Source organism: Pseudonocardia sp. TMWB2A (genome assembly GCF_017312135.1).
The window spans coordinates 56,912-171,053 of sequence record NZ_QKQY01000004.1 but is presented as its reverse complement, the minus strand read 5'-3'; the positions used below and the strand labels follow the sequence as shown (position 1 = coordinate 171,053).

114 protein-coding genes and 5 pseudogenes (1 of these 119 only partly in view) are annotated in these 114,142 nt (G+C 69.3%); 45 read left to right on the top strand and 74 right to left on the bottom strand.

The window, feature by feature from the left end; all coding sequences use genetic code 11:
* The 4 genes from DMP17_RS45960 to DMP17_RS45945 form a co-directional block, all read left to right on the top strand.
* Window positions 1-787, top strand: the 3' portion of a protein-coding gene (locus DMP17_RS45960; protein WP_337832977.1) for an oligosaccharide flippase family protein. The gene continues 545 nt to the left of window position 1, outside the view; 787 of the gene's 1,332 nt are visible here — the last part of the coding sequence; the start codon falls outside the window, past its left edge; its stop codon occupies window positions 785-787.
* 6 nt (window positions 788-793) lie between these two features.
* Window positions 794-1,990: a glycosyltransferase gene (locus DMP17_RS45955; protein WP_337832976.1), complete on the top strand. Its 1,197-nt coding sequence runs from the start codon at window positions 794-796 to the stop codon at window positions 1,988-1,990.
* A complete protein-coding gene (locus tag DMP17_RS45950; protein WP_337832975.1) occupies window positions 1,987-3,438 on the top strand; it encodes a hypothetical protein in 1,452 nt (483 codons plus the stop codon). Before DMP17_RS45955 ends, DMP17_RS45950 begins: the two co-directional genes overlap by 4 nt.
* 584 nt (window positions 3,439-4,022) lie before the next feature.
* Complete coding sequence (locus DMP17_RS45945; protein WP_337832974.1) at window positions 4,023-4,853, top strand: site-specific integrase; 831 nt, start codon at window positions 4,023-4,025, stop codon at window positions 4,851-4,853.
* Window positions 4,854-5,167: 314 nt separating this feature from the next.
* Here DMP17_RS45945 and DMP17_RS45940 read toward each other — a convergent pair whose 3' ends face one another.
* The 18 genes from DMP17_RS45940 to DMP17_RS45855 form a co-directional block, all read right to left on the bottom strand.
* Window positions 5,168-5,407: a MerR family transcriptional regulator gene (locus tag DMP17_RS45940; protein ID WP_337833026.1), complete on the bottom strand. Its 240-nt coding sequence runs from the start codon at window positions 5,405-5,407 to the stop codon at window positions 5,168-5,170.
* Window positions 5,408-5,897: 490 nt separating this feature from the next.
* The gene (locus DMP17_RS45935) at window positions 5,898-7,265 is read right to left on the bottom strand and encodes an MFS transporter (protein ID WP_337832973.1); all 1,368 of its coding nucleotides are present in this window, start codon (window positions 7,263-7,265) and stop codon (window positions 5,898-5,900) included.
* Complete coding sequence (locus DMP17_RS45930; protein ID WP_337832972.1) at window positions 7,262-8,206, bottom strand: hypothetical protein; 945 nt, start codon at window positions 8,204-8,206, stop codon at window positions 7,262-7,264. Before DMP17_RS45930 ends, DMP17_RS45935 begins: the two co-directional genes overlap by 4 nt.
* 1 nt (window position 8,207) lies before the next feature.
* Window positions 8,208-9,377 carry a hypothetical protein gene (locus tag DMP17_RS45925; protein ID WP_337832971.1) on the bottom strand — a complete coding sequence of 390 codons (1,170 nt, stop codon included), beginning with the start codon at window positions 9,375-9,377 and terminating at the stop codon, window positions 8,208-8,210.
* Window positions 9,378-9,441: 64 nt separating this feature from the next.
* A complete protein-coding gene (locus tag DMP17_RS45920) occupies window positions 9,442-12,132 on the bottom strand; it encodes a MupA/Atu3671 family FMN-dependent luciferase-like monooxygenase (RefSeq protein WP_337832970.1) in 2,691 nt (896 codons plus the stop codon).
* Window positions 12,107-13,822 carry a fatty acyl-AMP ligase gene (locus DMP17_RS45915; RefSeq protein WP_337832969.1) on the bottom strand — a complete coding sequence of 572 codons (1,716 nt, stop codon included), beginning with the start codon at window positions 13,820-13,822 and terminating at the stop codon, window positions 12,107-12,109. The genes DMP17_RS45920 and DMP17_RS45915 overlap by 26 nt, the downstream gene beginning before the upstream one ends.
* Window positions 13,819-14,646 carry an inositol monophosphatase family protein gene (locus DMP17_RS45910; RefSeq protein ID WP_337832968.1) on the bottom strand — a complete coding sequence of 276 codons (828 nt, stop codon included), beginning with the start codon at window positions 14,644-14,646 and terminating at the stop codon, window positions 13,819-13,821. The genes DMP17_RS45915 and DMP17_RS45910 overlap by 4 nt, the downstream gene beginning before the upstream one ends.
* The gene (locus DMP17_RS45905) at window positions 14,639-15,397 is read right to left on the bottom strand and encodes an SDR family oxidoreductase (RefSeq protein WP_337832967.1); all 759 of its coding nucleotides are present in this window, start codon (window positions 15,395-15,397) and stop codon (window positions 14,639-14,641) included. Before DMP17_RS45905 ends, DMP17_RS45910 begins: the two co-directional genes overlap by 8 nt.
* Window positions 15,390-15,557, bottom strand: coding sequence for a hypothetical protein (locus DMP17_RS45900; protein WP_337832966.1), 168 nt, complete (start codon window positions 15,555-15,557; stop codon window positions 15,390-15,392). Before DMP17_RS45900 ends, DMP17_RS45905 begins: the two co-directional genes overlap by 8 nt.
* Window positions 15,557-16,660 (bottom strand): nucleotidyltransferase domain-containing protein, encoded by a 1,104-nt coding sequence (locus DMP17_RS45895; protein ID WP_337832965.1) that lies wholly within the window; start codon window positions 16,658-16,660, stop codon window positions 15,557-15,559. The genes DMP17_RS45900 and DMP17_RS45895 overlap by 1 nt, the downstream gene beginning before the upstream one ends.
* Window positions 16,661-16,674: 14 nt before the next feature.
* A complete protein-coding gene (locus tag DMP17_RS45890; protein WP_337832964.1) occupies window positions 16,675-17,352 on the bottom strand; it encodes a hypothetical protein in 678 nt (225 codons plus the stop codon).
* Window positions 17,349-17,987, bottom strand: a complete 639-nt coding sequence (locus DMP17_RS45885) for a hypothetical protein (RefSeq protein WP_337832963.1) — start codon at window positions 17,985-17,987, stop codon at window positions 17,349-17,351. The genes DMP17_RS45890 and DMP17_RS45885 overlap by 4 nt, the downstream gene beginning before the upstream one ends.
* A 23-nt stretch (window positions 17,988-18,010) precedes the next feature.
* Window positions 18,011-19,018, bottom strand: coding sequence for a nucleoside-diphosphate kinase (locus DMP17_RS45880; RefSeq protein WP_337832962.1), 1,008 nt, complete (start codon window positions 19,016-19,018; stop codon window positions 18,011-18,013).
* Complete coding sequence (locus DMP17_RS45875; protein ID WP_337832961.1) at window positions 19,011-20,678, bottom strand: carbamoyltransferase N-terminal domain-containing protein; 1,668 nt, start codon at window positions 20,676-20,678, stop codon at window positions 19,011-19,013. Before DMP17_RS45875 ends, DMP17_RS45880 begins: the two co-directional genes overlap by 8 nt.
* On the bottom strand, window positions 20,675-21,682 hold the full coding sequence (locus DMP17_RS45870) for a FomB family phosphonate monophosphate kinase (RefSeq protein ID WP_443218007.1): 1,008 nt from the start codon (window positions 21,680-21,682) through the stop codon (window positions 20,675-20,677). Before DMP17_RS45870 ends, DMP17_RS45875 begins: the two co-directional genes overlap by 4 nt.
* Window positions 21,683-21,822: 140 nt before the next feature.
* Window positions 21,823-22,308 (bottom strand): carbamoyltransferase C-terminal domain-containing protein, encoded by a 486-nt coding sequence (locus tag DMP17_RS45865; protein ID WP_337833025.1) that lies wholly within the window; start codon window positions 22,306-22,308, stop codon window positions 21,823-21,825.
* Window positions 22,292-23,485: a carbamoyltransferase N-terminal domain-containing protein gene (locus DMP17_RS45860; RefSeq protein ID WP_337832959.1), complete on the bottom strand. Its 1,194-nt coding sequence runs from the start codon at window positions 23,483-23,485 to the stop codon at window positions 22,292-22,294. The genes DMP17_RS45865 and DMP17_RS45860 overlap by 17 nt, the downstream gene beginning before the upstream one ends.
* A 26-nt stretch (window positions 23,486-23,511) precedes the next feature.
* The gene (locus DMP17_RS45855; RefSeq protein ID WP_337832958.1) at window positions 23,512-25,425 is read right to left on the bottom strand and encodes a B12-binding domain-containing radical SAM protein; all 1,914 of its coding nucleotides are present in this window, start codon (window positions 25,423-25,425) and stop codon (window positions 23,512-23,514) included.
* Window positions 25,426-25,959: 534 nt separating this feature from the next.
* Between DMP17_RS45855 and DMP17_RS45850 the strand changes: the two genes are divergently transcribed.
* The 5 genes from DMP17_RS45850 to DMP17_RS45830 all read left to right on the top strand — a co-directional run bounded on the left by DMP17_RS45850 (window position 25,960) and on the right by DMP17_RS45830 (window position 30,057).
* A complete protein-coding gene (locus DMP17_RS45850; RefSeq protein ID WP_337832957.1) occupies window positions 25,960-27,000 on the top strand; it encodes a Gfo/Idh/MocA family protein in 1,041 nt (346 codons plus the stop codon).
* Between the two features lie 76 nt (window positions 27,001-27,076).
* Complete coding sequence (locus tag DMP17_RS45845) at window positions 27,077-28,108, top strand: hypothetical protein (protein WP_337832956.1); 1,032 nt, start codon at window positions 27,077-27,079, stop codon at window positions 28,106-28,108.
* Window positions 28,105-28,704, top strand: coding sequence for a DJ-1/PfpI family protein (locus DMP17_RS45840; RefSeq protein ID WP_337832955.1), 600 nt, complete (start codon window positions 28,105-28,107; stop codon window positions 28,702-28,704). The genes DMP17_RS45845 and DMP17_RS45840 overlap by 4 nt, the downstream gene beginning before the upstream one ends.
* A gap of 34 nt (window positions 28,705-28,738) precedes the next feature.
* Window positions 28,739-29,140: a RidA family protein gene (locus tag DMP17_RS45835; protein WP_337832954.1), complete on the top strand. Its 402-nt coding sequence runs from the start codon at window positions 28,739-28,741 to the stop codon at window positions 29,138-29,140.
* 50 nt (window positions 29,141-29,190) lie between these two features.
* Window positions 29,191-30,057, top strand: coding sequence for a PfkB family carbohydrate kinase (locus tag DMP17_RS45830; RefSeq protein WP_337832953.1), 867 nt, complete (start codon window positions 29,191-29,193; stop codon window positions 30,055-30,057).
* A gap of 189 nt (window positions 30,058-30,246) precedes the next feature.
* On the opposite strand, the gene DMP17_RS45825 is transcribed toward DMP17_RS45830, so the two are convergent.
* The 3 genes from DMP17_RS45825 to DMP17_RS45815 all read right to left on the bottom strand — a co-directional run bounded on the left by DMP17_RS45825 (window position 30,247) and on the right by DMP17_RS45815 (window position 32,043).
* Window positions 30,247-30,675 (bottom strand): histone-like nucleoid-structuring protein Lsr2, encoded by a 429-nt coding sequence (locus tag DMP17_RS45825; RefSeq protein WP_337832952.1) that lies wholly within the window; start codon window positions 30,673-30,675, stop codon window positions 30,247-30,249.
* A 436-nt stretch (window positions 30,676-31,111) separates the two neighbouring features.
* Window positions 31,112-31,729, bottom strand: coding sequence for a Fic/DOC family protein (locus DMP17_RS45820; RefSeq protein WP_337832951.1), 618 nt, complete (start codon window positions 31,727-31,729; stop codon window positions 31,112-31,114).
* The gene (locus DMP17_RS45815) at window positions 31,726-32,043 is read right to left on the bottom strand and encodes an antitoxin VbhA family protein (protein ID WP_337832950.1); all 318 of its coding nucleotides are present in this window, start codon (window positions 32,041-32,043) and stop codon (window positions 31,726-31,728) included. The genes DMP17_RS45820 and DMP17_RS45815 overlap by 4 nt, the downstream gene beginning before the upstream one ends.
* A gap of 227 nt (window positions 32,044-32,270) precedes the next feature.
* Between DMP17_RS45815 and DMP17_RS45810 the strand changes: the two genes are divergently transcribed.
* The 4 genes from DMP17_RS45810 to DMP17_RS45795 all read left to right on the top strand — a co-directional run bounded on the left by DMP17_RS45810 (window position 32,271) and on the right by DMP17_RS45795 (window position 37,091).
* Window positions 32,271-34,256, top strand: coding sequence for a KAP family P-loop NTPase fold protein (locus tag DMP17_RS45810; RefSeq protein ID WP_337832949.1), 1,986 nt, complete (start codon window positions 32,271-32,273; stop codon window positions 34,254-34,256).
* A gap of 305 nt (window positions 34,257-34,561) precedes the next feature.
* Window positions 34,562-34,984, top strand: coding sequence for a hypothetical protein (locus DMP17_RS45805; RefSeq protein ID WP_337832948.1), 423 nt, complete (start codon window positions 34,562-34,564; stop codon window positions 34,982-34,984).
* Complete coding sequence (gene qatC / locus DMP17_RS45800) at window positions 34,981-36,351, top strand: Qat anti-phage system QueC-like protein QatC (RefSeq protein ID WP_337832947.1); 1,371 nt, start codon at window positions 34,981-34,983, stop codon at window positions 36,349-36,351. The genes DMP17_RS45805 and qatC overlap by 4 nt, the downstream gene beginning before the upstream one ends.
* The gene (locus tag DMP17_RS45795; RefSeq protein ID WP_337832946.1) at window positions 36,348-37,091 is read left to right on the top strand and encodes a TatD family hydrolase; all 744 of its coding nucleotides are present in this window, start codon (window positions 36,348-36,350) and stop codon (window positions 37,089-37,091) included. Before qatC ends, DMP17_RS45795 begins: the two co-directional genes overlap by 4 nt.
* Before the next feature lie 115 nt (window positions 37,092-37,206).
* On the opposite strand, the gene DMP17_RS45790 is transcribed toward DMP17_RS45795, so the two are convergent.
* On the bottom strand, window positions 37,207-37,704 hold the full coding sequence (locus tag DMP17_RS45790; protein ID WP_337832945.1) for a hypothetical protein: 498 nt from the start codon (window positions 37,702-37,704) through the stop codon (window positions 37,207-37,209).
* A gap of 643 nt (window positions 37,705-38,347) precedes the next feature.
* Here DMP17_RS45790 and DMP17_RS45785 point away from each other — a divergent pair.
* Window positions 38,348-38,980: an ATP-binding protein gene (locus DMP17_RS45785; protein WP_337832944.1), complete on the top strand. Its 633-nt coding sequence runs from the start codon at window positions 38,348-38,350 to the stop codon at window positions 38,978-38,980.
* 285 nt (window positions 38,981-39,265) lie between these two features.
* Here the strand turns inward: DMP17_RS45785 and DMP17_RS45780 are convergent, their stop codons facing one another.
* From DMP17_RS45780 to DMP17_RS45745, 8 genes and pseudogenes are all read right to left on the bottom strand, one after another.
* Window positions 39,266-39,634: a Fic family protein gene (locus tag DMP17_RS45780; RefSeq protein ID WP_337833024.1), complete on the bottom strand. Its 369-nt coding sequence runs from the start codon at window positions 39,632-39,634 to the stop codon at window positions 39,266-39,268.
* 139 nt (window positions 39,635-39,773) lie between these two features.
* Window positions 39,774-39,953, bottom strand: a complete 180-nt coding sequence (locus DMP17_RS45775) for a hypothetical protein (RefSeq protein ID WP_337832943.1) — start codon at window positions 39,951-39,953, stop codon at window positions 39,774-39,776.
* A 42-nt stretch (window positions 39,954-39,995) separates the two neighbouring features.
* The gene (locus DMP17_RS45770) at window positions 39,996-41,264 is read right to left on the bottom strand and encodes a DUF4259 domain-containing protein (protein ID WP_337832942.1); all 1,269 of its coding nucleotides are present in this window, start codon (window positions 41,262-41,264) and stop codon (window positions 39,996-39,998) included.
* A 107-nt stretch (window positions 41,265-41,371) separates the two neighbouring features.
* Window positions 41,372-41,641 (bottom strand): hypothetical protein, encoded by a 270-nt coding sequence (locus DMP17_RS45765; RefSeq protein WP_337832941.1) that lies wholly within the window; start codon window positions 41,639-41,641, stop codon window positions 41,372-41,374.
* An 80-nt stretch (window positions 41,642-41,721) separates the two neighbouring features.
* Entirely contained in the window at window positions 41,722-42,819 is a 1,098-nt protein-coding gene (locus DMP17_RS45760; protein WP_337832940.1) for a hypothetical protein, read from the bottom strand.
* Window positions 42,820-43,292: 473 nt separating this feature from the next.
* Window positions 43,293-43,442, bottom strand: coding sequence for a hypothetical protein (locus DMP17_RS45755; protein ID WP_337832939.1), 150 nt, complete (start codon window positions 43,440-43,442; stop codon window positions 43,293-43,295).
* Window positions 43,439-43,720, bottom strand: a pseudogene (locus tag DMP17_RS45750) (type II toxin-antitoxin system death-on-curing family toxin); the annotation flags it as partial. The gene DMP17_RS45755 and the pseudogene DMP17_RS45750, both read right to left, overlap by 4 nt.
* Window positions 43,721-43,793: 73 nt before the next feature.
* Entirely contained in the window at window positions 43,794-43,982 is a 189-nt protein-coding gene (locus DMP17_RS45745) for a hypothetical protein (protein ID WP_337832938.1), read from the bottom strand.
* Between the two features lie 722 nt (window positions 43,983-44,704).
* On the opposite strand from DMP17_RS45745, the gene DMP17_RS46640 reads away from it, so the two are divergent.
* Together DMP17_RS46640 and DMP17_RS45735 are read left to right on the top strand one after the other, a co-directional pair.
* Window positions 44,705-44,866, top strand: coding sequence for a hypothetical protein (locus DMP17_RS46640; RefSeq protein ID WP_443218005.1), 162 nt, complete (start codon window positions 44,705-44,707; stop codon window positions 44,864-44,866).
* 93 nt (window positions 44,867-44,959) lie between these two features.
* Entirely contained in the window at window positions 44,960-45,970 is a 1,011-nt protein-coding gene (locus DMP17_RS45735) for a carbon-nitrogen hydrolase family protein (protein ID WP_337832937.1), read from the top strand.
* Here the strand turns inward: DMP17_RS45735 and DMP17_RS46635 are convergent.
* From DMP17_RS46635 to DMP17_RS45725, 3 genes are all read right to left on the bottom strand, one after another.
* The gene (locus DMP17_RS46635; RefSeq protein ID WP_443218004.1) at window positions 45,883-46,419 is read right to left on the bottom strand and encodes a DEAD/DEAH box helicase; all 537 of its coding nucleotides are present in this window, start codon (window positions 46,417-46,419) and stop codon (window positions 45,883-45,885) included. The genes DMP17_RS45735 and DMP17_RS46635 overlap by 88 nt on opposite strands.
* The gene (locus DMP17_RS45730) at window positions 46,361-46,897 is read right to left on the bottom strand and encodes a hypothetical protein (protein ID WP_337832936.1); all 537 of its coding nucleotides are present in this window, start codon (window positions 46,895-46,897) and stop codon (window positions 46,361-46,363) included. The genes DMP17_RS46635 and DMP17_RS45730 overlap by 59 nt, the downstream gene beginning before the upstream one ends.
* A 185-nt stretch (window positions 46,898-47,082) precedes the next feature.
* A complete protein-coding gene (locus tag DMP17_RS45725; RefSeq protein WP_337832935.1) occupies window positions 47,083-48,264 on the bottom strand; it encodes a LuxR C-terminal-related transcriptional regulator in 1,182 nt (393 codons plus the stop codon).
* A gap of 477 nt (window positions 48,265-48,741) precedes the next feature.
* Between DMP17_RS45725 and DMP17_RS45720 the strand changes: the two genes are divergently transcribed.
* Window positions 48,742-49,029 (top strand): AbrB/MazE/SpoVT family DNA-binding domain-containing protein, encoded by a 288-nt coding sequence (locus DMP17_RS45720; protein WP_337832934.1) that lies wholly within the window; start codon window positions 48,742-48,744, stop codon window positions 49,027-49,029.
* Window positions 49,026-49,454 (top strand): type II toxin-antitoxin system VapC family toxin, encoded by a 429-nt coding sequence (locus DMP17_RS45715; RefSeq protein ID WP_337832933.1) that lies wholly within the window; start codon window positions 49,026-49,028, stop codon window positions 49,452-49,454. The genes DMP17_RS45720 and DMP17_RS45715 overlap by 4 nt, the downstream gene beginning before the upstream one ends.
* A gap of 1,400 nt (window positions 49,455-50,854) precedes the next feature.
* Here DMP17_RS45715 and DMP17_RS45710 read toward each other — a convergent pair.
* Window positions 50,855-51,709, bottom strand: a complete 855-nt coding sequence (locus DMP17_RS45710) for an alpha/beta fold hydrolase (RefSeq protein ID WP_337832932.1) — start codon at window positions 51,707-51,709, stop codon at window positions 50,855-50,857.
* Window positions 51,706-53,364 carry a PHA/PHB synthase family protein gene (locus DMP17_RS45705; protein WP_337832931.1) on the bottom strand — a complete coding sequence of 553 codons (1,659 nt, stop codon included), beginning with the start codon at window positions 53,362-53,364 and terminating at the stop codon, window positions 51,706-51,708. Before DMP17_RS45705 ends, DMP17_RS45710 begins: the two co-directional genes overlap by 4 nt.
* Before the next feature lie 722 nt (window positions 53,365-54,086).
* Between DMP17_RS45705 and DMP17_RS45700 the strand changes: the two genes are divergently transcribed.
* Window positions 54,087-55,316, top strand: coding sequence for an AMP-binding protein (locus DMP17_RS45700; RefSeq protein ID WP_337832930.1), 1,230 nt, complete (start codon window positions 54,087-54,089; stop codon window positions 55,314-55,316).
* A 676-nt stretch (window positions 55,317-55,992) separates the two neighbouring features.
* Here DMP17_RS45700 and DMP17_RS45695 read toward each other — a convergent pair.
* The 4 genes from DMP17_RS45695 to DMP17_RS45680 form a co-directional block, all read right to left on the bottom strand.
* Entirely contained in the window at window positions 55,993-56,385 is a 393-nt protein-coding gene (locus tag DMP17_RS45695; protein ID WP_337832929.1) for a helix-turn-helix domain-containing protein, read from the bottom strand.
* A 69-nt stretch (window positions 56,386-56,454) separates the two neighbouring features.
* Window positions 56,455-56,868 (bottom strand): histone-like nucleoid-structuring protein Lsr2, encoded by a 414-nt coding sequence (locus DMP17_RS45690; protein ID WP_337833022.1) that lies wholly within the window; start codon window positions 56,866-56,868, stop codon window positions 56,455-56,457.
* Window positions 56,869-57,330: 462 nt separating this feature from the next.
* Window positions 57,331-57,948 carry a Fic/DOC family protein gene (locus DMP17_RS45685; RefSeq protein ID WP_337832928.1) on the bottom strand — a complete coding sequence of 206 codons (618 nt, stop codon included), beginning with the start codon at window positions 57,946-57,948 and terminating at the stop codon, window positions 57,331-57,333.
* Window positions 57,945-58,262: a type II toxin-antitoxin system Phd/YefM family antitoxin gene (locus tag DMP17_RS45680; RefSeq protein ID WP_337832927.1), complete on the bottom strand. Its 318-nt coding sequence runs from the start codon at window positions 58,260-58,262 to the stop codon at window positions 57,945-57,947. Before DMP17_RS45680 ends, DMP17_RS45685 begins: the two co-directional genes overlap by 4 nt.
* A 239-nt stretch (window positions 58,263-58,501) precedes the next feature.
* Between DMP17_RS45680 and DMP17_RS45675 the strand changes: the two genes are divergently transcribed.
* Together DMP17_RS45675 and DMP17_RS45670 are read left to right on the top strand one after the other, a co-directional pair.
* The gene (locus tag DMP17_RS45675; protein ID WP_337832926.1) at window positions 58,502-59,188 is read left to right on the top strand and encodes a hypothetical protein; all 687 of its coding nucleotides are present in this window, start codon (window positions 58,502-58,504) and stop codon (window positions 59,186-59,188) included.
* Between the two features lie 242 nt (window positions 59,189-59,430).
* The gene (locus DMP17_RS45670; RefSeq protein ID WP_337832925.1) at window positions 59,431-60,825 is read left to right on the top strand and encodes an alpha/beta hydrolase-fold protein; all 1,395 of its coding nucleotides are present in this window, start codon (window positions 59,431-59,433) and stop codon (window positions 60,823-60,825) included.
* A gap of 324 nt (window positions 60,826-61,149) precedes the next feature.
* Here DMP17_RS45670 and DMP17_RS45665 read toward each other — a convergent pair whose 3' ends face one another.
* Window positions 61,150-61,551 (bottom strand): helix-turn-helix domain-containing protein, encoded by a 402-nt coding sequence (locus DMP17_RS45665; protein ID WP_337833021.1) that lies wholly within the window; start codon window positions 61,549-61,551, stop codon window positions 61,150-61,152.
* A 165-nt stretch (window positions 61,552-61,716) separates the two neighbouring features.
* On the opposite strand from DMP17_RS45665, the gene DMP17_RS45660 reads away from it, so the two are divergent.
* Window positions 61,717-62,238: an ArsR/SmtB family transcription factor gene (locus tag DMP17_RS45660; protein WP_337832924.1), complete on the top strand. Its 522-nt coding sequence runs from the start codon at window positions 61,717-61,719 to the stop codon at window positions 62,236-62,238.
* A 263-nt stretch (window positions 62,239-62,501) separates the two neighbouring features.
* On the opposite strand, the gene DMP17_RS45655 is transcribed toward DMP17_RS45660, so the two are convergent.
* Window positions 62,502-63,266 carry a DeoR/GlpR family DNA-binding transcription regulator gene (locus tag DMP17_RS45655; RefSeq protein WP_337832923.1) on the bottom strand — a complete coding sequence of 255 codons (765 nt, stop codon included), beginning with the start codon at window positions 63,264-63,266 and terminating at the stop codon, window positions 62,502-62,504.
* Window positions 63,267-63,488: 222 nt separating this feature from the next.
* Between DMP17_RS45655 and DMP17_RS45650 the strand changes: the two genes are divergently transcribed.
* Window positions 63,489-64,709 (top strand): AfsR/SARP family transcriptional regulator, encoded by a 1,221-nt coding sequence (locus DMP17_RS45650; RefSeq protein ID WP_337832922.1) that lies wholly within the window; start codon window positions 63,489-63,491, stop codon window positions 64,707-64,709.
* Window positions 64,710-64,724: 15 nt separating this feature from the next.
* On the opposite strand, the gene DMP17_RS45645 is transcribed toward DMP17_RS45650, so the two are convergent.
* Complete coding sequence (locus DMP17_RS45645; protein WP_337832921.1) at window positions 64,725-65,543, bottom strand: AfsR/SARP family transcriptional regulator; 819 nt, start codon at window positions 65,541-65,543, stop codon at window positions 64,725-64,727.
* 281 nt (window positions 65,544-65,824) lie between these two features.
* On the opposite strand from DMP17_RS45645, the gene DMP17_RS45640 reads away from it, so the two are divergent.
* Window positions 65,825-67,648, top strand: a complete 1,824-nt coding sequence (locus DMP17_RS45640; protein WP_337832920.1) for an alpha/beta fold hydrolase — start codon at window positions 65,825-65,827, stop codon at window positions 67,646-67,648.
* On the top strand, window positions 67,645-68,265 hold the full coding sequence (locus DMP17_RS45635; protein ID WP_337832919.1) for a hypothetical protein: 621 nt from the start codon (window positions 67,645-67,647) through the stop codon (window positions 68,263-68,265). The genes DMP17_RS45640 and DMP17_RS45635 overlap by 4 nt, the downstream gene beginning before the upstream one ends.
* Here DMP17_RS45635 and DMP17_RS45630 read toward each other — a convergent pair.
* The 8 genes from DMP17_RS45630 to DMP17_RS45595 all read right to left on the bottom strand — a co-directional run bounded on the left by DMP17_RS45630 (window position 68,175) and on the right by DMP17_RS45595 (window position 75,335).
* Complete coding sequence (locus tag DMP17_RS45630; protein WP_337832918.1) at window positions 68,175-69,104, bottom strand: TauD/TfdA dioxygenase family protein; 930 nt, start codon at window positions 69,102-69,104, stop codon at window positions 68,175-68,177. The two genes, DMP17_RS45635 and DMP17_RS45630, sit on opposite strands and share 91 nt — an antisense overlap.
* The gene (locus DMP17_RS45625; RefSeq protein ID WP_337832917.1) at window positions 69,101-69,658 is read right to left on the bottom strand and encodes a hypothetical protein; all 558 of its coding nucleotides are present in this window, start codon (window positions 69,656-69,658) and stop codon (window positions 69,101-69,103) included. Before DMP17_RS45625 ends, DMP17_RS45630 begins: the two co-directional genes overlap by 4 nt.
* Window positions 69,659-69,690: 32 nt before the next feature.
* Complete coding sequence (locus tag DMP17_RS45620; protein WP_337832916.1) at window positions 69,691-71,583, bottom strand: alpha/beta fold hydrolase; 1,893 nt, start codon at window positions 71,581-71,583, stop codon at window positions 69,691-69,693.
* Window positions 71,580-72,362 (bottom strand): cupin-like domain-containing protein, encoded by a 783-nt coding sequence (locus DMP17_RS45615; RefSeq protein ID WP_337832915.1) that lies wholly within the window; start codon window positions 72,360-72,362, stop codon window positions 71,580-71,582. Before DMP17_RS45615 ends, DMP17_RS45620 begins: the two co-directional genes overlap by 4 nt.
* Window positions 72,363-72,446: 84 nt before the next feature.
* Window positions 72,447-72,665, bottom strand: coding sequence for a hypothetical protein (locus DMP17_RS45610; RefSeq protein ID WP_337832914.1), 219 nt, complete (start codon window positions 72,663-72,665; stop codon window positions 72,447-72,449).
* Window positions 72,646-73,776, bottom strand: coding sequence for an MsnO8 family LLM class oxidoreductase (locus tag DMP17_RS45605; protein WP_337832913.1), 1,131 nt, complete (start codon window positions 73,774-73,776; stop codon window positions 72,646-72,648). Before DMP17_RS45605 ends, DMP17_RS45610 begins: the two co-directional genes overlap by 20 nt.
* Window positions 73,773-74,300: a DUF5819 family protein gene (locus DMP17_RS45600; protein ID WP_337832912.1), complete on the bottom strand. Its 528-nt coding sequence runs from the start codon at window positions 74,298-74,300 to the stop codon at window positions 73,773-73,775. Before DMP17_RS45600 ends, DMP17_RS45605 begins: the two co-directional genes overlap by 4 nt.
* A gap of 18 nt (window positions 74,301-74,318) precedes the next feature.
* Complete coding sequence (locus DMP17_RS45595; protein WP_337832911.1) at window positions 74,319-75,335, bottom strand: hypothetical protein; 1,017 nt, start codon at window positions 75,333-75,335, stop codon at window positions 74,319-74,321.
* A gap of 124 nt (window positions 75,336-75,459) precedes the next feature.
* On the opposite strand from DMP17_RS45595, the gene DMP17_RS45590 reads away from it, so the two are divergent.
* From DMP17_RS45590 to DMP17_RS45580, 3 genes are read left to right on the top strand one after another with little or no spacing between them, the layout of a single operon-like run.
* Window positions 75,460-76,215 carry a cupin-like domain-containing protein gene (locus tag DMP17_RS45590; protein ID WP_337832910.1) on the top strand — a complete coding sequence of 252 codons (756 nt, stop codon included), beginning with the start codon at window positions 75,460-75,462 and terminating at the stop codon, window positions 76,213-76,215.
* Window positions 76,216-76,238: 23 nt separating this feature from the next.
* Window positions 76,239-76,982 carry a TylF/MycF/NovP-related O-methyltransferase gene (locus DMP17_RS45585; protein WP_337832909.1) on the top strand — a complete coding sequence of 248 codons (744 nt, stop codon included), beginning with the start codon at window positions 76,239-76,241 and terminating at the stop codon, window positions 76,980-76,982.
* Window positions 76,979-77,716, top strand: coding sequence for a cupin-like domain-containing protein (locus tag DMP17_RS45580; RefSeq protein WP_337832908.1), 738 nt, complete (start codon window positions 76,979-76,981; stop codon window positions 77,714-77,716). Before DMP17_RS45585 ends, DMP17_RS45580 begins: the two co-directional genes overlap by 4 nt.
* A gap of 72 nt (window positions 77,717-77,788) precedes the next feature.
* Here DMP17_RS45580 and DMP17_RS45575 read toward each other — a convergent pair whose 3' ends face one another.
* Window positions 77,789-79,993: a peptidase domain-containing ABC transporter gene (locus DMP17_RS45575; protein ID WP_337832907.1), complete on the bottom strand. Its 2,205-nt coding sequence runs from the start codon at window positions 79,991-79,993 to the stop codon at window positions 77,789-77,791.
* A complete protein-coding gene (locus DMP17_RS45570) occupies window positions 79,990-80,427 on the bottom strand; it encodes a hypothetical protein (RefSeq protein ID WP_337832906.1) in 438 nt (145 codons plus the stop codon). The genes DMP17_RS45575 and DMP17_RS45570 overlap by 4 nt, the downstream gene beginning before the upstream one ends.
* 428 nt (window positions 80,428-80,855) lie before the next feature.
* Between DMP17_RS45570 and DMP17_RS45565 the strand changes: the two are divergent.
* Window positions 80,856-81,753: pseudogene (locus DMP17_RS45565) on the top strand (IS5 family transposase).
* Between the two features lie 161 nt (window positions 81,754-81,914).
* Window positions 81,915-82,193, top strand: a complete 279-nt coding sequence (locus DMP17_RS45560; protein ID WP_337832905.1) for a hypothetical protein — start codon at window positions 81,915-81,917, stop codon at window positions 82,191-82,193.
* A 25-nt stretch (window positions 82,194-82,218) separates the two neighbouring features.
* Here DMP17_RS45560 and DMP17_RS45555 read toward each other — a convergent pair whose 3' ends face one another.
* A complete protein-coding gene (locus DMP17_RS45555; RefSeq protein WP_337832904.1) occupies window positions 82,219-83,679 on the bottom strand; it encodes an FAD-dependent monooxygenase in 1,461 nt (486 codons plus the stop codon).
* Between the two features lie 54 nt (window positions 83,680-83,733).
* Here DMP17_RS45555 and DMP17_RS45550 point away from each other — a divergent pair, with 54 nt between their 5' ends.
* Entirely contained in the window at window positions 83,734-84,387 is a 654-nt protein-coding gene (locus DMP17_RS45550) for a TetR/AcrR family transcriptional regulator (RefSeq protein ID WP_337832903.1), read from the top strand.
* On the opposite strand, the gene DMP17_RS45545 is transcribed toward DMP17_RS45550, so the two are convergent.
* The 3 genes from DMP17_RS45545 to DMP17_RS45535 form a co-directional block, all read right to left on the bottom strand.
* Complete coding sequence (locus DMP17_RS45545) at window positions 84,373-86,289, bottom strand: alpha/beta hydrolase (protein WP_337832902.1); 1,917 nt, start codon at window positions 86,287-86,289, stop codon at window positions 84,373-84,375. The genes DMP17_RS45550 and DMP17_RS45545 overlap by 15 nt on opposite strands.
* 192 nt (window positions 86,290-86,481) lie before the next feature.
* Window positions 86,482-86,934 (bottom strand): cyanase, encoded by a 453-nt coding sequence (gene cynS / locus DMP17_RS45540; RefSeq protein ID WP_337832901.1) that lies wholly within the window; start codon window positions 86,932-86,934, stop codon window positions 86,482-86,484.
* A gap of 57 nt (window positions 86,935-86,991) precedes the next feature.
* A complete protein-coding gene (locus DMP17_RS45535; RefSeq protein WP_337832900.1) occupies window positions 86,992-87,453 on the bottom strand; it encodes a nuclear transport factor 2 family protein in 462 nt (153 codons plus the stop codon).
* 92 nt (window positions 87,454-87,545) lie between these two features.
* Here DMP17_RS45535 and DMP17_RS45530 point away from each other — a divergent pair, with 92 nt between their 5' ends.
* Window positions 87,546-88,109 (top strand): TetR/AcrR family transcriptional regulator, encoded by a 564-nt coding sequence (locus tag DMP17_RS45530; RefSeq protein ID WP_337832899.1) that lies wholly within the window; start codon window positions 87,546-87,548, stop codon window positions 88,107-88,109.
* Between the two features lie 463 nt (window positions 88,110-88,572).
* On the opposite strand, the gene DMP17_RS45525 is transcribed toward DMP17_RS45530, so the two are convergent.
* Window positions 88,573-89,253: a TetR/AcrR family transcriptional regulator gene (locus DMP17_RS45525; protein WP_337832898.1), complete on the bottom strand. Its 681-nt coding sequence runs from the start codon at window positions 89,251-89,253 to the stop codon at window positions 88,573-88,575.
* Window positions 89,254-89,327: 74 nt separating this feature from the next.
* Between DMP17_RS45525 and DMP17_RS45520 the strand changes: the two genes are divergently transcribed.
* The gene (locus DMP17_RS45520; RefSeq protein WP_337832897.1) at window positions 89,328-90,467 is read left to right on the top strand and encodes an FAD-dependent oxidoreductase; all 1,140 of its coding nucleotides are present in this window, start codon (window positions 89,328-89,330) and stop codon (window positions 90,465-90,467) included.
* Window positions 90,468-90,503: 36 nt separating this feature from the next.
* Entirely contained in the window at window positions 90,504-91,019 is a 516-nt protein-coding gene (locus tag DMP17_RS45515) for a PPOX class F420-dependent oxidoreductase (RefSeq protein WP_337832896.1), read from the top strand.
* A gap of 866 nt (window positions 91,020-91,885) precedes the next feature.
* On the opposite strand, the gene DMP17_RS45510 is transcribed toward DMP17_RS45515, so the two are convergent.
* The 8 genes from DMP17_RS45510 to DMP17_RS45475 all read right to left on the bottom strand — a co-directional run bounded on the left by DMP17_RS45510 (window position 91,886) and on the right by DMP17_RS45475 (window position 97,930).
* Window positions 91,886-92,269, bottom strand: a complete 384-nt coding sequence (locus DMP17_RS45510; RefSeq protein ID WP_337832895.1) for a hypothetical protein — start codon at window positions 92,267-92,269, stop codon at window positions 91,886-91,888.
* An 18-nt stretch (window positions 92,270-92,287) separates the two neighbouring features.
* Window positions 92,288-92,488: a hypothetical protein gene (locus DMP17_RS45505; protein ID WP_337832894.1), complete on the bottom strand. Its 201-nt coding sequence runs from the start codon at window positions 92,486-92,488 to the stop codon at window positions 92,288-92,290.
* A gap of 135 nt (window positions 92,489-92,623) precedes the next feature.
* Window positions 92,624-92,968: a hypothetical protein gene (locus tag DMP17_RS45500; protein ID WP_337832893.1), complete on the bottom strand. Its 345-nt coding sequence runs from the start codon at window positions 92,966-92,968 to the stop codon at window positions 92,624-92,626.
* A complete protein-coding gene (locus DMP17_RS45495; RefSeq protein WP_337832892.1) occupies window positions 92,965-93,291 on the bottom strand; it encodes a hypothetical protein in 327 nt (108 codons plus the stop codon). Before DMP17_RS45495 ends, DMP17_RS45500 begins: the two co-directional genes overlap by 4 nt.
* Window positions 93,292-93,633: 342 nt before the next feature.
* The gene (locus tag DMP17_RS45490; protein ID WP_337832891.1) at window positions 93,634-94,107 is read right to left on the bottom strand and encodes a hypothetical protein; all 474 of its coding nucleotides are present in this window, start codon (window positions 94,105-94,107) and stop codon (window positions 93,634-93,636) included.
* A gap of 272 nt (window positions 94,108-94,379) precedes the next feature.
* Window positions 94,380-95,432, bottom strand: coding sequence for a hypothetical protein (locus tag DMP17_RS45485; RefSeq protein ID WP_337832890.1), 1,053 nt, complete (start codon window positions 95,430-95,432; stop codon window positions 94,380-94,382).
* Window positions 95,433-95,581: 149 nt separating this feature from the next.
* Window positions 95,582-96,565 (bottom strand): ArsR/SmtB family transcription factor, encoded by a 984-nt coding sequence (locus DMP17_RS45480; RefSeq protein ID WP_337832889.1) that lies wholly within the window; start codon window positions 96,563-96,565, stop codon window positions 95,582-95,584.
* A gap of 219 nt (window positions 96,566-96,784) precedes the next feature.
* Entirely contained in the window at window positions 96,785-97,930 is a 1,146-nt protein-coding gene (locus DMP17_RS45475) for a cytochrome P450 (protein ID WP_337832888.1), read from the bottom strand.
* A gap of 504 nt (window positions 97,931-98,434) precedes the next feature.
* On the opposite strand from DMP17_RS45475, the gene DMP17_RS45470 reads away from it, so the two are divergent.
* The 3 genes from DMP17_RS45470 to DMP17_RS45460 all read left to right on the top strand — a co-directional run bounded on the left by DMP17_RS45470 (window position 98,435) and on the right by DMP17_RS45460 (window position 101,554).
* On the top strand, window positions 98,435-99,700 hold the full coding sequence (locus DMP17_RS45470) for an MFS transporter (protein ID WP_337832887.1): 1,266 nt from the start codon (window positions 98,435-98,437) through the stop codon (window positions 99,698-99,700).
* 19 nt (window positions 99,701-99,719) lie between these two features.
* Window positions 99,720-100,742: an aspartyl/asparaginyl beta-hydroxylase domain-containing protein gene (locus DMP17_RS45465; RefSeq protein ID WP_337832886.1), complete on the top strand. Its 1,023-nt coding sequence runs from the start codon at window positions 99,720-99,722 to the stop codon at window positions 100,740-100,742.
* Window positions 100,743-100,858: 116 nt separating this feature from the next.
* Window positions 100,859-101,554: a class I SAM-dependent methyltransferase gene (locus tag DMP17_RS45460; protein ID WP_337832885.1), complete on the top strand. Its 696-nt coding sequence runs from the start codon at window positions 100,859-100,861 to the stop codon at window positions 101,552-101,554.
* Between the two features lie 244 nt (window positions 101,555-101,798).
* Here DMP17_RS45460 and DMP17_RS45455 read toward each other — a convergent pair whose 3' ends face one another.
* The 4 genes from DMP17_RS45455 to DMP17_RS45440 form a co-directional block, all read right to left on the bottom strand.
* A complete protein-coding gene (locus tag DMP17_RS45455) occupies window positions 101,799-102,152 on the bottom strand; it encodes a DUF4352 domain-containing protein (RefSeq protein WP_337832884.1) in 354 nt (117 codons plus the stop codon).
* Complete coding sequence (locus DMP17_RS45450; protein ID WP_337832883.1) at window positions 102,149-102,379, bottom strand: hypothetical protein; 231 nt, start codon at window positions 102,377-102,379, stop codon at window positions 102,149-102,151. Before DMP17_RS45450 ends, DMP17_RS45455 begins: the two co-directional genes overlap by 4 nt.
* Before the next feature lie 69 nt (window positions 102,380-102,448).
* Window positions 102,449-102,739: a nitrilase-related carbon-nitrogen hydrolase gene (locus tag DMP17_RS45445; RefSeq protein WP_337832882.1), complete on the bottom strand. Its 291-nt coding sequence runs from the start codon at window positions 102,737-102,739 to the stop codon at window positions 102,449-102,451.
* Window positions 102,740-102,832: 93 nt separating this feature from the next.
* Window positions 102,833-103,105, bottom strand: coding sequence for a hypothetical protein (locus tag DMP17_RS45440; protein ID WP_443218003.1), 273 nt, complete (start codon window positions 103,103-103,105; stop codon window positions 102,833-102,835).
* A 161-nt stretch (window positions 103,106-103,266) separates the two neighbouring features.
* Between DMP17_RS45440 and DMP17_RS45435 the strand changes: the two are divergent.
* A pseudogene (locus tag DMP17_RS45435) lies at window positions 103,267-103,821 on the top strand (DDE-type integrase/transposase/recombinase); the annotation flags it as partial.
* Between the two features lie 610 nt (window positions 103,822-104,431).
* On the opposite strand, the gene DMP17_RS45430 reads toward DMP17_RS45435, so the two are convergent.
* From DMP17_RS45430 to DMP17_RS45420, 3 genes are all read right to left on the bottom strand, one after another.
* A complete protein-coding gene (locus tag DMP17_RS45430; protein ID WP_337832881.1) occupies window positions 104,432-105,754 on the bottom strand; it encodes a hypothetical protein in 1,323 nt (440 codons plus the stop codon).
* 750 nt (window positions 105,755-106,504) lie between these two features.
* Window positions 106,505-106,918: a VOC family protein gene (locus tag DMP17_RS45425; RefSeq protein ID WP_337832880.1), complete on the bottom strand. Its 414-nt coding sequence runs from the start codon at window positions 106,916-106,918 to the stop codon at window positions 106,505-106,507.
* Window positions 106,919-107,089: 171 nt separating this feature from the next.
* The gene (locus DMP17_RS45420) at window positions 107,090-107,458 is read right to left on the bottom strand and encodes a VOC family protein (RefSeq protein ID WP_337832879.1); all 369 of its coding nucleotides are present in this window, start codon (window positions 107,456-107,458) and stop codon (window positions 107,090-107,092) included.
* A 41-nt stretch (window positions 107,459-107,499) separates the two neighbouring features.
* Here DMP17_RS45420 and DMP17_RS45415 point away from each other — a divergent pair.
* From DMP17_RS45415 to DMP17_RS45385, 7 genes and pseudogenes are all read left to right on the top strand, one after another.
* Window positions 107,500-108,150 (top strand): annotated as a pseudogene (locus tag DMP17_RS45415) (CoA transferase subunit A); the annotation flags it as partial.
* Window positions 108,147-108,795: pseudogene (locus DMP17_RS45410) on the top strand (3-oxoacid CoA-transferase subunit B). The pseudogenes DMP17_RS45415 and DMP17_RS45410, both read left to right, overlap by 4 nt.
* A gap of 85 nt (window positions 108,796-108,880) precedes the next feature.
* Window positions 108,881-110,203: a hypothetical protein gene (locus DMP17_RS45405; protein WP_337832878.1), complete on the top strand. Its 1,323-nt coding sequence runs from the start codon at window positions 108,881-108,883 to the stop codon at window positions 110,201-110,203.
* 69 nt (window positions 110,204-110,272) lie between these two features.
* Window positions 110,273-110,662 carry a hypothetical protein gene (locus DMP17_RS45400; protein ID WP_337832877.1) on the top strand — a complete coding sequence of 130 codons (390 nt, stop codon included), beginning with the start codon at window positions 110,273-110,275 and terminating at the stop codon, window positions 110,660-110,662.
* Window positions 110,663-111,019: 357 nt separating this feature from the next.
* The gene (locus DMP17_RS45395) at window positions 111,020-111,379 is read left to right on the top strand and encodes a hypothetical protein (protein WP_337832876.1); all 360 of its coding nucleotides are present in this window, start codon (window positions 111,020-111,022) and stop codon (window positions 111,377-111,379) included.
* A gap of 133 nt (window positions 111,380-111,512) precedes the next feature.
* Window positions 111,513-112,901: a hypothetical protein gene (locus DMP17_RS45390; protein WP_337832875.1), complete on the top strand. Its 1,389-nt coding sequence runs from the start codon at window positions 111,513-111,515 to the stop codon at window positions 112,899-112,901.
* Window positions 112,902-113,062: 161 nt separating this feature from the next.
* Window positions 113,063-113,335, top strand: a complete 273-nt coding sequence (locus tag DMP17_RS45385) for a hypothetical protein (protein WP_337832874.1) — start codon at window positions 113,063-113,065, stop codon at window positions 113,333-113,335.
* Between the two features lie 99 nt (window positions 113,336-113,434).
* Here DMP17_RS45385 and DMP17_RS45380 read toward each other — a convergent pair whose 3' ends face one another.
* The gene (locus tag DMP17_RS45380; RefSeq protein ID WP_337832873.1) at window positions 113,435-113,668 is read right to left on the bottom strand and encodes a Clp protease N-terminal domain-containing protein; all 234 of its coding nucleotides are present in this window, start codon (window positions 113,666-113,668) and stop codon (window positions 113,435-113,437) included.
* Window positions 113,665-113,937, bottom strand: coding sequence for a hypothetical protein (locus DMP17_RS45375; protein WP_337832872.1), 273 nt, complete (start codon window positions 113,935-113,937; stop codon window positions 113,665-113,667). Before DMP17_RS45375 ends, DMP17_RS45380 begins: the two co-directional genes overlap by 4 nt.
* Window positions 113,938-114,142: the final 205 nt, after the last annotated feature.

The window sequence follows — 114,142 nt, the reverse complement described above, 5'->3', positions numbered from 1 at the left end:
GTTCGCGATCCGCACGATTCGCACCCCCGCACCTGCACCTGCACCTGCCTCTGTAGCTGTCGGTGCTGATGTCTCTGCCGGTGCTGATCGGGACGAGGCGCAGGTCGGGCCGATGCTGCGCTTCGCCATGCTGTCGTGGGGCGGCAGCGTCGCGGGCGTCCTGGTGCTGAAGCTGGACCAGCTCATGCTGGTGTTCCTGACCTCGGCCGCCGAGATCGGCTACTACATCGTCGCGGTCTCGGTGTCGGAGATCGTCGTGGTCGCCGTCGTCGCCCTCCGGGAGATCCTGACCGCCCAGAGCGCGTCAGTCACCGGCCCGAGCCTGGTGATGCGCACCGCTCGGCTGGTGCTCTACGGGGGCCTGCTCGTCGCCGCGGCGGGCTCGGTGGCGTGCCCGGTCCTGCTGCCGCTGTTGTTCGGCGCTGACTTCGCACACGCCGTGCTTCCCACCCAGATCCTGTTGATCGGTGCGGTGTTCTCCGGTGTGTCGATCGTGCTGGGCGCCGGGCTCGCCGGCGCAGGCCGGCCGGGGCTGTTCTCCGCGGCGCAGGCCTTCGGGGTCGTGGTCACGGTCGTGGCGATGCTGCTGCTCGCCCCCCGCTACGGCGGCATCGGCGCCGCGGCCGCCAGTTCGATCACCTACGCCGCGACCGCGCTGGTCACGATCCTGATTTACACCCGGGTGGCGTCGGTGGCCTGCAGTGACATCCTTCGCCCCGCCCGCGGCGACCTCGCCCCCTTCCTGCGCCTGGCCCGGCGTCTTCGCGCCGGCCGAAAGGAGCCGTGAGTCCCTGTGCTCGAGCCCACGACCATGCCGACATCCGGGCAGACGTCCGGGGCGACGTCTGTGCTGTTCGTCGACCACACCGCGGTGCTGTCCGGCGCCGAGATCAAACTCCGGCGCTACTGCAACCACCTGGTGGGTCGACCGGAGTTCGACGTCCGGGTGCTGCTGGGCGCCCACGGCCCTTTAGAGACCGCCTTGCGAGGTGACGGGGTCACCGTCGAGGTGGTCCCGCTCCCGAAGCAGGTCGCGACGCTGCGGCGCGCTCAGCTGCGGGACCTACGCAACGTCCTGCGAGCCTGCTGGCTCATCGCCTCCTACGTGCTGCGCCTACGCAGGGTGCTGCGCCGCTCCGGCGCGGACTTCTACCACTCGTTCTCGCTGAAATCGAACATCTACGTCGGCGTCGCCGCCCTCGGGCTTCCTGGCTGCCACATCTGGCAGGCCAACGACCACGTCTCCACGGGCTACCTGGGATCCGGCGTTGTCGCGCGGGTCGTGCGCACGCTGCCCCGGGTCCTGCGCTCCCACGTGTCTGCCAACTCCGTCTCCACCGCGCAGACCTACCCCGCAGCGACACCGCACAGTGTCGTGTATCCGCCGCTGCCCACGGGATGGCCGGACGCACTGGAGCAGTGGACGCCTACCCCTGGGCCTGCCCGGATCGGGATGGTCGGGCGCATCTCCCCGTGGAAGGGCCAGGACGTGTTCCTGCGTGCGTTCGCGGCCGAGTTCCGCGGCAGCAGCGTCGAAGCGGTGATCGTCGGCGCGGCCTTATTCGGCGAGTCCGACTACGCCGCCGAGCTGGTGGCCTTGTGCAAGTCTCTCGACATCAGCGACCAGGTCACGTTCGCGGGCAACAGCTCGGATGTGCCGGGGGAGCTATCACAGATGTCCTGTCTGGTGCACTGCTCGGTGTTGCCGGAGCCGTTCGGTCAGGTTGTCTCCGAGGCGATGGCCGTCGGGGTGCCGGTGATCGCGGCCCGAGCGGGCGGGCCCCTGGAGATCATCGATGACCGGCACACCGGGCTGCTGGTCGCCCCGGGCGACGTGGACGGGCTCCGCGTCGCGATGAGGCGGCTACTCGACGACACCGCGTTCGCGGTCGGGCTTGGCCAGGCCGGGCGGGAGGCCAGCCGACGGTTCGGTGACGACGAGTTCGTGGCGGCACTGCAGGCGATGTTCGACCACGCACGAGCACGATGAGCGACCTGACGACCAAAGAGCGGCGGCCCACGAGATGGGTCGCCGGTGCCGTGGGGCTGACGTCGCTGGTCGCCGCCGTCCTGCTCACGCTGGCCTACCGGCAGGAGTTCTCCCCGCAGATCCTGCTCGCTTGCGCCATCACACTGATCTGCTGGGGCGGCTTATGCCGCGCGATCGTGGGCGGCGCCCGCATCGTGCAGATTCTGTTCTGGGCGTTCATCGGCTGCTGGCTGGGTGTCGCCCCCATCTACCAGGTACGGACCGGGCAGCTGGCCTGGTACGACACGCTGTCGAACTACCAGACACGCAGCATCGTCTACGCACAGGTAGTGCTCGCACTGGCTCTGCTCGCCTACCTCGCAGGCTCCATACTCGCGGCGCACCGCCGGCGAGGTGAGGTCACCGGCCGACCGGTCGACATGGGCAGGCTCCACGGAGCAGCAGGGGCGGTTGTCCTGCTCGGCCTGCTGATATTGCCCGCCGCGGCCGCGGCCTCCGGCGGGTTCGCAGGACTGTTCGTGACGCGCTCGGACCGGGCGGAGGCGTTGAGTGCGCAGGGAGTCGACGTCGCTACCGGCGGCGGCCCGACCCTGGGCTTCGTCAGCCTGCTCCCGGCAGTCCTAGCAATCACCGGCGCCTACCTGGCCCTACGGAGCCTGGTCCACCTGCACGGACACCGACCGTTCCTACACTGGCCGATGTCGTCAGTGGTCCTGACACTGCTGGGTGTCGCCCTCCTGATGATCTATGTCAACCCGCTGGCGAACTCCCGCTTCACCAGCGTCGCGGCCCTGTGCTGCTGCATCATCGCCGTGTTCCGACCCAAGCGTCCCCTCGCCGGCACCATCGTGGCCGCCGTCGCCGTCGCGGGATTCCTGTTCGTGTACCCGCTGACCTACGCGTTGCGGAACTCAACGGCCGGGTCGGTCACCTTCGACATCTCGGACTGGGGCGGCCAGGACTTCGACGGCTTCCAACAGGTGATCAACACAGTCCTCTACGTCGAACAACAAGGACTCGAATACGGCTCCACCCTGCTCTCCGGCCTGCTGTTCGCCGTGCCGCGCTCCATCTGGGAGGGCAAGGAGACCCCGGCATCGATCACCATCGCCGAGTTCCGCGGCTACTACTTCACCAACCTCTCCCTGCCGTTCCCAGCCGAGCTCTACCTCAACTGCGGCCTCGCCCTCACAGTCGTGCTGATGGCAGGCCTGGGGTACGTCTCCGAGCGCATCGACCAGGGATGGCTGACCGGGAATGTCTCGGTTATGAGCGTGATCGCCCCGCTGGTAGCGACCCAGCAGCTCGGCCTGCTCCGTGGGCCGGTGGGATCGCTCGCCCCGGTGATCGGGAGCGTCGTCGTGGTCGTCCTCCTCGCGCTGTGGTGGGCACGCCGGACGCCCCACGTCCTCCTCGCCCCCGACGAGGCTGTCACCCCACGTCGATAGCCTGGGCGGACAGAGAGTCGTCGTCCCAGGTGCCGCGGTCGGCACCAGATTGGCGGAGTAAGCGGGCCGGCCGACGGGTGGGTGGCTAGGACCCGCTGTCAGGGGTCGTTGCCGACCAGCGAGCACAGAACCGCCCCTCGACCCGCTCCTCGGTCCGAGCACCCGGGTGAGCGCGTCCAGTCCCTCGAGAGGTCTCATCTCGCAGCTGGTGGCGGCCCCGCACGTGCTGAGACATCGACCGACAAGGCGAGTTCGGGTGAGACGGTCCCGACGCGTCCTCGACACCCCTGGTCTGCTTGCTGGGATAAAGCCGTAAATGCCGCCGAGCAGAGCTAGTCCCTAGGCGACAGAATCGATAAGATCCCGCCAAGCAGCGGATAGGCTCCGCCGGTGCCGCACGCCGAGCTCGACGCCGTCCCGGACACCTCGGCCGCGGTCGAGGCCCCGCTGTCGCCGGACGAGGCCGCCTACGTCGCCGCGGCCCGTTCGCACAACACCCGCCGCGGCTACGCTCGGTCTGGACAAGCTTCACCGCGTTCTGCGCCAGCCACGACCTGGCGCCGCTGCCCGCGGCGCCGGCGACGGTGTCGGCCTACCTGGTCGCGCTCGCCCAGGCCGGGGCGAAGGTCCGGACCATCGCCAAGCACCTGTCGGGGGTCCGTGCCGCGCACCGGGCAGCGGATCTGCCCGACCCTGCGGTCACGGCTCGGGTCACCGCGGTCTGGGAGGGCATCCGTCGCAGCCACGGTGCCCCGCCCGCCCAGGCCGCGCCGCTCATGCCGCCCCTGCTCGACCAGGCCGTGGCCGCCTGCCCGGTCACCCGCACCTGGAAGAACCGGCCCGATGAGCCGTCGCTGGCCGGTGCCCGCGACCGGGCCCTTCTGCTGGTCGGGTTCTGGGGCGCCCTGCGCCGCGCCGAGCTCGCCGCGCTCACCGTCGAGCAGCTCGGCTCCGAACGAACGCTGCGCAGCGGACGCCGCGGTCGCGTCCTGACCCTGCACCGCTCCAAGACGAACCAGACCGGTGACCAGGCCGAACTCATCGGCCTACCCCGAGCCGAGCACCCCGACCACTGTCCGCTCACCGCGCTGGAGACCTGGCTCGACTTGGCCGCCATCACCACCGGCCCGATCCTGCGCAAGGTCTCCACCGGCAACCGCGTCCTCGACCAACCCCTATACCCCGAGTCGATCAACAACCTCGTCCAGGCTGCCACCGCGCGCGCCGGGCTGCCCGGCGGCCCCTACAGCGCCCACAGCCTGCGCGCCGGGTTCGTCACCTACGCCCACCTCCGCGGGGCCACCGACCGCGCGATCGCTCACCAGACCCGACACCGCTCGATGGACACCATCACCACTTACATTCGCGTCGACGACGTATTCACCGACAACGCTGTTCTCCAGATCGGCAGATGACTATGGAGCACGTCGAGACCTAATCGAGGCGCTGGCGGGGAAGGGGGCAGGCATGATCCGCGTAGAAGGTGGTGGATTCAGCGCGGATGGTCGCGGCCCACGTCAAAGCCAGCGGGCTGCGCGAGGAAACTCTAAGAACAAGCTTGCGGCGTTCTCGCCTGCGGGCGCAGCGACACAATGAGTGCCCTCCGGGTCGGCCGCTGCCGGGCGCGCGGCCTACCGCAAGGGAGGAGTGTCTGGCGCCTCTCGCGCGATTTGGCTGAGCCACTTCTGGTCGATAGTCGGCCATGTGCACTCTTGCGCGCCAGGTCAGGTCAGCGCTCGCTTTGCTCCGTAGCTTCATTTAGCTCGTTTTCAAGCGTAATTATTCGAGTTATCGACGTTAGGTTGTGGCCGTCTGCAAGTAGATGTTTCGCGCGTATCGCGGTCCGCAGCTCGTCGCGGCTGTATCGGCGATGGCCACCTGAAGTTCTAAGGGGCACTATAAGTTGTTCCATTTCGAGGCTGCGGAGGAACTTTTGAGAGACTCCGATTATTTCTGCGGCCTGGCCGATTTACATCGGCGGGCACTGGCCATTGGAGATGCCTTCGAACTCGTTGAGTGACAATGACGATCACCTGCTTGTATGCGCTGCAGCCTGAGGTCCGCGTGCGCGGCTTGCCGCGGGCTGGACCAACAAGCTTCTCGTCTGGAGTAGACGAATCTACCCGTCGCTGGGTTCAGTGTCTACTGATATAGAAGCTTGACCTGGAGGTCAACACTGTTGGCGGCGGTGCGCGGCCGCCTCAGGGGTGATCATCGGTTGCCTCGTGGGACGAGAAGCTCTGGACCGTCGACCCCCGACCCGAGGTGGGGGTCGGGCCGGTCAACGGCGGTACAGAGCCGGGAGGCGCTCACGAGCCTCGCCCGTACTCAACGGGCCCGCGGCGGCATCGTCGAGTGGCGAGTGCCGGGTCCAGGCGCCCGGCGCGCACCGACGCGAGCGGCCCCTCGACCGTCCTGCCCTCTGCATGACGTACCGGGTGGAGTCGTGGTGAGGGTGATCATCGGATGTGTCCGTGGCTAGCCGTTGTAGGGCGGAGGCGACCAACGGTCGCTAGTAAGAGAAGCAGCCCAAGGGCGCTCACTCCCATCGTGATCTGCGCTGGAATTACGACCGCGATCCCAGTGGAGGCGCCGGCGAGCGCTAGACCTGCCACTGCGGTCAAGATCGACACGGTTACTAGTTCAGCCATCGCCATCGCCGACGTTGAAGCACCCCGTTCTGATTCCTCCGATAAGCGCAGGACGACGACGTTGAGCGAATTAACGGCGAGGCAGGTGCCTAGCCCGGTGGTCGACCACCCGATGTAGACGAGCGCCACCGGCATCCGGGGGTCGACGCCTGTCGCAGTGACAGCTAGCCCGGCGCACTGCGCGAGAGTTCCAACTCGGATGAGGACCATGCGACTCGTTTCGGCAAGACGGGAACTACCGAATAGCAGCCCAGTGGCGGCGTATCCCAGGATGCCAGCCGAGAGCGCGAGCCCGGCCTCGGCTAGACGGAATCCCCGAGCTTCCACCAGTGCCAGAGGAAGGAGGAACGCCACTCCGTACCACGGTGCGCCGATCAGACCACGGAGCAGAACCGCCGCCGGAAGTCCCGGAGCGAGCCGCCACGACCCTCGCGGCAACAACCTGACGGCGCCGAGACCGACGGCAATGCCCGCCACGACGAGCAGTGGCCAGGAGGCCGATCTCGGCAGCTCGTCCAGAAGGAGTAGCCCGGCGACCCCCGCAGAAAGTAGAAACGCCGGGCCGAGCAGTGACATAAGCGAGGGCTTTGGTCGAGGCGAAGTACCGCTGGCGTTCTTGACCTCACGCATCACTGGCCAGATCACCGCGAGCAGTGCTAGATCGACCAAACCGACCGGCCACAGGACTACCCGCCACGAGACGAGCGAGGTTAGCGTTCCGGCGATCAGCGGACCGAGGAATCCGGGTGTGGCCCAGGACGCGACGATGAATCCGAGGACGCGCCCGCGTTGGGAGTCGGGATAGGACGTCGCGATGATCACGTACACGCTGACCACGACAATCCCGGTCCCGAGGCCCTGAGCTGCCCGGCCTGCGAGGAAGGAACCGAACGTCGGGGCCGTCCCACACACCAACAGACCGGTGGCATGAAGGAGCACACCGAGGACGAACGCTGGGACCACCCCTCGGCGCGTCTCCAGCCAACCCCCGAACACCAGCCCAACTAGTTCTGCGACGGTGAAGACACCGAACACCATCGCGTAGAGCGATCTGCCGCCGATCTCGTCGAGGATCTGCGGTGCGATCGTCTGGACGGCCGTTGTCTCGAAGGACGCGACGAACGAGCTGACGGTCAGCGCGCCGGCCAGCCACCGCTGTCGTCGGTCCAGTTTCATCCGCTAACGACGGCGTCGGTGTCGGCGTACGAGATCTGGGCGAAGACCTGGTCGATTACTCCGCTGGTGAGAGGGTCGGACCGCAAGACCTCTTCGGTGTGGGCGTAGTACCGCTCGCATTCGGCAATAGCGACGGACTTCTCCCCGGGCGTCAGCGGCCGCTGGTTCAGCAGACTGTCCCGCATGCGGCGCAGCATGACGTCGGCGTCATCGCTCCCGGTCACCGACGCCTCCAGCCAGCTCAACAAATGCCTTCGTGTCGGCGAGGTGAAGCCGCGAGCCGCGCCCAGCGCCAGCAGGCATGTCTCGACGATTAGCCGGCAGATGTACTCGACCAGGCCAGGGGTCGACCGGCTGGACTTGCGGGCGTCTTCCAGAGACTCACGCGCGTCGACCAGATAGTGGACCGACAGGTAGAGCGGTAGTGCGTCCACTCGGAAGTCAGTGCGGAACCTCGACACGACATCCTCGCCCTGCAGCACCATCCCGGTACGTAGTCGGTGAAGCAGCCGTAGAGCGTACTCATCGTAGAGTGCCACTCTGTCCAGCTGGCCCCCGTCCGAAAGACCGTCTACCAGCCTGCTGAAGCTGGCGGCGAGGGAGGCGTAGGCGTCGAATGCGATGACTTCCGTGTTGACCTCGATCCCGCCGCGGTAGATCAATGATTCCAGGGACGAACCGGCCTCTAGGAACAGCTCAGGACAGGGTGGTAGGTCCTGTCGGGGGGAGTAAGTCAGATAGAGGATGTCGACGTCGGACGCCTGGTTCTGGTAACCCTCGGCGACGGAACCGACGAGCAGCACCCCGGTCGTTTCTACCGGTCCCACCTGTGTACGAACCGAGTCATCGAGGTCGAACCCGGACTCGACGAGGAAGTCGAGTATCTCGGTCTTGTCCCGCAACGTCTCCAGGCGTTCGGACGGGCGCTTGGCTCCGATCACGTCAGGCCTCCAGATACTGTTGGCCGAACTCTCGTTCGGTTGCTTTCTCGGTCCCGGGGCCCAGTGCCCCGAACACGATCTCTCCGCCGATCCGTGAAACGGGGTGATCACTCATGAACGAGCGCGCCCCGAGGAGCTTGCGGCTGTTGATCGCGATCTGTTCGACATCCTTGGCGACGCTGTGCTTGATCGCGGTAACGTGACGGAGGCACGAGGCTGCCTGCTCCGTCGTCGGACCGGAACGGTCGAGCTCCTCCACCAGTCGGTCGGCGGACAGGAGCAGCCGCAGGGCGTTCATGTAAACCAACACCATCTCGCCGACGTCTGAGGAGAAGGCACCCGTACCGCTCAGCGGCTCGCCGGAGGGCAGGAAAATGCCCTGCCCGAACGACTTGGTCTCCTCAATCAGGCGGTGGGCGCCCCCGAGATAGAGAGCGGCGCTACACAGATTCTGGCAGACGAGCTGCACCAGATAGAACGTATCGAGTCGCGGATCCGACCGGATGACGTTGCGCTCGGGTAGGACGAGCCGCTCGAACCGGACGCTGCGGGTATCCGCGAGGACCAGATGGTCGCCGAACAACAACTCCTCCGAGATGTGAACGGCGTCGTTGCCGGTCAGATCCGTGATTACGCCGACAGGGGCGCCGTCGGCATCGTGGGTCACGAACGTCAGCTTGTCCGCCTCGGATGCCAGGGACATGTACGTCGACCATTCCTCGACCACGTATGAGTCGTTCAACCAGGAGATCGTTGACCCCGAGGCCCCCATCTTCCGGCCTCCGGCCTGGGACGTCGTATTGGCGATTAGCAGGCGGCCGGAGTAGACGGACTCGAGAAACTCGCCGACGATCTCCCCGAGCGCGTCCTGCTGCGACGTCATGGAGCGGGTGAGCTCGAACGCCCACATCGATGCCAGGTGCTGGGAGACGCCGAGCGCGAGTCCTGGCGAGCTTTCCCCGAGCACGTGCGCGACCGCGACCGTCGCCTTGAACAGACCAGCCGGGTCGTCGCGGTGGAGCCGCGGCAGGAACGGCACATCGCTGGCCCGTAGCGTCGCGAAGAACGCCGCCGGATCCCGCTGTGCTGCGGCCTTCTCAGCCGCATCGGAGACCTCGGGGAGCCGTTCGAGGCCGGTCCCGGCGGTGACCAGCCCGGTTCTCAGGATCATCGTGGTACATCCCCCTTGTGTCGATGTGGCTGCGACGCCTCGGTGGCCGGTTGATCCACGGCAGTCACCGCACGACACCGAGATCTCGTCCAACGCGGCCGAAGATGTCGAGCGCCTCGTCGAGGTGGTCCTTCTCATGGGTCGCCATCACGCTCGCACGCAGCAACGCCTTGTTCGCCGGGACCGCGGGTGCCAGGACGGTGTTCACGTTCAGCCCGGCAGCGAACAGCTCGACGCCGAACCTGAGGCACCGCAATTCGTCGCCGATGATCACCGGGACGATCGCGCTGGCCGAGCTGCCGACCTCGAAGCCCTGGCTCCGCAGGCCGGCGCGCAGGTAGTCCGCGTTCTCCCGGATCGCGACGATGCGCCACGGCTCGGCCTGGAGGATGTCCAGCGAGCAGTCCACCGCAGCGAGCGCGGGCGGTGGCATCGACGCGGAGAACATGGCAGACCGTCCGTGGAACCGGATCCAGTCCATGAGATCGTGGTCACCGGCGACCCATCCGCCGATCGATGCGAGGCTCTTCGAGAACGTGCCGGTCAGGACGTCACACGCACCGACGAGATCCAGCATCTCCTCCACGCCGCGGCCGGTCTCCCCGATCATCCCCAGCCCGTGCGCGTCGTCCATTGCCAGAGGCACCCCGAGCCGGTCGCACGTTGAGCGGATCTCGGGTAGTGCTGCCAGGTCGCCGGACATCGAGAAAACGCCATCGGTCATGACCATCGCCGGTTGGCCGTCGAGGCCGTCGCGCAGCTTTTGCTCCAGGTCAGCCACATCGTTGTGCCGGAAAGCGATCACCCGACACCCGCCGACGCCCGCCCCGTCGTAGATGGACGCGTGGCACTCGTCGTCGACGACCAGCGTGGTGCCCTTGCCCATCACCGCTGACAGGAGCCCGATGTTGGCCTGGTAGCCAGTGGTGAACAGGACCGCGTCTTCGCGTCCGACGAACGAGGCCATCCGTCGCTCGAGTTCGATGTGGCGCGGGGTCGTCCCGTTTTGCATTGCCGAGCCTGACAGACTCGATCCGTCGGCGAGCGCGGCGGCGGCCACAGCCTCGCGGACTCGCCGGTCCGCGGTGAGACCCAGATAGTCGTTCGACCCGAGCATGAGCAGCCTGCGCTCGCCTGCCCGGCACGTCGTACCGTCGTTCTGAACCGGCCGGTAGTACGGCATGAGGTCGGCCGACTGGAGTTCGGTGACCAGGCGGAAGGCGCGGGCCTTCGAGAAGACGTGGTCGGAGGCGCCGCGGGGATGCCGATGCCGCTCCTCGAGCAGCTTCGTCAGATTCGGGTCCGGCGGTTCGGTTTCCGCCGTCATCGTGTCCGTTCCGGCGGCGTGCTGAGCCAGGTCTGCCTGCGACGCCGTGGGTTCGGCGAAAGTCCGGCGGAGACGGTCGAGGTGGTCAAGGCCCCGCCGCACGTGGTGGTCCGGGACCCCGAAGTCGACCAAGGCAGCGATCTCGTCGATCCCTGCGTCGGCGACGCGCTCGACGAGCGGGCGGACGCCTTCGGGAGTCCCGACTAGCGCGCTCGTTCTCCGGTACCGCTCGAATGCGTGGTCGAGGACGCGGGCGCGTTGGGTCGGGTCGAGCGCTTCGAGGTCCTCCGAGCGGCGACGCCAGAGGTCGACTGAGTCCTCCAGATACCGTTTGAACGGCTCCTCGACGACGCGGCGCACCTGCTTCTCGTCGTCGCCCAGGAACGTGTGCAGCATGAGCGTGACCCGACCGGTCGTTGGGTCGTAGCCCGCGGCGGCGCGCGCTTTCCGGTACGCCGAGACCCGTTCCGCCAGCTCGCCGACGTCCTGGAACAGCAGGGCGGTCAGGACGTTCGCGCCGAGCTGCCCCGCCGTGACGAACCGTTCGACGCTGGATGTGCAGGTCAGCCACGTGGACAGGGAGGGCTGGACCGGACGCGGGAAGACGGTGATCGCGACGTCGTCACCGGTGCCGCCCTGGCGGGTGAGCTGTCCGCCGGACCACAGCCGCTGGACCTGGGCGACGCCGTCGAGCATGGCACGTTCGCGGTCCGCGTAGTGCTCGGGCGCCAGAACGAAGTCGTCCGGGCTCCAGCCCGTGGCGAACGCCAGGTCGACGCGGCCGTGGGACAGGTTGTCCACGACGGCCCATTCCTCGGCCACACGGAGCGGGTCGTGCAGTGGAAGGACGACGCTGCCGGCCCGCAGGCGGACGCGGCTCGTAGACACGGCAGCCGCAGACGCCAGTACAGACGGGTTGGGGAACAGCCCGCCGAAGGTGTGGAAGTGACGCTCCGGGATCCACACGGCCTCGAAACCGTGCTCGTCGGCGAAGCGCACGCTATCCATGAACAGCGAGTACCGGTCGGCCGAGTCTCGCTGGGCATCGCTGGCGAAGAACAGCAGGCTGACGTCAATCGTCCGACGGCCTGATCCGGTCGCCCCGGTGCTGGTTCGCGGGCCACCTCCAGGCCCGTTCGTGGTCGGCGGCTCGTTGTCGGCCGACCTGGAACGCTCGACTGAGATCGTCGTGGCGATGTCGTCGGCCAGCCGGCCCAGGGTCAGCCCGTCGAACATCTCCTCGGCGATGATCTCGTGCCCGAACGTCCGCTCGACGTGCTCCGCGAGCTCCGCGGACTTGAGTGAGTCCAGGCCCAGCGTCGTCACGGGGCGCGCCGGATCGACGGTCGTCACGTCGATGTCACACCGCTTGCTGACCCACGTGACGAGTCCGTGCAGGATCTCACTGGTCTGCGTAATCCCCGGCATGATCCGTCCCCCCTGTGAGAAATAGTTGACGAGCCCGGCCCCGCTGCTTCTTGCCACTCGTCGTCCGCGGTATCCGCCCCCTGCGTGTGAAGGCCACCCTCCAGACGGCCAGCCCGTGCGAACGGGCGACGATCTGCCGGATCTCGCTCTCGACACCGGACCTGTCCAGGCCACCAGTCGCGCGCAGGTCGATCTCCTGCAACACCACCAGCTGCTCGCCGTCCTCGGACCGGACGCCGAACGCGACGGTCCCCCCTGGCCTGAGGTACGGACGGCTCCCCTCGATCGACGTCTCGATGTCGTGCGGGAAGACGTTCCGTCCGTGCAGGATGACGAGCTCTTTGAGACGTCCGGTGACGTAGAGCTCACCGTCACAGACGAAGCCGAGATCTCCCGTTCGCAGGTAAGTCCCGGTCCGGCCTGCGCAGTCAGCGAGGGACGAGCCGAATGGGTCCTCGCCGATGCCGTCTGGGTTCCGCCAGTATCCGTCGGCCACGCTCGGGCCCTTCAGCCAGATCTCCCCGGCCCCGTCCGCTGCGACGACTCGGGCGGTCGCCGGGTCGACGATCTGCACGCTGCCAGTCTGGACCGGTCCGACCGACAGCAGGGTCCTCGTCGGGGAGTCAGGTCGAGTCGGGTCGACATCGGCGGCGGGATCGGAATGCAGGACGCGGGCGCCCCGGCCACGGGGCCCCCCGCTCACCATCAGGGTCGCCTCGGCGAGTCCGTAGCATGGAAAGATCGACGAAGCACGGAACCCATGCCGGGCAAACCTCTCGGCGAACCTCTCCAGAATCGCAGGGCTGATCGGCTCGGCCCCGACGAAGGCAGCGTCCCAGCTCGAGAGGTCGAACTTCTCGGACTCCTCCTCGGTGATCCGGCGGGTGCACTGGTCGAACGCCGAGGGCGGCCCGCCGCTCGTCGTCGCGCCGAAGTGCGAGATTGCCGCGAGCCATGACTGCGGCCGCCGCAGGAACGTGCGGGGCGAAAGCACGGCGGTGTGGAAGCCGACGAACAGCGACTGCAGTAGCCCGCCGATCAGCCCCATGTCGTGGAACGGCGGCAGCCAGGTGACGATCCCGCTGTCCGGCGTGTGCCCGAACGCGTTCCGGGTGATCGTGAGGTTGTCCACGAGGTTGTCGTGGCGGACCCGCACACCCCGCGGGGCCGTCGTTGAGCCGGACGTGTACTGCAGGAACGCGATCGCGTCCGGCGATGGCAACGCGCCTGTAAAGGGGGCGAGCGGTCCGTCGCACGGGATCACCCGCACCGCGGACAGTAGAGGGTTGACTCGGAACCGGTCGGTCAGTTCGCCGATCTGGTCGGCGGGGGCGATGGCGACGGTGGGGCGACAGTCCTCGGTGATGCTCGCCAGGCTCGCCAGCTGCCGGTCCGAGGGGGTCGCATCTACCGGTACCGCGATGCGACCAGCGAGCAGACAGCCGAGGAACCCGGTCACGAAGGTCCGCCCTGCCGGGCAGCACACGAGCACCCGGTCCCCCCTGACGGACACGGATTCGAGGGTGTGGGCCACGGCGGAGCATGCAAGATGGAGCTCCGCGAAGTCGACGTGCTCGGCGAGCTCGAAATCGTCGTCCGGCACGAACGAGTACGCCGCGGCGTTCGGCGTCCGCTCCGAGTGCCGGACCAGCGTCTCGACCAAAGTCGACGAGGCATGCCGATCGCTCACGACGTCCTCCGCGGGTGGTCCGGCTCCTCGGTCAGCAGGTGTCTGAGCAGGTCACTGATACCCGGCACCGCAAACAGCACCTCCACGCCGTCCAAGTCCGGCGGCAGCTTCCTGGCCGGTCCCGGCAGGAGTGTGCGCACTGCACCGGCCTCAGTCGCGATTAGGCCGCCGGCCGCGACGTCCCACGGGTGCAGGGTCTCCGTGTGCGCATCCAGCCGTCCAGCGGCTAGCCAGGCGAGATCCAGAGCAGGCGAGGACGCCCGGCGGATGTCTTGGCAGTGCGTGATCAGCCGGCGGATGCGTTCGACGAGCGCCTCGATGTCGGGGCGGACGTGCGGGAACCCGGTGCTGACGATCGCGTCGGCGAGCGAGCCCCGGTCGGTCACCCTGATCGGGGCTCCGTCCAGAGCGGCTCCCCGCCCGAGGATCGCGGTGAACGTCTCGTCCAGCAGGGGAGCGTGCACCACGCCGGCCTGGACAACGCCGTCGATGGCGAAGGCGATCGAGACAGCGACGTAGCGGTGCCCACGTGCGAAGTTCGCCGTCCCGTCGATCGGGTCGACGATCCACAACGGTCCCTCGCCGACGACGGGCACGTCATCGGACTCCTCGCTCAGCACCGGGACGCGCGGGAAGCAGCTGCCGAGCACGCCCCGGATGATCCGGTCCGAGCGCAGGTCGGAGTCCGTGACCGGCTCGACGCCGTCCTTCATCCGCAGCGCCGGCCCAACGTCCGCCCGCGCGGTGCGGGCGATCTCCCGCCCGGCGGTCTGCGAGGCTGTCACGGCGCATTCGAGCACCGCGTCCAGGTCATATTCACCCATGGTTGTCCAAAGTGGAGTACAGCTCGTCGTAGGGGCCGAACGTGGACGTCACCGACGCCAGCGTGATCTCTTGAACCTCGACCCGGGGCGGCACGGTTAAGAGCGACACGACGATCTCGCCCATCTCGTCGATCGACAGGGCCTCTGGGCGGGCCCCGGGTCGCTTGCCTCGGAAGTACGAGTCCACGCGGGAGGGGACGACGGCCGTCACACGGACGCCGTGCGGACGGACTTCCCGTCGCGTCGTGTTCAGCAGGGCAAGAAACCCCGCCTTGGACGCGCAATACGCCGACCGTGTGGGGTAGGCGTAGTACGACGAGTCGGACGCGATCCCGATGATCTGTGCGCCCAGAACCTCCCGCAGAACCGGCACGGTCAGCCGCAGTGTGTGGAACGCGCCGTCGAGGTTCGGCCCGACGACGCTTCGCCACTCCTCGTTCGAGATGCGGTCAACCGCGTTCCAGGTTCCGCCGCCCGCATTGACGATGACCGCCCGCAGGATCGGCACATCGGACAGGGAATCCGCGCCGGCGCGGTCGACGGCGGCGGGATCGGCGACGTCGACAAGCGCCGTGGTGACCCGGGCACCGAGCTCGGTGGCCTGCTCGGCGGCCGAAGCCAGATCGTGCTCGGTGCGTGCCCAGAGGATCAGGTCGAACCCGCTCTTGGCCAACGCGAACGCGATAGCCCGGCCGATGCCCCGGCTGGCGCCGGTGACGAGCACGGTGCCGCGCGTGGACGCTTCACTCATCGGACGCGTCCGCCCGATCCGCGTCGGCGCCGGGAGGTGCCGCGATGGCCGGGTCGCCCGCCCCCTCGGCTGGTATCGCCGCCTCCTCGGCGTCGACAGACAGGTGGGTGCGGGAGTCCTTGTTGTAGCAGGACGAGTCTTCTCGGAATGTGAAGTCCATCAGCGGCCGCCTTCGTCGGTGAGAACGTCGTGACCGACCGGGATGGCGGCCCCGGCGTCGACCATGGCGGTGAGGGCTCCGTCGGCCTGCTGCCGTTGCCCGGCGGTAAGCCCGAACGCTCCGGCGAACTCGTCGAGTGCCTGCTCTCTGGGCTGCCCGTCGAGCGAGAGCCACAGCCGTGCGGCGATCTCGGAGACGTCGAAGCCGGTGTTCGGGCCGGCGAGGGCTAAACCGTCCGCGAACCGGATCATGCTGTACGCCGGGCTGCGGCTGATTCCGTCGCTCGCGGGGCTGCGATGGACCAACACGCCGGGTGGCTCGTCCCAGCCGTCCAGCTGCGCGGCGGCGGCTAGCCGATTCGCGAGAAGTAACCGTCGGCTCACGACGGCGCGCACCTGCTGCGGCGCCCCATCGAGGGTGATCTCGTCGTGCAGCGATCGCCACACCGGTTCCCGAAACGCGGTGAACTCGGTGCACCGGGCCAACCGGCGGAACAGGAACTTGTCACTGATGTAGAAGTCCCGAGAGGCTGCGAGCAGGACGTCGCAGGCTTTGCGCAGGGCCAGCTCTGAGGCATCGAGCGCGGTGTACGTGTCGCCGGACAGTGCGCATCCGATCGCGTCCTCGGTGTAGGTGGCCGCCTCGATCGCCGCCCGGGTCATGAGCATGCGGGACAGCGCGGGCAGGCTGATCTCGGCCAGACGTCTGGCGACGTGGTCATCGGCGAATACGGGAGACGCGACTGCCAGCCGGACGGTCTTCATCGCTGTGACGTGATCGATCATCACCTGCCATCGATCCCGCTTCGTGGCTACGTACTCCGCCGCAAGCTCGACCCGCCGGTCGAACTCCTCGGTGCCCATCGGCAGCAGGTCGATTCGGCGCCCACCGCGGACGTAGTTGAGCTCGTGGATCTGCCCGGGCTCGTCGGTGACGACGATGACATCCACATCGGAGTGTCGGTGCCCTAGCCCGGCTGAGATGCTGCCGGAGAGCAGGGCGGCACGGACCGAGGCACGGTGTCGGGACGGAAGCTCGTCGACAAGTGCGGCTGCATGACCGCGCTGCTCCGACGTGAAGTAGCCGTCGTGCTCCAGCTGCACGGGGCTCGTGCCCCTCACGCGGGTCCCACCGAAGGCGCCGCGCTGAGGACCCCCCGGGCACGCAGGGATCGTTCGATCTCCCTCAGGTCGGCGTCGGTCATACGCGCCTCGCCGTCCTCCTGCGGGCCCTTGGCCGCCTCCGCGCCAGCCCGGGTCCGCGTGATGCCGCTCTTCATGTCCAGGATCTCGAACGTCGGCCGGACCCGGGGACCCTGGATGATCAGCGACACGGTCTGTGGCCGCGCGTACGTGGCGTGCACGAACGAGTGATGCAGTGTGTAGGTGTGCCCCGGAAGCTGGTCGTGGATGAGCCGTGGCGGCAATGAGTCCGGAACGCCGTCGCGCCACAGGTCATCGACCTGGCCGAACACGAAGTGGCGGTAGCTTCCGGCTAGAATCCGCGCGACGAAGCTCGCCCGGTGGTTGTGCGCCTCCTCGATCATCTGGTCGCCGAAGACATGCAGCCGCACCCGCACCCCCGACTCCGCGCCCTCGTACAACACGATCTTGCTGAACAAGTTGAACCGTTCGGCCCGGCCGCGGAGATGCCCGTCTGCGAGCATGCGGACGAACATCTCGGAGAGGACCGTTGGCTCCGCCAACGCCGCCAGCGCCTTGTCCCCGGCGTTGTGCGCATCCTCCAACGATTCCCAGTCCAGTCCTCTGAACACTGAATCAATGTCGTCAATCACGACGTTGCGCCCCCGAACGGTGTGGTGTGCCATACCGGGCGCGGCGCGCCCCCGGCCTTCTGTAATGCGTCGGTCAGTCGCTCCCGGAACGAGGACGGGTCCGCGGCGAAGAGCTCGCTCAGGTCTGAGACTGAGTCGTGAACCAGCCGATGCAGGGAGCCGGTGAATCCGACCGCACGTACGTGCTTCTCGAGCTCGCGTACATAGGTGGCCGTGCCGTCCGGGAACGTCACGTCGCTCTCCGTCTCCACCTGCACGTACAGGTCGTTTACGCCCTTGAGGTGCGCCGCCGTCACCGCTCCACGGTTGTCGTCGCCGGGGACGCCGACGGCAGGGAATCCGTGCGCCCACGCGACCCAGCAGTCCGACTCGCCCTCCACGAGGATCTGGTAGCGCAGCTCGGCCGCGGCCCGTAACGCTTCCGGATCGGAGTAGGCGGTGATGGCGCGACCGCCGTCGGGGTCCCACTGCGACCCCCCGGCTCCGCGGACACCCACACGGCGGCGCGAGCGCGCCGGCATCCCGTCCGGATGCTGGTACGGGAACAGCACACCCCACGGACGATCTTCGAGACCGAAGCCTCGTAGTGTCGCCTCCGGGAGCCCCTTGATCTCCGCGAGCATTCGCACCGTCACCGGTCGGCTCGGCTCCTGTCCAATCACGAACGAACCCCCCGATCCGCTTCGACGGGCTCCCCAGTCGGAAGCCACGCACCGTCGTCCAGGTCTTCCACCGCGGGTCGTGCGTCGAGATGCCGGTCACTGGCGTGGGCTGCGACGGCGACCCGATGCCAGCGGGGCCAGGGCACCCCCAGCCGGTCGACCAGCCCCAGCAGCGCGGGCCAGTCCCGGCTGCGGCCGGTGCGTACGGCCTGCGCAAGCGCTAACGTCTCGTCCCCGACGGCTGAACGTCCTCTGGCCTCGACGAGCCGGACCAGCTCGTCGAGCGCCTCGCTGACGTCGAACGTCGCGGACGTCGTGTCGTCCTCCAACTGCGCGAGCTGGGCAAACACGTCCGTGGGGTCGTTGGCCCCGGCGCGAGCCGCGGCCAGCAGTCGGAGCCGTTCTCTCCGGTCGAAGAAGACGCCCAGCTCACGCACTATGTCCGCCGGTTCATCGCTGACGTGGATGTAGGTGAGTACGGACTCCTGGCCGGGTCCAGCCAGCGCGCGAAGATGCTCCGGCCGACGGCGCTCGGGCGCGCTCGGTCCCTTAAGGCGGCTCACCATGACCGTCGCTGGTACGTCGGTGCCCGGCGGCCGACGGCGCAACAGGACGTACAACCCGATGGCGCCGAGCATCACCATGTCCATCACGTCGATCCGTTGCCGAGTTGCAATGTTGAGCTGATAGCGCCAGATCTCCCGAACGAGGTGCCGGGTGAACTCCAGCGGCCTTCCGGCGACCGGCACGTAGCCCATCTCGTCGAGCCGGGCGAGCAACCGCCCGCCCCCGCGGGTGGCGATGATGTCGGGCCGTAGCACCAGGGGTGAGAGCTCGTGGAGAACCGGAACGGCCGACTCGATGCTGCCGAACGCGTGGACGACGTCGTCGACCGCGTCTCGGTAGTACGGATCCAGCGAGAACGTCCGAATCTTGCTCGGCGATCGGGTCAGGCTCGCTGGTACCGGAGCTCGTCCTCCCGAGATGAGAGCGCTTTCATTCATGCACCCCTCCGACTTTTTCGTAGAGGGTGTTGTTGGTCCAGACTCGGGGTATTTGTCCCCATTCCATCGCGCTGTGGGCGTCGGGGAAGAATCCTCGGCCTTTGTGGTTGGCACTGGTATTGCAGAGTAATGGTATTCCGCTGATCTGGTAATAGGTGGTGAGAAGTTGATGGACGGTGGGCTCGTCAGTGTGGTGGATGGTCTGGAGTCGTGCGGTGTTGTCGACGTGGCAGATTGCTGGGATACGGTGGCGCCATTCCGGGCGGACGGTGTGGTCGAAGAGCATGTAGGGGTCGGGGGTGCCGGGGTCGAAGACGTCGGGGGCGTTTTCGTGGAGGCAGATGGGGGCGACAGGTCGGTAGGGCTCTCGTTCTTTGATGGTGTTGAGCGTGTCTTTCATGGTGGGGTCGGTGGCGGGGGCGAGGATGCTGCGGTGGCCGAGTGCGCGGGGGCCGAGTTCAGCGCTTCCGTGCAGGAAGACGACGGGTTGGCCGGTGTGGTGCAGGACGTGTGCGAGCTCGGTGATGGTGCAGGGACTTGCGGTCCAGCCGGGTGGGGTGGTTTCGGTGGTGGGGAGCGATGGTCCGGAGTAGACGCTCCAGTCGAGGTAGGGAGTGGTGGTGTGGGTGAGTAGCGCGCAGCAGGCGGCACCGATGGCGCTGCCTGCGTCGTTGGGAAAGGGGGGGACCCAGACGGTGTCGGCGATGCCGGAGTCGCGGATGGCGCGGTTCCATTTGATATTGAGTGCGCAGCCGCCGACGAGGCAGAGGTTCGGGGTTCGCCGGCCGTCCGCGTCGATCACCTTCACCAGCTGCTCAAGCAGCAGCTTTCCGACGTAGTACTGCACGGAGGCGACTACGTCGTCGGGGTTCGCCCCGTCAAAGGAGAGCGAGGACATCATCCGGTCGAGGATCGCGCGCCCGCGCCGCTCGTTGGCATCCATGTCGGCGACCGACCGTCGCCCGAAGACCTCGGCGGTGACCCGGTCGTAGGTGTCCTGCAACTTGGCCACCACGCTGTCGTCCACCGACCCGAGCCCTGCGTACGCCATGACCTTCCCGGGCACCGCCAATGCCTCCTGAGCCTCGACTGGCCCGTCGAACGGCGGATAGAAGGGAGGTACCAGCTGCGCGAGGCAGCGGTAGGCGTCGCCGAGGAGGTGGGCGATGGGACCGAGGCTGCGCGCCGACCCGTCGGGGGATACGTGGTACACGAACGGAAACATCCGCCCGTCCCAGCACAGGACATAGGCATCCTGCGCGAGTGCGGCGAACGGGCTGGTGCAGTACGCGCTTGCGACGTGCGTGGCGTAGTGGGCGTAGCTGGAGTATGGCCTGTCCAGCAGCCGAAACTCGTAGCGCTGAAACAGGTCGGAGCTGGTGATTCCCCGCCGGTACGGCGCGGACCCGACGAGGACTGCCTGTTCGTTCCAAAGCCGTCGCTTTGCGGTGTCGCGCCAGCCGTCGACCACCAGTTCGTCCACGGAGTCCAGGTCGTACCCGTACTCGGCGAGAAGGTCGGGGATCACCCCGAGATCGGGCATGCGACTGTGCCGCAAGCCGTTGCCGATCTTCTCGGTCTCCACGGACGCGACCAGTCTGCCGTCGTCGACGAGCGCGAGACCGCTGTCGTGCGTGATCTTGACTCCGCAGATAATCACTGTCGAGCCGCCTCCCCGGTGTTCTCACCGAGCATCGCAAGCACGTCCGCTCTCGCGACCGGGTCCAGCATGTCAACGTTCACGTGCAGGCGCCGGCAGCCCTCGACCAGCTTCACCATCGACTCGCGCATCGCTTGGTGGGCCGCGAGGTAGCGCTTGAGGTCGCCCTCGACGTGTGCGAGGAGATCGTCTTTGAGTCCGTACGTGCCAATTGCTAGCGCGAAGTTGTCCAGGAACAGGCAGAACGACTCGGTGTCGAGCTCGGTGACGTGGGACGGCCGATCTTCGTCGAAGTCTACGATGCAGACGTTGCGAACGGGCGCCTCGAGCTGCCAGCCGTTCTCGAACAGCTGGTTCGGGTCCGCGCGGTACTCGCCCTTCTCGAAGTGCTGCTGCAGCTGGCCCGCCGCGACCAGCGGTGCGAACCACGGATCGCTGCGTACTCGCATCGCCGAGGGAATGCCGTAGACCAAGCCGTCTCGGACGAGGACATGGGTGTTGGCGAGGAACCTTGCGCCCGACAGACACGCCTGGGTGAGGAAGACGGTCTTGCCTGCGCCCCCCTTCCCGAACAGCAGGGTCGCTCCGGCGTCCTGCACGAAGCCAGCCGCTTTGAGATGGACCATGCGGTGGTCGGCGGCGTAGACGGTTAGCAGGTGCTTGATGAAGTATGGCCATACCGTGCGCTCAAGGTTGCGACCGAACACGTAGTGCCGGTTGCCTCGGGTGACGAGGTGGGCGGGCGGCCCGAAATGGTGCGCCAGGTAGTAGCCGACCTGGAACCGTTCGGCGCGGTACGTCCGGTCGACGAGGGGGAGGAGCTCGGCGAGGTCGAGTGGATCGCGGTCGAGGTCGATGCAGATCAGCTCGTAGGCACACTCCGGACTGGCCTGATCTGAGACGAACTTCGCGAAGTACTTCCACCCGGAGAAATCCGACACGTTGCTGGAGATTCGCAGGCGGAAGCGGTTCAGGTCGACGACCACGCTCGACCGGATCGCGATCGACGAGAGGAAGTCCTCTCCGGTCGACCCGCTGGCGAGACTCTCGGTCTCCGGCTCGGCGGAGTGGTAACCGCTGACGCTCAACGCGCTTTCTCCCCTCTTCGAAATTACGTCGACCTCAGTATCCTGGAACCATTCGATCAATGGTCGTTTACTTCTCCGACTTTTTCGTAGAGGGTGTTGTTGGTCCAGACTCGGGGTATTTGTCCCCATTCCATCGCGCTGTGGGCGTCGGGGAAGAATCCTCGGCCTTTGTGGTTGGCACTGGTATTGCAGAGTAATGGTATTCCGCTGATCTGGTAATAGGTGGTGAGAAGTTGATGGACGGTGGGCTCGTCAGTGTGGTGGATGGTCTGGAGTCGTGCGGTGTTGTCGACGTGGCAGATTGCTGGGATACGGTGGCGCCATTCCGGGCGGACGGTGTGGTCGAAGAGCATGTAGGGGTCGGGGGTGCCGGGGTCGAAGACGTCGGGGGCGTTTTCGTGGAGGCAGATGGGGGCGACAGGTCGGTAGGGCTCTCGTTCTTTGATGGTGTTGAGCGTGTCTTTCATGGTGGGGTCGGTGGCGGGGGCGAGGATGCTGCGGTGGCCGAGTGCGCGGGGGCCGAGTTCAGCGCTTCCGTGCAGGAAGACGACGGGTTGGCCCGGTGTGGTGCAGGACGTGTGCGAGCTCGGTGATGGTGCAGGGACTTGCGGTCCAGCCGGGTGGGGTGGTTTCGGTGGTGGGGAGCGATGGTCCGGAGTAGACGCTCCAGTCGAGGTAGGGAGTGGTGGTGTGGGTGAGTAGCGCGCAGCAGGCGGCACCGATGGCGCTGCCTGCGTCGTTGGGAAAGGGGGGGACCCAGACGGTGTCGGCGATGCCGGAGTCGCGGATGGCGCGGTTCCATTTGATATTGAGTGCGCAGCCGCCGACGAGGCAGAGGTTCGGGGTTCGCCGGCCGTCCGCGTCGATCACCTTCACCAGGCCGTCGACGACGATGTCGGTTAGGAATCGGTGGATGCTCGCCAGCATGTCTTCCGCGGAGGCCCCTGGGGCGGACAGCCGATCGCGCATCCGCTCCAGGATCCTGCGGCCGGCGAGTTCGTGTGCGGCGTCGTCCGGGACGTCACCGGTGCCGAGGACGGTCGCGACCGCCTGCTGGTAGACGGTGTGCAGAGCCTGCACAGCTGTCTTGTCCGGGGTGCCGAGCGACACGTAGGCCATGATTTTGCCGGGCAAGGCCAGTGTGTGTGGCCAGGCAACGTCGTCGTCGAACGGCGGGTATCCCTGGGCGAGGGTGTGGTAGACGTCGCCGAGCATGTAGAACGGCGGGCCCACTGCTCGCAGGCGTCGAGCGTCGGGACTGTAGTGGTAGACGAACGGGAACATCGCCCCGTCCCAGCACAGGATGTACGCGTCGGCGCCCTCGCGTGCGAACTCGCTGGAGCAGTACGCGCTCGCTACGTGGCCTGCGTAGTGCGGGTAGCTCTCGTAGGTCAGATCCAGTGACGTAAACGTGTACGGCTTGAGCAGGTCCGTGTGCAGGATCCCGCGGCGGTAGGGCGCGAGAGGAAGCGAGATCTCCTGTCCGCCCCACATCTTGATCTTGTCGGTCTTGCGCCAGCCGTCGATGACTAAGTGGTCCAGGTCCGCCGGGTCGTATCCGTGGGACCGCAGGAGATCGAACACGACGCTAAGGTCCTCGATCCTGGCGTGCCGCTCTCGGTTGGCCAGCTTCTCCATCTCAGCGCTGAAGACGAGGTGCCCGTCTTCGACGAGCGCGACCCCGCCGTCGTGGGTCACCTTGATCCCGCAGATCAGCATCCGTCTGCCTCCGTCCTTCCGTGCGGCTAACGGACTGTCGTCGCCGCAGTGTCGAACGGGTTGGCGCCGCGGACGACGGTGATCTCCGGAACGCCACTCCCGGAGGACATGACGAGCGCATCCGAGTCGTGGTCGTAACGGTCGGTCTTTGTCATCCCTAGCCGGAAGCGGTACCCGTGGAGGGCTCCGGCCTCCGATACCCACACGATGAGGCGGCCGGAACCGTCGAACCATGCGGTGCCCGGCGTGGTGGGTGCGTCTTCCGCGTTCGAGCGGATGGTCAGCTGGTGTAGGCGACCCGCCAGTCCCGCGAGGAGATCGGCCTCGGCGTGTAGCGCCTCCAGGCCGGGCGACAGGTCGTTCCAGAGCAGATCCAACACCGTCTCATCGACCTGGTCGCCTCCGTCGATCCGGACGAAGAGATTTTCGAAGACGAAGTAGTAGCAATCGCGTTCAAGTTGGTCGACGCGGCACATGGCGAGGCTCGTCGCCTCGAAGAGCGGTTTCGGGAGCGGTGAAGTCGAGGAATCCTCGCGGATCTCCTTCATGAACGACTCCCGTGCGTTGAGAACGGCCAGTGCCGCCGGGGCCTCCTCGTAGCGGCGATGGAAGGCGCGAACTAGTTTCTCCACGGCGCCAACGCGCGGGTCATCGAACTCGTACTGCCAGCGGTCGCCGAGAGGTGCGGTGTCGGTGCGGCCCTGCGCGATCATCTTCCGGTACTGGGGGGTGCCCCAGTAGATGTTCATCTTGTTCTGTAGGTGCTGCACCTTGGCGTAGCCGGATCCCTTGATCCAGAAGTACTGACGTTTAAGCTCGTCGTAGGTCATCTCCGGGTCGAACATGATGTATCCGAAGTTGATCTGATGCGGTTTCAAGCCGATTCCGCGTAGTTCGGAAAGGGCGTTCTCGTTGTCCGCCGACGTTGTTCCCTTGTCCCATCTTTCCAGAACGCTGTCGACGCCGGACTCGACGCCGATGAACAGGCGATGCATGCCGACATCGACGAGACGTCCGACGAGATCCCGATCGATGGTGTCCGCACGCATCTCCGCATAGAATCGGATATCCAGGTCGCGCTCGGTGATAACGTCACAGAACTCGTGTACCCAGCGGATGCCACTCTTCGACGGCATGATGAAAAGGTCGTCCACGAATGAGAATCGACTGATTCCGTAGGTGTCGATTACGTGCTGCATCTCGTCGGCGATGCTCTGCGGTGACCGACGGGCCACGTTATGATCTCCGTAGATCTGGTGGATGGAGCAGAACGTGCAGGCCGCGTAGCAGCCCCGGGAGGCAACCAGGTATGCCGACGTGGCACCGGACGAGTCGGCGGCGATCATGTGCTGGAGATCGCGCCGCGCCGGAAACGCGAGCCCGTCGAGATCCCGGATCCGGGGGCGAGGCGGGGTGCGCAGTGTGGCGCCGTCCCGGCGGAGCGTCAGGCCGCGCATGTCGGTGAGTGGTTGGTGTTCCACCAGTCGAGCCGCCAGCTCGACGATCGCGTGCTCACCCTCGCCACGGACGATCGAGTCGACGTTCGGGTCAGCCTCGATGATGTGTGTGTCCGCCGCACTCGGGAACACTCCGCCCAACGTGATGTGCATGTCAGGGCGCTGGTGCTTCACAGCGGCCGCGATCTGTCGTGCTGCTCGGTAGGTCCGCTGCGACTTCGCCGAGATGCCGAGCAAGCCGATCTGGGGATCGGCAAGGATCCTCTCTGCTACCTGTTCCGGGCCGAGACTCAGCAGCTCCGCGTTGATGACGGTGACGTCGAACTCGTGGCGCTCCAGCGCTGCGGTCAGGTAGCCGAGCGCGAGACTCTCGCGGTACTTCAGTCGGTTCTTCTGCCAGGCCTCGACCAGATATGGATGAACCAGCGCGACCTTGAAGGTCCGGTCCGAGCATCGGTAGTCCGCGTACACATCGTGGACCACTGGCTCAATGTTTAGCCCCGTCATTACAGCCCCCGTCAGTGCCGGATGCATAGAGGATCCATTGCGCACTGGTGTAGCGACGTGCCCCTCGGATGTTCTAGCCGTCCACCTATGCGTTGCAACGTGGCGTCGACGGCCAAGCTTCTACTCGAGTTGACTACGTCCGTCCAGCTGGCGACCCGAAAACTGTTGCAGTCAACCTTCGGGGCTGTCAACTCTGCCCCGACATGGCAGAATTTCCGGAGTAATTCTGCCCCGGACATGGCAGATTTTTCTGGAGCGATAGCGCGTCTATCAAGGTAGTGTGGGATCGGACTGGCGACGCGCGCGGCGTCGTACAGGATGGCCATCGCGTGATCATTCTGGGCACCTCCCTTGGCCGCCAGAAGATCGATCAGGCGATGACAGCCTCCTCCTGAGCGGGTTTCACCGAGCCGACGAGCGGCCAGATCTTTTGTTGCCTTGTTCGACGTCCTGTGCTTCTCTCGAAGATGTGTGAGCAACAGTCACAGTGGAGCTTCTGGGAGACGGAGTTTGCGCTTTCTTGTGATCGGATCAGGGTTCGGTGAGCAGCACCTCTTGTGGCTCGATGAGTGTCCCGACCACGAGCCGGTCCTGCTCGGTTATCACCGGAATGCGGCGCGCGCACATGCGCTTGCCAGACGGTTCAGCATCGGAGTTGTAGACGATCTGTTGAGCGTGATCTCGTCCGGAGAAGTCGATGCGGTCGCCGTCGCCTCCCCGCCCGGCATGCACGAGGAGAGTGTGCTGGCCGCGCTCGACGCCGGGTTGGCTGTGGTGAGCGACAAACCGCTCACCACAGATGTGGCGTCCGCCGAGCGGCTCGTCGAGAGGGCGCGGTCGGCCGGAGCCGTGACCGCTGTGACGTTCCAATGGCGGGCGAATCCTGCACTGCGCGAACTCCGGTCGATCGTGTTGAGCGGCCACCTCGGGGACGTGCTGCATGTCGACCTCGAGGCACAACACGACTTCCTGGCCGGGCCAACGACGGCATGGCCTTGGCGACACCGGTGGGAGACCGCGTCCGCCGGGGCGCTCGCCGACCAAGGTGTTCACCTGTTCGACCAGCTGCAGTGGTTGGTGCCCGGCAACTGGTCAGTGACGGCCGGTGCCGCTGTGGTGGCGTTCGACCAGCGCTCGTCGATCGACGGCACAGTGGAGTGCCACACCGAGGACGTCGCCGAGGTGCTGCTGGCGTCGGACCACTCACAGGCACGGGTGTTCGTGTCCAGGGTGTCTGCCGGACACCGTGTCGTGCGGGTGCGCGTTCTCGGGACCCGCGGGCAGGCGACTGTGTCGGCCTCTCCGGACGACGGCAGCGCCGTGCTGGACACGATCCTGGACGGCGTTGCGAACGGCGGGACCCGGTTCGGCCCGAGCTCGATGAATCCCTACGCGGCACTGTTCGGGTTAGACGGCTCCAGTACGGCGGACTTCGCCGCCGGCCTGACCGCTCAGGTGCTGCTCGACGACGCCCTACGGCTCGGATGTGGCAAGCCGTTGCGCACCACCGGTCGTCGTACCGGCCGCGACCGGGAGCATTTGAAGACCTGAGGCGTACATGAGGACGGTCGGCCGGCGTTGGGAGATGGGTGAGGTGTCGCAGCCAGTTCGACTTGCCGTAGCCGGGGTGGGCAACAACATCTCCGCGCTATGTCAAGGCGTCGAGTACTACCGCAAGCTCGCACTCGCCGGTGTGCCCGAGCCGGACTTCCCCGGCATCAGGGTGCCCCGGATCGGCGACATCGGCGTCTGCGATGTCGAGATCGTCGCTGGATTCGACGTGCACCGGGACAAGGTCGGGGCGAAGCTCGCCGAGGCATTGATGGCCCCACCGAACAACTATCCGCAGCTTGACGTCGACATGCCAACCACGGACGTGATCGTCGACGACGGACTGCGCGAGGACGACGACCCGGCCGGCCCGGCCTTCCGCCACCTGGTGTCGCGGTTGGAGGACAGCCGCGCCGAGGTACTTCTCTACTCGCTGCCTACCGGTCTGCAGTGGGCGGCTACGGCGTACGCCCGCGCGGCGCTGAAAGCAGGCGTCGCGTTCGTCAACTGCACGCCCGAGATCGTCGGCCGGGACGAGGCGCTGCTCGCGGAGTACGAGCGTGCGGGCGTGCCGCTGATCGGCGACGATCTCGCGAGCCACCTCGGGTCGTCGGTAGTCCATCGTTCGCTGCTGGCCCTGCTGGCCGAGCGTGGGCTTACCCTGTGCAGCAGCTACCAGCTCAACTTCGGTGGCAACGAAGACTTCCGCAATCTCCGTGAGGTCGGAGAGAGCAAGCGCACGTCGAAGCTGAACGCGTTGAGTCAAGCGGGCGTCGACACGTCAAAGGTCGAGGTCATCCCGTCCGCGGGGTTCGTCGGCCATCTTGCGGACAATAAGGTCGCGATCCTCAATATCGAGGGTCAGGGCTGGGCGGGCACGTCCGTCTCCCTGGATGTCAAGCTGAAGGTGCAAGACTCCAGCAACGCAGCAGGTGTGATCATCGACCTGATCCGGGTGGCGTGCGCGGCCCGCCGTGCAGGCATGAGCGGATTCACACCGGCGGCGGTATCGAGCCTCAAGTCGCCCAGCGGTGGCCACGGGAGCTGGACGGCCGCGGACGTGCACGGCAGCTGGAGTCGGCTCGACGGGGGAACGACGGTTCCGTGAGCACACGGACGCCATTTCGCGTCACCGTGCTGGTCTACCCCGGCATCGACGAGCTGGACCTGTTCGGTGTGCATTCCGTGCTGGCCAAGGCGACCCCGCGGCTGGAGGTGCGGATCGCGAGCCAGCTCGCCGAGGTTCGGAGCTCCGGCGGTGTCACGTTCACCGTGCCGCACAGGCTGGATGAGGTACGTCGTGCCCACGCCTTGGTCGTTCCCGGTGGACGGGGTGCTCGGGACGCCTCGGCGGACGGCGAGCTGGTGGAAGCGGTTCGTGACGCCGCCCGCGGTGCCGCGCTCCTGTACGCCGTGTGTACGGGGGTTCTCGTCATCGCCGCCGCCGGACTCGCGCGCGGCCGGCGGGTGGCGATACACCGGGGAAAGACCGATCTCCTGCACGGGTATGAGGTCGGCGCGGTCGCCGCTGGACTGATTCGCGACGGCCCGCTGCGCACCGTCGGGGGCATCCGACGGGAGTCGGTGAAGGCTGTCGACCTGGCGTTCAGCGTGCTTCAGGACTTCGTCCCGGACCTAGTCGAGCCAATCGCCGACCGGATCGAGACGGATCCGGGTGACGGAAGGGGAGATCCCCGCCGATGAGCGGTACTGGTGATCGTTTTCGTGGGAGGGCGGCATGAGGCGACAGTTGATCCCGGAGGGTCATTCCCGTCCGGTCGGGAGGTATTCACCCGGCCTTGCGGTCTCGGGCTCGGGAACCCTGATCTTCGTGACCGGTCAGGTCGCCGTCGACGGCGACGGCAAGCTGCTTCATCCCGGCGATGCCGGGCGACAGGCCAGCGTCGTGTTCGAGAACCTGGCGACCGTGCTGGCGGCGGGCGGTGGCTCGCTGTGCGACCTCGTCAGCATCGTGATCTACGCCGTCGACGTGAAGCGGGACTTCCGCGCCATCTCCTCTGTCCGTGACCGGGTGCTCTCCGAGCCCGCCCCGGCCAGCACGCTGGTCGAGGTCGCTGGTCTCGTCGAGGACGGCGTCCTGCTGGAGATCAGCGGTGTGGCCGTCGTCGGAGACCGGTAGTGGCTGTGCACGCTGCGCCCCGGTTGCTCTCGGCCCCGGAAGCGGACCAGATGCGACTCACTGCGGCCCGTGCTCGAGTACTGGTCGTCGGATCGCTGAACATCGACCTGGTCCTGCGTGCCGCCGCAGAACCGCTCGACGAGGGCGCGGTGGCGGTGGAGTCGGCGCAGACCCTCGTCGGCGGGCATGCGGGCAACTGTGCCTCCGCCCTGGCCGCTCTGGGAGTCTCGGTCGACGTGGCCGGTGCCGTCGGTCAGGACTCGGACGGCGATCTGCTCGTGCGCGATCTGAGCGACCGCGGGATAGACGTCTCACGCGTGAGCCGTCACCCGGACCTACCGACCGGCCGGGTGGTGATCCCGGTGTTCGACGATAAGCACTACATGCTGCTCGCCCGGGGAGCGAACGAGGCTTTCGGTGCTCACGAGCTGCTGAAGGCCCTGGACGGCGGCCACGACGCGGTGATGGTGTTCGATCCAGGACTCGAGGCGCTGCAGGCTCTGCGTCGAACCGATGCGCTGCTGTGCTGGAGCCCCGGTGGCTTATACGCGTCGAGCAGAGTCGCCGAACATGTCGTTCCGCAAGCGGACGTCATCTTCGTCAATCGCTCCGAGTACAAGGATCTCGGTGTGGCCGTGCCCGGTGAGCTGGTGGTCACCCTCGGCGCGCGTGGCTCACTGGTTCGTCATCGTGGCTCCGAACTCGCCGTGCCAGCTCGCCGAGCTGCAGTTGTTGACCCGGTCGGCGCCGGCGACGCGTTTGCGGCGGCGTATGTGCTGGCTCGGTTAGCCGGTCTGACCGCTGCGGCGCGCCTGGCAGTTGGAAACGCAGGGGGGGCGGCGGCAGTCGAAGGGAGTGGCGCCCGGACCGCCCTCGCCACACTCGTCGAGCTACTAGGCGAGTCGGCGACGAACTGACGCCCAGCCGATGGTGTGCTTGCCGTCACTGCTGAGCGAGCCGCTACCCGCGCCATCGGCGGCCGCGTCCTCGAGGCCACACCAAGATGGTCTCGCCCGATCGTGAGGTCGACGGACTAGCACCCTCTCGATGGGGGCAGTGTTCTCCTCCTTGCTGAGGTGTCCGTGTCCGTCGCCCGGCTCGGGTGGTTATCCGCTGAACTGGGCGGGCTGCGGCTTCGTCGCCGGCGTGACCTTGTCCGGCGCTGCCGGCGCCGGTGCGGTGGTCGAGGTAGCGGTACCGTTGTCGTGGTAGGCAGCGAGGACCTCGGCGGGGATACGACCCCGTGCAGAGACGTCGTATCCGTTGTCCCGCGCCCAGGTTCGGATCGCCTGGTTGTGGCGCCGCGCCTGGGCCGACCCACTGGCCGCGGGCGGATTGGTGCGGGGCACGCGCCGGCCCCCGGTCGCGGTCCGCGCGACGGATACGAACGGGGCGAGCTTGTCGCGGAACGTCGCGGCGTTGACCTCGCTGAGGTCGATCTCGAACAGCTTCCCGTCCAGGGCGAAAGAGACGGTTTCATCAGCGCTTTCGCCGTCGAGGTCGTCGATCAACTGCACCGTCTCGATACGCGCCATCGTGTCACCCTCTGTTGCATGAATGGTTGGCGCTGAGGCTAGTTGACGGTCCGCGCAGGGCCCGTCTTCCCCAGGCAGTTGAGGTCGCTGGTCAATGTCGTGGTGATGGCGCGGGCGGTCGCGCTGCCGGGGTGGTAGGCCAGGTAGGTGGCCAGGACCCGTAGTGCGGTCAGCGCGTCGTTCTCCCGCTCGACTCACTCGCTTCGGGGAGCAGCTCGTGCCTGCTGAAATGCTGACCGCAGCCGCCTCGACAATGCGGTTCCTGCCACGATGACGGGGTCTGGCATCACGATCCTTCCGCACAGCAGAGAGGCACCTGATCCAGTGTGCGACAGGGCACCGACAGTTCTGTGCACCACGGGCCCAGAGCGGCTCGCAAACCTCCAGCCGGGCTCACGAACTCCGAACAGCAGAGCGGTCGAAGCAGAAGTAGTGCTCAGCTGTCACTGGAAGCTGGCCGTGAACGGGGTAGCCGGGGAAGCGGCCGGATGAGGCGGGCGAGCATGGTGTGCAGGGCGGTGGTGTCACCGGCCAGCGAGAGCGCGGAGGCTCGGTTGTTCTCGGCGGGGTCCATCGTGGTCCAGCGCAGCTCGTAGCCGGCGTCGGCGGTGAGCTGGGCCAGGAACGCGCGCTGGGTGCGCCCGTTGCCCTCCCGGAATGGGTGCAGGGCGTTGATGTCGCCCAGCAGGTCGGCCAGGCCGGTGACGAAGCCGTCGAGGTCACGCCCGCGCAGGACCTGCTCGGAGTGGAGGCGGTCGAAGATATCGGCGGCGAAGGATTCGAGGTGTTGAGGCAGGCAGAACAGCTGTCCCTTGCCGATGGACACGGTGCGCAGCTGCCCGGCCCAGTCGTAGAGGTCGCTGAAGATGTGGTGGTGGAAGTCCTGCAGGTGGTCCAGGTCGTAGCGCCCGGGTAGCGGCTGCTGGCGCAGCTCGATGAGGCGCAGGGCGGTGAGCTCGGCCTCGGCCTGGGCGAGTTCGGCCGGATCGGTGATGCCCAGCCGGTTCCGAAGGACGCCGGTGGCGAGGTCGAGGTAGGGGTCCGGGCCGGTCAACGGCGGTAACGGGCCAGGACACGCTCACGAGCCTCGTCGGTGCTGACCGAGCCGGCGGCGACATCGTCGAGCAGAGCCAGGCCCTCTGCGCTCGGCTCCAGGCCCTCGGCGCGGACCGAGGCGAGGGCCTCATCGACATCAGCACGCCGCTGCGCGGCCCCGACCAGCTGCTCGTGCCGGGCTACTGACATCACCACCGCTTCGGGCTTGCGGTGCGCGCCCACGAACACCGGCTCCGCCTCCGGGTCCTGGACCCGCTTCAACGCCGCTGCCAAAGCCGTACGGAACTCACGAAACGACAGCACCTCAGGCACCCACACACCTCCCAGTGTACCCGAACGCGTACACATTCGAGTACACGTTGGCCGTGTGTGCGTCTCCGCGGACGCGACGTGGTGCGTCGACGACCGGTAGTAACGATCGACAACCTCCACGCGAGGAGCAAGGAGACAATCGCGACACGCGCCGAGGCTGCCTTGTATTCCCGCACCGCGCAGCGGTCCTTCTGGCCTGCGTGCGATCGGCCGGACTGGAGCAGTAGATGTGGGCGGACAACGAGACTGAGGTCGATCTTCTCGGCTTCGGGTTCCTCGTGGACACGCTAGTTGTGGCGCTTACCGAGCGACGTCTACTGCCGCTCACCGTTGGGCTGCTGGGTGACTGGGGGTCAGGAAAAAGCAGCCTCATGAAGATCGCTAGAAAGGAGCTGGAGGGATTCGCAGAGGGTGGTGAAACCCCATCGCGATACCTGTGCGTCGACTTCAGCCCGTGGCAGTACGAGGACTACGACGACGTCAAGGTTGCGCTCATGACGACGGTTCTCGACGCCGTTAGCGAGCGGGTACCTGCCGAACAGCAGGAGCAGGTGTCCAGGCTGCGTGGGCTTGCACGTGGTCTTGGGCGCTTGGGGCGGCGCGGCGGCAGGGCTGTGCTGAGCACAGCGGGTGCCGCTACGCCGCTCGCGTTGCAGGCTATCGACCCGACTCTTGACCCAAGTGCCGTCGAGGTAGGGACCGCCCTCGTCCAGGCAGGTGCTTCCGAGGCCGCCAAGGCGCTTCGCGATCCAACGACGCCCTCGACGCCGGAGGGACCCGCAGGTGCGGAGCCGATCGTCGACGCCGGCGCCTTCAGGGACGAGTTCACACGTTTGGTCAGCGGGCTCGACGACGTCGATGCAGTGGTGGTGTTCATCGACGATCTCGACCGTTGTCTCCCGCCGACCGTCGTCGATACCTTCGAAGCCATACGGCTTTTCCTCAACACTCCGAAGACAGCCTACGTGCTTGCTCTGAACCAAGCGGTCGTTGAGTCGGCGATCGACTCCCGGTATCCCCAGCTGCGGCGTGCGAACGGTACAGGAATTGGAGCCGACTACCTGGAGAAGATGCTCCAGCTCAGAGTGGTTGTTCCTACCTTGTCCGCACCTGAGGCGGACACCTACGCCAACCTTCTGCTCGCCGAACTCCATCTCGGCGCCGACGAGTTCGCTGCCGTGCTCGCCAAGACCCAAGCTCGACGGGCAGCGGGGAACTTGCACGTCGCATTCAATCTAGGCTTCGCCCGTGATGACATCGCGGCAGTCCCTGGGGTGCTTGTCCGCGATCTCGACTGGGCGGCGAGCATCTCCGAGATCCTCGGAAGCGGTTTGCGCGGCAACCCACGTCAGCTCAAGCGCTTTCTGAACAACCTGCTTCTCCGCCACCGCAGCGCGGAGCGTCGCGGCATCGAGCTCGATCTCCCGGTACTCGCTAAGCTGATGGCTCTCGAAGAGCAGCACCTCGCCGATTTCCAGCGTCTCTTCGACTGGCAGCTGACGAACCCGGGACCGATCAGCCAGCTCGCGATGGCGGAGAGCCACGCTCGTAGGCTCCCTGCACCGCCCCCGGAAGGTGACGGCGTCGACGCCGAAACTCCCGAGGAACCTCCTAAGCCGAAGCCCGTGGGAAAGCGCGATCGTGGCACCCGACCGGCTGCAGTGCCCGAGGATGTCACGTCCTGGCTTGAGAAGCCACACATCAGAACCTGGCTGGGACTCGAACCACCGTTGGGAAGTGTGGACCTCGCGCCGTACTTCACGTACTCGCGTGGACGACTCGCCTTTGGGGTCGCACTTACTCGACTGCCACCGCATCTCCAGGACCTGGTGTCCCGCATACAGTCGGAGTCGGGTGCGGTGCGTCGCCTCGCCCGTACCCAGATCGTGGAACTTCAGCCCGATGAACGGGGTCTCGTCGTCGAGGCCGTGCTCGAAGCCGTAGCGCGCCGCCCGGGCAGCAGTGCCTTCGGTGCCGCGGTCGAGATCGCAGATCAGGCGCCGGACTCGTTGAAGACAATCTGTGATGCGCTCACAGGACTGCCTCCCGACGCGATCCCGCCACTCGAGGCGGGAAAGGCCGTCAGACGGCTTCCCGCCGATGAGGCGGTCGTGGCAGCGCTGTTCGACCGATGGGAGCAGAGCGGTATCCCGCGACTCGCAAGCGTCGTGGGTGCTGCTCGCAAGGCACAGCAGGCCGGCGGCAGGGGCTAGTGGGGACCTCCGCGGACCGGACGTCCGGTAGCGGCGGGGCGTGGACCCCGCTCAAGCACGCCACCGCATCCTATGTCAGAGGACTCAGAAGCGGATCCCCCGGTGACGAGGTGCGCGCCCGACGCGTCCTCAGACGCCATGTCCCCGTCCTGGGCGGAGCAACCGGTGCGGCGTCGAGCGCACGGTCAGGACGACGAGGCGTCCAGCGGCTGGGAGCCCTTCTTGCCAGTATCGGTGAGGCCGGGCTGGGTGAGGCGCTCCGATCGTTAGGTCTGGCAGAGCTCGTCGGGCGGGACCGATTTGACGTGCTCGACGAGCTCATCACCTTCATCGCGGGCGACGGTGATGACCTTGACTCCCAGGCGGCCCGTGATGCGGCTTGCGATGTCCTCGACGAGGTGTTCGGCCCGGCGGATTCATGGGCAGATCTCAACGCCGTCACCGTCTCGCGAGACGCATTGCCACAGCTCCTCGAGACATTCCTCGCGCAGTATGTGTACAACCGGGTCCCTGTAGTGGCGGAGCGACTCAGCCAGATTGCGGATCCGCAGGCTTTGCGCCGGGCCGATGATGAGATGCGCGAGACTATTCAGCTCATGGTTTCACTCCGGATTCCGGACGACCCGTTCAGCGTTGACTGGTCGGGGCCGGAAGGCTGCACGATCGCGGAGGACTCGATTGCCTTGACCTACGAGGCCCTAGCCGGGATGGAGGATGATATCTCGTGACCGAGTACCTTGTGCGCACCAAGCTCAGCTCTACCACCGGTGAGCCCGACCACGTTCGGCTGCTCGATTGGGCGCCCGGCAGCCGAACGGCGACGATCCAGACCGGCGACACCGGAGCCGCGTTCCTCGACGGCTGGAAGACGACTCAAGCCGCCGAGGAGCTGATGCTCCTCGGCGCAGTCGTGTACTGCACCGACAAGGTGACACGCCGGCGCGACGCGGCCGACGGCTGGACGCGACAGATCGCGCTCCGGTTCCCTGCCGAGAGCGTCAAACAGTGGCCCAGTGAGGCGTTCGAGTCGGCTCTGAGTTTCCTCACTGGCGATCACTGGACCATTCAGCCCTACGCAGCCACGCATCGACCGCTCGCCGTCACCGAAGACGTGGAGGAGATGAGCGGCCCGCCGCTGGGGTTGGGTGTTGACGCCGTATGTCTCTTCTCAGGCGGGTTGGACTCGCTCTGCGGTGCAATCGACCTCCTGGAGGAGGCCCCCGATCGTCGGCTCTGCCTACTGTCTCACCACGAAGGTGGCCAGGCCTCCACCGCTCAACAGATCCTCCTCGACGCCCTCACCGCTCACTACGGCCAGGAGAGGTTCATCTCCCGGAGGTTCTTCCTCCGGCCCGCTCCGGTGAACAAACACCAAGCCCGGCCACTACCCCGAGCACGCGAGAACACGACTCGCTCGCGCTCGTTCCTTTTCCTCTCCGTCGCAACAGCCCTAGCGGCCGCCGACGGACCCGCGACCCCGGTGATCGTCCCGGAAAACGGCTTCATCGGTGTGAACGTCCCCCTGACCCGAGCACGCGTAGGAAGCGCGAGCACACGCACCACACATCCGCACTTCTTCGAGCGGTACGAGACAGCGACTGCGGCGCTGGGCGTCGCCAACCCACTGAACAACCCCTACCGCCTCCAGACGAAGGGCGAGATGCTCGCCAGATCCCGCAACCCCACCCTGCTCCGTGCTCTCGCACCGCTCAGCGTCTCCTGCTCGCACCCCGAGACCGCCCGATACGTCGGGCGCCGGCAAGGCAACTGCGGGTACTGCTTCCCCTGCCTCATCCGGCGGGCGTCGCTCGCGCACGTGGGGTGGGATAACACCGAGTACGCCTACGACGTGTTTTCCGATGCAGACCGAGAACTCCTTCTCGGTGGCCGGAGCCGCCGCGGAGCAGACCTCCGTGCCGTGCTGATGGCTGCATCCGCCGATGCTCCGGATCGGGACGTCCTACGCAACGGCCCTCTCCCCCCCGGGGAACGAGCTGCCTTCACCGCCGTCTGGCGGCGAGGGCTGGCCGAGCTGCGCAGCTGGCTCCAATCCGGGAACGACAAGTTCGGCCGAGTGATCGGCAGCGCGCGATGAGCACGGCCCTGACGGACACCCACTGCCATCTCGCCGCGTACCCGAACCCTGTGCAGATCCTCGACGATGCACAGGCCGTTGACGTGCGGGTCGTCGCCGTCTCCGAGGATCCCGGCGAGTATCGCTCGCTACGTACGCGCCTCGGCAGGCGCGACGGCGTCTCGGTCGCCCTCGGCCTCCACCCTCTGCGAGCCGGCTCGTCGGGTCCGCACGACCTTGCCCGCTTTCTCCGTCTCCTGCCCGGCGCAGACTGGGTGGGAGAGATCGGCCTCGACTTCTCTCGAGCGGGCCTGCCCACACGACGCCGTCAGCTCCAGGTCTTCGAGGGCATCCTCGCAGATGCGCAGCTGCGTACCCGGCCTGTCACCGTTCACAGCCGAGGCGCGGAGAAGGAGACCATCGGGCGGCTCACCGGAGCAGGGGTTCGCGCGATCCTGCATTGGTTCACAGGACCACTTTCCATGGCGGAGGACGCGCTCGCCGCAGGGATGTACTTCTCGGTCAATCCGGCCATGCTCCGATCGAGATCCGGCACAGCCCTTCTCCGCCTGCTCCCGTTGAGCCGCACCTTACTTGAGACCGACGGACCCTACAGCCGAGCTGGGAACCGATCCGCCACACCCGCCGACCTGCCCGCCGTGATCCAGACCCTTGCCAAAGGCTGGGAAATGACCACCGCAGAAGCCAGAGCAGTCGTCGTGGGTAACCTCCGGACTGTCGCGGGGCATGAGCTTCCGTAAGTATCACGGCGTGTCCGACTGCGATTCCTATCAAGCAGATCGCTCCCAGGCTCGGGATCGCGCTGACGACCAGCACCGATGCCCAAATCGTAGGGTGGTGCGAGAGTTGGTGCCGTCACGACGTTGCCTCCGGAGGTGCGGGAGTCGATCGCCCAAGTTCCACGCAAGCGCTGAAGAGCTCGGTGATGTTGCGTGTCGTCGCGGTCTCCCACCCTACCGGGGTGAGGGAACGCAGCAGAAACGGAACTCCGCCGATCGCAACGTTGCAAGCCATATGATCCGGGGCGCAGCCTCGGGCGGTCGTGATGGGGTAGGGAAAAGGGTGGCTCGACTCAGGGTCGGCGGCGATGGCGCGGAGCAGGCTCTCGTGGACCTCTTCGGCATAGGGGCCGCCCGACCATTCAATGATGAACCGGGAATGGCCCAAGCGCTTCTGGCGCCAGAAGTCGAGCCACGTGCAGAGTTCGGCGATCGACTCGGTGCCGCGCTGTAACTCGTATAGGACGCGACCAAGTATCTCAAACTCGTATGACTCTGTAGCGTCAATGCTCATCGCGCCAGGCCGGGCAGCTGCGGCAGCAGCTCGGGTGAAGTTGTCCCCGGTTTCGGTCATCTCACTTCGTGTGGCGCGAGTCCGCGCGCGCCGGCGACTGCTCTTGCTCATCGTGGTCCTCCCGCGGAGCCCCACGTCCCCCGCCGAGGGCTCGGGCGAACTGACTAGATAAGCGGCTGCGTCGGAGACAGCTTGTCCGTATAAGCGCGGAGCGACGTGGGCACCCACAGCACGGAGTCAGGCGGGCCGCGGCCGCCACTGCGAATGATAGCGCGCGACCGATTGGAACCATGAGTGAGTGTCCCGTGCCCGCGACACCGATCCACGGCCTAGCAGGCCATGGTCGAGCATCCTGGCTGCTGTAGCCCTCGAGGTCCCTCACTCAGAGGGTGAGCGCTGTGCCCGTGAGGCCGACGTGACGCCACCTGTTCGCTGGTCGGCGGAGCGTTGACGACTGAGCAATGTAGGTGTGTCCGGTCTGGTTGCAGACGTGGATAAGGTCCGACGTCGGCCTGCCCGGTCAAGCCGATAATAGGAATTATGACAGTCGATCTGTAGATCCCGCAGCCGATCCCCGATCCGGGCAGGCCTAGAGCGGGCACTCGCTGCCCCTCGGGCACCGGACCGCAGGTCACAGCGGATGACACCGGAGAACGCCGCTGTCATCCTAACTCGGGTGCAAAGCCATCCCGAGAACTGGGCCGTGACCACGCACGAGTGGACCCGCACGCTCGACCTCGAGCACATTCGACGCATCCAGGCTGACCCGTCTACCTTCGCGCGCTCGGTCTGGCACCTCCTCCTCGAAGTACTCGCCTACGCTCGGGACGAGGCGTCCAGTAAGGGGACCGGGCACGCCACCGTCACGCTGCACGCCGACGGCACCATCGACGTCACAGACAACGGGCGCGGTACCGACACACGCACTGATCAAACCGGCCGCCTCGTGCGCAAACCCGTTATGGCCACCCGAGACGTTCGGTTTTTCGACGACCCCACCGCCGAGCTTCTCCTTGACGGCTTCCCGCGCCGGGGCATGTCCGTCGTCGCAGGCTCCAGCGACGTTCTCGTTCACACCAACCGCCGCCACGACGGTGCCTGGACCCAACGCTACGAGCACGGCCTGCCCGTCCAGGACCTGAGTCCCGCACCAACCGATGGGACGACAGGCACCACTGTGACTTTCAGGCCTCGCCCCGATCTGCCTGGCATCGCCAGCACCGCGACCGACCTCGGGCATCGCCTCGAAAGATTGCTGCCGCTCACCGTTGAGCTCCGGGACCAACGGACTCCGGCTGGGAATCCGAGTTCACCGTTGCCCGAGAGGGCAGATTGAAGGGCTCACTTAGCGAGCCGAACGGTTTACAGAGAGCTGCCAAACAGGCCCTGAGCAGCGACGCAAGCACGGACCAGCCGCCCGCGTCCGCGTATCGTCCGTGACCCACCGGCGGGGGTTTCTTCCCCACAGGCCCAGCCCCTGCCGCACTCCCCGGATCTGCGGACGGTGTCTGGCTCGGGCCGAGCCCGGCCGCCGGAGGCTCTTGCCATGTGGGGCCTCGCTGACCGATGAGTTTGCGACACCGCCGCCGAGAGTTGGACCGAGGTCGAGCGGAGGCGCTGCTCAGCTGTCGGTGGATGCCGGCCGTGACTGGGGTAGCTGACGGAGTGGCCTGATGAGGCGGACGAGCATGGTGTGCAGGGCGGAGCTATCACCGGCCATCGAGAGCGAGGACGCGCGGTTGTTCTCGGCCGGGTCCATCGTGGTCCAGCGCAGTTCGTAGCCGGCGTCGTGGGCGAGCTGGGCCAGGAACGCCCTCTGGGTGCTCCCGTTGCCCTCCCGGAACGGGTGCAGGGCGTTGATGTCGCCCAGTAGCTCGGCCAGGCCGGTGACGAAGCCGTCGAGGTCACGTCCGCGCAGCACGTGTTGGGTGTGGAGGCGGGTGAAGATGTCGGCGGCGAAGGTCTCGAGGTGTTGAGGGAGGCAGAACAGCTGTCCCTTAGCGAGAGCACACCGTGCAGCTCGCCGCGGATCGCGCCCCCTAACGGGGAGCCCCCCGGCTGTGCCACATATGGACGCCGACTCTGCGAAACATCGTGCAGATATCGGCCAGGTACTACCAGCCGCGGCGTTAGAGCACGAAGGTCAAGAGGGCTGTTCCGTCGTCGAGCAGCGTGACCGTGTGCGATGCGAGCAGCCACTCCTGCCCGAAGGAGTCGAGCGGGCTACCAAGCTCAACGTCGGTAGCTCGGCCCGGTGAGAGCGCGAGATCGTCCTGAGCCACGCGCATGGAGATCAACCGACGCTTCACCTGCAGCAGACTAGGCCCGAGACCTGGAGCGGCAGGGTCGCGTCACCATGGGGTGTCGCGAAACTGCCGGAGCAGGGTGGGGTCGTGATCGAACGCGGTGGTGCGCTCACCGAAGACCTTCCCGCGCAACCAGGGGCAGTCGGTCAAGGGGGCGAAGGAGCGAACGGTGCATCGGTGCAGATAGAGGCGGGTCAATCCGGGGAGCGTCCGAAGGAATCCGAGATCGATATCGGTGACCGATGAGAACTCGATGGTACGAAGACTCGCTGGGAGCCTGGCGGTGTCGAGACCGGCGACGGCTCCGTGGGTGATGTCGAGTCGAGTGAGTACAGGACAGTCGGGCACGTCCGTCATGGAGATCGTGTGGCTTCGTGTGAGGGTGAGATCGAGCTCGCGCAATTCCGGCTGATCGGCGATAAACGCGAGACTCCGTGCGGTGCAACCGTGGACGGTGAGGCTGCGCAGCCTAAGGGAAGTGGGGACGTGCAGATTCGGGCGCCAGCCGATAAGCAGATCGCGAACGGACGTTGCGATCGTGGTGAGGTCTGCAGCTTTCGATGATGTGTAATCCAAGGCCAGATATTCAAGGGTGCTGATCTCAAAGATCGCCGAATCGTTCCCCGGTCGGTCAGCGACTACGACCGACTTCAGATCGGGTAAATCTCGAACGAAGTCGAGTGTGCTCGACGAACGTGGGACCGGCGGTATATAGAGAAAGCCACGGTAGCCCTTGCGGACGTAGAGCGAGGTCTCCTTCTCCGACCAGAGGCGGCCCGGGACGGTGAATGTACGGACGGAATCGCGGTCGAGTTCGGTGACCGTCGTGTCGTCGAGGTCTGCGGTCGGCACCGAATGCGCGTGATCCGGGCCCGGTCCCGATGATCGGCGCACCACCACAGGCGCACCGGGGATGTAGGTCGCGAGTACGCCGTCCATCTCTGCGAGGAACGTCCGTTGGGCCCCGCCCTCCACCGTGGCGGCCCAGACGGCCTGCAGCTCGTTGTCCTCGCTGTCCAGACGGCGAAGGGCTGCTCGCGCGGCGCCGATGAGTTCGGGGTCTACAGCGATCCGCGCGAGCTGGGCGTCGGTGATGTCGAGATCGTCGTCGAGCTGTGGGCCGCCGACGAGCGAGGCGAGGACCACCACCGCGGCCAGCGCGGCGTATCCGTCGGGGGCCTCGACCGTTCCTGCCCTCGGCAGACAGGTGAAGGCCGCGCGAAGCGTGGCGGCGGGATCATCGGACTGGTCCAGTTCATCGAGCCAGTCCGCGGCGTCGTCGTTATCGAACGGACCACCGCCCCACGCACCCATACTCTCCCCCACCGCAAACCTGTCGGCGCATGATCACGATACGAGGAGAACGCCAGCAGTTCCTGACCTCACCGGCTGTTGGTGAGGCACCGACTCGCCTTCGTCGTCTAGCTGCGGTCGTGCGCCACCCACCTGGAGGAGGTCTTCTCGAGTTGCTCGACGAGACCCGCGAACTCTGCTGGCTTCCCGATGGCTGCACTCTCGGGGCCGAACGAGTCTTCCCACACACCTGCTACGGCGTCCATGGGCAGGCCCCCTCGCAGGACGAGACCGGTCAGGGCATCGATCTGGTTGGTGTACTCGGTGCCAGGGGCGCCGAGGTCGAGGAGGCCCTCCAGGTCGGCAGTGTTCACCGCCAGCGCGACCGCGTCGCGCACCGGCTGCCACCGGCCGCGTCGCCCGCCACTCATCGGGGTCCCGCCCTACGTTCTATACGCAGTGCGATGCAGGACATCACTCACCGTTCGTTCATACGAGCGGCGGCGCGTAGATCGTCGAGCAGGGCCCGGTGGTTCTCGGCGCCGGCGGCGTGCAGAGCATGGTGGACGGTGTCGAGCAGTGCCACGGTCGGGTCGGGGTTCATCGCCGCGGACAGGGCGGGGAGCGCAGCGGCTTGGGCGAGCAGCGGGACGCCGTGTTCGTCGGGAGAGGTGACGACAGTGCGGGGGACGTCCGGTGTCGCTCCGAGCGCGTGCAGCGCGGTGCTCTCGTCTGCGAGTACTCCGGGAAGGTCCGTGTGTCCGAGGTGGGACAGGGCGTCGGAGATCCACGGGACCTGGTCGAGGCGGGTGTCGGTGATGGCGCGGCGCGCGGTCCACAGGGCGAGGTCGCGCTGTGTCGAGGCGGGGAGTACGACGAGGTCATCGGCCAGTGCCCGGTCGAGCAGCACGAGTGTGCGGGCAAGCTCAACGGTCCCCAGGGGTCCGTCAGGTTGCTGTCCGGCCCACAGCAGGTTCCGGTAAATGAGCCGCTTTCGGGCGTACTTCGGGTCGTTGGCAACGGCGCGTGCGCGTTCACTCGATGTGCGCGTCGGTGCCGGCAGGGCGGCGGCGTGGGAGTGCCAGTACGTGGCGATCTCACTCGTCGTGCGGATCACGCGGTCGGGCTCGATGGGGGCAGGCCAGAACTGGAGGAGATACCGGTCGAGGGCGGGGTCGTCGTCGACACGGCAGTCCATGGCCCGGGCCTGGTCCATGCCGGCCGCGCAGTAGCGGACCCGGTAGAAGTCCGGTGCGAGCGCGAGGTCGGCCTGGTCGTCGATGAAGTCGCTGTACAGCCCGACCGGGCCCCGAATGACGGGGAACGCCACCTCGACCACCTCGGGCAGCTCGGGGACCGGTGGCGCGGTGTCGTGGAGCTCGACGGTGACCGGGACGCGCCCGGTGTGCAACCCGGTGATCAGCATCAGCTGGCCGCGTTCTGCCGCCCCACACAGCCCGTTGCACTGCCCTGCGAAGCAGTCGTCCATAACCCAGCCCTCGACCGGTGGCGTTCCCGTCCCGAGATGGAACTGGCTGTAGCTGACGGGATGCTCACCGTCGAAGAGTGTCCGCATCCGGGCATTCTGTCGTGCTCAAGCACGGCAGCCCTAGCGCCGTTGCGGTCCGCCTCCGACGCGGACGGGCGCAGTGCGGGCAGGTCAGCCACGTCGCGACCGCATCGAGTGCACGGCTGGCGTCGTCTGCAGAACGGTGGCGCGCCGCTGTGGACCGCTCGGCGGAGCTGCCAAGAACGAGCCGATAATACGGACTACGACAAACTGTTTGGTCATATTGCAGCGGATGACCGACAGCCTCCTCGGCCATCCGCACCCACGAGTCTCAACCACCCGACGGTCTGCACGTCACCGTCTCCTCGCGGTCGTGCTCGCGCTGCGGGCACCTCGCACAGGGCGTGTGGGGCAACCCCCGTCCGGCCGGCACGTGTGCGTCCGCGACGACGTCGTCCACGTCGTCTCCTGGCCGTAGAACACACGGGCCCGCCCTCGACGAGGTCGAGGACGGGCCGCAGGCTCTCCGAGGGGTCCGGTCAGACCGCGCCGGGGATGATCTGCCCGGCCGCGTACCCGACGGCGACGACGAACATCGTCGAGCAGAGGATGAGCGATCGGACACGCCGGAACGACTCCCCGTCGACGCCGTAGACGATCCCGCCGAGCCGTCCCGGAGCCGGGATCAACGCAGGGGGCGGCGCAGGCAGCACCAGCGGCGCGGGCGGGACCGGGTCGCGAGCACGAGGTCGACCGCGGCGTCCTGTGACAGGGCGATCCGGCACCCGTTCATCCGCAGGAACGCGTACGTGCACGCGAGCGCGGTGCGCTTGTTCCCGTCGACCAGCGCGTGGTTCGTCGCGATCGACTGCAGCAGCGCCGCGGCCTTCGACCACACGTCACGGTAGGCGTCCTGCCCGAACGCGGTCGCCTGCGGGCGGTGCAGCGCGGACTCGACCAGCCCCCGTCTCGGACCACCAGCGGCGCGCCGGTCGCCTTCCCACCGAAGAAGACGAGATCCTCCGCGGCGAGGTAGACCGTCACAGGTCGGCGAGCCGGGCGAACGCCTGCGCGTAGTCCTCCATCATCGCGGCCGCGATCTCCTCGCGGGACTCGACCGGCCCCGGCGGGATGACCGCGCCGTTCGCGGCCCGCCGCTGCACACCGTCGCCGGCGCGCACGGCCCAGTGGACGCGGCCCTGATCGGTGTGCTGCTCGGTCTCGCTCACGCCCCCCAGGGTAACGCCTCGGGTGGTTCACCCGGTCCTGTCGTCCAGCGGCCCACGATGCTGAGTTCCGTGGGGTTCGAGTCCCCGTACCGTTCCGGTGCACCGGCGGTGAACCCGGCTCCGGCGGGAAGCGGCCCCGGGTTGGCGACGCAGGCTCAGATCCTGCCGGGACCACCAGCGCCTACCGCACCGTGGCGTCCACGGCAAGCGTTCGTGACCGTCCTGCGACACCGCACCGGACCACCCCGCAACGAAGCCGACCCTCCGCGAGCTCGCCGCCGCCACGATGGCCGACGTCGGCTCCGACAACACTCGCCGGGCGTTCGAGAGCGACTGGCGGAGCTGGCTCACCTTCTGGGTCCCCGCCGAGGCCGACGGCTACGAGCCCGAGCCGCTGCGGGCCGACCCGGCACACCTCGTTGCCTTCGCCCGCTGGCTCTGCGAGCAGGAGGGTCGGAGCCCGGCCACCGCCCGGCGCCGCCTCACCGGGGTCCTCTCCGGTTGGGCCGGCCGCGGCGTCGGCTACCCCCGCGGGATCTCCAAGGAGGCCCGGCGGTTCATCAACGCCCACGAGAAGCGCCTCATCGAGCAGGGCGAGAGCACCGGGGAGCCGTCGGTGTCCCGAAGGCGTACGTGGCGCTGGCCCCGGGGCACGAGCCGACCGGGAGACGGCCGTCGCGATCCTCGCGCACGCCCGCGACCACCTGGCGCCCTACCTGCGGGTGCGGCGGCTGGAGTTCGCGGAGCTACCGAAGACGATCTCCGGCAAGATCCACACGGTCGAGCTGCGCGCCCGCGAGCGCGACGACGCCGCCGCCGTGGCCGCGACCGAGTGGCGCTACGAGGACCTCCCCGAACTGGGGGACGGCCCTCCTCGCCGGTGATCCACTACGGTCGGTCCGCCGGGGGCCCCGCACGTCGCGGGTGCCCGGAGGACGCCGTGCGACGTCGCGCGGCTCGGACGTGAGGAGTGCGGTGTGGACCGTCGGATCACCGTGGCGGCCGTGCAGCCGGCCCTCGAGCTGGGTGCGGTCGAGCGGAACCTGGCGCGGGTGGAGGCGCTGGTGCGTGACGCCGTCGCCGTCCACCGCCCGGACGTCGTGACGCTGCCCGAGGCGGCGACCTCGCCCAACGTGTACGACCGCCGGCTCCGGTCGGTGGTGTCGCCGGTCGACGGCGCCCCGATGCAGCTCTACCGCAGACTGGCCCGCGAGCTCGGGGTCGTCGTCGGCGGCGGATTCGTGGCGCAGCGCGGCGCGCACGCCTACGGCACCTACGTCCTGGCCGAGCCGGACGGCCGGGCGCACCTGCACGATAAGGACATCCCCACGATGTGGGAGCAGAACTACTACACCGGCGGCGACGACGACGGGGTGACCGCGCTTGCGGCGCTCGGCGACGTGCCGGTCGGCGTCGCGAACGGCTGGGAGTGGGCGCGCTCGCGGACGGCGGCCCGGCTCCGCGGGCGGGTCCGGCTGCTGCTCGGCGGGATGTGCTGGCCGTCGTACCCGCTGAACTGGCCGGCGCCGCTGCGCGGCGTGCTGCGCCGCGAGCACGCGCTGCAGCTGCAGCACGCGCGGGAGCTGCCGCGCCAGATGGCCCGGATGATCGGCGCGCCGGTCGTGCACCCGTCGCACGTCGGGCCGATCACCTTCGAGACGCCGTTCGCCCGCCGGGTCCCGTGGACGACGGAGATGGTGGGCGAGACCCAGATTGTCGAGCGGGACGGCACCATCCTGGCCCGGCTGACGGCCGCCGACGGCGAGGGGCACGTCGCCGCGACCGTCACCCTGGCCGAGCCGGAGCCGCTCGACCCGGTCGGGCCGATGTACTGGATCCCGCCGCTGAGCGTCGCCACCCGCCTCGCCTGGACGGTGACCAACGCGCACGGCGCCGCGACCTACCGGGTCCGGCACGCCCTGGGGCGGCACCCGTGGCAGGGTCGATACGTCACCGACCTGCCCGACGAGGTTCCTGCCGGGCGCTGACGCCGGGCACCCCCGGACCCCCCGGGCCAGGACTGGGCGTCCACCCAGTGTATGCGCCCGCTTCGCGTGCGAATTTCGAGGTGACGCTGCCATCCGGCGCACACGGGTATCACGATGTCGAGCCCTACACGTTCTGCCGCGCGGGCGGTCTGGCGTGCGAGGTTCTGGGTCGGGCACGCGTAGACCACGGGGCGGCCGAACATCTGGCGGCGCCACTCGGTGATCAGCAGCCCAGGCAATGTCTTCCCGGCACCGGTCGGTAGCTCCAGCACAACGTCCGGGCTACTGAGGTGCCGACCTATTCCATCGCGGTGATGTAGCCGAGCCGTTCGCGTCAGCGCCAGGGTCAGGGCGCGGGTAAGAGGGGTACACGCGCCCCTTGGTTGAGCATCAGGAAGCGGTCCGAGCGGCTCGTGGTCCCCGCTGGTCTCTGGACACCACCTGCGCAATCTCCGTCACGGACGGCCTAAGCTCGTCGAGGCTTGGCCGGTTGCCCCTTGTGCCCGTCACGTACCGAGCCATCTTCTGCACGGTCGGCAGTAGGTCAGCGTCGTTGCGTTCACAGGGCACGAAGAGGTGGTTACCGACAGATCGGAATGCTGCCGCTCTCGCGTGGTCTGCTCGGTGGCGGGCCACCAGCACCGTGCCTGGCATACGCGGCCAGAGCAGGATCTGTCGCAACCAGCCCAGGTCCTCGGTGTCGACTACCACGGTGAGATCGACGACGAGGAGGCCGGGCTTGCGATTGACCAGATCCTGCGCGCCGGCGCGGATGCTCTCGTGGGAGATCTGAATGTCCCAGCCCTCACCGGCCATGGGAGCGAGCAGGTTGGCCATCCAACGAGCCGCATGGTCGGTACCTATGATCCACAGCGAACGCTGCTGTGACCGCAGGGGGATTGCTGGGTTGTCCGGCGGCGCGTTCATGAGTCGTCGTCCTTGCTGAAAAGAGTCGGTTCGGTCGGGGCGAGGCAGGCCGCAGCTCTGTTCGCACCCGTCTTACAGTCAGAATCGACTGTCACTGGCGGCCGTGGTCCTTGCCCGGCGCTCCCATGTCCGAGGGATGACGGGGCTGCGACTGCTCGTGGCAGGTGAGGCCGGCAGACCGGCGGTCACCGATGCGTGGCCATTGCCTCCGTTGCATCGCGGTGGGTCCGGTTGTGCTCGGCCCGCAGCCAATAAGAGACCGCCTCGGCGCGGTTGGCCGCGCCGAGCTTGCGCAGGATGTGCTTGACGTGCGACTTCACCGTGCCCTCAGAGACGACGAGCCTGGCCGCGATCCGACCGTTGGTGTCGCCGGTGGCCATCAGCCGCAGGACCTCGACCTCGCGGCGGGTGAGCGACGGGTCGACCGGCGCGGAGCGCAGGAAGCCGTCGACGACACCGCGCCGAGAATCGGTGTGTGCGGACGGAATGCCCTCAGTTGCCTGGCCGTTCTCGCCGTGGCCCCACCAGCCGTCGCCGAGGTCGCCCTCACGGGCGTCGGTGACGCGGCGGGCGAGCCGGTCGACGTCGGCCCGGATCTGGTCCATCTCGTCGAGGACCATCGTGCGGGACAGGGCCTGACCGAGCCCCTGGGCGTAGAGGGTGAGCAGCTGGCGGTCGAGCGGGTCGACGTTGCGCTGCTGGTAGTAGCAGTCGGCGTGGACGAACCCGGCGACGACGCCGTGCACCACGATCGGCGCGGCGCAGTAGCTGCGCGACATCGAGGCGTCGGCGATCGGCCGGTTGATCCCGGGGCGCTCCTGCACCTCGTCGACCAGCAGGGAGGTGCGCCGGCGGACCATCTCGGACTCGACGATCCGGCCGTCGAGGGTCTGCGGGTGGGTGCGCCCCATCGCGAGGATCTCCTCGGCCCAGGCCGGGTCGCGCTCCACGTGCACGCGCTCGGGGATCCAGAGGGAGTCCGCGACGCGCGAGACGATCGAGCGGTCGAAGCCGAGGCCGCAGGCGGTCGAGGCGGCGGTGTCGAGCAGGGCGGTGCTGGTGCGGGCCTCCCCGAGCTGGGCGAGCGCGGCGCGGACGCGCTGCAGGGCGCGGTCGGAGTGGGCGAGCTGGTCGAGCAGGAGCTGCTCGTCGATCTCCTTGACCTCGCCGAGCATGCTCACCAGCTCCGGCGACGGCGCCGAGCCGGAGCCGAGCGAGGACATGGCCTCGGCCCACACCGACCGCAGCACCGCGCGGGCCGACCCGAGGTCGACGACGTGCTCGGGGTGCGGGAGGCGGCCGTCGTCGAGGAGGCGGCGGGCGGCCAGCAGGAGGTCCACCACGCGCGACGACTGGGCCCGCGGCATCCCACGTCCCTGTCCGGGCCAACGGTCGCCGGAGTCACAGCGGCGCATGTAGGCCACACGACTCATCCGCTCACCCATAGTTGACCTCCCTGCCAACATCACCGAGCGTGACCACTTTGGGCCCGCGGTACCTGCTCCAACGAGGCAGCGCCCGGTGCGATGCGTGCCGCCGCGCTCGGAGGTGTTTGGCCACATAACAGTCAGTCACGACTGTTAATGCTTGCCTTGCCTCAGTCGGCTTGAAGTCGAACCTCAGGCAGTGAACGTATGGCCAGTTCAAGATGCCTTCGTCGGTTTGACGCGTTGCCAGGACGGTCCTAAACAGTCAGCTATGACTGTAAAAGTTGCCCTTCCGGCACCAGTGGCGCCGACTAGAAATCACTCTGACGGCCTACTGTGTGTAAGCGACTTGCTGTCCCTGTCGTTAGGCGGTGCAGCCTGACAGGTTACGGCCATACCTGCGGTACGCTTACTGGCATGTCGGAGCAGGTGGACGATGCGGGACGTGCCGAGGTCGTCGTCAATCGGGACGGCCGGATCCTGATCCCCGCGCAGGTACGTCGTGATCTGGGGTTGGCTGCCGGGTCGACGCTGTTGCTGTCGGTCGAGGACGGGCGGGTGGTGATGGAGTCCCGGGCGCAGCTGGTCGCGCGGATGCGCCGGGAGATCGCCGCGGAGTGGCAGGGCGACCCGCAAGACTCGGCCGCCGACGAGCTGCTCGCCGAGCGCCGGGCCGAGGCCGCGACCGAGGACACCTCCTCGTGACCGGACCGGACCTGGCTGCGGTCAGTGACTCCGCCGCTTCCCCCGGCCCGGCGGTGCTGGACGCCTCCGCGGTGCTGGCCTGGCTGCGCGCCGAGCCCGGCGCCGACGTCGTCGAAAGCTACCTCGAGGCAGCGGTGATCTCGGCGGTGAACCTCTCGGAGATCTACCAGAAGCTGGCCCAGCGCGGCGTCGACGCCGACCGCACCCTGCGCCAGCTGCGCACCCTGGGGATCGGCATCGAACCGGTCACCGCCACCGACGCCGTCACCGCCGCGACCCTGTGGCCGGCCACCCGCACCGCCGGACTCTCGCTCGGCGACCGGTGCTGCTTGGCCCTGGCCACCCGCTTAGCCGGACCCGCGATCACCGCTGACACTGCCTGGACTCAACTCAAGGTCGGCGTGATGGTCGTACCCATTCGCTAGACCCACGGATGCAGGGGCGCCGTTAAAGAACGTGTTACCAGGGGCGAAGTAGGCGGGGGTGGCTCTATGGGTTCGTCAAGCGGCTGCGAGCCCGGGATCGGGGTCGTCCTCTGCATGTGGAGGGCGCCAGGTGCCGTCAGCGCACAGCGGACGGGTCACGACACCACGAAAACAGTCAGATCTGACTGTATATGAGTGAAGCAGCCTGCGGGTGGGCGACTAGGCGGCGCCGCCTGTTGCAGCAGCCGAGGGACGCGGGGAGCAGCACCATGGATGCATCCGACGCGGGCACTCGACGCGCAGCACGGAGCGGGCCAACCGGTCGATATCGGTCAGGTAACGCCACGCGCGCGTGGCGATCCGACGGCGCAGACTGAGGGTCACACGCTTGCTGGGGGCTACTGGGGAGCAGGCACTCAGCCATCAGGGAGGCCGGGACCGTCCCTTCGAGGACGTCCCGGCCTCTCGTACCCACCCTGCCTGCGACGCGTGCTCAACACGGCGTGATGAGCAGGATCTGTAGGCTGCGGCCGCATTCGTCGGTCTCGCCGCACAGAACGCCAGGGGCCTGATCCGGCAGGCAACGCTGCAGCGCCGCATGAGCCTGACGCGCCGCAGGTAGAAGATCGAGCGAGGGCGTTGCACGCGACCACGGTCGCGACCTGCCCGGTCTCGTCGTCGCGAGCCTCGACGGAGACACCTCGGGAGTGACCGTCGACGGCGGCAGGGGGGCAGCGAACAGGTCCGACCAGAGAACCGCGCCACCCGCTGCGGGGCGCGCCGGCGCGCCACTGGCGATGCGCTGCATCTTTCGGCACTCGACCGCTGACGGACGCGAGCTAAGTCTGTACTTACAGTCACATCTGTCGGTATGTTCGCGAACAGAGGGTGTCCAGCAGAGGGGATCCTCGTTAACTCGGGCACATCACCGGCGAGTGGATGACCCCTATACACGACGCCTCGTCGCGAAGGAGCTTCGTCGTGCTTGTGTGGTTGGGTCGCCTCCGCCGACGCGGACGACATCGGTCGGTTGCCCGCAGTCGGCTACGCGGGCATCAGTGGCCTTGGTGACCAGGTCGACGGTTGCCTGGTCGCAGACTGTCGTGAGGTGACGTGCCGAGTGTCGTGAACTCGTGGTCGGGCTTCCCCCCAGCACTCGACCACGGTGGGGGATCCCCGCATGTCCCCCACAGCGGGGCCCGGGTGTGCGACGCACCCGGGCCCCGCCCGGACGTGGGGCAGAGGCCTCGGATGTGTTCTCCGAAGTCCTCGATCCCGGTTGACCGTAGAGCTTGGGAAGCCGACGTGCACAGTGGCGGAGCCGGACCGTCGGTCGTGGTGGCGCAACCGGTGCCTGCCCGAAAGCCGCCGTGGTCGGCTCCGGTGAGCGCTGTCCAGGCTCACCCGTGTGGGTTCCGCGTGTCGGGTCCGAGGAAGCGCTCCACCACCGGGACGAGTTCGTCAGCTCGTTCGAAGAGCATCAGGTGCCCGCCGTCCGGGACCACGACGAGCTCGGAGTCGGGTACCAGAGCGTTCATGATCCGGGCGTTGACCGCCGGCACGGCTGGGTCGGCACCGCCGGCGAGCATCAGGGTCGGGCGGCGCAGCAGCGGAAGGAACGGCAGGCTGGACCAGGTCGAGATCGACAACATCTGGAACAGGTAGCCGCGTGCAGTGGGCGGGCACGCCAGCCGCGCCGCGACGTGGCCACGCAGCGCCTCCGGGATCGACCTCCCGTCCGCGGTCCCCCCGAACGACGCCAGTGCCTCGGTGAACGCCTGCGAGTCCCGGAACCGCCGGACAGACATCAGCGTGGCGAGCGCCTTCGGCGAAGCCGGGATCCCCCCGAGGCCGTAGTGGGTGTTGGCGAGCACGACCCGACGGACCCGGCGGCGATGCACGATCGCGAGGTGCTGGGCGAGCAGCCCGCCCCACGACACCCCCATCACATCGGCCCGCTCGACCCCCGCGAGGTCCAGCACCCGGGTCGCGATGGTGGCGATGAGCCCCAGGTGCAGCGGGATCGGCGGGGTGGCCGACCGTCCCGTGCCGGGCACGTCGAACGACACCGTGGTGCGGGTGGCGCCGATCATGTCGCGGACCGGGTGCCACATCTCGGAGTTGCCCCCGACGCCCATGAGCAGCAGTAGCGGGGTGGCGTCCCCGGGCCCGGGACGCACGGAGACATGTACGTCGAGCCCGTGGATCCGGACCCGCTGCTCGATCGCCCGGGGGGCCCCGACGTCGCCGGTCACGCGGTGAGGTCGCGCACGTAGCGACCGGGCGCGGGGTCGAGCGCCGGGTGGAGGTCGTCGCCGAGGGCGCGCGGTGCGCGGCGCTCCGCGCTGGGCGAGGTTGTGGACACCCACTCCGCCCACCCCTCCCACCAGCTGCCGGTGCGTGCGCTGTGCGCGGCGTCCCACTCGGCGGCGGTCCCCTCGGCCGGTCCCATCGAGAACGACGACCGAGGGTTGCCCGGCGGGTTGACCAGGCTCGCGACGTGACCCGAGCTCGACAGGGCGAAAGTGGCCTCGCCGCCGAGGTGCTGGGTGGTGCGATAGCAGCCGGACCACGGTGTGAGGTGGTCGGTGCGCGCGCCGGTGACGAACACCGGCTGTCCGACGGCACCGAGATCGACCGGGCTGCCCAGCACGGTCACCGCGCCCGGGCGGACCAGCCGGTTCTCCCCGAACACCTCGAGAAACTCCCGGTGCAGACGCGCGGGCAGATTGGTGCCATCGGCATTCCAGGCGAGGATGTCGAAGGCGGGCGGGTCCTGGCCCATCAGGTAGTTGTTGACGACATAGGACCAGACGAGATCGTCGGGGCGCATCCAGCTGAAAACGGCGCCCAGCGACCGGGCGCTGATCACGCCCTCGACACTCGATCGGGCCGCGGCGATCGCGAGCAGGCTCGGCGAGGAGAACGCGCCGATCGGGGCGGGCACGTCGAAGTCGAGCAGGGTGACCGCGAGGGCGGCGCTGCGCACGAGGTCGGCACGACCGATGTGGGCCAGGTGGGCGAGGGTGGCGGTGGTGAGGATCCCTCCGGCACAGAACGCCAGCGTGTCCACGTCGTCGCTGCCGCTGACGGCGGCCGCGGTCTCGTAGGCGGACACGACCCTGGCCGCGTAGTCGTCGACGCCGAGATCGGCCTGGTCGGGGCCGGGGTTGCGCCAGCTGATCATGAAGACGGGGTGGCCGTGAGACAGGGCGAACTCGACGAAGCTGCGGCCGGGCCGCAGGTCGAGGAAGTAGTAGCGGCCGATCGGGGGCGGCACCACAACCAGCGGCCGCCGACGCACCCGCGCGGTCATCGGCGTGTACTGGATCAGCTCGGCCACCTCGTCGCGCGCGACGACGGCCCCCGGGCTGATCGCGGTGTCCCGTCCGACCACGAACGGCCGGGCGTCGACCTGAGAGGGCATCGCACCGTTGTGCAGGACGTCGGCGACGACGTTGCGCGCACCGCGCAGCAGGCTCCCGCCGCCGGTCTCGACGGCACGCCGGAGCGCGGCCGGGTTGCCGGGCAGGGTGTTGGTGGGCGCCAGCGTGCTGCCGATCACCGAGCGGGCCAGCCGGGCCCGCTCGATCGTCCGCCAGCTCGCGCCGGAGGTCTCGACCCCGCGCAGCAGTCCGCCCAGGACGGCGTCGACGGCCAGGTAGGTCTGCGCCACCCGCCGGTAGAGCGGACTGTCGACCCATGCGGGGTCGGCGAAACGCCGGTCCCGGGCGCCGGGCGCCAGCTCGCAGGTGCCGCGGACGACCCGGGTGAGCTCACCACCCAGTGCGACCACGCCGCTCGCGAGAGGCCCCACCTGGGCGACGAGGTGGCCGGCACCGCCGACGACGTCACGCCACGGCGGCAGGGCGACCGCTCCGCGCCTGCCGACGCTCGCGGCCGCGGTCATCGCAGACGTCCTTCGTGGGCCATCAACGGAACACCCGGCATGAGCGTCGATCTCCGATCAGGTCGTGGTCGTCCGACGGCCCCTCCTGACAGGAGTGGGCTCGACGTTCTGCCCGTTCCGATCGCCATGGACAGGACGGGCGAAGCCGCCACGCCCGTCGTCGATGACGGGCGACCGCGCGATGTCGTACGCGCCGCCGGGGTCCCTCGACCCCGGATCGATCGACCAAGCAGAAACAGTCAGGTGTGACTGTATCTGAGTGCGACTCGTGTCGTCGGACGGTCAGATGTGACGCTGGACGCCGCGCCGACCCCGACCGCGACCCGTGCGGTCCCTGCCGGTCCCGCAGTCCGATCCGCTCCGCGCCCACCGAGGTTCGGTGCCGCGACCCGCGTGGTGCCGGTCACGACGACTCTCTCCCGCAGGGGGCGACTTCTGGTCCGTACGAGCCCGTTCGGTGCGGCGAACCCACGACCTGCTGTTGACTCCCCGCTCGTGCCTCGGCCGATCCCGCCGAGGCGAGCACCCACGATGTCAGAGAAGCAGGTGCCTCCGATGGCAGTGGCCCCGAGACCGGACGCCCGACAGCTCGAACCGCCTGCCGGACCACTCGCGCCCGCGCCTGCGCGGCAGCGCACGCGACCGTCCACGACGAAGCCGGGGTGCGGGCCCGTCTCCGGAGCAGCCGACGACCGCACCCCCCTCGTCCTCGGGTCGACGCGGTGACCGACACCGCCCGGAGCAGTACCGTCGGCGACATCGTCCGGCGCAGCGCCCGTCAGTACGCCGATCGGCCCGCCCTGGTGTCCGGGGGCAGGTCGTGGACCTACCGCGGTCTCGATGCGGCCGTGTCCCGGGCTGCGGCGGCGCTGCTCGACCACGGCCTGCGTCACGGGGACCGGGTGGCGGTGATCGGGCACAGCTCGGACGCCTCGGTGCTCGCATTCCTGGCGTGCGCGCGCGCCGGACTGGTACACGTCCCCGCCCCGCCCACGACACGGGACGAGGGACTCGAGCATCTGCTCACCGATTCCGCCCCCGCAGCCGTCCTGGTCGACCCCGACCTACGCGCGCGGATGGACCACATCGGGGTGCCCGGGTCGACTCTCGTCCTCTCCCTGAGCGGGGACCCGACCTCGCTGGTCGAGACCGCACGCCGCGGCCCCGTCCCCGGCGACGACGACAGCGTCCCCGACGACGCACCGCTCCAACTCCTCTACGACCTCGGCACCGGCGAGGACCCGCGAGCGATCCGTCTGACTCATCGCGCCCTCGTACATGCCTGCGCGTCGGCCGTCATCGCCCTGGAGTGCCACCCCGAGGACCGGCCCCTGCACGTCATCGGCCACCACCTGCCGACCTCCCTCCACGCGTTCCTCCTGCCCTATCTCGCGGTGGGGGCGGCGAACGCGGTCACCTCCACCGCCGACATCGCCGAGATCCTCGAACGGATCAAGGAGCACGACGCCGGAGCGCTGTTCCTGCCACCGGAGCTCTGGACCCGCCTCGCCGAGGACGACTCCGTGCATGCCCGGAACGTGGTGTCGCTGCACAAGGCGTTCTGCAGCGCACCAGGCCTCCCCCAGCCGGCACTCGACGTCCTCCGGGCCCGCGCCCCGGGCCTGGGCTTCTACACCGTCTCCGGGCGACCGGAGATCGCCTCGCTGGCGACGGTCCTCTCCCCCGCCGAACACCACGACCACCCGAACTCCTACGGCCGACCGGTGCTGTTCGTGGAGATGCGGGTCGTCGACGCCACGGGTGCCGACGTCGGGGTCGGCCAGGTCGGCGAGGTCGTGTACCGCTCACCGCAACTCTTCGACGGACACGGCCCGGCCGCCTCTCTGCCGGAGGAGGGCGCCGGGGGGTGGTTCCGCTCGGGAGACGTGGTGCGCAGGGAGGTGGACGGACTCCTGACCCGGGTCAGCCACTTCACGGCTGACCATCGGTAACCGAACATGCGGGCGACGCTTCGGCGACCCGCCAGCCGGCGCAAGCGCGATCCAGTGAACCGGGCAGTCGCGCTCCCCTCGTCGGCCAGGTCATCGAGATTCCGTCGTCAGCTCGCGAACCGGGCCGGTCGACGGTCTCGTCTCCACCAACGACGACAGGCTTGCGCGATCTCCTACTCCCAGTCCGCGGACGGGGAGAGGTTCAGCGGCTCGACCCGCTGCCGTACCTAGCAGGAGGGCGCCGACCGCTGCAGTGACGAACGACAGCTTTCCGTCGACAACACCGCTCCGTCGACAACACCGCTTGGGCCGTCTCAGCCCTGCCCGCTCGGCTCCAGTGCACTCTCCTACGCGATCTAGGCAGCATCCGTGCCCTTGTTCTGACAACGGCCGGTGCCGCCGGCCGTGGGCGTGGGGTGAGCCGACGCCGGTGCCGTCGCCGACCACCTGCGGGCGGAGCCTCAACGCGGTACGAACGGCACTACAACATCGACACCCCGGACCGAAGGCACGTTGAACGGCGAGGACCTGCCTCCAGTTCAGCCGCAGCTGCTTTCCCAAGTTCGGCGCGGACGCCTGGCGATCACCCGGGGTAACCCGTTCAGGACCGGGGAGCTCCGCCCGCCCACGCATCTCGTCTCACGGTACGGACGCGCCGTCGGGACGGGTGTCGGTCTCAGGTCCGCCCGCCGCTGCGGGCCTCGACGATGCGCCGCAGCTTGGTGCCCATGTGCAGCGCCAACCGCCCGTTCCCGTCCTGCATCGAGACCCCGGACAACGACTCGATCTGCCCGAGTCGGTAGTACAGCGTCGATCGGTGGATCTGTAGGCGCGCGGCGGTCCGCCGAGATCGAGATCCTTGGCCTGTAGCCGGAGTAGGCCTACCGCGTCGCGTTGACCGACGCCGGACGCTCGGTGCACTACGAACCAGGCAGGCCGACCGGGCGCGGCCTGTTCGTAGGTGTGCGGCGCTGAGGTCCTGGGAGCCGCCGGACAAGCCAAGGATGCTCTCACCTTCACGTGTCCGCGGAGCCGTGCCAGTGCAGCGTGTTGAACGAGTGAGAGCCACGCGGAAGCAGACCGCTCCACGGTGTTGCGGCTCATCGCCCGGGCACCGTCGATGTAGACCTGTGCGGGACTAACCGCTGAACTGGGCGGGCTGTGGCCGCGTGGTCGGCGCGGCCTTCTTCGGCGCGGACAGCGAAGTGCCAGAGTCGCGGTCGCGGTAGGCCTCGACGACCTCAGCGGAGATGCGGCCCCGCTCGGAGACGGAATAGCCGTTCTCCCGCGCCCACACGCGCACCGCTTGGTTGTGGCGCCGAGCTTCGGTCGAGGCCGTCGCCGCGGTCGCGTCTCGACGTCGTGCGCGCCGGCCGCCTCCTGCCGTTCGCGCGGCGGACACGAATGGGGCGAGCTTGTCCCGGAACGTCGCGGCATTGGTCGCATTGAGGTCGATCTCGAACTGCTCCCCGTCGACGGCGAAAGCAACAGTCTCATCAGCGGACGCGCCGTCGAGATCGTCGATCAGCTGGAGCGTTTCGATTCGCGCCACTGTGTCACCCTCTGCTGTGTCGAAGCTTAGCGCCGAGAGTAGTGGACGCGCCACGAAGGACATGTCCTCCCCCGTACTCCCGATACTGCGGGTCAGCGATGCGGTGATGGCTCGGGCGGTCGCGCTTCCCGGGTGGTAGGCCAGGTAGGTGGCCAGGACCCGCAGGGCGGTCAGCGCCTCATGCTCCCGCTCGACCCACTCGCTGCGGCGGGCGTCGCGTGCGCTCTGGAATGCCGACTGAAGGTGACGGGACAGGGCGATTCCCGCCACGATGATGGGGTCTGACATCACGTTCCTCTCACACAGCACCAGGTACCAAAATCAGTGTGCGACAGGGGACCGACAATTCTTTCGGCCCACCAGGTCAGGCGCGGCGAACAAACCGACAGGAACGCGTTGCCGACCCGGCACAAGCGGTACGGCCCCTCGAGAATCGGACCGACGTCGGAACGGAGGCGCTGCTCAGCTGTCGGTGGAAGCCGGGCGCGCCGGGGGTAGCTGACGGAGTGGCCGGATGAGGCGGACGAGCATGGTGTGCAGGGCGGAGCTGTCACCGGCCAGCGAGAGCGCGGACGCGCGGTTGTTCTCGGCGGGGTCCATCGGGGTCCAGCGCAGTTCGCATCCGGCGTCGTGGGCGAGCTGGGCCAGGAACGCCCGCTGGGTGCGGCCGTTGCCCTCCCGGAACGGGTGCAGCGCGTTGATGTCACCCAGGAGCTCGGCCAGGCCGGTGACGAAGCCGTCCAGGTCACGCCCGCGCAGCACCTGCTCGGAGTGGAGCCGACCGAAGATGTCGGTGGCGAAGGTCTCGAGTTGCTGAGGGAGGCAGAACAGCTGTCCCTTGCCGATGGACACGGTGCGCAGCTGCCCGGCGCAGTCGTAGAGATCGCTGAAGATGTGGTGGTGGAAGTCCTGCAGATGGTCCAGGACGTAGCGCCCGAGCAGCGGCTGCTGGCGTAGCTCGATCAGGCGTAGCGCGGTGAGCTCGGCCTCGGCCTGGGCAAGCTCGGCCGGGTCGGTGATGCCCAGCCGGTTCCGAAGGACGCCGGTGTCGAGGTCGAGGTAGGGGTCGGGGCCGGTCAACGGCGGTAGCGGGCCAGGACACGCTCACGAGCCTCGCCGGTGCTGACCGAGCCTGCGGCGACACCGTCGAGCAGAGCCAGGCCCTCCGCGCTGGGCTCCAGGCCCTCGGCCCGGACCGAGGCGAGGGCCTCGTCGACATCGGCCCGTCGCTGCGCCGCCCCGATGAGCTGTTCGTAGCGGGCCACCGACATCACGACCGCCTCGGGCTTGCGATGAGCACCGACGAACACCGGCTCGGCCTCGGGCTCCTGCACCCGCTTCAACGTCGCCGCCAGCGCCGTACGGAACTCACGGAACGACAACACCTCAGGCACCCACACACCTGCCAGCGTACCCGAACGCGTACACACTCGAGTACGCAACATGGGACTCGACCGGACCATGCCTGGTCCTGGGTTACTAGCCACGAGGGGGTCTGACCCTCAGGCGGGCTCGCTCTGCTGTCAGCCCGTTCCGCGCCCCGCGGGTTGCCTGGGTAAAGAGCAGTTCAACAACGTTGATGATCTGCAGGTCCGGCCGCTAATGACGGGGTGGCGCGGCCGATAAGCGGTACGTGACTACGCCGCAGAGCCCCTACCAGGGCCACCCCCAGCAGCAGCCCTACTACGGCCAGTACCCGCCCCAGCAGGGCGGCCAGTACCCGCCGCAGGGCTACCCGCCCCCGCAGGGCCAGTACCCGCAGTACAACCAGGCCCCGCCGATCCCGCCGCCCGCGCCGAAGAAGAAGCGCACCGGGCTCAAGGTGACCCTCGGAATCCTGGTCGCGATCGTCGTCATCGCGATCGCCACCGGTGGTGGCGGCGACGAGCAGGCCCCGGCCTCCGCCTCGGGCGACGCGAACGCCGCCCCTGCCGCCGCCGGTGCCCCCGCGAGCGGGGACCAGTCGGTGAAGTTCGGGCAGGAGGCCACCTCCGGGGATCTGGTCATCTCGGCGTCCGCGCCGGAGAAGGTCACCGAGTTCGGCATGACGCAGGCGTGCTCGACGGTCACCTACAAGAACAACGGGTCCAGCCCGGCGTCGTTCAACCCGTTCGACTGGAAGTTCACCACCCCGGCCGGTGTGGAGGCGTCCGCGTCGATCCCGTTCAACGCCGGGGCGAAGGCGCTGAACTCCGGTCAGCTCGCGCCGGGCGGCACCACCTCGGGGATGATCTGCGGCGACCAGCAGACCACCGACGTCAACGCGGTGAAGTACGCACCCTCGTTCAGCTTCTCCGACCCGATCACCTGGACGAACTGACCACCCTCCCCCCGAGCTGCGCGCCGAAAGCCGGGGTAGTCACGCACAACGACACGGCGCGCAACCGAGGCCCCCGCTGCAGCAGCCCTGCAGCGGGGGCCTCGTCATCTCCGCGGCAGGCCCCGCCGCCATCGAGCCGGCTGCGCTGTTCGACGACGGGTCTCGACACCGCCGCGAGACCAGATCTCCAGGCTCAGGCGGATCCCGAGGGGCTCGCGCGGGGCTGCCGTAGCGTCGCGGCGATGCCTCCCTCCACCTCCGTCTCCTCGACCAGCCAGGGGCACCGTGAGCTGGGAGACTCGCTGGCTCTGACGCTCACCTCGGTCTTCAACTCCGTCGCCGGTCTGCTGGGGTTCCTGATCGCGGCGTGGGTGATGCCCCAGGAGGAGGTCGGGCGGGCGACGGAGTTCGTCTCGGCCATGCAGCTGATCGGCGGCGCGGCCCAGCTCAATCTCGGTATCGGCATCATGAGGTGGCTGCCCGGGGCGGGCCGCAAGTCCGTGCGGCTGGTGTTCGGCAGCCTGTTGCTGATCATGCCGTTGGCCGGGCTGGCCGGTCTGGTCTACGGGCTGCTCGTCCCGCGGGTGGCGCTGGTCGCCGCCGGGCAGGGCTCTTTCGGGTTCGGCCTGTTGCTGCTGGTGCTGGGCTGTGCCGGGTGGGGCGTGTTCGTCGTGCACGACTTCGTCATGGTCGCCGCGGGACGGCCCTGGCTGGCGGTCTGGCGCAGCGGGACCTTCGCCGTGGCCCGGATCGGTCTCCTGGCCGTGCTCGGGGCGGGGCTGGCGTCGCAGGGCATGGTCCTGTCGTGGGTGATCCCGGTGGTGGTGGCCCAGCTCGGGGCGGTGCTACTCCTCGGCAACTCCGGGCCTGCTCGTACGGGCGCCGCTACGCCAGGTCGCAGGCATTTTTCCGTCGGGCTTACGGCCCCCCTCATCGTCACCCAGGCGGACCCGTACCTGTCGGTGGCCCCCTACGTCCAGGTCAGCGTCGGCTACGCGGGCGACGACGCCGGTAGCTGGGAGACCTTGCGCAACCGCGACCTCGTACCCCCGGGTGAGCCGGTCAGCCCAGTCATGGTGTCCATCCTGGAGGCGGCCCGTCACTCCGGCACGATGTCCCAGCGGCAGGTGGACGTCTACCTCCGCGAGCTCGCCGACACCCGCGCGGATGCCTTTCTCGACTTCCTGACCGACGAGCTCCACCCCCATCTGCGGACACGGCTGCGTGTCGGCGACACCGGGCACGGGCTGTTCGGCTACTCCTACGGCGGGCTGTTCACCCTCTACGCCTGGCTGCGCGGCGCGGCGCCGTTCTCGACTGTCGGAGCGGGGAGCCCCGGCGTCATCGCAGCCGACAGCCGGATCTTCGATCTACTCGACGCCGCTCCAGAGCCCCGCGCGGGCTCGTCCGTCGCGCGGCTGCACCTCACGGTGAACGAGGTCGAACTGCTCGGCGACGTCCCGGTCTACCGCGGACTCGGACAGAACGTGCTCACCGTCCTCGACCGACTCCGGCACACCGGGCGGGCGCCGGATGTGACCGCCGCGGTGCTGCGCGAGTCGCACGTCACCGGGTTGCAAGCGTCGTTCCTCGACTACCTCAAGACATGCCGGGCGCAACAGGGGCAGACGACGTAAGCGGAATCGGCCCTCGGCCGGACTGAGCTGGTCGGACGGCCCGAACAGTCCTGAGGTTCGGAGCCGCATTGCGCGGTCCAGGGTGGTCGCGGAGGGACCGTCGACCATGCTGGTAGACGAGCTGCTTGGAATGCCGCGCTCCTCGGGAGTCATGTCTCCGTCGCCGTCATCGTGCTAGCGCTGGCCTTCGAGGCACCGCAGACCAGCGCCTCCTTGGCTTGGGCTCTCAGCGCTCCCGAACTCGTTGCGGTGATCGGAGCCGGGGTCTGCAGGTGCAACCGGTACCGGGCGTTGCGTTCGCCGAGGACGCTGTAGATCCATGTCTTAGACGCTGCTGCTCCTGTCCTTGGCCAGTAACTCGCGGTGGGCGCGGGCGCGGTAGAAGTCCCCGGACAGGTTGCGATGCAGGATTCGCGCCACTGCGCTGTGGGGGAGCCTGGGCGTTGAGGCGGGGCCGAGTTCGTGGGCGATGCGTCGGGCCCCCCAGCGGGGGTTGCCGCGGCGCATCTCGAAGATCGCCACCTCCACCTGCTCGGATGCCTGGTGGGGGCAGGAGTCCGGGCGGTGTGAGCGCGATGCGAGGTCGGCCAGGCCGTTGGCTCGGTAGCGGGTGATCCAGGCGTGGAGGATCTGTCGGGAGGCGCCGAACTGGGCCGCGACCTGGTAGCGCGGTTCGCCTTGTTCGACGTCCAGGACGGCGCAGTAGCGCTGCTCGACCACGGTCATGTCCACCAGGGCCAATCCCGGCCTCCCACCACCCGCTGAGCAGCACGGACAGCGGACAGGAAAGCCGATCAGGCCCGAACGTCAAGCATCAGGTCAGACCGGAACGGGTGGATTCAGCCGGGACGCGACAGATCCAGTGTGGCGAAACGTGTGTAAGATATGCGCGTGTCGACGAGCCTTTCAGAATTGTCCCGTCAGCTACTCAAAACTCGAGAACTAATCGACGCGCTGCATGATGAGATGAATTCTCATCAAGATCTCAGCGAGGCCGAGCGAGTTGCACTAGAAAACTCACCAGATCAGGGCGCTGGCACACCATATTCGTTGGACAAGAGTAGCATCGAGAATTCATTAGTCATAGTTACAGTCACGATGAACGGGTATCACGAGAAGTTGCCGACGAAATCCTCAAGAGAGATCGAGAGCCTAATTGGAAATAACGCGGTCGAGCAGCTCGACGCCTTATCGCACCCCGCACGACTGGCCATCCTAGGCGCGATTGTCGGGGGTGCAACGACAACTAAAGAGCTATCCGAGCAGGACTTCCTACCAACGACTGGAAAATTGCATCATCATCTCAGACATCTGATTTCATCAGGCTGGATAGATAATCTTCAACGGGGCAGATATACAGTTCCGCGAGAGCGGCTCGCGAAGCTGTTCGCCATTCTACTCCTGGTGCAGTGAAGTAACCTTCAGGAAATCGTCCCCGATACAACTCGACGTCTGCGATCGCAGTCGCAGACAGGGAACGCGGGGCGCGCCCTTGCGGCGTGAGGGTCGAAAGAGCTAGGAGCGGATGAGTGAAAACCCCATGGGGTCGGAGCTGTCGAGAGGAGCGCTCCATAGTCGCAGGCATGCGGCGGTGCGGCCGGCGTAGACGAGGAGGCGCCAGTGGGACCACGCTCGGCGCGCCGCGACACCGCACCCCGCATCGGCCCCGCCGCGCATCAGACTCGTACGACGTCCGTGCCCAGCGCGACGTACCGCTGGGCCTCCGACGCCGACAAGCCGGTGTCGGTCACGAGGACCTCGAAGTCCCGGACCTCGGCAAAGCGGTGCAGGGACGAGACACCGAACTTCGCGTAGGTCCCGATGAAGATGTGGCGTCGAGCGGAGGCCATCGCCTGCGCCTTCACCGCGGCGACGGCCGGGTCGGGTGTGGTCAGGCCGTACTGGCGGGAGACGCCGTTAGCGCCCAGGTAGGCCAGGTCCACCACCAGACCGCCCAGTTGCGTCGTGGTGACCGCGCCCACCGCGCCGAGGGTCCGGTGCCGTATCCTGCCCCCCAGGAGGATGGTGGTGACCCAGGAGCACTCGGCCAGCGCCGCCGCCGCCGACAGGGAGGCGGTGACGACGGTGAGCGGCCGTTCCAGCGCCGCGAGGTCGGTGGCCACCAGCTGCGGGGTGAAGCCCTCGTCGACGAAGACCGTTTCGGCCTCGCCGACCCGGGCGACGGCCTCGGACGCGATGCGCCGCTTCTGGGCGACGTTGGTCTGCGACCGGTAGGACATCCCGCTCTCGAACGCGGCCGTCTCCACAGGGAAGGCGCCACCCCGGACACGGCGCAGCAGACCCTGCGCCGCGAGGACCCCCAGGTCGCGGCGCACGGTCTCCTGGGCCACACCGAGCTCGTCGCCCAGGTCGGAGACCTCGACCCGGCCCGACCGGCGGGCCCACGCCAGGATCGCCTGTCGCCGTTGATCGGGCTTCATCGCGACTCCTCCGCCGTGCGTGTCGAAACGGAACCCTGTCCGAACGGGTTGAGGATTCGGTGAACGCACGGTGTCCCGGTGGTGACGTCGAGCCTGCGACGGCGCTCGATCCGCCGTAGCGACGACCTCCCGTCCGACGGCCGGTCGCAGGGCCCCCGGATCTTCACCACCTAGTGGCCGCGCGGACACTCACGGCCGGGCGGCGGGCCGGATGATGCGGTCATGACCCCTCTCGCGGCGATCGACCGGTCGTCCCGCGACACGCCCCACGCGATCCGTGTACTGGGCCCCCTGGAGGTCCACGACGGCGACCGCCTGCTCGAGATCGCCGGGGTGCGGCGGCAGGCCGTCCTGGTCCTGCTCGTCCTCAACGAGGGCCGGGCGGTCCCGCTGGATCGGATCATCTCGCGTCTGTGGCCGGACCGGCCGCCGCCGACCGCGGCCGCGGCCGTACGCAACAACATCTCCGCGCTGCGCAGACTGCTGCAGCCGCTCGACGCGGCGACCATCGAGACCGTCGGCTCGACCTACGCCCTGCGGCTGCGTCCCGGCGCCCTGGACGTGACCACCGCGCGCGAGCAGGTCGCGCGAGGCATGCGGCTGCTCGACCGCGGTGAGGTCGGCGCCGCGGGCCGGGAGCTGACCGGGGCGCTCACCCTGTGGCGGGGCGGGCTGCTCCCGAGCCTGGGCCAGGCGGGCTACCGGTGGTCCGAGGTCGCCGAGCTCGAGGAGCTGCGGATCCGGGCGTGGGAGGGCGTCGCCGAGGTGGACCTGCGTCGCGGTCGCCATCGCGAGTGCGTCCCCCGGCTGCAGCGGCTGGTCCGCCAGTTCCCCGACCGGGAGGGCTTCCACCGCCAGCGAATCGTCGCCCTGGCCGGTGCCGGTCGTCCCGCCGACGCCGTCTCCGCCTTCCACGAGGCGCGCAGCGCCGCCCACCGGTCGGGGCGCCCGCTGGGGACCGGTCTGATCTCGGCCTACCACGACGTCCTCGGACGTGACGCCTCCGGCGTGGACGGTGCGTCCCGCTCCGGACGGGGGCCGCGGACCGTCGTCGCCGGAGACGGCGGTGGTGCCGTCCCGCGTACGGTGACCGTCCTGTGCGTCCGGTTCCCCACCGTCGCGCACGACCTCGTACCAAAGCCCGATGACTCGGTCCGGATCACCGGTGCGGCGGTGACGCGCCGTGCCGACGGCGTGACCGTGGCGGTCTTCGGGCCCGGCGGCGACCAGGCCGGTGGTACCGACCTCGCGCTGGAGAACGCACTGGCGATCCGGCGCCGGAGCCGTGCTGCCGGGCTCCCCCCGCCCACCGTCGTCGTCGCCACCGGCCCAGCGTCGGCAACGGACACCGCGCAACCCGGTACCGACCTGACGACCGAGTTCGTGGAGCAGTGCGTCCGTCTCGCCCGGGCCGGCGACCCGGGCGCCCTGCGGGTGCTCTGAACCGGTGGTGACCGGTCACGCCGAGGTGGCGTCGGGCGGCGCGGCCCGGCGCGCCCGGGCCAGCTCCCGGCGCAAGTCCGCACCCGGGTCCAGGCCCAGCCCGTCGGCGAGGCGCTGCCGCATCTGGTCGAACACGTCGACGGCCCGGGCCTGCTCACCGCCGTGTGCGAGCGCCCGGATCTGCAGGACCGCGACGCTCTCACGCAGCGGGTGGTCGACCGCGACCCGGTCCAGTGCCTCGACCGCGTGGGCCGGACGCCCCGCCGCCACGAGAGCCGCCGCGTAGTCCTCGACGGCGTTGAGCCGTTCCTCCCGGAGCTCCGCCGCCTCGGGCCAGGCGTCGGTGCCCGGCCCGAGCAGCACCGAGGCGTCGGCCCACAGGCCCAGCGCCCGTTCCAGCAGAGCCGAGGCCCGGTCGTGTCGACCCCGGGTGGCCAGTCGCCGGCCGGTGGCGACCGACCGGCGGAACAGGTCGAGATCGGTCGAACCCGGCGGCGAGTCGAGGCGGAACCACGTGCCGTCACCGGCGATCCGCACGCCCACGGCGGCGGTGGTGCGGGCGAGCTCGCGGACCGCTCGCCGCAGCTGGGCCGTCACGTGCTCGGGAGGGTGGTCACCCCAGACCCGCTCGCCGAGGACCGCGGCGTCGACCGGGCGGCCGCGGTGCAGGACGAGCACCGTCAGGATCTCGGGCGCGATCCGCCCCGACACCCGGACGGCGACGGTGGGGCCGTGCACCCGCACCGGTCCCAGGACATCGATGCGCGAGGACGGGTCCCTCCGTCCGGTGACCGCGGGTGCCGCGGGCGCGGCGCCGTGCAGGGGAACACTCACCGGTGCACGCTAACGCCGTCGCGCCGGACCCTTCGAGCCGCAATCGTGCCCCCGCACGACCGATCGGTGCCCGCGTCCGGACCGACCGCCGTGACCGTCGTCCGAGTTCAGCGCACTGCCACAGCTGCTCCGGCCGGCCTCGGGTCCCCCGGTCGATGTGGACGCGCGCCGGTTCCGCGCCCGATCGGTGCCCGGACGGCGCGGCCTGTCGCCGACTCCGGCGCCGGGCCGCCCGGGCCGACACCGTGTCGCGTTACGCGCCCGGCCTACCCTCGGCCGTCATGCGCCGGATCCTGCGGTCCCAGCGGCAACGGGCGGTACTCGCCACGGGGCGCGCCGTCGCGGTGCACCACATCGTGCTCCACCTCGAGTACCTGTGGGCCGACCGCGACCGCCGGCCGGGAGGCCTCAACGACCCGTTGGTGAGCCGGGCCGCCGACGTCGTGCGCACCGCCGCGGCGCGCTCGGTCGTCCGTCGGGCCGCGCTCCCGGGTCCGGCCCGCGCCCTCGACGTGGCGGCGCTCGCGGCCGGTGCGGTGCTCCTCACCGGACGCGGCGGCGCCCTCGCACCCGGGGTCCTCGCCGTGACCCGCGCCGTGACGGCACCGTCGACGGCCCACGGCTCGGACGGCTCGGACTCCGTGGGGCTGGTCACCGCGACCGTGCTAACGATCGCCCGGGCCGCCCGCGATCACCGCACGGTGGACGCCTGCCTGTGGTTCCTCGCGCTCTACGCGGCGCACGGCTACCTCGTCTCGGGGCTGGCGAAGGCGGCCGCCCGACCGTGGCGGGACGGCTCGGCCCTGCACTCGGTGCTCGCGACCCGCAGCTACGGCAGCCGTCGCGCCCACCGGGCGGCGACCGACCATCCCGTCCTCGCCCGGCTCGCCACGAACGCGGTGGTGGCCGGGGAGTGCGCACTGCCGCTGGCACTGCTCCTGCGGAGCCGCCCGGCCGTGGCCGTGGCCCTGCACGTCGCGACCACGTTCCACCTCGGGGTGGCGGCGACCATGGGCCTCAACCGGTTCGTCCCGGCCTTCCTCGCGCTGCAGCCGGCCGTCCGGTACGTGACCGGCCGGCCGGACCACGGTGGCCGCGACGATCTGTTCCCCAGGGTGGCCCTGGCACTCGCGCCGGCCGCCGCCGGGCTCCTCGCCGCGGCCTCGGCCGGGGACCGGCGACGGGTGTCGCGGCGGTGCCCCGGCGAGGGGCACGTACTCCTGGCAGGAGGCGGGTGGCTGCGGGCCCGCAGGGCAGGACGCCGGACCCCGTCCGACCCGGTCGTCGTGCTGGTGCACGGCATCGGGGCGAGCTCCCGGCACTGGGACGTCCTCGTGGCCGCCCTGCGCGACACCCACGACCTGGTGGCCTACGACCGTGCAGGCTACGGCGGCAGCCCGGCGCCGGTCCCGGGTGGATCCGACCTCCTGCGGGCCGAGGTCGACCGGTTGCGCACCGTCGTCGACGACACGACGGACGGCCGGCCGGTGCTGCTCGTAGGGCACTCGACCGGCGCACACCTGGTCTGGTCGCTCGCACCGGAGCTCGGTGACCGGCTGCTCGGCACCGTCCTGGTCGAAGGTCTGCACCCCGGCGAGTTCGCGGCGTTCGGCCTGACCGGTCCGCGCTCCGGCCGCGCCGCCGATCGCGCGGCGACCGTCCGCGCGTTCTGGGCCCGCCACGGTCTGGCCCCGCTGCTGGACACACCCCCGTGGCTGCGCGAGGTGCCGTCCGGCATCCGGTCGCTGGTCGGCGCCCAGCAGCGCCGGCCGGCGTCGTGGCGGGTGGCCCACGACGAGTGGGCCGCGTTCACCGCCGTCCCCCCGACCGTGGGCGGGCAGTGCCCCCGGCCCGGTACCGGACACGCTCCCGTCGTCGTCGTGTCCGCCGAGCGCAGTGGTCGCCTGCTCCGGCCCGGCGACGACCGCCTCGGGCCGGCCGCAGGGGTCCCCGGTGCGCGGCACGAGGTGCTCGCCGGGTGCGGACCGACCGACGTCCTCTGGCGTGCGGGGCCGGTCGCGCAGCTGGCCGGGATCGTCGGTGACCTGACCGGCGTCGCCCGCGCGCCGGGCGGAGCCGGTCCGGTGTCGCGGACGGCGCCGTGACCCCGCGACGGCCCGCGGGACCGCGCCGCGGACGGGCCCCGAAGGACACGGGCCCGGTCCTGACCGCGCTCGCGCTCGGCGCCGGGCTGTGGGCCTGCGTCGCGGCCAACCACCCGGTCCCCGGCTTCGACCGGCTGCACGAACGCGCCGGGGGGCTCGGCGTGTGGCTGCCGCGCTGGCGCTTCTTCGCGCCCGAACCGGTGAGCTCGGACCTCGTCCTGCGCTATCGGCTCGACGACGACGTCTGGGCGGACCTGTCGGTCCCGCGGGCCCACGGTGTGTCGGCGTTGCTGATCGCCCCGGGCCGACGACGACGCAAGGCGCTGTCCCAGGTGGGCCGGACGGTGGCCCGCATGGCCACAGAACGCGGCCGGGACGCGGCCGGTGAGCACTGGCAGCACCGTCTGCTCGTCGGCTTCCTCCTGGCGGAGCTGCGGCGCCGTGGCGTCGACGGCGGCGCCACGACCGTGCGGTTCTCCCTCATCGAGGATCCCGGCCACGACCGGGCCGGACGTGCCCGCGTGCTCTACGAGTCCGGCGAGGTACCGATCGCGGGTGCACCGTCGACGGCCGCCGGCCCGGACGGGTCCCGGTCCCGGGGGTGCGCACCGACATAGGTGTCGGAGTCGCCCGCCACGGCGACGCTGCGCCGGCCGTCGACCGACACCGGGTACTCCCCCGCGACCGTGACGCGGTGCAGCGTGCGCGGCAACCGGCCGTAGTCGGCCACGGCGTAGTGCTGGGTGGCGCGGTTGTCCCAGATGGCGACGTCACCGGTCGACCAGCGCCATCTCATCGTGTTCTCCATCCGGGTCACCCGGCGCTCGAACATCCCCAGCAACGCGGCCGAGTCGGCGGCGTCGACGCCCTCGATGTGCCGCACGAAGTGACCGAGCAGCAAAGAACGCTCGCCGGTCTCGGGGTGCACCCGCACGACGGGGTGACGGGTCCGGAAGGCGGCGGCGCCGGGGCCGCTGGCGTGCTCGGCCCACAGACCGTCGGCCAGGGTGCGCAGCCCCGCGGGCAGCGCCCGGTACGCCAGTGCGGTGTTGGCGAAGGCGGTGTCCCCGCCGAAGGGCGGCAGCACCAGCGCACGCAGCACGGAGAAGGCGGGCGGACGGTCGACGAAGGTGACATCGGTGTGCCACTTATTGGCCCGGTAGCCGCCCCCGGACTCCACCGGGAGGACCACCGTCCGCTCCGGTGCACCGGAGACCGTCGGGTGCGCGGTGGGGAACGCCGTGGTCAGCGGCCCCAGGCGTCGGGCGAACCCGGTGTGGGCCCCGTCGTCGAGGTGGTGCTGGTCGCGCACCACCACGACCTTGTGGACGAGGACGGCCTCGCGGACCCGGGCGACCTGCGCATCGGACATGTCCGGCCCGAGCAGCACGCCGGTGAGCTCGGCGCCGAGCGCGCCGGACACCGGACGGACCTCGACGGGGCTGGTGGCGGTCATCGGCGTGCTCCTGCTGCGGCGGTGGACGGCGTTCCGGTCAGGGGCAGGAGCTTCGAGACCATGAGGTACTCGGTCTCCCCGTCCTCGTAGCCGGTGTGGCGCACGATCGCGATCTGGAACCCGACGGGCGGGGGGCCGTCGGGCGCGTCGAGGCGCACCTTCCGAGCGACGAACCCGCGCAGGAGCCGGAACGGGGTGCGCTTCTCGACCACCTCGAGCGGAGCGGCGAGGATCGCGTGGACGATCGAGTCGACGACGTCGAAGATCGCCTTCTCGTTGCGGCGACCCGGGTACACCACCATGTTCCACCACGCCCGGGGACTCGGTTCCAGGGCGACCGCCCACGGGGCCACCGTCCCGTCGTGGGCCCGGGTGCGGTAGAGGACGTGGGTGTCGTGGATCGCGGGGTTCGGCGCGAAGAACCTCCAGTTCGGCAGCACGTTGTTGCGCGCGTCGAGATTGCGCAGCCGGTCGAACCCCTGGTGCGGGCTGTTCGAGGCGACCGTGGACCAGAACAGCGCCGCGAAGCCCGTCGCGACGGTCCAGGTGACCACCCCCCGCCCGCCTGCCCGTCGCGTCCCGCCGGTCATCGGCCACCCCGCAGCACCGGCTCCACCGGTGCACCGAGTCCGCCGGCCCGACGCACGAACTGCTCCACGAGCCCGGCGACGCGGTGGGCGTGACGGTCGAGATGCAGCAGGCTGCCGTGCGTCGCGCGGGGTACGACGTGGAACTCGGTGGGGAACCCGCCGGCGGCGCCCGCGGCCAGGACGGCCTCGCGCAGGCCCTCGTAGCGAGGCTCCTGCTCGACGGTGACCTCGGCACAGGCGACGAGGGTGGGTACCGGGTCGGCGAACAGCGCCCGGTCCCGCGCCATCCAGCGGGCGGCGGCGAGGTCGTGCCCGGCGCCGACCCAGGTCGCGTGGTCACGGGTGTGGGCGGCGACCCGGCCGCGGACCTCGGCAGGCAGCTCCGACGCCGTCGGGGCCGCCTCCAGCAGCGCGCCGAGGCCCCAGCGGGTCGCGGCGGTGCAGGACCGCACGACGCGGTCGAGATTGCGCTGGCTCGGGTCGTCGGTGTCGAGCAGGGCCTCGCGCAGCGTGGGGTCGAGGGCGACGACCGCGGCGAGACCGGGGATCCCGCTGCCGGCGGCACGGGAGACCAGGACCCCGCCGATCGAGTGCCCGACGAGGACGACCGGGCGCGAGCCGCGCAGGGCCGTGACGAGATCGCGCAGGTCGTCGGTGACGCGGTCGTCGTGACCGCCCGCGGCGCCGGGCGCCGCGGTGCTCGCGCCGCTCCCGGCCCGCTGGTAGCTCACGACCGGCCAGTCCTCGGGCAGGTGACGGCGCACCCACTCCCACTCGTCGCTGCTGGCTCCGAGCCCGTTCTCCAGCACGATCAGGGGCGCCGAGGCGTCGGCCCCGGTCCCGGTCACCCGGTGACGCACGGCGCTGCCCCGCGAGGTCAGCAGCTCCCGCTCGCCGGGACGGGGCCGGCGTACCGAACGGCTCCGTCCGAACCGGGCCACGGCGAGACCCGCCACGGCCGCGGCTCCGGTCAGTGCCGTGACCCGGACCATGAGGTCGTCGCGGGGCACGTCGCCGGGACGGTCGTCGCGCCCGGTCACGTACAGCACCGCCGGGTACATCGCAGGGAAGGCCAGCAGGAAGCGGTTCAGGCCCATCAGCCGGGCGTTCGCCAGGTGGAACCCGGCGGCGCTCGCCACGGCCAGCGGGGCCAGCACCCGGCCGGGGCCGACCATCGCCAGCGGGAACAGCGCCTCGACCGCCACGACCGAACGACCGAGCAGCCGGGCGACGGCGGGGTGCCTGCGGGCCAGGCGCCATGCCCCTTCGTGCCCGTAGGTCCGGGTGCGCAGGACGCCGACGACCGCGTCACCGGTGCGCCAGGCCTCGCCGTGGGTCTTGGCCCACCCAGACATGCCGTAGGACAGCGCACCCTGCAGCGCGACGTACCAGAGGCAGGCGTCGACGAGCGCGGGACGGCGGGGGTGGAGCCGTGCCAGAGCCGAGACCCCCTGTGTCAGCAGCGCCACCTGGTCGGACCCGTCGCGCCCGTACACGTTGCGCGGGTGCAGCAGCAGGTGCGCGCCGGTGAGGACGACGCCTGCGGCCGCGCGGACGCCACGGGGACCGGGCGCCACCAGCGTCGCGGCGGCACCGATCCAACCGACCAGCAGGGCGCGGGACACCCGCGCATCACCGGTCAGCGCGACGACCGCCCGGGCCGGACGCCACCGACCGGTGAACCGGGTCGGGACGGGCGTGTAGTCGCCCATGCCGCCGTTGCGCCGGTCGGTCTCGTCGAGCAGGTACTCGATCCCGGACACGAGGTGGGCGATCGCGGCGATCGTCTCGGTCGCGCGCAGCGCGGTCTCCCGGCTCGGGGCCCGGTGCCGCCGACGGGGCCACCCCGGGCGGCGTCGCGTTCCGGCTCCCGGCACCGCCGCCCTCACGTCGTCCTCCCGGCCAGGGTGAGGAGCCGGCGCCGGACCTCGTCGGTGAGCGGGAGGACCGGGCCGTGCGCGACCGTGGCCCAGACGACCCGGCCCAGGGCCCGTGCCTCGTACCACCAGCCACGGGGAACGTGGAGCACGTCCCCGGGCAGCAGGACGGTGCCGAGGCGGCTCTGCCCCCTGTGCAGGGGGAAGTCGAGGTCGTGCCGCGGGTCGTCGAACTCCACCCGGCTCGCGGTGGGCCAGCCCACGCACGGGTAGTGGGCGGCCGTGGAGTCGGGCGGCTCGATGACGACGCGGGTACGTCCGTACAGCTGGACCAGGAACAGGTCGGTGGGCTCCCAGTGCAACCGCATGCGCATCGAATCACCCAGGTGCAGACGCGTGTAGTCCGTGGCCGCGGTCCAGTCGGCGGCGGTCGGGAACAGCGGCCCGAGGTCGAGTCGCCCGAGCAGCCCGGGGAGGCGGTCGAACGGGATCGCCGGTGCGAAGTAGACACCGTCGGCGTGCATCGACGCGACCATCGCGCCCAGCGCGGCCCGGTCGACGTGGACGCGGGTCGTCCCCGCGGGGTCGCCGGGCCGGTGGCGTCGGCGTCGCACACTCACCTCGAGGTCACCGAACGTGCGCGCCAGGTGCTCCGGGGACCAGGTGCCCTCGGTCGTCACGACCGCACGCTCGACCACGACCGGACCGCCCCGCCGGGTGTCGGGGGCCGTCCGCGACCACCCCGGCGGGGTCGTGCGTGCCACGTCCGCGGCGATCTCAGCGGCTGTCATCCGGCTGCTCCTGCTCGGTGCCTGAGGGATGCGGGAGGGCGGTGGCCCCCGATCGGACCGATCGGGGGCCACCTCGTACGAGGGTCAGCCGACGACCGTGCTCGACGAGTCCTCGCTCATGTCGGGGCAGTCCTCGTCGGTCTCGAGGGCGCAGTTCGCGGCGGCCGGGGTGGCGACCGCGGGGGTGAGGCAGGTGAACGGCATCGGCGACGACGCGGCGAGCCACGCCGACCGCTCGATGTCGATGCTGATGCCGGCCAGCGGGCCGGACGGGTCGTTCGCGTTACGCAGAAGTGCGGACACGGGCTTCTCCTTGTTCGGAACTGCCGAGATCGACACCGGTTCCGGGGCCGACGTGCCCACAGTGGCGTGCGCCGTTAACGCTGCGCGGACTGTCGATAACGCCCGGATCCACCACCGACCGGAGACGTTCGAGACTCCGGATGCGATCCGGCGCGCCGGGCACGGAGGCGGTGACCATGATCTCGTCGGGGGCCAGGCGCGCGACGATCTCGGCCAGCCGGTCGGCGACGGTCGCGGGCGAACCGACCGCCTGCGCGCCGCACAGGGCGTCGACGACGGCCGCCTCGTCCTCGGTCCACGGCAGCGCCGAGGCCTGCTCCACCGACGGCATCACCACCGGCTCTCCGCGGCCCTTCTGCGCCCCGGCGACCACGATCGGCCGCAACAGGGCGCGGGCGTGGTCGTCGGTCTCGCCGCACACCACCTGGACGCACACGACGGTGTGAGGTCGGGCCGCGGACGGCGACGCCCGGAACGCCGCACGGTAGGCCGCGACCGCGTCGACACCCCGGTCGGGGGCCAGATGGTGCCCGACGACGTAGGGCAGACCGTTCCGGCCGGCCAGCTCGGCGCTCTCGACGTGCGAGCCGAGCAGGTACACCGGGACCGGCGCACCCCCCGGATCCCCGGGGACCCGGACCGGCGTCCCGCCGTCGGTGGACGCCCGGCCGGCGAGGTGGTCGAGGAGCTGCCGGACGCGGTCGGCGTACGGCGTCGGTGGGGCGTCCCCGACGCCCAAGAGCCGGGCCGTCTCCCGGCCGGCCCCCGACCCGCGGCCGATTCCGAGGTCCACCCGGCCGGGGTGCAGCGCGGCGAGGGTCCCGAACTGCTCGGCCAGGAGCAGCGGCCGGTGGTAGGGAAGCAGCATCGCCCCGGAACCGACCCGGATCCGGGTCGTGGCCGCGGCGATGTGGGCGAGTAGCACCGGCGGCGAGGCGTTGGCGGTGATCGGGGAGCCGTGGAACTCGGTCACCCAGAAGCGCCCGAAGTCCAGCTCCTCGGCCGCCCGGGCGAGCGCCGTCACCTCGCGCAGTGCCGCGGCGGCCGTCGTGTCGGCCGTGGTCGGTACGAGGTCGAGGACGGACAGGGGCACCGTCGCGGCGGGCGTCATCGCAGCGGCCGGACCGACGAGACGTACTGCCGGTTCTGCGGACCGCCCTCGCCACGGCAGCGCAGTACCGAGAACTGGTAGGCCGGTACGTGCGGCGACCGATCGCGGACGGCGTGTGCGGCCATGCCGTCGAGCACACGCAGCTCTGCCGCCGCCGGCGTCATGTCGCCCTTCGTCGCCGCCCGGCCGACGGCCGGCAGGATGTTCGACAACGCCCGGTCGCGTCGCCGGTCCGGGAACCACACGACGTGCCGGACCGTCCGCGACGCGACCGGTGCCGCGTCGAACCAGGGCCCGACGGAGCCGTCCCCGGCGACCGTCCGCACGTGCAGGTAGTCGTCGTAGCTGATCGGGTTCGGGGTGAAGAACTTCCAGTTGGGGACCACGGAGCCCCACCGTTCGTGGCGGCGGACCTGCTTCGGGTCCACCCACGGCAGGTTCCCTGCCGACATGACGACCCACCAGGTCGCCAGCAGTGCCACGAGTACCGTCGCGCGCGGATCGCGCAGAGCCGTCATCGCCATCACCATCGCCTCCGTGATCTAGGTCTGCGCAGGGTGCGGCGCCGGGTCGTGCCCGCGGCGCGCTCGGACGCCGGACGGGCCGGGCCCCGAGGGGCCGGCTGCCGACGGGGCGGTCCGCGAGAGGACCGACAGCGCGGCGCCGACCACGGCGGCGCCGGCGCCGAGGGCGGCCGCCGCGCGGGGGAAGCGGTCGTCGCGCCGTGGGCCGGTGTCGCCACGGACCCGGCGCGGACCCGCGGTGTAGAGGACGGCGGGGTAGGTCGCGGCGAACGCGGTCAGGAAGCGGTTGAGCCCCATCACCCGGGCGTTGGCGAGGTGGAACGACAGCGAGGCGAGGACCACGGCCCACGCCGTCCGACCGCTGCGGTCGGCCCAGGCCAGCCCGAACCCGCACTCGAGCGCGACCACCGCCACCTCCAGTCCGCGCCCGCAACCGGGGACGCGGTCGAGGTACCGCGCGAGAGCCGGATCGCCGTAGACGCGCAGCCGTACGACACCGAGGACGGCGTCGCCGCTGCGCCACCCGGGGCTCATCAGCTTGGCCACGCCCGCCGCGGTGTACGCCATCGCCGAGGACAGCGCGACGAACCACAGCCCCGCGTCGATCGACGGGGGGCTCCCGCCGGCCCCCCTGGCCAGGGCCACTCCCACCTGGGCGACGAACGAGGCGTGGTCGGATCCGTCGCTGGACAGCCGGTGGCGTGGGTGCAGCAGGGCGTGGCATCCCGCGGACACCAGGCCGCCGACGAGGCGGTGGGCCGGCCGCGACGACGCCAGGACCGTCCCGGAGGCCACCACCTTCAGGACGTGCAGTGCATCGGTGGTGCGCGCGTCGGCGACCCGGCGCACCAGGGCGTGGGTCCGCGGGGAGCGCAGCGTGGTCAGCGCCTCGGCGTCGCCCCAGAACTCGACTCCGCCGGGCCGACGGTCCGCGGGCCGGGCCAGGTACTCGGCGCTGGAGACGACCTCCGTGACGGCGGCGAGGACCTCGCACAGACGCAGTGCCCGGTGCCGGCTCAGGGTGGGTGTCACCATGGACCGATCGTCCCGGCGAGCACTAACACGGGCGGGTCGTCCGCTAACGCCGCAGCTGCACCGCCGGTCGGGCGCGTTACCGGGTACACGCGACCCGTTACCGCGCGACCCTACCGTCGCCCCGGTGCACCCAGACTCGAGCGCAACGGTGGCGGAACGGGTGTCGCTGCCGGAGTGGCAAGCCGACCCGGAGCGCTGGCGCGGTGCGCGGGCGGTGGTCGTCGACGGTGCGTTCGCCGACTCGACGGCGGTGGCCACCTGGACCCCGCAGCGGCTCGCCGCCCGCTTCCCGTCCGTGGCCGTCGAGGCCAGACACGTCCGCCCGGAGGCGTGGGGCGACTGGTCCCTGGTCGAGTCCGAGCCGACGACCGTGGCACGTTTCGTCGAGCTGCTGGGCACCGGCGCGACCGCGCAGATCCTGCAACAGCCGATCGGACCGTTCCCGGGCCTGCTCGAGGAACTGAACCCGGGCCGGATGGTGGATCCGCCGTACACCAGCGTGAACCTCTACCTCGGCCGCGGCACACGGACCCCGTTGCACTACGACTGGCAGGAGAACCTGTTCGTCCAGGTGTTCGGCTCCAAGCAGTTCGTGCTGGAGCCGCCGGACAGCCCGGCCGGGCGCTACGTGCACGACGGCCCGTCGGCCCACATCAGCCGGGTCGATCCCCGTGCGCCCGACCCGGTCCGGTTCCCCGCCTACGACCCCGACCGGCAGCGGAGTGTGCTGCTCGCCGCGGGAGACGCGCTGTACCTGCCGCCGGGCTGGTTCCACGACGTCACCGCGCCGGGCACCTCGATCTCGGTGAACTGCTGGTTCGGCGAGTTCCTCGGGGCCGAGGAGGAAGCCCGCTACCGCGCCGCGACCACCCGTCCCTGACACGTCCAGCCCCGGAGCGCGCAGTGCCCAGATTCCCCGATGCCACGGCCGACCACCACCGACGGATGCACGCGTTGAGCGAGGCGACGGGGCCGCAAAGCGTCCACGAGACCGCTCAGCAGTACCCCCTCTACGCCGAGGAGTACGTGCTGGCCCGGTTCGTGATGATCGCCGATCTGCTCCGCAGCACGCTCGAGGTGCCCGGCAACGTCGCCGAGCTCGGTTCCTGGCGCGGTGCCAACGTCGTGCACATGGCCAAGCTCCTGCGCGTGTTCGACGCGCACTCGCCCAAGCGGGTCCACTGCTTCGAGAGCTTCGCGGGCCTGCACGACTTCGACGAGCACGACGGGTCCGCGGCGGAGCAGTTCCGCGGCACCCATCAGGGCTCGAAGGAGCACCTGCTGGCCGTGATCGAGGCGTTCGACCTCGGACGCGAGATCGTGATCCACGACGGCGACCTGGTCGAGACCCTGCCCCGGGCCCTCGCCGAGTCGGCCGGCCTGCGGTTCTCCTTCGTCTACCTCGACCTCGACCTGCACCGGGCGACGGCGGTGGCGCTGGCCCGGCTGCACGACCGTCTCAACCCGGGCGGGCTGTTCGTCCTCGACGAGTACGGATGGGACGAGCTCCCCGGCGAGACGCACGCGGTGCACGAGTTCCTCGCCGAGCACGGCGACGACTACGACATGCGGTACCTCAGGGCCACCCGTCAGCCGACGCTGGCCCTGCGGAAGCGGAACGGACCGGAGGCGGAGAACCGACGATGAGCAGCTCGGACATCACCACGGGGGGCGGGCGGTCCGCGGCGGGTCCGATCCGGATCAGCCTCGCCGAGTGGCAGGACGACCCCGCACGCTGGCGCGGCCGCCGGGCCGTGGTCGTGCGCGACGCGTTCGCCGACACGACGGCCGTGACCACCTGGACCCCGGAGCTGCTGGCGCAACGGTTCCCGGAGGTCCCGGTGCTGGCCAAGGAGATCCCGCTGGAGGCCTGGGCCGATCCGTCCCGCGCGTCGTTCGAGCGGATGGACCTGCGGCGCTTCGTCGGGCTGCTGCGTGCGGGTGGTTCGTGCCAGATCGCCCAGCAGCCGATCGCGCCCTTCACCGGCCTGGCCGAGGAGGTGCAGCTGGAGCGGATGGCCGAACCGCCCTACCGCCGGGTGTACCTCTGGTTGGGCCGGGGTACGAGGACCCCGCTGCACTACGACCGGATCGAGAACGTGTTCGTCCAGGTACGGGGCACCAAGCAGTTCGTCCTGGAGCCACCGGACAGCGCGGCGGGCCGCTACGTGCAGGACGCCCCGACCGCACACCTGAGCCGGGTCGACCCCTACGCGCCCGACCCGGGCCTGTTCCCGGACTACGACCCGGACGCCCAGCTGCGGGTGCTGCTGGGCCCCGGGGACGCGCTGTACCTGCCGCCGGGCTGGTTCCACGACGTGTCGGCGCCGGAGGAGTCGATCTCGGTCAACTGCTGGTACGGCGACACCCTGTCGGACTAGTGGCGCACCGGTCCGGCCCGCCGTCCACGGGGGCCGGACCGGTGCGCCACCCGCCCCGCGCACCCGCGTCGGTCACCGTGAGCGGCCCGCGGGCACCTCGACGGTCCCGTTCGTCTCGGCGGACGGCACGACCGATCCGGTGGCGACGAGACTGCGGTAGACACCGTCGACGGCGTACAGCTCGTCATGGGTCCCGCACTGGACCACACGGCCGCGGTCGAGCACGACGATCCGGTCCGCGTCGCGGACGGTCGACAGCCGGTGGGCGATGACGACGGTGGTCGTGCGGCTGTCGCGCAACCTGCGGGTGATGGCGGACTCGGTGATGTTGTCCAGCGCGCTCGTCGCCTCGTCGAGGACGAGCACCGCCGGACGCCCGACGAGGGCGCGGGCGAGGGCGAGGCGTTGGCGTTGCCCTCCGGACAGGGTGCCGCCCCGCTCCCCGATGACCGTGTCGATGCCGTGCGGCATCCTCGCGACGTCCTGGTCGAGGCTCGCCGCACGCACCGCAGCGACGATGTCGGCCTCGTCGAGCTCGTCGTCGCCGAAGGCGACGTTGTCACGCACGGTCCCCTGGAAGACCACCGGGTCCTGCAGGACGACCCCGCACTGTCGTCGGAACGACCCGAGGTCGTGGGCGTGCAGGTCCAGGCCGTCGACGAGGACCCGGCCCTCGTCGGGCGGGAGCAGGCCGAGCAGCACTCCGGAGAGCGTGGACTTCCCCGAACCCGACCCGCCCACGATCGCCACCCGGGCGCCGGCCGGTACGTCGATCGAGACGTTCTCGACCGCCCACGGGCCCTGCTCGCCGTAGCGGAAGGAGACGTCCCGCAGCTCGATGTGCCCGACGACGGGCGGCAGCGGCGGGGTGTCCCGCTCGGCCTGGTCGACCGGCTCCTCGAGCACCGCCGAGATCCGTTGCACGTGACCCTGCACGGTCTGCAGTGCCTGCAGCGCCGACACCAGCTGGGACAGCGGCAGCAAGAAGTTGTTGGCCAGGGCGATCAGCGCCAGCGCGACGCCGAGGGTCAGGGCACCCGAGAGCACCTGCGCCACTGCGACGAGCAGCAGCAGGCTCGACGCCGCCGCGGCCACGGTCGTCGTGGTGGCCGAGACCGCGGCGGCGAAGCGCTGCCGCCGCATGCTCGCGTCGAGCTGTCCGTGCAGGCGCCGGGCCCAGCCCGGCAGCATGCCGGCCTCCCGCCCCGACGCCTTCAGGTACGCCGCCCCGTTCGCCACCTCGACGGTGAATCCCTGGGTGTCGGCGACCTGCTCGAGCTCACGCCGGGAGTACCGGGCGAGCCGACGTGCCGGTAGAACCAGGACCGTCACCTCGACCGCGCCGATCGCGAGCGCGCACAGGGCGAAGGTCGGGCTGATCCACATCAGCGCGACGGCGTACACGATCACCTGCACCACGGCCAGCAGGCCGGTGACGGTCTGGCCGGTCAGGGCGTTGCGGATCGCGGTGTTGGAGGAGAAGCGCTGAACCAGGTCGCCCGTGGGGCGTTCCCGGAAGAACCGGTAGGGCAGGGCCATCATGTGCGCGAACAACGCGGTCATGAGCCGGTTGTCGAGCCGGCCGGCGACCAGCGCCGCCAACCGACCACGGAGCAGGGCGGCGAGGAACGTCGTCAGCGTCAGCAGCGCGAGCCCGACCGCGACCGGGGCCAGCGTCCCCGGCAATCGTGCGGGCAGCACCTCGTCGACCAGCACCGCGGTCAGCACCGGGCCGGTCAGTCCGACGACCATCGCGAGCAGCGACAGGGCGATCATCCCGGCGAGGACCGGGCGGAACCCGTCGGTTCGGGCCACCTGTCGCAGCAGGACCCGCCAGCCGCGGTCGGCGGTCTCCCGGTGCTCGCTGAAGAACTGCGGTCCCGGGGCAAGGGAGAGCACGGTGTGCTCCGGGTCGGTCAGGAGCTGGCTCGTCCGGACGCGGCTGCGCCATCCGCTCGTCGGGTCGAGGACCGCGTAACGGCCCAACGAACGGCTCTCAAGGAGCACGAACAGATCGCGTCGCTGCAGAACGGCGGGCAGCGGCACGTCGGGGAGGCTGTCCCGTCCGACCTGCAGGGCCACCATCTCCAGGCCGAAGCTCCGACCGACCTGGGAGATCGTGGCGACCGAGGTACGACTGGCGGCGCCGCACCGATTGCGCACCTCGTGCAGGGTGGTGGGTCTGCCCAAGGTGGTCAGCACGGTGGCCAGACAGGCGGCACCGCTGTCCCGGGCGTCGCGGACCACCACGAGGTGCGGAGCCAGTGAACCGGTCACGGTGCACCGAGTCCTCGGCCGAGGAACACCAGGGCGAGCGGTCGTCGCCCGACCTGCACCGTCGCCGGAACGGGCGAGCGCACGGGAGAGCGCAACGGACCGGCCACCATCGGTCCGCCCACCGATCGGACCGCGATCGTCACCGGGACGCCGTCGGGCGGGGTCAGCTGCGCCGAGGTCTGCGTTCCGGGCGGGGCGAGACAGCTACGGTCCAGACGGACCACGACGCACCCGGCCTCCCCCGGCGGGACGCCGAGCTCCGCGCACCGCGACGCCCCCTCGACGACCGCCCGCGTGGTGATGTAGGTCGGGACGGTGATCAGCGCGCCGGCTGACACCACGGCACCAAGGACAGCCGCCAGGCCCGCCAGAAGCAGCCAGGAGCGGCCCCGCTGGCGCGAGAACGGCGGGGGCGCGGCGGGCGACGTCGACATCTGTACCACCGTAGGGAGCGTCGACTAACACTTGCGGGATCGCCGATAACCGGATCACGCATCGACCGGGGTGTCACCGGACCCGATCTGACGTCACCGTGAGGTTTCACGCCAGCTCGGAGTGGTGATCAGCTGTCTGAGGCCGGGGCGGCCCCTTCGGCGGGAGATGCGGCTTGATCGTCCAGGATGCTGTCGAGTGCGCGCCAGGTGGCCTCGTTCTCTCCTGGCGAGAGCATCCGAGGCAAGCCTGGATGCGTTCGGTGTTGTATCAACCGTTGGTGTAGACGAACAGCTCGTTCTCGGCCTCCCTCCCGGGGCCGCCACGATTTTCGGTAGACGAGCTCGGTCTCGAGCGCAGAGAAGGTTCTCCAATAGCGCCTAGGGCGTGTCTCCCAAGGAGGTGGATCGGGGTGCGCGATGCTTGAGCGGTGTCGCGCACTGCGGTCCTGACCGACGCTCAGTGGGCCCGTCTGGCCCCGCTCCTACCTTCGTCAGAGGGGCGTCGCGGGCGTCCGTTCCGAGACGACCGCCGCGTACTCGAGGGGATCATCTACCGGTACCGCTGCGGGCTGGCCTGGCGTGATGTCCCGTCCGAGTTCGGGCCGTGGCAGACGTTGTGGAAGCGCCACCGCCGCTACTCCGGCGACGGCACCTGGGACCACATTCTGGCTGCTCTACTGGTCGAGGCCGACGCCGCCGAGGTGGTCGACCGGGCGGTCAGTGTGGACTCCACGATCATCCGCGCCCACCAGCACGCCGCGACCCTCAAGCGCGCCACAGGGGGCCGGATCGAACTACAAGAATCTGCGCGTCGAGCCGCTCGATCACGCGTTGGGCCGCTCCCGCGGCGGTCTGACCACGAAGATCCACCAGCTCGTTGACGGACACGGCCGCCCGCTGGTGGTACTCCTCGGCCCCGGCCAGGGCGGCGACTCGCCGATGTTTCCGCGCCTGATGGCGCACCTGAGCATCGCCCGGCCGGGTCCGGGGCGACCCTGGACCCGGCCTGAGCGTCTGCGCGCGGATAAGGCCTACTCCTCGCGCGCGATTCGCCGGCATCTGCGAGAACGCCGGATCGTCGCTACCATTCCGGAGCCCTCTGACCAGCAGGGACATCGCAAACGACGCGGCTCGCGCGGCGGCCGACCGCTCGCATTCGATCCGGTCGACTACTGAAACCGCAACGTCGTCGAGCGCGCGTTCTGCCACGTCAAGCAGTGGCGCGGGCTGGCCACCCGATACGACAAGCTCGCCCTGACCTTCCGCGGCGGCGCTGGGTTGAAGGCGATCGTCACCTGGCTCCGCGCTTTAGGAGACACGCCCTAGCCGAGCTCGGGCTGGTCGAGGGCGAGCGTGTCGAACAGGACCGTTCGCCGGCCAAGACCGTCTACCGCCTCACCGACGCGGGACGAGCCAGATTCGAACGGTGGCAGTCGACCGACCCCGACAGCGAGACACCCCGGCTGCGACACCCCGTGCTGCTGAGGATGTTCCTCGACCCGCGAAACTCTTCCGGCCGCGGTCACCGCCGGATGCTCGAGGCCTACCGAGCCGATCTCGAACAGCAGCGGGCGCTGTTCCGCGACGTGCTCACCGACGTCCTCGACGAGCACGGGGCGCTGGCCCGCGATATCGACCCCGCCCGCAGCACCGCGCTCTACGGACTCCGGGCCACCGAAGCCGCCCTACACTGGTTCAACGAGATCACTCGGGACCGCGCAGCCCAGGAAGCCGACCCGACGGCCGACTCCCGATCGTCATCGTGATGACCAGGACGACGAGCGGACCACCTCAGCGATCTCTGCCCGCGACCGGCCGGGTGGCGAGCAGGTAGCCGTCGGGTCGCACGATCGTCGATCCCGCACCCGCCAGCAGGCCTGCGTCGGGCGTGCAGATCGCGGCGTCGTCGATCGGGGCCGTCGCCAGCGAGTCCGGCATCGGCAACTGCTCCTGCCCGGGAACGGAGACCCGCAGGAATCGGCCGGAGGCGAGGCGGGCGTGCAACGACGAGCCGTCGTCGAGGGTCAGGTCCGGCGTCCGGGCACCAGCGAGCTCGCCCGTAGGAACGTCCGGGAGCAGCGCCGCCGGGTAGGTCACGGCGAAGCCGGACACCTCGCCGGCCATCGCCCGGTTCGCCTCCGGCACCGCGAGCAGGTCGCTGATCACCGCACGCAGGTGGGTGTTCGCGGGCTCGAACCCCGAGACGAGCCGGTACTGCGCGACGGTGTTGGTGAACAACCGCTCCCCCACCGGTCGCCGCTCGGACTCGTAGGTGTCGAGCAGTATCTCCGGGGCGCGTCCGGTCACGACCAGGGCGAGCTTCCAGCCCAGGTTCATCGCGTCCTGCACACCTACGTTGAGTCCCTGGCCGCCCATCGGGGCGTGGATGTGCGCGGCGTCGCCGGCGAGCAGCAGCCGGCCCTGTCGATAGGAGGCCGCGAGGCGCGTCTCGTCGGTGAAGCGGGTGAGCCAGGTGGCGTCGCGCATCCCGAAGTCGCGGCCGGTGGTGCGTCGCAGGGACTCCCGCAGCTCTTCAAGGCTCAGGGGCTCGCTCTGCGGCAGGTGCCGTCGCGCGGTGTCGAGCACGATCACCCGCGAGTGCATCCCGTCCCCGGACGGGAGGATACTTGCCCCGCCGTGCTCGTTCGAGCCTCCGGCGATCGGGGGTCCTGGCGGCAGGTCCAGGATCACGTCTCCCATAGCGATCGAGTCGGTGGCCGGCAGACCCGCGAACTCGATACCGGCGCTGCGCCGCACGAGGCTGCGCGCACCGTCGGCGCCGACCACCCAGGCCGCGCGGATCGCGGTGCCGTGGGCGAGCTCGACCTCGACCCCGTCGGCCCGTTCGGCGACGCCTGCGACCTGCACGCCGCGTCGGATCTCGACGCCAAGCTTGAGCGCGTGTTCCTCGAGGATCGCCTCCGTGCGCGATTGCGGGATGAACAGCGCGAACGGGTAGGGCGAGTCGAAGCCGGCGAAGTCCAGTCGCGTGTCCAGACCGGCGAAGTGCCCGGTCGACATCGGCTGGCCGACCGCCAGGAACCGCTCGGCCAGGCCGCGCAGAGCGAAGGTCTCCACGGTCCGACCGTGCAGGGTCAACGCCCGCGACTGCGCGACCCGCTCCGGGCGCCGCTCCAGCAGCAGCACCCGCGCCCCGCCTAGACGCGACTCGGCAGCCAGCCACAGCCCGACCGGCCCACCCCCGACCACGACGATGTCGTAGCTCTGAATATCCCTAACAGCGTTAGTCACGCGGCCAAGCTTGCCCCTACCAGTGTTAGGCTGTCAACCGGAGGTGGAACCACGGTGGAGCGCCGCGAGATCGTCGAGGGGGCCGTCGCCCTGCTCGACCAGCACGGGGAGTCGGGGGTGACGATGCGTGCCCTGGCCGGGCGACTACAGATCAGCGCGCCGTCGTTGTACTGGCATTACCCGTCGAAGCGGGACCTCTTGGAAGACGTGGCGGACGCCCTCGTCGCCGACGTTGCGCTCGGGCGAGGCGATCCCGCCGTTCGGATCGACCCGGCGCAGCGACTGCTCGTGCTGCTCGGAGATTTCCGCCGCGCGCTGCTCGGGCACCGCGACGGCGGCCGCGTCTTCGCCGGGACCTTCACTCTCGGGCCGCACGTCCTCGACCTCAGCGAGGCGGGAACGAGCCTGCTCGTGGAGGCGGGGGCCGCGTGCGCGGGCGAGGCGCTCGACACCTGGTTCAACCTGGTCCGCTTCGTGGTCGGATCGGTCATCGAGGAGCAGGGCGCGGCGGGCCAGCCCGAGCTGGCCGGCCGCCGCGCCGTCTTCCGCGAGGCCAACGCCCACCGCCCGACGATTCTCGCGGCGACCGAGCGCGTCTTCGCCCCCGACGAGGACCGCCGGTTCGAGGATGGAGTGCGGCGGCTGATACAGCCGCCCGAAGTTCGTCGGCCAGCCAGACCACGAACGACCTTCTCACCCTCGACCTGAGGGCAGGTCAGCCTGCCTCCTAGGGCGCCGACCGAGAGACCGGTCCGTGCGTTGCCGGTCGGTGAGCACCCTGCCGGCGGTGAGGGCGAGGTGGGTGGCTGCGGCGGTGCCGAGGACGGCGAGCAGGGGGGCGGCTGGCGTCGCGCTCGCCTGCAGGCCGAGCAGGCCACCGAGGACCGCGGCGGGCAGCGCGATCGTGACGGAGAGGCCAGGCCGGGCCGGCGTCGACGTGGTGGGGGACGGCTCGGTCAGGGCGGCGCCGAGAGCGATGAACAGGGCCACGCCCGGTAGGACGGCGGTGGCGCTGAGCACCGAGTCCCCTGGGAACACCGTCCAGGTCAGGAGTACGCCGAACGACCAACCGGCGAGTCCGAGAGGGAGCCAGATCGTCGCGCGGACCCAGGTTCGGGTGCGGGCGGCTGTGTTCCGGCGGCGGGCAAGGGCCACGAGCAGGAGTGCGCCGAGGGCGAGCAGGCCGAGCGGGATGCCGACCAGGAGCCGGGCCGCGGTGCTCATCGACACCGGGATCGCGGTGAAGTCGGGTGCACGGTCGACGAAGCGCGATGCGTCGACGCCGCCGGTGTCGAAGAACGTGTTGACCAGGTGCCGGGCGGCGTCGGGCTGCTGGGCCCAGATGTCGGTGGTGTGGCCGAGTCCAGGCAGGACGACCTGGTGGCCGCGCGGGAGCAGGGGAAGCAGGTCGGCGGTGGCGTTGTGCGGCGGGGTGGAGAAGTCGAGGCCGCCGCTGACGAGCAGGGTCTCGACCTCGCTGGGGCGGGTTCGGCGGTACTCCGCATTGAGCGGGTCCTGGGGCCACGAGGACGACCAGCCCTGTGGGCCGCCCCACAAGAAGTCGGTGGAGGCGTTACCGAGGATGGACCCCGGGTCGCCACCGGCGGCGTAGTAGGCCGCCACGTCCGGGGCGTCGAGCGAGGCGTAGGAGGCGAACTCGCCCCACACATTCGACCCGGGCAGGGCGAGGTCGGCGAGGACCGACATGGCCCACAAGGCGCCGGGATCTCCGCTGGTGAGCGCATCGAGGGTGGTGGCGGCGTTGGTCGGGGCCGACTGGGCGCCGTTGTAGTGCATCCCGTACTGGCCCAGGATGCGGACGTTGGTGCTCTTGATCGTAAGCGGACCCCAGCCGGTCGGCAGGTGGGCCGTGGAGTCGCGGAGCGCGGCCACCAGGTCGGGGGTGCGCTGGAAGCAGAACGGGTCGCGACGGCACAGCTCGCCGTACTGGGCGAACTGGGCGTCGGTCACCCGCGGGTCCCAGAACATGTGCCCGGGAGGATTGACCGAGATCATCACCGACCGTGCGACCGCCGCCGGATGGCGCCAGGAGTAGGCCAACGCGGTCCGGGTGCCGGCACTGGAGCTGAGCAGATCCACCACAGGGTAGTCCAGGGCGGTCCGTGCGGCTTCGAGGTCGTCGACCCTCTCGGCGACCGAGTAGCCGGTGAGGTCGACGCCGTCGTCGCGCAGGCGCGTCGAGCACAGCTCGAACGCGCGAGCCGTGTCGAGCAGGGTCTGCGGGGCGGTCAGTCCCTCGCGGGAGAGCATCACCGTGGCGACCTCGGGGCAGTCCAACCGGCGGGAGCCGTCGACGCCGCGGTATCCGACGAGCACGACATCACGGTGCTCGAGGAAGCGACTGGCCTCCGGGAACTCCAGGTTGGACAGCCCTGGCCCGCCGCCGAGCCGGAACACCGGCTCCGCCGGACGTGGCGACGTCGAGCGGATCCGCAGGACCGGGAGCGCGATCAGCGCAGAGCCGGGGTTGCCGCGCTTCTCCGGCACCACCAGGGTCCCGCAGTCCGCGGCCCGGGTTCCCGCCTCGGTCTCCACCGAGCACGAGTTCAAAGTCACCGAGCCCGACGCCGCGCCCTCCGGAACCGCCACGGAACTCGGCCCGAGCATCGGAAGGACTGCTAGGGCCGACAGCACCACGACGAGACCCGCGATCACGGGGCCGGCCCGGTGATATCCGATTCTCATCCGCGCCGCTTTCATCTGCTGGCCTCTTCTCTGCGCTGCTGCGATGCCGAGCACCTCGGCGCATGCGTGCGTTGTCTCGACGAGAGCGTGGGGCTCTCAGACGACCGTGTAGGGCAGGAACTTGCCGCCCCAGACCAGGCGCAACCGGTCACCCTTCGGGTCGGGTTCACGTTCGAAGTCGAGGGTGAAGTTGATCGCGGACATGATCCCGTCGCCGAACTCCTCGCGGATCAGCTCGTGCAGCGCGCTGCCGTAGACCTGCAGCGCCTCGTGCAGGCGGAAGGTCACCGGCTCCGTGGGGTCGATCGCGCCCTCGCCGCGCACCGGCGGGAGCGAGAGCACGGCGACGGTGTCGTCGTCGAGGCCGAGCAGCCCGCCCACCTGCTGCGCCTGCTCGGCGTCGAGGGGCTGCTGGCCGAGCAGCGCCGAGGTCGTCCAGACCAGGGACCGGTCGGGGGCGTCGGCCAGCTGCTGCCAGCTCAGACCCTTCGCGTCCTTCGTATACACGCCCTCGCGGCCGGCGGTGAGACAGTCGTGTACCGGCGCCATCAGATCCTCCGAGAGGGGTGGGGTCGCAGCAAGAACGCGACGCGGGGACGTGAGCGGTCAGATCGGGAGGTCGGAGTCGTCGCCCTCGGAACGGGGGCCGTGGATGCGGCGCTCCGCCTCGGTGATCCGCAGGTCGTTGATGCTGGCCTCCCGGCGGCGCATGAGGCCGCTGTCCGCGAACTCCCAGTTCTCGTTGCCGTAGCAGCGCCACCACTGGCCCTCGGCATCGCGGCACTCGTACTGGAAGCGCACGGCGATCCGGTTCCCGGCGAAGGCCCATAACGACTTGCGCAGCGCGTAGTCGAGCTCGCGCTCCCACTTCGCGCTCAGGAACGCCACCACCTCCTCGCGGCCCTGCACCCAGGTGTCGCGGTTCCGCCACACGGTGTCGGGGGTGTAGGCCAGCGACACCTTCTGCGGGTCGCGGGTGTTCCAGGCGTTCTCGGCCGCGAGCACCTTCTTCGCGGCCGCCTCAACGTCGAACGGCGGAAACGGCGGACGGGGCTGGACCTCGGTCACGAGCACCTCCGGACTCTGATCAGAACCAACGTTCTGGAGTACCGTAGAACCAACGTTCTTGGGCCGGACAGGATTGACCGGGAAGGTGTGAGGTGGATCGCCTCGAAGCACGGACCCGTCTGCTGGTGGCGGCGGAGGAGCTCTTCTACGCCGAAGGCATCCACGCCGTCGGGATGAACAAGGTCCGGGACCGGTCCGGAGTGTCGCTCGCGCGGCTCTACGACCTGTTCCCGTCCAAGCAGCACCTGGTCGCTGGGTACCTGCGAGCCCGTGACGAGCGGTGGAGGAGGAGGCTGGCCGCGCACGTCGACGCCACCGCGTCCCGCGAGAGACCACGCTCGCGACTCCTCGCCGTCTTCGACTGGCTCACCCTCTGGTTCACCGAGCCCGGCTTCCGCGGCTGCGGCTTCATCAACGCCTGGGCCGAGACCACCACTGACGACTCCCTCGTCCTCGTCGCCGTCGAGGAGCACAAGACAGCGTTCCATGACTACCTGAGCGCCCTGGCCGGCAGCGAGGTCCCGGACGAGGTGGTCGACCAGCTGTACCTGCTCGCCGAGGGTGCCATAGTCACCGCTGCCATCACCGGACGACTCGACACGGCCCACACCGCGCGGACCGCGGCGGCCCGGCTCCTCCAGAGCTCTGCGCGGTGAGCTCCCGATCCGGCGTCGACATCGTGCCGCGTCGGTTCGAGCCACAGGACTAGCCTTCCCGGCCCGCCGGACGCGCGATACCTACACCTCCTCGCCGCGGTCGTTCGCACTGCCTGCCGCTCGGTCGGCGAGGCCGCCGCCTACCTCGAGCGCCAACCGATGACCACCGGCCTCGCGACGCCCAGCTAGGGCATGATCATGGGGATAGGCCGGGCCGTCGTTGACGACGGCCCGGCCGAACACGCTCTGCCCGTCTTCTGCCATCGGTCGAGGCAGCGAAGGACATCGCCATCCTCGCGCCACCGTCGACGGTGACAAAGGGGCGCCACGGCATCTGATCACCTCGTCGTCCTGTTCGGTCGAGACCCCATGGACTGACCCACGATTCCGGCTGGGGGCGTGCCCTGTCTCCGTCGCACGGAGGCCGGGTCGCCGGGGGTCGCGCGATCGCAAGAGGCCAAGATCAACGTTCCTCATGCTCAGGGCGGAGGGTGAGTCCGGCGAGGATGAGGTCGACGCCGGCCAGGAACTCCACCCGGTCGTCGTGATCGCGTAGTCGACCCGCGGCCGCGCGAGTAAAGCGGTACTGCTCGGAGTCGAGCTCGGCCCATCGGGCGGCGAGCTGGTCGAGGAACTCCTGGCGCCCGAGCGCGGCCTCCGGGGAACGCGCGTTGCGAGCCTGCTGACTGCCGGCGCCGATGATGTGCACCAGCAGCGCGGACGTGGCGGTGAACTGGGCGTCGGTCGGAACTCCGAGCGCCTGGACCTGACGGCCGATCAGTTCGAAGACCTCCAGGCTTGTCGCGTGCCACGGGGGGCGCGCCATTTGCGCCCCGACCCACGGGTGTGCCTCAATCACGTCGAACACCCCGAGGGCCACCGCCCGGATCGCATCCTGCGGCGAGCCGGCGGAGTCCATACGGCCCAGCGCACGGGCCACGACCAGCTCCGTGGCCGCGACGAGCAGCTCGCCCTTGCTGGCGACGTGCCACTGGATCGCGCCGTGCCCGGTCTCGAGCTTCGCCGCGAGCGCCCGGAAGGTCAGCCCGTCCTCGCCCGCCGCGTCGAGCAGCTCCACCGCCGCATCGATGACCCTCCGCCTGGTCAGCGTCTTGCGCTCCGCGTGGGGTGACGTCCTGGACATGCACCCATATTGACACGGCTGGTACCTGGTACCACTATGGTACTGCGTACCATCTTATAGCGAGGAGGACCGTCATGCTTAATGAGGTCACGATTGTCGGAGCAGGGCTCGGAGGCCTCACCCTCGCCCGGGTCCTGCACGTCCATGGCATCCCCGCCACGGTCTACGAGGCGGAGGCCTCGCCGGAAGCTCGCACCCAGGGCGGCCAACTGGACCTGCACGACTACAACGGCCAACCGGCCCTGGCCGCGGCCGGACTGATCTCGCAGTTCGAGGCCATCATCCACCGCGGCGGCGAGGCCACCCACGTCCTGACCCCCGACGGGACCGTGCTGCTCGACGAGCCCGACGACGGCACCGGGGGGCGCCCGGAGGTCCTGCGCGGCGACCTGCGCCGGATCCTGCTCGAGTCGGTGCCTGAGGGCACCGTCCGCTGGGGCCACCGACTCGCCGGCGTCGAGCCCGCGGGCGAGGGCCGGCACACCCTGCGTTTCGAGGACGGCACCACTGTCACCAGCCATGCCCTCGTCGGCGCGGATGGCACCTGGTCGCGGATCCGGCCCCTGCTCAGCGACGCGACCCCCGAGTACGCCGGGATCTCCTTCGTCGAGACCTCTCTGCACGACGCCGACGAACGCCACCCGGCCGCGGCGAAGGCGGTCGGCGACGGCGCCCTGTTCGCGCTCGCACCCGGGCGCGGGGTCCTCGCCCACCGCGAGGATGTAGGCGTCCTGCACGCCTACATCGCGCTGGTGAAACCACGCGAGTGGTTCGACGAGCTCGCCAACGCCGACGCCGCCACCACGATCGCCCGGGTCGCGGCCGAGTTCGACGGCTGGTCGCCCGCTCTGACCGCCCTGATCACCGACGCCGACACCCCGCCGGTGCTGCGCCCCATCCACGCCCTGCCCGTCGGGCACCGCTGGGACCGCGTACCCGGCGTAACCCTGCTCGGCGACGCCGCCCACGTCATGTCCCCCTTCGCCGGGGAAGGCGCCAACCTCGCCATGTTCGACGGCGCCGAACTCGCCCGGGCCATCGTCGAGCACCCCGACGACATCGAGACCGCGTTCACCGCCTACGAGACCGACCTGTTCACCCGCAGCGAGCGATTCGCCGCCGAGTCCGCGCACAACCTCGGGTTCCTCTTCGACGAGAACACCCCCGCCGGTCTGCTCGCCCTCATATCCGGTGGCGAACCCGACCACCACTGACGCTGACGCCCCGCACCACACCCACACGCCCGGCCGATGACCCGGAGAGACACGATGGATGAAAAGATCCTCGCCCTGCTGCTGGGGCCGAACTTCGCGCACGTCGCCACCGCCCGCGCCGACGGCAGCCCCTCGGTCACCCCGACCTGGGTCGACTGGCGCGACGACCACGTGCTGCTCAACTCAACCCCAGGGCGAGCATGGGTCAAGAACCTGACGCGCGACCCGCGAGTGACGCTCTCGGTCTCCGCGGTCGACAACCCCTACGAGTGCGCGACCATCCGCGGGCACATGGTCGCCACCACCACCGACGGCGCCGAGGAACACTTCACACAGCTCTTCGCGCAGTACCGCAACCGCCCGATGCCCTTCGGCGACGACGGCGACGAGCCCGACTCGCAGGATCCTGACCGACGCGAGCTCGTCCTCATCGCCGTCGACTCCACCCACTACCAGTGGCAACCCGGCCCCGGCGCCTCCGAGGAATACGATGCCTTCCTCGCCCAGATCATGAACCCGCCGACCGCTCCGGCCACCACGGGGCAGGACTGACCGACGGGATCGGTCATCGCGACATCGAGCGGCGGGACCGCGGCTACGAATGCGCACCCGGATACGGTGCAGCGATCCGTCGCGTGTCGGGTGAGGTGGGTAGCGAGGTGCTGGAAGGGCCGGCCGCACTCATGACACAGCACCCGCCCGGTATCGGGGTCGACGTCGAGGACCCCGTACCGGCCGTATCCGTCGGGGCCGCCGTACACCGGCCGGTCAGGCGTGCTGTTCATGGATGCCGACGCGGGCAGTCTCGACGGCTCGATGGTCGAGTTCCGGCGGGTGAGGTGCACGCACGATCAGCATTCTGCCCGCATGGACCTCCGCCGCCAGTTCTCTCGGGTGGCCGCGGATAGACTCGGCTGCACGTCCTCACCTGAGCTCGGGCGTCGTGTGCGTCAGCAGGGCGCAGGCATCGACTCGCTCTACTAGATCAGCGAGCGGATCGACACTAAGATCGACAACCTGTCTGGCGATGTCGCCGCCGTCCGCAGGGACATCGAGTCCCTTCGCCGGGATGTCGACGGCGTCCGTGTGGCCAATGAGCGACGCTTCGACGCGCTGGATCAGCAGGTGCAGAGCAACCAGAAGCTGCTCACCCAGATCCTGCAGCGCCTGCAGGCCTGACTACCGCCACGACCCACAGGATCCCTGCTCACGAGAAGTTTCTCGTCCCGGGCGAGACCGGCTGAGGGCGCGCCGGGGGTCTACTCGAGTGCGAGCTGCCGCGTGATCGCTCCGCAGAGCTGCGCGACCACTTACCACTGAGCCGTTGCTGGGCACGTCGAACTGTTGAAGCGGGACCCGGCGCCCGTGTCCCCATGGCCAGCTGCGGTTGAGGGCTTGGTGGTGGATCAGGGCGCCGTCTACAGGAGGGTGATCTCGACGCCGGGGTTGAGGCGGGTCAGCCGGTCGGGGTCGGCGCTCAGTGCCGGCCAGCCGCGTTGGCGGGCGGTGTACACGACGTGGCCGGCGAGTGCGTCGAAGGCGTCGGCGTGGTCGAGCAGCGTGGTCACTGCGGCGGCGGCGTCGACGTCAAGTTCGCTCACGATGACCGAGGGGTGGCCGATGAGTTCCGCCAGCTGTGGGCCGGACTCGGGGAGCACTGCGCGGACCTCGGTCAAGGCGAGGGAGGGCAGGTAGAGCGCGATCCCGACCTGGCGGGCGGTCGCGATCCATGCCACCGCGCCGAGGTGCCCGCGGACGAGGGCGGCCAGGGCGGAGGCGTCGAGGACCTTGCCGCCGATCACGCGTGGGTCATGCTGCGCTCAGGCAGCGTCGTCGACGGGCAGGGTCCGGCGGATCTCGGCGTCTCCGGGCCAGTCCAGGCCCAGGTCGGCGTAGATCGCGCGGTAGTGCTCCAGCGATGGGGCACCGTGGCGCGAGACCATCCGGGACACGACCGCCGACGCACGGCCGTCGGCGTCCGGTGAGGGGGCGCCGTGCGCGCGGTGATCCTGCTGAGTCACTCGACGATGGTAGCGCGTCCCCGGGGCCTGTCGAGGGACGCCGATGACGAGCGCGTCCTACTCGGGGCGAGTCTTGCCTGGCATCTACCCGGGTCGCCGCGACCTCGGCGACCGCATGTCCTGTGGAGTCAACGGTCAGGTAATCAGGTCGTTCTCCGCGAGGCGCTGAAGCGCGGGCACATCGAGCACCACCACGACGTCGCCGTCGCGGCGCACCCACCCCTCCCGCTCCAGCTCAACGACCGCGTTCAGCACCCGCGCTTTCCCCTTCGACCCCTTCGAGTGCGGCTGCTCGTCGAACCGGGCCGGCCGCCGAGCGGCCGCCGACGTCGCCGACACCGGCCGCCCGACGTCGTGCTCGGGGAACATCACCGACCACTCCTCACGGATCACCGACCGAGGGACCCTGGTCGACCCGGTCTCGCTGACCAGGTCGACCAGCAGCCCCGCCATCTCCGCGGCCTGCGTCCCGAGGATCACAGCGCGGCCGCCTCCGCGCGGCCGCCGTCGTAGCGGCGCCGCCACTCGGCGGGCTCCAGCACGTCCATGTCAGCCCACTTCAGGCGGGAGAACTCCGCCTGCACGCCGGGCCACAGCGCGGCTCGCGCGAGGGTGTCGAAACCGTGCGAGCGGTCGAGGTGGTGGTGCGCGGAGGTGAACCGCGGCTCGTCCCGGTCGCCGAGGTGGCGCTGGGTGACCCGGCCGACGTGAGCACCGTCCAGGGTGACCTTCCAGGTCCGGAAGGCGTCGCGGCGCCGCTTGACATCGTCCTCGACGGCCGCACCCGCCTCGCCGCCCCCCACCGCGCCCCCGACTCCGCACGCCGCTACAGGGTGCGAGCATCCGGGGCCCGGCCTGGCGGCCCTGGTCGAGCAGGCGCAGCGGGGTCTGGGTGTCGGCGAGGACCCGGCTCAGGCGCTGCACGGCGTCGAGTGCGGTCCGGTTGCCGAGCGGGGCGGGCGGCACGAACGGCTCGTCGTCGCCGTCGGTGTCGTCTTCCCATGCGGCGAGGGTCAGCAGCATCTCCTCGCCCTGGCGCAGGGTCTCGGTCAGCTCGTCGACCAGGTCGGGCACCAGCACCGTGCGCCACCACCCGCCCGGGCCGTCGCCCACGCTTGCGGTGGGTGGGAAGTCCTCGGGGTGAGTCATGACGGGCTCCCTGCGCCGGGCCGGACGGGGTCAGAGGAACCAGACGGCGGCTCAGGGCGGGGTGCGTGGCCGTCGGCGCGCTGCGCGACGTCGCTGTCGCGGGCTGCGGTGAGCCAGGGCGCCCAGTCCTGGGTGCGGAGCGGTGCGGCGTTCTCGACCCGGTCGGATCGGTGCTCGGCGTTGGGGCAGTAGCCGGCGCGGGCGGCGTCCTTGGTGTCGATCATGGCGTAGGCGGTGGGGACCCAGCGGGTGTGCCAGTCCGCGACCAAGGTTGGGGAGCCGTCGGGGCCGTAGGCGTGGACGTGGGTGTGGTGGAGCCAGGACAGGGTTTCGCGGCCCCAGTGGTGGGCGGGCCAGCAGGGTGGGATCTGGCGGCAGGTCGGGGCGAGGGTGGGGATGGCGATGGTGTCCATCCAGCGGGCCAGCTCGTCCCACGCCGATGCGGCGTTCGGTGTGGGCGTGGCGCTCATCGTGAGCGCGGATCTCGGTGCGCAGCGCGGCCACCGCGGCGATCAGTTCCTCGATCCGAGGATCGGTGGCGCCGGGGCCGGTCATGAGCTCTGTTCTCGACACCCGGTGCCGGCCCGGGCCACAACACCGGCCACGCCCGGATCGAGACTGCGCAGTGATGCCGGCAGGGCCGAGCCGGCGCGCGGCGTACCGGAAGTCGTCGAGGTCATCGCAGCGTTCCTGTCGGGTCGGGTGTCGCGGCGGGCTGGACGGGGTGTGCTCGCGATGGGAGTCAGGGTGGTCCCAGGTGGTCGTTGAGCAGTGCGGTGATCCGGTCGTTAAGAGCGTCGGCGTCGTCGGCGACGCCATCGAGGAGGCCGAGGACCTCGTCCAGGCTGGGCGTCCGGGTCTCGGGGGCGGTGCGCGGTGGGTGCGGGACCTGATTCTGCGCTGCGGGCGGGGCGGGTGTGTCGTGCCGGGCGGGGTGTGTCGTGCGGTCGGTGGTGAGGGCGAGGCGGGTGCGGATCGTGCGGGTGGTGATGGGGCGGTAGTCATCGAGCCAGCCGTGCCGGTCGATCGCCGGGAGCAGGGTGGCCGCGGCGCGCCACCGCGGCGGGCCCGGGACGGTGTGATGGTGCGGGTCCGCGTTCGTGGGGGCGTGGGCGGCGGTGAGGTGCATGCGGGCCGAGCCGCGCCCGAGCCCGTCGAGGGTGCCGAGGATGTCGAGCCAGCGCACCACAGCGCAGACCGGACAGCGTCGCGGATCCGTATCCACCGGGACCAGCCAGTCGGCGAGCAGCACACCATCGGAGGCGAGAGTGTCGGCGCCGAGAGCGCCGGGGACAGGATCGGCGGCGAACCTGACGTCCGGGGGAACCAGTGCCCGGGTGCGGTCGTGGGGCAGGCCCACGACGTGTGTGGTGACGACGAGGAAGGCGTCACGGCGGCCGTGGAGCCCGTAAGGCCAGCCACGGGTCGCACAGGCCCCGATCATCTCCCCCGGGTCGGCACCGGCCGCCCGAGCCGGCCGCGAAGCTGGTGGTGCTGCCGGTCCGGTGTCCGGGCGCAGGAGCAGATGTCCGGCGTGGCGGTGGGCGGCGGCGATCGCGCGGACCCGCCGTCCCAGGGTGGCCGGGCGTGCCGGTACCGCGGTGAAGAACCCGGCCAGGGTGGCCACCGTGGTCGGTAGCGCCGGCTGCCCAGTCGCGGCGGCGTAGTCGCAGAACAACGCCCACTCCCGGGCGTAGCCGGGACCGGCCATGTTCCCCAGGGGGCAGCCCGCGGCGCTCGATGTGGCCGTGGGGCTGGTGGCCGGTGCTGGAGTCTCGTCTCGGGCGGGGGTCATCGCCGGGTACACCCTGTTATGGCTGGATCACGGGGGTTTGTTCAGGCAAGCAGCCTGGGTGTCGAGAACACGTCAGAACCATCCCGACGTGCCTGCGGTCGACGCCCCCTGGTGAAGGTACTGGCTCCATCCGGGGGCAGGTCGAGGACTCACCGACTTGCACGGACAAGGGAGACCCCAAGCGGTGTGCGTTCGTACAGAACGGTGCGCCCCACCCTGCAGCTGCGTATCGCCCCTGCGTTCCGCAGTGCAGTCAGATGCTCCGAAATTGTCGAGGGGCTCAATCGGAAAAGCCTGGCCAACGCGGCAGTAGAGTTCGGTTCTGCCAATTTCACCAGGATCTCGGCCCGTGTCCGGCCGATCAGTTGCTGCAGGGCGGGGAGCGCCTGCTGTGGAGCAGGTTCCCACAGGTCACTCACTCCTCTGGCAGGATAGAACAGCGTCGGCTGCCAGGGTGGTTCGACGACGACAGTCATGGCCGGCCAGATGAAAGCGCTCGGAACCATCAAGAGCCCTTGGCCGCGCAATGATCGGTCCAGGGTGTACGAGGTTTCAGCCTTGATCGAGCCGTCGTGCCACAGGATACTTGCATGGAGATCCGGGAGTAGCCGCTGTAGGCCACCTTCGGTCAGCTGTCTGGACCTGGCGCCGATATCGGCGGCGAGGAGATCACGCAGCTGCGGCCATTGGGGTGCCACTAGCGTTGCCCAGCACCGCCGCAGGATGTCCACCAATACCTGCAGCGCGATCTTGGCATCGGAGAGCAGTAGGCTCGCGACCCCGGGAGAGACAGGATCTGCTTGTCGGTCCGCACCTTTGAGGCATCGCGTGATCTCGCGCTCGACTTGATCCAGCGGTGTCTGCTCGACTGCACGCAGTTCGTTCGCGAAAGACGTAGCTTGCGTGGCGGGCGGCGGGGCCAAGAAGTCCGGGGTGTATCCCCTGCGCGGTAGGAGAGCTTTCAGGGGAGCGAGGTCGAAGTCGACCTGACTGCGGGCGCGTTCCAGCCATTTCCTGTGGTAGATCTGCCGGTCCGGCTCACCGAGGGTGCGGACTGCTGAGACCGTCTCCCACAGGGGCGACAGTGCGAAGCGGCACCGCGCCAGATCTTGGCGGCCCATCACCAGCTGCACGGAATCTCCGAGGGTCGGAAATGCACACCGGGACACGCCGAGCGAGGATCGGGGCGCCGGGCGCAACGGCTATCTTCGAACGAGATCGTAACACTTCCGCATTATCGTTTCGAGGGCATATTTCCTCGATTGCACACCGGAGGCGTCAGTCTCTGTTTCGCAAGCGTACGTGGCGCCGGATCATGGTAGAGCCATTGAGTAGACTCCGCTATTATGCAATTATGCGTTCAGGGGTGCCACGCGGAGTTCGGCCAGTCCCTTGATGCTGGCATTTTCGAGCCACCGAGGGTTGCCCACTAAACCCACTTCGGGGTAAGCCAGGAAAGCTTTGATCACCCCGCAGGTCCATTGCATGACGAAAGTCGATCCCGGGCACGAGTGAACTCCCCGACCGAACGCCATGTGAGGGTTGTGTTTGCGGTCGAGAATCATCTCGTTCGAGTCAGTGAAGACGGCCGGATCGCGGTCGATGGCCCCGTGAAGGATGATGATCTCGTCGCCGCGTTCGATCGTGCTCTGCCCGAGTTCTGTCGTCGTGACAGCGGCCCTCGCGTCGGCCTGCACCGAGCTGCTGAAGCGGAGGAGTTCGTTCACGGCTCGAACCAGCTGATCGTCGTTCATGCGTCGGACCGGCATCCCAGCTGAGATGAGGTTGAGCAGCGCCAGTCCCATGAACCGTCCCCAGGACTGGTAGGCAGCCTGCAGGACGGTTCGAACTGAGTTGAGTAGCCAGGCCTCAGGGAGCTGCCCGGCCGGCTGGAGCATCCTGAGCACGAAGCTGTCCTGAGCTGCGTGGCGACTCCAACTGGTGATGTAGGCGTTGACCGACGAGCGTGCGTTCGGCCCGTCGTCTCCCGATTCCGGCTTCAGCCCGCCGTCCATGCTGTCGACGATGGCGTCAGACGCGGTGGAGAACGCCGGGCCATCGTCGATCGTGACGCCGAGCAGACAGGAGGCCAGGTCCAGCGCCACCGGCCTCACGACCTCGGAGACGACGTCGAACTCCCGTCCCCGCACGCGATCCAGTCGATCGGCCGCAAACTCCATTGCGCGGACCTCTTGCGCGTGGCCCTTCGCGGACGGGAGGCAGTCTAGAACGTGGCGCCTCATCTCGGTATGGTCCGGAGGATCCAGGGACTGGATACTGAGAAGTGGTTCGGGAATAGTAACGCCGACACGGCGCCAATCTGCAACGAACACATTGTGATTCTTGACGACTTGTTGAGCCAGCAGGTAGTCGGTGACTACCCAAGCTTTGAGCCCCTCGTGCCACACCGCCGGAGAGGTGTCACGTAGTCGCTGATACGTCTTGGCAGGATCGGATAGGGATTCTGCGTCAAGCGGATCGTAGAGCGCAAACGACATATCTTCCTCTTCCGGTTGCTGCCAGCTCCGCCGCAGGTGGGCCGAGTCAGAAAATGACTCGGCCCACCTACTACCGTCGTGACCCGTTTCAGTGCAGGTGCCGCATGTGAATTCAGCTCCTTTCCGACCACCGTGAGCCGCATACCTGAGCGACTACCTCGGTGCACCAGTAATGCGCCGTGCACCCAATCGGAAACGTAGCTGCCCGTCAGATCGCCCAGCAATAGTCCATTCCGGGCACGGAGCCATTTGCGGACGCGTCCCGCTGACCTTGATCGCCCCACGGTGGCCAAGGCGGATGCGGAGACCCACGCCCTATTCCAAGACCGCATACGGGCAGGTAGAACCGCCTATGAGGCCATCACTCGTCCACAGGCTGCGCAGGCTGGACCCACGCAATCAGACGCTTTCCCGATGCCTGGTCGCAAAGAGTCGCGTCCGGCATACGATTCGGATATATCCGAATCATTTGAGTGCGCGAGCGAGCTAATAGATCATCACGCTGTGAAAGGCAAGACTCCCCAGGGTTCCGTCCAGACCCCACAGGTCCCCACTGAGCTGACGTCGTACTCTCAGGTTCTCGCCATCCCGGAGTTCCGCACGATCTTTGCCGCGCAGACAGTTGCCACTCTGGCGAACGTGGTCGTCCAGATCACTCTTGCGGTCCTGGTGTTCCAGCAGAGCGGCTCGCCGCTCCTGTCTTCGCTCACGTTCGCTCTGGGATTCGCTCCATATATTTTCAGCGCAACGCTTCTCTCGGCCTTGACCGACCGATTCTCAGCACGTTCGGTGATGGCATCCAGTCACCTTCTGAGCGCGCTGGTGATTGCCTCGATGGCCATACCTGGCCTGCCGGTGTGGGCGGTTCTGGTCCTGCTGGTTCTCCTCGGCATCGCGACACCAGTCTTCCAAGGCGCCAGAGCCGCCAATCTCCCGGACGTACTGGGCGAATCAGGCTATACATTGGGCCGTTCGTTGCTCCGCCTGGTGTCGCAGAGCACGCAGGTCATCGGCTTCGCAGCCGGCGGCCTGCTGCTGCTCGTCTGGAGCCCCGCCACCTGTCTTCTCGTCTCGGCGGCCGGTTGCGGACTTGCAGCTGCTCTGGTCCAGCTTGGTACACCGTTCCGGCCGCCCCGCACCCTGGTTGACGTCCCGCGGAAGTCACTGACGCGTGACTCCCTGTCCGGGGTGCGAGAGATTCTTGCCATCAGGCAGTTGCGTCCGTTGCTGCTGCTCACCTGGTTGCCACCGGTGTTCGTCGTGGCACCCGAGGCGCTGGCTGTGCCCTATGCAGAGCAGCTGGGTTCCACGAGCGTCCTCGTCGGGTTGCTGCTGTGTGGCGCACCGGTCGGGTCGGTGCTCGGCGAACTTGCGACTGGCCTCAGCGCTCCAGCGCGCACCCGTGTCCGACTGATGTTCCCGTTCGCGATTCTCATGTTCCTCCCGCTCCTGGTCTTCGTTGCTGAACCCGGCGCGATTGTCGCGGTATCGCTTCTCGTCACCTGCGGTCTCGGATTTACCTACGCAATGGGTCTGGACCAGCGAGTTCTCGACGCTACCCCGGATCGTCTACGGGGCCAGACGCTGACGCTCACCGTTGCCGGGCTCATGACCGGACAGGGCATCGGTTTCGCATTAGCCGGCGCCCTGGCCGAAGTCGTCTCAGCCAGCAACGTGATCGCACTAGCCGGAGGCGCCGGTCTGCTCAGCGTGGCAGCGTGCAACATCGCCATCAGACGACAACATCGCGTAGATCATCCGGCTAGCTGATCCGAAATCGGGTGTGCTCATGAGCGATCCAAAAGACCTATCGGCGCCGTCGTCACCGACTGGCATCATTGCTGCGCGTCTCAACGTCGCGGTCGAGGCGGCTAAGATGACGGTCGATCTAGCTAATCTCACAGCAGGTCCGTGGGCCGCGCAGCAGACTCTGACCCAAACAGGCCGTATCGAGTCGACATCCGAATCAAAGTGGACCTGTCTGCCTCTTCGTAGTCCAGCGGGTGCAGTCGAACGGACCGATCCCGGCGGCCCAGGAATCGACGACTACAAATTTACCCGGCTGGTGCATGAGACGCCGAATATCCTTCGGCTTCTCACAGCATTACCGACGCAATTGCGCAGTGTCCGACTCATGTCCCTCGCTCCCTCCGCCACGGTTGCCGAACATCGAGACACCCCAACGGGCTTGGACTTCGGGCTCCTCCGTCTGCACGTACCGATCACAACGAACCCCGGGGCCGTCCTCACCATCGACGGCGTCGACCACTGCTGGCAGCCAGGCAGCCTGTGGTATGGCGACTTCAGCAAGCCCCACAAGGTAGCCAACCTGGGGCGCGAAAGCCGCGTACATCTCGTGATCGACTGCGTCGTCACTCCGGAGCTCCTGGCATTGTTTCCCCACCAGTTCCGCGAACAGGTCTCGTCCAGCTCGGTGCTGTTCCACCGGAGCGAAGTACCTCTACATCGAGCCGAGCTGACCCTGTTCGAAGGTACTTGCCAGTTGCCGGAGAGCTTCCTCCAGCTAGACGAGGAAGTCCGGAACAATGGTGAGCCGGATATCGCAGCGAACATCGACGGCTCGGATGGCTCTCTCACCCTCCGAACAGCCGGCGGGGGCCGCTACGGCCTGGTTCATGTCGGCCGAGGAGAGTTCCGCCTGACAGGCTGGATCGAAGAACGTGGCCTGCACCTCTGCCCGTCGGAGTTTACGATCCGCTTCTTCAGTCGTCGAGGATGCGCGGAGCGTTCGGTCATCCGCCCTTTCACTCCCACGCTCCGAGCGCTTTCGAAGCATCCAGGGCGACGTTGAAAGATGGTCAACGACGCAAGCCCGCCACCGCACTTTGTCCAACGCTGTCGGCTGGCTTGGGTGCGGCGCATCCGGGTCGGCGGCAGCGAGGCTAGCCCAGAGGGAGATGGATTCGTATGAGTCCGGCTGGTCGAGGGACCGCATCAGATGGGAGCCCGGTCGCTCCCGACGGAAGCCCTGTCGGACTGTATCGGTTGTACCCGCCTGGTCGAGAACCCGCACTTATCCACGACTCCGTAGCTGCATGCTGCACGGTACTGGAGCTCGGGTGCGGCGCCGGGCGCATCACTCACGCCCTACTGGCCCTCGGCCACGCAGTAGTGGCCGTCGACGAGTCTGCCGAGATGCTGTCCTGCATCTCCGGGGCACAGACGGTCATGTCCGACATAGAAACTCTCGATCTACCCGACAAGTTCCGAGCCGTGGTACTGGGTAGCTACCTGATCAATACCACGGTGCCCGGCCAACGGGATTCTTTCTTCGCCGCCTGCGTCCGTCATGTACATCCCGAAGGCGCAGTTCTCATCCAGCGCACATCACCCGAGTTCGCTCGTAGCATCACCAGCGGTAGCGTGCGCCGTTCCCAAGGCTTCGTATCCGAAATTCGCAGTGTCTCGTTTGACTCCGGAGTCATCCGCGTAGAGGAGGAATGGCGTCGCGGTGAAGTGAGTTGGACACACAACTGGGCCGATCTAGTGCTTTCGGATGAACGATTCGTTCGCATGGCTCGGTCGCACGGGCTCACTCATCAGGAGTGGCTCGACCCCCATCATGAGTGGTCGCTGTCGACCCCGTCCACCGCGCCGGACTAGACCCGCCGGCGTACTCGCCAAACTGCCACAACGAGCCAGCGCGAACGATCACGCGGTTCCACAACGAGCGAGGAATGCTCCGCCGCTGATCGCCCCCCGGGCTGAGGGGTCCCGGAGAGCGATCCGAACGGCGAACGTGATGAGGCCCCCGCCGTAGTGCTGCTGCGACGGGGGCCTCGGTTGCGCGCCGTGTCGTTGTGCGTGACTACCCCGGCTTTCGGCGCGCAGCTCGGGGGGAGGGTGGTCAGTTCGTCCAGGTGATCGGGTCGGAGACGCTGAACGAGGGTGCGTACTTCACCGCGTTGACGTCGGTGGTCTGCTGGTCGCCGCAGATCATCCCCGAGGTGGTGCCGCCCGGCGCGAGCTGACCGGAGTTCAGCGCCTTCGCCCCGGCGTTGAACGGGATCGACGCGGACGCCTCCACACCGGCCGGGGTGGTGAACTTCCAGTCGAACGGGTTGAACGACGCCGGGCTGGACCCGTTGTTCTTGTAGGTGACCGTCGAGCACGCCTGCGTCATGCCGAACTCGGTGACCTTCTCCGGCGCGGACGCCGAGATGACCAGATCCCCGGAGGTGGCCTCCTGCCCGAACTTCACCGACTGGTCCCCGCTCGCGGGGCACCGGCGGCGGCAGGGGCGGCGTTCGCGTCGCCCGAGGCGGAGGCCGGGGCCTGCTCGTCGCCGCCACCACCGGTGGCGATCGCGATGACGACGATCGCGACCAGGATTCCGAGGGTCACCTTGAGCCCGGTGCGCTTCTTCTTCGGCGCGGGCGGCGGGATCGGCGGGGCCTGGTTGTACTGCGGGTACTGGCCCTGCGCCATCCAGGTCCTGGTAACCGCGCGACCAGTTGGCGCCCGACCCCGGCCGGGCTCGGCCGCGTCACCCCGTCATTAGGCGTGCGCGCCGCGCTGCGCCACGAATCCGCCGCCGACGACGACCCCGGGCTCGCGGGCCAGTCTGCGGTAGAGCTGCATCGGGGCGCCGTCGACCGGCGACACCACCGACCGGAGCCGGCGGTCGTACACGTTGGGCGAGGTCGCCGCCTCGGGCAGCGTCACGACGTCCGGGCGGTGGACGGCGACGGCGTCACGCACCAGCGCCTCCACCCGCGCCAGGTTCCGCTCGACCGCACCCAGCTCGAGGGCCGGCTGCACGGCCGCCACGGTGATCCGACGGTCCACACCGCACTCCTCACGTCCGAGCCGCGCGACGTCGCACGGCGTCCTCCGGGCACCCGCGACGTGCGGGGCCCCCGGCGGACCGACCGTAGTGGATCACCGGCGAGGAGGGCCGTCCCCCAGTTCGGGGAGGTCCTCGTAGCGCCACTCGGTCGCGGCCACGGCGGCGGCGTCGTCGCGCTCGCGGGCGCGCAGCTCGACCGTGTGGATCTTGCCGGAGATCGTCTTCGGTAGCTCCGCGAACTCCAGCCGCCGCACCCGCAGGTAGGGCGCCAGGTGGTCGCGGGCGTGCGCGAGGATCGCGACGGCCGTCTCCCGGTCGGCTCGTGCCCCGACCAGGGCCGCCAGGCCGGGCCCCGGTGCTCGCACCCTGTGGCCGCTACGAGCACGTGCCCCTGTGTGCGGTCGCTGTGCTCACTCAGGACCTGGATCACCTCGCCGCCGCCACCGCCCAACTGGGACGTGCGGTGGCCCTGCACCCCTACACCGAGCTGGCCGAGGCCATCGCAGCCGGCGCCGAGGCCACCGCCGTGGCGCCCTCGACGGTGCACCGAGTGCTGGTGCGGTGTCGGATCAACCGCCTCGCCCACCTCGACCGCGCCACCGGAGAACCGGTGCGCCGCTACGAACAACCCGCCCGCGGGGATCTGCTGCACGTGGATGTGAAGAAGCTGGGCAACATCCCCGACGGCGGCGGCTGGCGCTATGTCGGGCGCGCCCAAGGAGACCGCAACCGGGCCGCCACCCCCGGCAAGCCCCGCAACGTCCACCACCAGGCGAAGATGGTCTCCGCATTCGTCCACACCGTGCTCGACGACCACTCCCGCCTGGCCTACGCCGAGATCCACGACGACGAGACCGCCGCCACCGCGATCGCTGTGCTGCGCCGCGCGGTGGCCTGGTTCGCCGCCCGCGGCGTCACCACCCGCCGGGTCCTGTCGGACAACGGCTCGGCCTACCGGTCCCACGCCTGGTGCGACACCTACCAGGCGCTGGGGATCACCCCGAAACGGACCCGTCCCTACCGCCCGCAGACCAACGGAAAGATCGAACGGTTCCACCGCACCCTGGCCGACGGCTGGGCCTTGTACTGCCCGGACAGGTTGGTCAACCTGCTGATCGGTGGGAGACCACACCTAGCGGAACGTCGCATTGTGCTTTCTCTGCGCCGCTGTAGAACGATCATGGTGGCTGAGAAGGTCGTTCCCAGGACTGCCATGGACAGGATCAGCCAGAAGTATGGGGTGCCGAGCTCTCGGCTTGCTGCGAGGAGTACCTGTCCCCAGATCGGTCCGACGATTCCGGTCCCGGGGACCAGCTCGCGGTTGGTCCGGGACGTTCTGGCTCGGGCGTAGGCGAGGTGGTCGGGTGCGATGTCGTCCCCACGCCCGCGGCGTAGCGCCCGGTGGACCGCTCGGCGCTGGTCGAGGGTGAGTTCGCGGCACAAGACCAGCATGGTCCGGTCGTGAGCGTAGGGCTGCGATGCCCGCAGCCACGTCGAGGTTGCGATCGGAAGCAGACATTCCAGAGCGGTCACGCTCAGAAGGCAGGACCAGCCCCCGCCGTCAGGTGTTCTCAGAAGCCCCCACGGCATGCAGAGCAGCACATATACGATCACCACGACGGTCCAAGACCGCCACCACCAGACCCATGCAGGGTGGGGCTCCTGGAGCAGCTCGCCGTCGCGTTGGGCGCTCACAAGCCCAGCCTGGTGACTGCGTTGCCGACGAGTGGGGCTTGGTCGCGGTCGTAGGTTTCGATCATGGCGTCGCTGCTGTGGCGGGTCTGGCGGCGCACGGAGCCGTGGTCGGCGCCGTTGCGGCGGGCGGTGGTGACGAACCCGGCGCGCAGTGAGTGGAACCCCATCGGGCCCGGCAGGCCTGCGGCGTCGGCGCGGCGGCGGACCATGGCGTGGAGGGCGTCGCCGGTCATCGGGGTGTCGGTGAGGGTGCCGCCGCGGCGGATCGCCCGCAGTAGCGGCGTGTGCCCGGCTAGCGCGGGTAGCGGAGCCCGGAACGACCGGGCCGCCCGCCCGGGAGACTCCGCGGCGCCGGTTCCGCCCGGGGAGGAGGCGCCGACGTCGTCAGCGCGGTCGTCACGGTCGTGAGCGCTGCCGTCGGTGGGGTCGGGGTGCGGGAACAGGTGGTCCAGGCTGGTCCAGGACGGGGTGGCCAGGACAGCGCGGATCGAGGCTGGGCGCCCGTGCGGGGCGGCGGCGAGCAGCCCCATCCAGCGCAGCACCGCGCACGGCGGGCAGGTCCCGGCCCGGGCGCCGTAGGGCAGCACCACGGTGGCGCCGCGGCCGGTCTGGTCGGTCTTGGACCGGGCGATGTGCACGTGCAGCCCGTCGGCCGGGTGGAAGGACACGTCGGCGACGGTGAGGGCGGCGAGCTCGCCGCGCCGCAGCGCCCCGGTGAACCCGATCAGCAGCGCGGCGGCGTCGCGGGCGCCGATCAGCCCGGCCGGCCACGTCCCGAACCCCATGTCCGCGAGCACGGTGCGCAGGTCCTCCAGGAGCAGCGGGCGCATCTGGTGGGTGGAGTGAGCGCGGGTGCGTTTGATGCCGGTCAGGACCGCGCCGACGGCCGGGTCCCGGGTCGGGGACGGGTGGCCGGCGTCGTGGTGGGCGGCGGCGATCGCGGCCAGGCGCCGGCCCATCGTGGCCGGGGAGAACACCGCCTGCCCGGTCGAACTGCGGGTGGCCTCGAGGTCGGCCAGGTAGAGCCGCACGGTGTCCACCGCCGCCGGCAACGCCGGTAGCCCCGCTGCGGCACACCAGCGGGAGAAGTGCGCCCAGTCCCCCGCGTAGGCGGCGCGGGTGCGCGGTGCTCGCGCGGCGGTCGCGTGGGCGTCGGCGCGGGCGGCCAGCGCGGCGAGGGATGCGGCGCGGGCCGCGGCCGCCGCGACACCGTCGGGCAGCACCGCGGCGTCGAGACCGGCCCTGGGCTCGGCCGAGACGCCCGCAACCGGGCCCTGGTCGGCGTCCGGGCGGGCGTCGGCGCCCTTCTCCATGCTCATCCGGGCCCCTCTCCTGGACATGGTCCTGCGCCCGCGATCGCAGGATAGGTCAGATAACGGGAGATTATCGCCTGCCTCAGCCGCGCAGGCGGAAGTGACCAGGTGGGTCACTCACAACGATCGGCACGATGCACTCGCGCCCGCAAGAAACGGCCCGGAACAGGGCGGACTCCCCTGCTCTTCCCGCGCCCGCCGGATCCTGGGAGGCTGGACGCATGGTTCCGATCCGAAAGGTCCATGCCGCGTAGGCGCCCCGCCCAGGTACGGGCGAGAAACCAGCGTCAGCCGCGCCCGACTGCGATACGCGGTGTTCCGCTCTCGATCAGCCGGGCGCTCGACCGACTCGACCGACCACAGCTCACCTCGGGCAGCGTCCGCACCGATCTTCTCTCGTGGCGTCGCGTCACCCTCAAACCACGTTCCACGCTCCAGCGAGAGAACAACGACTGGGTCCAGTTCATCGGCCCGTTCAGCCGAGATGTCCTCGAGCAGGCTCTGCACGCCCTACCTCGGCATCGTCGCGCATCGCTCCGCCGCCAGATCGCCCAGCTCGACGCCCGGTTCCTGAACAAGACTCTGAACAATCCCACCGTCGACCCGTCACTTCCCTGGTGGTGGCGCCGCACCTGAGCTGCACCGACTGGGTGTCGTCAAGCCGAATGGCTCCACCGTGGTCACTGAGGATGGCCCCGGTCGATGACGAGGGGCCGTGGTCGCGGGGGTGGCGTGTGTTGGTCAGAGACGGCTTCGTCAGCTTGCAGGCGTGTCGTGGCTGGGTTGGATGAGATCCCAGCGGTTGCCGGAGATATCGAGGAAGACAGCGAAGCGGCCGTAGGGCTCTTCGCGTGGTTCGGTCACGAACTCGACTCCGGCGGAGTGCATGCGCTGGTAGCGAGCGTCGAAGTCGTGGACTTCGAGGAAGAACCCGACGCGTCCAGCGTGCTGGTCGCCTAGTGCTGCGAGCTGGCGGTCGCCATCGGCCTGCGCGAGCAGGATCCCTGTCTGGGCTTCTGGTGGGCGGACGACGACCCAGCGCTTGACGCGGCCGTCGTTGGTCCGGGCTGGGGAATCCTCGATGAGATCGAAACCGATCGCGTCGGTGAAGAACCTGATTGCTGCGTCGTAGTCCTTGACGATGATCGTGGTGAGCTGCAGGAATGCCATGGCTGCCATGATCTCGCGCCCGGTCCGCACTCAGTCGGGACGAGCGGGATCGTGACTGAAGTCGGCTGACTCTGGCGTTTCGAGCGTGGGAGAGGCGGCAGGACGTTGAGCCGGTTTCGAGGATGTTCCCGGCGAAGGTGAGCACCGGTCGCGGCAACTGAGCAGGTCCGGTCAGGGTGCGACGAGCTCTACCTCGAAGCCCTCGGTGTTCTCCACGAACAGCGCGGTGTGGTCCGGCCCGCCGGCGTGCGGGTAGGTCCCGGCGAACAGCTCGGACCACCCGTGCGCGGCGCAGTCCGCTCGCAGTGCGTCGAGCCGGGAGCGATCGGACACGGCCAGGGCCAGATGGTTCAGGCCTGGACGCGTCCGGTCATGCATGCCGTGGACGGCCGGAGACTGTTCCAGGACGACGTACACGCCCGAGGGGTGGGTCCAGATTCGGCCGCGGTCCCAGCCGTCGTCACGCACGGCCAAGCTCTGTGAACAGCCAGTGGAATGACGGCGCTGTCTCGGTGAGGTCTCGGGTCCACAGTTCGACATGATGGACGGCAGCGGTCATCGACCCTCCCTAACACCGAGCCGAAGTTGCCTCGAACAACTGTGGCGTGGACGGCCTCGGCCTGGGGGTGCTGCTCGAACAGCAGCGCATCAGCCGGGTCACCGCGAGCTACATCGGTGAGAACAAGGAGTTCGCCCGCCAGTACCTCGCCGGCGAGCTCGAGCTCGAACTCGTGCCGCAGGGCGGCCTGGCCGAACGTCTCCGCAGCGCCGGTGCCGGCATCCCCGCGTTCTACACACCGGCCGGCGTCGGAACCCTCATCGCCGACGGCGGACTCCCCTTGCGCTACGGCCCCGACGGCCAAGTCGCCGTCGCCTCCTCACCCAAGGAGGTCCGGGAGTTCCCCACGACACTTCCCGACGGCACCCAACGTCGGCAACGCTACGTGCTCGAAGAAGCCATCGACATCGACGTGGCGCTGGTACGGGCCGCCCGTGGGGACTGGCTGGGCAATCTCGTCCTCCACGCCGCGGCCCGCAACTTCAACCCGCTGTGCGCCATAGCCGGGCGCATCGCCATCGCCGAGGTCGAACAGCTCGTCGAGCCCGGCGAGATCGCACCCGACGAGGTCCACCTGCCGGGGGTCTTCGTCCACCGCGTCGTCGAGCTGTCCGCCGCAGACGCCGACCTCAAGCACATCGAGAAGCGCACCACGCAGGAGAGCAGGCGATGACACTCACCCGCGACCAGATGGCCGCCGGCGCCGCCCGAGAGCTCCGCCCCGGCACCTACGTCAACCTGGGGATCGGCCTGCCCACCCTCATTCCCGACCACTTGCCCGAGGACGCGGGCGTGATCCTGCACGCCGAGAACGGCCTGCTCGGGGTCGGGCCCTACCCCCTTGACACCACCGTCGACCCCGACCTCATCAACGCCGGCAAAGAGACCGTCACCATGCTGCTCGGAGCAGCCGTGTTCGACTCCACTCTGTCGTTCGGCATGATCCGCGCCGGAAAGATCGACACCACCGTTTCTCGGTGCCATGCAGGTCTCTCTGTCGGGCGACATCGCCAACTGGATGGTGCCGGGGCGGATGGTCAAAGGCGTGGGCGGGGCGATGGACCTGGTCCACGGTGCCTGCACCGTCATCGTCGTCATGGAACATGTGGCCAAGGACGGCTCCCCCAAGATCGTCGACGCATGCAGTCTTCCCCTCACCGGTGAAGGCGTCGTCGACCGCATCATCACCGACCTGGCCGTCATAGACGTGGCTGAGTCCGGTCTCGTCCTGCGCGAACTTGCTCCCGGAGTCACGGAGGACGACGTTCGCTCGAAGACCGGTGCTGCCCTTCTCGTGGAGACCTCGTCACATCGGTGACGTGATCGCTCGGCAGCGAGCCAGCGGAACCGCCGCGCCGGCGGATCCGGAGGGGCTCGCGCGGGGCTGCCGTAGCGTCGCGGCGATGCCTCCCTCCACCTCCGTCTCCTCGACCAGCCAGGGGCACCGTGAGCTGGGAGACTCGCTGGCTCTGACGCTCACCTCGGTCTTCAACTCCGTCGCCGGTCTGCTGGGGTTCCTGATCGCGGCGTGGGTGATGCCCCAGGAGGAGGTCGGGCGGGCGACGGAGTTCGTCTCGGCCATGCAGCTGATCGGCGGCGCGGCCCAGCTCAATCTCGGTATCGGCATCATGAGGTGGCTGCCCGGGGCGGGCCGCAAGTCCGTGCGGCTGGTGTTCGGCAGCCTGTTGCTGATCATGCCGTTGGCCGGGCTGGCCGGTCTGGTCTACGGGCTGCTCGTCCCGCGGGTGGCGCTGGTCGCCGCCGGGCAGGGCTCTTTCGGGTTCGGCCTGTTGCTGCTGGTGCTGGGCTGTGCCGGGTGGGGCGTGTTCGTCGTGCACGACTTCGTCATGGTCGCCGCGGGACGGCCCTGGCTGGCGGTCTGGCGCAGCGGGACCTTCGCCGTGGCCCGGATCGGTCTCCTGGCCGTGCTCGGGGCGGGGCTGGCATCGCAGGGCATGGTGCTGTCCTGGGTGATCCCGGTCGTGGTGTGGATCGGGGTCGGCACCATCGTGCTGTGGTTCCTGGTCCGCAGATTCGCCGCCGCGGGCGGGCCCGGTGTCCTGCCCAGCCGGACCGTGATGGCCGGGTTCCTGGCTCCGACCGCGGTGGCCCAGCTCGGGGCGGTGCTGCTCTACAACCAGATCCCGCTGCTGGCGAACTTCCGGATGGGCAACGCCATCGGGGCGGTGTTCTTCATCGCCTGGCAGGCCACCGTCGTCATCGACACCGCCGCGGTGTTCTTCACCAACTCCCTGGCCGTGCAGACCGCACGCGAGCCGCACCGCGCCCTCGAACTCGCCCGCCGGACACGACGCCGCATGCTGCTGCTGTTCGTCCCGCTCCTCGCGCTCGGCGCGGCCCTGGGCTGGCCGGTCCTGCGGGTACTGGGGCTCGGCTACACCGTCGGCGCTCCGATCATCGCCGCGCTCATGGTCGGTGTGCTGTTCCGGCTCGTCGTGGTCTTCGAGCTGGCGCGACGCCAGGCCGACGGCGACGGCGTCGGCTACGCCCGCCTGTCACTGCTCAACTGCGGACTGGTCGTCGCCATCGCCTCACTCATCCCGCTGCCGGACCCGGCAACGACACACCCCGCGCTGGTCATGCTGCCCTTCGTCCTCGGCTACGTCGCCGTCCAGGCCGCCTTCGCCACTGCCCTGATGATCACAGACCGGCGGGCGCAGAACCGCCGCCTCTCGACCCGGTCGTCTTCTCGGATGCCGAGGTGACCATTCGCGGCCCTTAGATGACAGGTGCGGCAGATATGCTGGAGGTCCGCGAGGGAAGGACAGCCCGTGGTGAGTTCGAGAACGGCGACCACCCCGGACGACGTGGTTGCCGACCTCCCGCCGCGGCAGTGGAACAGCGATACCGCGGTCGGCTACGAGGCCGCGCAGGAAGCGATCAACGAGGTCCTCGGCTGCTACGTCGCCCTGCTCGAACGAGAAGGCGGGAAGCCGGCGCCCGACCGCGAGCGGATCGAGGACCTGCGAGCGCGCATCGCCGACTGCGCGCACCAACAGCGCGTCCTGTCACCGAAGTACCCCGGGGAGCTCGCAGCAGTCCGCGGCAGCTACAGCCGTCGCCTCGCCGAACTGCGAGACGAACTGGGGTCCGCTCCGATAGCGATGACGTCGCTCGCTATCGGCTCAGCCAGGCGGCCAACGAACGCATCTTCCGCGGCCTGATCATCCCCACCCGCCTCTCCAGCGTCGAGCGTCAGTCCACTCGCGACGACGCGGCCACACCTTGAACGGTGTCGTCGCGACGTGCCTCGACCAAAGCCCGCCGCGCCAGCGGCGTCTGCGTCCGCGCTGACGGGGCCGTTGCTGCCGACGAAGGCGGGGCGACTCATCGCAGGAGCGGCCTCAATCGTCACCCACCTCGCAGCGTCTGAGCGTCGACGAGAGGGGGCCGCCCCGATGTCGCTCCAGAATTTCTGAAAGCTGGCGGGCGTGTCGCGCTGTTCCCCTTTCAGAAAACCAGGCAGGATCATCGCCATGGCGAGAAGACCAACAGGGCGCCCGTCGAAGGGCCCGCGTGCAGTGGTTCTTCCACGGGTACTGCTGGCCGACGATCTTGCGCTCAAGACGCTGGCCACCAACCTCGGCTGGTACGTCTCAGAGACTGCCGCAAAGCTCATCAACATCGGGCTCCAGCACGTCGACGAGCTCCCAGACGAGTTGCCTCTTCGTGTCCCCACCAGCGAGTCGACAGACTTCACCGCCCGGATCCCTATCACCGACGACCAGGTCGTCCGCGAGATCGCCCGGGAACGCGACCGCAGCATCTCGCTCGTCGCAGGCTCACTGATCCACCTGGGCCTGCGCTACCGCAACGAGATCCCGGGCCAGATCCCGGTCCAGTACAACCGCCCGGAGCAGCCCCTGACCAAGGCCTCCTAAAAGAACGAGACGGTCTCCCTGCCAGGAGACCGCCTCGGATCGTTCTCGCGTCAGCCGGACCTGCACCCGCCTGATGCCGTAGCCCCGGCGAACCGGGGCCGTTACCCCACCTGCGAAGAAGGGGCGCTTTCGCGTGTCCAGGATACATCCTGGGCCGGGAGCCAACCACCTTAGACACGGGGCGAATTCGTCATGCCCGGAAAACCGCCGCTCACCAGCGGCGGAGACCGGGTTCTGCATCCGCTGCTACGAGCACGGCGCGTTCACCCTGGCCTCCGGCCCCACCTCCGACCTCTGCCTCATCCACCAGCTCCCCCTCGGCGCGCAACCGCCCGCCGGCGACTTCGGCATCCGCTACACCACCGGGGCCCGACGCACGCCACGCGGCCGCGCCGCCCGCCCGCCCGCGGGCCCCACCAGCGGGCCCGGGCGCCCGAGCCGCGCCCTGCCTCCCACCGCCCGAGCGCGCGCCCGCGGTGTCACCCGCGCCCGCGCCCGACACGCCCGCGGGTTCACCCCGCACCCTGGGTGGCGCAACTTCATCGACCGCCAGTGGCGGGTGCTGACTTCCCAGCACGAGGCCCTCGACTACATCGCCCGCCTCGTCGACGACGAGGAGTGGCGCTCGGACAAGCGCGCCAGCTGGTCGGCGATCCTGCGCCGCCTGGTCTGCCACATGGACTGGGACACCGGCCTGATCACCGGGCTCACCACCGACCGCCTCGGCGCCGCCGGCGGCCGCGCCGCCCGCACCGTGTCCCGTGTCCTGGCCTGGGCCCGCGACCGCGGCCTGCTCGTCGTCGTCGAAGCCGGGGCCAGTGCTGAGTTCCTCGGCACCGACACCGGCCGCACACCGACCTACGCCCTGGTCACCCACAGCCCTCTCCCCCAGCTCACCACGCCGACCGACCACACACACGGACACCCAGCTCAGACCACTGTGGATGAAAGTGGCGACCTCCCCACTTCTCACGTGAGTCTTAAGCCCTTGTCGGGCGGCAGACGGTCGGAAGTCACCGAGGCGAGCAAGTGGCACCCCTACGACGTCCCTGACACCCCCGGTGCAAGGAACCAAGCCACCCTCACCCTGCTTACGCTTCTCGGCCTAGGAGGCCGACAACGGGGCACGATCGACATCTGGCGTGCCCGGTCGCTGTTCAAGCCGTGGTGGGAGGCCGGCGCGACCGTCGCTGGGCTGCGCCACGCACTCGAACACCACCCCGACCACCCCGACCGACCGCGTGGACCGGTCACCACCGGCGCCCGGGACCCCCTGCGGGTCATCGGGGCCCGCCTGCGCCCCTGGCAGGGACGCCTCGGCGAGATCCGCGCCGTGCAGATCGGCCGGATGCGGGCGAGCACTGGCACCGGCAGCGGGCCCACCCCTCCTGCGCCGCTGTCGCCGGTTCTGCGGGACCGGCCAGCGGGACGAGGGGCGCGGATGGCCGCCAGGGAAGCGCTGAGCGAGCACCTCCGCGAGCTGCGCGAGGCCCGCGGCCTCCCGTCGAGCCATACCCACTGAAACCCGCACCGGTCAGGGACGAGGATCGGGCGAATCTGATGAGCTGGCCGCGCTCCGACCACAGCAGGACCCTCCAGCCCCGAGCCGAGCCGGGAGGGGTCCCGGGAGCGTGCTCCTAACCTCCGTCAGGTCCAAGATCACTAAGCAGGAGGAGTAGGACGATGCGGGTTCTCAGGTCCACGATGATCGGCCTCGCACTCGGGGTCGCCACGCTGACGTCGGTCGGTGCCGGGGTCGCCGTCGCAGCTCCCATTGCCCCTGCCCAGTCTCCAACCTGGAGCTACGTCGCGACCTACGCGAACAGGGGTGCGTGCGAGGAGGCGATCGCTGCCTACCGAGGAAGGCCCGACACCTCCGAGTACCGCTGCATCTCCAACGGGAACCCGACCCAGAGCCAGGAGACCAGCTGGTCGCTCTACAACCTGCGGTACTGACCACGACCGACCACGCCGCCCCAGACGACGACGGCCCGCCCCCGGGGCTAACGGGGGCGGGCCGTGCGGGCGTCCCGGGGTGTGACCGGGACGGCCGGCCTACAGGTTGGCGCGGTACTCCGGTGACCGCATCACGCGCTCCAGGTCCTCCCTGGCGGCAGCGAGGTCATCTCGGCGTCCGAACACCTGCGCCGGGACGGAATGCTCGTCCTCCAGCGCGGCGAGGACGAGGTGTTCCACCCCGATCTTGCTGAGCCCGTGCTCTTGCGCGATCGCCGCAGCTCGGGTCATCACGGCCTGGAGCCGCGGAGTCTGCGGCAGCTGGTCGGTCACCGGGCCACCGGGAGCCACTGCCAGCCGGTGTCCATGAGGAACATGCACCGCCAGATCGAGCCATTGTACAGGGTCGTCTCGCCGTCGAACTCGGCGTCGCAGAAGCCCGCCGTGGGCAAGAAGCGCACGGGGTCCTGCATCACCATGGCGGCCGGTGCATGGGCGGTTGGGGCGTTCGCGGGTGCGGCGGTGGCGACCCCTGCGGTAGCTAGCGCGAGTCCTCCGGTGAGGCCGGTGGCTGCGAGCGTGGTCCAGATCCGGTTATGCATCGTTGCTCCCCGTGCGTAGGAAGCCCCCAACGTTAGAACGCGCAAAGCGACAATCAACCCCAATCGCACAGATGATTACACAGCGCGCGGGCCGTGCCGGTCGAGCCAGGTCAGCGGAGCAGCGGCTTGGTGCCCTCCGGCGCCGAGGCGTCCAGGTCGGTGACCCACACCCCGTCGAGGTGGATCCGGCCCGCGCCGAACCGCA

Coding starts and splice junctions, on each gene's coding strand:
- DMP17_RS45720 (WP_337832934.1), top strand. CDS start 48,742: ATGTCGGAGCAGGTGGACGATGCGGGACGTGCCGAGGTCGTCGTCAAT.
- DMP17_RS45905 (WP_337832967.1), bottom strand. CDS start 15,397: ATGAGTGAAGCGTCCACGCGCGGCACCGTGCTCGTCACCGGCGCCAGC.
- DMP17_RS45615 (WP_337832915.1), bottom strand. CDS start 72,362: ATGACAGCCGCTGAGATCGCCGCGGACGTGGCACGCACGACCCCGCCG.
- DMP17_RS45670 (WP_337832925.1), top strand. CDS start 59,431: ATGCCTCCCTCCACCTCCGTCTCCTCGACCAGCCAGGGGCACCGTGAG.
- DMP17_RS45465 (WP_337832886.1), top strand. CDS start 99,720: ATGAGCGATCCAAAAGACCTATCGGCGCCGTCGTCACCGACTGGCATC.
- DMP17_RS45385 (WP_337832874.1), top strand. CDS start 113,063: ATGCGGGTTCTCAGGTCCACGATGATCGGCCTCGCACTCGGGGTCGCC.
- DMP17_RS45925 (WP_337832971.1), bottom strand. CDS start 9,377: ATGATCCTGAGAACCGGGCTGGTCACCGCCGGGACCGGCCTCGAACGG.
- DMP17_RS45520 (WP_337832897.1), top strand. CDS start 89,328: ATGCTTAATGAGGTCACGATTGTCGGAGCAGGGCTCGGAGGCCTCACC.
- DMP17_RS45525 (WP_337832898.1), bottom strand. CDS start 89,253: ATGTCCAGGACGTCACCCCACGCGGAGCGCAAGACGCTGACCAGGCGG.
- DMP17_RS45790 (WP_337832945.1), bottom strand. CDS start 37,704: ATGACCGAAACCGGGGACAACTTCACCCGAGCTGCTGCCGCAGCTGCC.
- DMP17_RS45810 (WP_337832949.1), top strand. CDS start 32,271: ATGTGGGCGGACAACGAGACTGAGGTCGATCTTCTCGGCTTCGGGTTC.
- DMP17_RS45405 (WP_337832878.1), top strand. CDS start 108,881: ATGCCTCCCTCCACCTCCGTCTCCTCGACCAGCCAGGGGCACCGTGAG.
- DMP17_RS45830 (WP_337832953.1), top strand. CDS start 29,191: ATGCGACTCACTGCGGCCCGTGCTCGAGTACTGGTCGTCGGATCGCTG.
- DMP17_RS45860 (WP_337832959.1), bottom strand. CDS start 23,485: ATGCTGATCTGCGGGATCAAGGTGACCCACGACGGCGGGGTCGCGCTC.
- DMP17_RS45475 (WP_337832888.1), bottom strand. CDS start 97,930: ATGTCGTTTGCGCTCTACGATCCGCTTGACGCAGAATCCCTATCCGAT.
- DMP17_RS45770 (WP_337832942.1), bottom strand. CDS start 41,264: ATGGGTGCGTGGGGCGGTGGTCCGTTCGATAACGACGACGCCGCGGAC.
- DMP17_RS45460 (WP_337832885.1), top strand. CDS start 100,859: ATGAGTCCGGCTGGTCGAGGGACCGCATCAGATGGGAGCCCGGTCGCT.
- DMP17_RS45795 (WP_337832946.1), top strand. CDS start 36,348: ATGAGCACGGCCCTGACGGACACCCACTGCCATCTCGCCGCGTACCCG.
- DMP17_RS45515 (WP_337832896.1), top strand. CDS start 90,504: ATGACCCGGAGAGACACGATGGATGAAAAGATCCTCGCCCTGCTGCTG.
- DMP17_RS45375 (WP_337832872.1), bottom strand. CDS start 113,937: ATGCATAACCGGATCTGGACCACGCTCGCAGCCACCGGCCTCACCGGA.
- DMP17_RS45935 (WP_337832973.1), bottom strand. CDS start 7,265: ATGAAACTGGACCGACGACAGCGGTGGCTGGCCGGCGCGCTGACCGTC.
- DMP17_RS45595 (WP_337832911.1), bottom strand. CDS start 75,335: ATGGTGACACCCACCCTGAGCCGGCACCGGGCACTGCGTCTGTGCGAG.
- DMP17_RS45560 (WP_337832905.1), top strand. CDS start 81,915: ATGTTCCTCGACCCGCGAAACTCTTCCGGCCGCGGTCACCGCCGGATG.
- DMP17_RS45910 (WP_337832968.1), bottom strand. CDS start 14,646: ATGGGTGAATATGACCTGGACGCGGTGCTCGAATGCGCCGTGACAGCC.
- DMP17_RS45760 (WP_337832940.1), bottom strand. CDS start 42,819: ATGCGGACACTCTTCGACGGTGAGCATCCCGTCAGCTACAGCCAGTTC.
- DMP17_RS45655 (WP_337832923.1), bottom strand. CDS start 63,266: ATGAAGCCCGATCAACGGCGACAGGCGATCCTGGCGTGGGCCCGCCGG.
- cynS (WP_337832901.1), bottom strand. CDS start 86,934: ATGGCGCCGGTACACGACTGTCTCACCGCCGGCCGCGAGGGCGTGTAT.
- DMP17_RS45450 (WP_337832883.1), bottom strand. CDS start 102,379: ATGGCGCAGGGCCAGTACCCGCAGTACAACCAGGCCCCGCCGATCCCG.
- DMP17_RS45580 (WP_337832908.1), top strand. CDS start 76,979: ATGAGCAGCTCGGACATCACCACGGGGGGCGGGCGGTCCGCGGCGGGT.
- DMP17_RS45730 (WP_337832936.1), bottom strand. CDS start 46,897: ATGAACGCGCCGCCGGACAACCCAGCAATCCCCCTGCGGTCACAGCAG.
- DMP17_RS45900 (WP_337832966.1), bottom strand. CDS start 15,557: ATGGACTTCACATTCCGAGAAGACTCGTCCTGCTACAACAAGGACTCC.
- DMP17_RS45430 (WP_337832881.1), bottom strand. CDS start 105,754: ATGAGCATGGAGAAGGGCGCCGACGCCCGCCCGGACGCCGACCAGGGC.
- DMP17_RS45600 (WP_337832912.1), bottom strand. CDS start 74,300: ATGGCGATGACGGCTCTGCGCGATCCGCGCGCGACGGTACTCGTGGCA.
- DMP17_RS45420 (WP_337832879.1), bottom strand. CDS start 107,458: ATGTCGAACTGTGGACCCGAGACCTCACCGAGACAGCGCCGTCATTCC.
- DMP17_RS45570 (WP_337832906.1), bottom strand. CDS start 80,427: ATGTCGACGTCGCCCGCCGCGCCCCCGCCGTTCTCGCGCCAGCGGGGC.
- DMP17_RS45605 (WP_337832913.1), bottom strand. CDS start 73,776: ATGACGCCCGCCGCGACGGTGCCCCTGTCCGTCCTCGACCTCGTACCG.
- DMP17_RS45425 (WP_337832880.1), bottom strand. CDS start 106,918: ATGGCATTCCTGCAGCTCACCACGATCATCGTCAAGGACTACGACGCA.
- DMP17_RS45825 (WP_337832952.1), bottom strand. CDS start 30,675: ATGGCGCGTATCGAGACGGTGCAGTTGATCGACGACCTCGACGGCGAA.
- DMP17_RS45630 (WP_337832918.1), bottom strand. CDS start 69,104: ATGACCGCCACCAGCCCCGTCGAGGTCCGTCCGGTGTCCGGCGCGCTC.
- DMP17_RS45490 (WP_337832891.1), bottom strand. CDS start 94,107: ATGAGCGCCACGCCCACACCGAACGCCGCATCGGCGTGGGACGAGCTG.
- DMP17_RS45650 (WP_337832922.1), top strand. CDS start 63,489: ATGACCCCTCTCGCGGCGATCGACCGGTCGTCCCGCGACACGCCCCAC.
- DMP17_RS45920 (WP_337832970.1), bottom strand. CDS start 12,132: ATGCCGGGGATTACGCAGACCAGTGAGATCCTGCACGGACTCGTCACG.
- DMP17_RS45880 (WP_337832962.1), bottom strand. CDS start 19,018: ATGAATGAAAGCGCTCTCATCTCGGGAGGACGAGCTCCGGTACCAGCG.
- DMP17_RS45725 (WP_337832935.1), bottom strand. CDS start 48,264: ATGCCGCGGGCCCAGTCGTCGCGCGTGGTGGACCTCCTGCTGGCCGCC.
- DMP17_RS45665 (WP_337833021.1), bottom strand. CDS start 61,551: ATGACCGTGGTCGAGCAGCGCTACTGCGCCGTCCTGGACGTCGAACAA.
- DMP17_RS45705 (WP_337832931.1), bottom strand. CDS start 53,364: ATGACCGCGGCCGCGAGCGTCGGCAGGCGCGGAGCGGTCGCCCTGCCG.
- DMP17_RS45950 (WP_337832975.1), top strand. CDS start 1,987: ATGAGCGACCTGACGACCAAAGAGCGGCGGCCCACGAGATGGGTCGCC.
- DMP17_RS45485 (WP_337832890.1), bottom strand. CDS start 95,432: ATGACCCCCGCCCGAGACGAGACTCCAGCACCGGCCACCAGCCCCACG.
- DMP17_RS45640 (WP_337832920.1), top strand. CDS start 65,825: ATGCGCCGGATCCTGCGGTCCCAGCGGCAACGGGCGGTACTCGCCACG.
- DMP17_RS45835 (WP_337832954.1), top strand. CDS start 28,739: ATGAGGCGACAGTTGATCCCGGAGGGTCATTCCCGTCCGGTCGGGAGG.